Source organism: Pseudoalteromonas sp. NZS127 (assembly GCF_015864805.1).
GTDB lineage: Bacteria > Pseudomonadota > Gammaproteobacteria > Enterobacterales > Alteromonadaceae > Pseudoalteromonas > Pseudoalteromonas nigrifaciens.
The window spans coordinates 57,672-173,014 of the sequence record NZ_JADYWN010000005.1; the positions used below are offsets into that span (position 1 = coordinate 57,672).

General features: G+C 40.2%; 108 protein-coding genes, 1 tRNA gene and 1 pseudogene (2 of these 110 cut by a window edge). 46 read left to right on the forward strand and 64 right to left on the reverse strand.

Features of this window, described 5'->3' with window-relative positions; translation table 11 throughout:
• A protein-coding gene (locus tag I6E78_RS06765) for a magnesium transporter (RefSeq protein ID WP_011327408.1) crosses the window boundary here: on the reverse strand, positions 1-621 show its beginning. Its footprint begins 732 nt before the window's first position; the window shows 621 of its 1,353 coding nt (coding positions 1-621); it begins with the start codon at positions 619-621; its stop codon lies beyond the left edge, outside the window.
• Positions 622-1,165: 544 nt separating this feature from the next.
• Positions 1,166-2,833 carry a methyl-accepting chemotaxis protein gene (locus I6E78_RS06770; protein WP_011327407.1) on the reverse strand — a complete coding sequence of 556 codons (1,668 nt, stop codon included), beginning with the start codon at positions 2,831-2,833 and terminating at the stop codon, positions 1,166-1,168.
• Positions 2,834-3,334: 501 nt separating this feature from the next.
• Here I6E78_RS06770 and I6E78_RS06775 point away from each other — a divergent pair.
• The 5 genes from I6E78_RS06775 to purU all read left to right on the forward strand — a co-directional run bounded on the left by I6E78_RS06775 (position 3,335) and on the right by purU (position 8,929).
• Positions 3,335-3,763 (forward strand): endo alpha-1,4 polygalactosaminidase, encoded by a 429-nt coding sequence (locus I6E78_RS06775; RefSeq protein WP_225741070.1) that lies wholly within the window; start codon positions 3,335-3,337, stop codon positions 3,761-3,763.
• Positions 3,764-3,851: 88 nt separating this feature from the next.
• Positions 3,852-5,177 carry an IS4 family transposase gene (locus I6E78_RS06780; RefSeq protein ID WP_197182189.1) on the forward strand — a complete coding sequence of 442 codons (1,326 nt, stop codon included), beginning with the start codon at positions 3,852-3,854 and terminating at the stop codon, positions 5,175-5,177.
• Between the two features lie 19 nt (positions 5,178-5,196).
• The gene (pelG, locus tag I6E78_RS06785) at positions 5,197-5,871 is read left to right on the forward strand and encodes an exopolysaccharide Pel transporter PelG (protein ID WP_269435618.1); all 675 of its coding nucleotides are present in this window, start codon (positions 5,197-5,199) and stop codon (positions 5,869-5,871) included.
• Positions 5,872-6,004: 133 nt separating this feature from the next.
• Entirely contained in the window at positions 6,005-7,894 is a 1,890-nt protein-coding gene (locus I6E78_RS06790; protein ID WP_197182190.1) for a hypothetical protein, read from the forward strand.
• A gap of 204 nt (positions 7,895-8,098) precedes the next feature.
• Positions 8,099-8,929, forward strand: a complete 831-nt coding sequence (purU, locus tag I6E78_RS06795) for a formyltetrahydrofolate deformylase (RefSeq protein WP_011327398.1) — start codon at positions 8,099-8,101, stop codon at positions 8,927-8,929.
• A gap of 73 nt (positions 8,930-9,002) precedes the next feature.
• Here purU and I6E78_RS06800 read toward each other — a convergent pair whose 3' ends face one another.
• The 3 genes from I6E78_RS06800 to acs all read right to left on the reverse strand — a co-directional run bounded on the left by I6E78_RS06800 (position 9,003) and on the right by acs (position 13,442).
• On the reverse strand, positions 9,003-10,604 hold the full coding sequence (locus I6E78_RS06800; RefSeq protein ID WP_179808083.1) for an AbgT family transporter: 1,602 nt from the start codon (positions 10,602-10,604) through the stop codon (positions 9,003-9,005).
• A 149-nt stretch (positions 10,605-10,753) separates the two neighbouring features.
• On the reverse strand, positions 10,754-11,404 hold the full coding sequence (locus I6E78_RS06805; RefSeq protein ID WP_011327396.1) for a LuxR C-terminal-related transcriptional regulator: 651 nt from the start codon (positions 11,402-11,404) through the stop codon (positions 10,754-10,756).
• Between the two features lie 97 nt (positions 11,405-11,501).
• Positions 11,502-13,442 carry an acetate--CoA ligase gene (gene acs, locus I6E78_RS06810; protein ID WP_011327395.1) on the reverse strand — a complete coding sequence of 647 codons (1,941 nt, stop codon included), beginning with the start codon at positions 13,440-13,442 and terminating at the stop codon, positions 11,502-11,504.
• Positions 13,443-13,855: 413 nt separating this feature from the next.
• Between acs and I6E78_RS06815 the strand changes: the two genes are divergently transcribed.
• Positions 13,856-15,025: a DcaP family trimeric outer membrane transporter gene (locus I6E78_RS06815; RefSeq protein ID WP_086997396.1), complete on the forward strand. Its 1,170-nt coding sequence runs from the start codon at positions 13,856-13,858 to the stop codon at positions 15,023-15,025.
• 200 nt (positions 15,026-15,225) lie between these two features.
• On the forward strand, positions 15,226-17,346 hold the full coding sequence (locus tag I6E78_RS06820) for a TonB-dependent siderophore receptor (RefSeq protein ID WP_197182191.1): 2,121 nt from the start codon (positions 15,226-15,228) through the stop codon (positions 17,344-17,346).
• 86 nt (positions 17,347-17,432) lie between these two features.
• On the opposite strand, the gene recA is transcribed toward I6E78_RS06820, so the two are convergent.
• Positions 17,433-18,476: a recombinase RecA gene (gene recA, locus I6E78_RS06825; RefSeq protein ID WP_011327391.1), complete on the reverse strand. Its 1,044-nt coding sequence runs from the start codon at positions 18,474-18,476 to the stop codon at positions 17,433-17,435.
• Between the two features lie 67 nt (positions 18,477-18,543).
• Complete coding sequence (locus I6E78_RS06830) at positions 18,544-19,032, reverse strand: CinA family protein (RefSeq protein ID WP_041454352.1); 489 nt, start codon at positions 19,030-19,032, stop codon at positions 18,544-18,546.
• Between the two features lie 21 nt (positions 19,033-19,053).
• Between I6E78_RS06830 and mutS the strand changes: the two genes are divergently transcribed.
• Complete coding sequence (mutS, locus tag I6E78_RS06835) at positions 19,054-21,639, forward strand: DNA mismatch repair protein MutS (protein WP_197182192.1); 2,586 nt, start codon at positions 19,054-19,056, stop codon at positions 21,637-21,639.
• A gap of 72 nt (positions 21,640-21,711) precedes the next feature.
• On the opposite strand, the gene rpoS is transcribed toward mutS, so the two are convergent.
• The 11 genes from rpoS to I6E78_RS06890 form a co-directional block, all read right to left on the reverse strand.
• Positions 21,712-22,686, reverse strand: coding sequence for an RNA polymerase sigma factor RpoS (gene rpoS, locus I6E78_RS06840; protein ID WP_011327388.1), 975 nt, complete (start codon positions 22,684-22,686; stop codon positions 21,712-21,714).
• A gap of 38 nt (positions 22,687-22,724) precedes the next feature.
• Positions 22,725-23,549 (reverse strand): peptidoglycan DD-metalloendopeptidase family protein, encoded by an 825-nt coding sequence (locus I6E78_RS06845; RefSeq protein WP_192531714.1) that lies wholly within the window; start codon positions 23,547-23,549, stop codon positions 22,725-22,727.
• A 41-nt stretch (positions 23,550-23,590) separates the two neighbouring features.
• Positions 23,591-24,169, reverse strand: a complete 579-nt coding sequence (locus tag I6E78_RS06850) for a YqaA family protein (RefSeq protein WP_041454351.1) — start codon at positions 24,167-24,169, stop codon at positions 23,591-23,593.
• Between the two features lie 9 nt (positions 24,170-24,178).
• Positions 24,179-24,817 carry a protein-L-isoaspartate(D-aspartate) O-methyltransferase gene (locus I6E78_RS06855; protein WP_011327385.1) on the reverse strand — a complete coding sequence of 213 codons (639 nt, stop codon included), beginning with the start codon at positions 24,815-24,817 and terminating at the stop codon, positions 24,179-24,181.
• A complete protein-coding gene (gene surE / locus I6E78_RS06860; protein ID WP_011327384.1) occupies positions 24,807-25,571 on the reverse strand; it encodes a 5'/3'-nucleotidase SurE in 765 nt (254 codons plus the stop codon). Before surE ends, I6E78_RS06855 begins: the two co-directional genes overlap by 11 nt.
• A complete protein-coding gene (gene truD / locus I6E78_RS06865; protein ID WP_011327383.1) occupies positions 25,552-26,601 on the reverse strand; it encodes a tRNA pseudouridine(13) synthase TruD in 1,050 nt (349 codons plus the stop codon). Before truD ends, surE begins: the two co-directional genes overlap by 20 nt.
• The gene (ispF, locus tag I6E78_RS06870; RefSeq protein ID WP_011327382.1) at positions 26,598-27,095 is read right to left on the reverse strand and encodes a 2-C-methyl-D-erythritol 2,4-cyclodiphosphate synthase; all 498 of its coding nucleotides are present in this window, start codon (positions 27,093-27,095) and stop codon (positions 26,598-26,600) included. The genes truD and ispF overlap by 4 nt, the downstream gene beginning before the upstream one ends.
• Positions 27,092-27,793, reverse strand: coding sequence for a 2-C-methyl-D-erythritol 4-phosphate cytidylyltransferase (gene ispD, locus I6E78_RS06875; RefSeq protein ID WP_197182193.1), 702 nt, complete (start codon positions 27,791-27,793; stop codon positions 27,092-27,094). Before ispD ends, ispF begins: the two co-directional genes overlap by 4 nt.
• A 1-nt stretch (position 27,794) precedes the next feature.
• Positions 27,795-28,073 (reverse strand): cell division protein FtsB, encoded by a 279-nt coding sequence (ftsB, locus tag I6E78_RS06880; RefSeq protein ID WP_011327380.1) that lies wholly within the window; start codon positions 28,071-28,073, stop codon positions 27,795-27,797.
• Between the two features lie 48 nt (positions 28,074-28,121).
• Positions 28,122-28,754: a hypothetical protein gene (locus I6E78_RS06885; protein WP_041454349.1), complete on the reverse strand. Its 633-nt coding sequence runs from the start codon at positions 28,752-28,754 to the stop codon at positions 28,122-28,124.
• Positions 28,755-28,829: 75 nt separating this feature from the next.
• On the reverse strand, positions 28,830-29,309 hold the full coding sequence (locus I6E78_RS06890; RefSeq protein ID WP_058372700.1) for a DUF2947 domain-containing protein: 480 nt from the start codon (positions 29,307-29,309) through the stop codon (positions 28,830-28,832).
• A 60-nt stretch (positions 29,310-29,369) separates the two neighbouring features.
• Here I6E78_RS06890 and I6E78_RS06895 point away from each other — a divergent pair, with 60 nt between their 5' ends.
• The 4 genes from I6E78_RS06895 (at position 29,370) to I6E78_RS06910 (ending at position 32,874) form a co-directional block, all read left to right on the forward strand.
• Positions 29,370-29,609, forward strand: coding sequence for a DUF1653 domain-containing protein (locus I6E78_RS06895; RefSeq protein WP_011327377.1), 240 nt, complete (start codon positions 29,370-29,372; stop codon positions 29,607-29,609).
• A gap of 59 nt (positions 29,610-29,668) precedes the next feature.
• A complete protein-coding gene (locus tag I6E78_RS06900; protein ID WP_058372698.1) occupies positions 29,669-30,517 on the forward strand; it encodes an AAA family ATPase in 849 nt (282 codons plus the stop codon).
• A 1-nt stretch (position 30,518) separates the two neighbouring features.
• Entirely contained in the window at positions 30,519-31,706 is a 1,188-nt protein-coding gene (locus I6E78_RS06905; RefSeq protein WP_089367830.1) for a vWA domain-containing protein, read from the forward strand.
• A gap of 139 nt (positions 31,707-31,845) precedes the next feature.
• Positions 31,846-32,874 carry a hypothetical protein gene (locus I6E78_RS06910; RefSeq protein WP_197182194.1) on the forward strand — a complete coding sequence of 343 codons (1,029 nt, stop codon included), beginning with the start codon at positions 31,846-31,848 and terminating at the stop codon, positions 32,872-32,874.
• A gap of 172 nt (positions 32,875-33,046) precedes the next feature.
• On the opposite strand, the gene I6E78_RS06915 is transcribed toward I6E78_RS06910, so the two are convergent.
• The 6 genes from I6E78_RS06915 to tkt form a co-directional block, all read right to left on the reverse strand.
• Complete coding sequence (locus I6E78_RS06915) at positions 33,047-33,361, reverse strand: helix-turn-helix domain-containing protein (protein WP_089367828.1); 315 nt, start codon at positions 33,359-33,361, stop codon at positions 33,047-33,049.
• Positions 33,348-33,680: a type II toxin-antitoxin system RelE/ParE family toxin gene (locus tag I6E78_RS06920; protein WP_089367827.1), complete on the reverse strand. Its 333-nt coding sequence runs from the start codon at positions 33,678-33,680 to the stop codon at positions 33,348-33,350. The genes I6E78_RS06915 and I6E78_RS06920 overlap by 14 nt, the downstream gene beginning before the upstream one ends.
• Positions 33,681-33,751: 71 nt before the next feature.
• Positions 33,752-34,924, reverse strand: coding sequence for an NRAMP family divalent metal transporter (locus I6E78_RS06925; protein WP_011327371.1), 1,173 nt, complete (start codon positions 34,922-34,924; stop codon positions 33,752-33,754).
• A gap of 212 nt (positions 34,925-35,136) precedes the next feature.
• Complete coding sequence (gene hpf / locus I6E78_RS06930; RefSeq protein WP_011327370.1) at positions 35,137-35,493, reverse strand: ribosome hibernation-promoting factor, HPF/YfiA family; 357 nt, start codon at positions 35,491-35,493, stop codon at positions 35,137-35,139.
• Positions 35,494-35,694: 201 nt separating this feature from the next.
• Positions 35,695-36,009: a pyrimidine/purine nucleoside phosphorylase gene (ppnP, locus tag I6E78_RS06935; protein WP_011327369.1), complete on the reverse strand. Its 315-nt coding sequence runs from the start codon at positions 36,007-36,009 to the stop codon at positions 35,695-35,697.
• 185 nt (positions 36,010-36,194) lie between these two features.
• Positions 36,195-38,186 carry a transketolase gene (gene tkt / locus I6E78_RS06940; RefSeq protein ID WP_197182195.1) on the reverse strand — a complete coding sequence of 664 codons (1,992 nt, stop codon included), beginning with the start codon at positions 38,184-38,186 and terminating at the stop codon, positions 36,195-36,197.
• Between the two features lie 303 nt (positions 38,187-38,489).
• Between tkt and metK the strand changes: the two genes are divergently transcribed.
• The 5 genes from metK to serA all read left to right on the forward strand — a co-directional run bounded on the left by metK (position 38,490) and on the right by serA (position 42,907).
• Complete coding sequence (gene metK, locus I6E78_RS06945) at positions 38,490-39,641, forward strand: methionine adenosyltransferase (protein WP_011327367.1); 1,152 nt, start codon at positions 38,490-38,492, stop codon at positions 39,639-39,641.
• Between the two features lie 152 nt (positions 39,642-39,793).
• The gene (locus I6E78_RS06950; RefSeq protein WP_011327366.1) at positions 39,794-40,345 is read left to right on the forward strand and encodes a hypothetical protein; all 552 of its coding nucleotides are present in this window, start codon (positions 39,794-39,796) and stop codon (positions 40,343-40,345) included.
• A 20-nt stretch (positions 40,346-40,365) separates the two neighbouring features.
• Positions 40,366-40,962: a 5-formyltetrahydrofolate cyclo-ligase gene (locus I6E78_RS06955; protein WP_089367824.1), complete on the forward strand. Its 597-nt coding sequence runs from the start codon at positions 40,366-40,368 to the stop codon at positions 40,960-40,962.
• Positions 40,963-41,014: 52 nt separating this feature from the next.
• The gene (rpiA, locus tag I6E78_RS06960; RefSeq protein WP_089368934.1) at positions 41,015-41,668 is read left to right on the forward strand and encodes a ribose-5-phosphate isomerase RpiA; all 654 of its coding nucleotides are present in this window, start codon (positions 41,015-41,017) and stop codon (positions 41,666-41,668) included.
• A gap of 9 nt (positions 41,669-41,677) precedes the next feature.
• A complete protein-coding gene (serA, locus tag I6E78_RS06965; RefSeq protein WP_011327363.1) occupies positions 41,678-42,907 on the forward strand; it encodes a phosphoglycerate dehydrogenase in 1,230 nt (409 codons plus the stop codon).
• A gap of 103 nt (positions 42,908-43,010) precedes the next feature.
• On the opposite strand, the gene I6E78_RS06970 is transcribed toward serA, so the two are convergent.
• The 3 genes from I6E78_RS06970 to radA all read right to left on the reverse strand — a co-directional run bounded on the left by I6E78_RS06970 (position 43,011) and on the right by radA (position 46,238).
• Positions 43,011-43,589, reverse strand: a complete 579-nt coding sequence (locus I6E78_RS06970; protein WP_011327362.1) for a TMEM175 family protein — start codon at positions 43,587-43,589, stop codon at positions 43,011-43,013.
• A 249-nt stretch (positions 43,590-43,838) separates the two neighbouring features.
• Positions 43,839-44,771 carry a hypothetical protein gene (locus I6E78_RS06975; protein ID WP_089367823.1) on the reverse strand — a complete coding sequence of 311 codons (933 nt, stop codon included), beginning with the start codon at positions 44,769-44,771 and terminating at the stop codon, positions 43,839-43,841.
• 81 nt (positions 44,772-44,852) lie between these two features.
• Positions 44,853-46,238: a DNA repair protein RadA gene (gene radA / locus I6E78_RS06980; RefSeq protein ID WP_011327360.1), complete on the reverse strand. Its 1,386-nt coding sequence runs from the start codon at positions 46,236-46,238 to the stop codon at positions 44,853-44,855.
• Between the two features lie 365 nt (positions 46,239-46,603).
• Between radA and I6E78_RS06985 the strand changes: the two genes are divergently transcribed.
• Positions 46,604-49,081, forward strand: a complete 2,478-nt coding sequence (locus tag I6E78_RS06985; RefSeq protein ID WP_197182196.1) for a PilZ domain-containing protein — start codon at positions 46,604-46,606, stop codon at positions 49,079-49,081.
• Here I6E78_RS06985 and serB read toward each other — a convergent pair.
• On the reverse strand, positions 49,078-50,106 hold the full coding sequence (serB, locus tag I6E78_RS06990) for a phosphoserine phosphatase SerB (RefSeq protein WP_011327358.1): 1,029 nt from the start codon (positions 50,104-50,106) through the stop codon (positions 49,078-49,080). The two genes, I6E78_RS06985 and serB, sit on opposite strands and share 4 nt — an antisense overlap.
• A gap of 173 nt (positions 50,107-50,279) precedes the next feature.
• Here serB and I6E78_RS06995 point away from each other — a divergent pair, with 173 nt between their 5' ends.
• The gene (locus I6E78_RS06995; RefSeq protein WP_011327357.1) at positions 50,280-50,900 is read left to right on the forward strand and encodes an AhpA/YtjB family protein; all 621 of its coding nucleotides are present in this window, start codon (positions 50,280-50,282) and stop codon (positions 50,898-50,900) included.
• On the opposite strand, the gene I6E78_RS07000 is transcribed toward I6E78_RS06995, so the two are convergent.
• The 4 genes from I6E78_RS07000 to prfC form a co-directional block, all read right to left on the reverse strand.
• Positions 50,867-51,634: a TatD family hydrolase gene (locus I6E78_RS07000; RefSeq protein WP_197182197.1), complete on the reverse strand. Its 768-nt coding sequence runs from the start codon at positions 51,632-51,634 to the stop codon at positions 50,867-50,869. The two genes, I6E78_RS06995 and I6E78_RS07000, sit on opposite strands and share 34 nt — an antisense overlap.
• A gap of 21 nt (positions 51,635-51,655) precedes the next feature.
• Complete coding sequence (gene pdxH / locus I6E78_RS07005; RefSeq protein WP_011327355.1) at positions 51,656-52,294, reverse strand: pyridoxamine 5'-phosphate oxidase; 639 nt, start codon at positions 52,292-52,294, stop codon at positions 51,656-51,658.
• 402 nt (positions 52,295-52,696) lie between these two features.
• Positions 52,697-54,439 carry an arginine--tRNA ligase gene (argS, locus tag I6E78_RS07010; RefSeq protein WP_197182198.1) on the reverse strand — a complete coding sequence of 581 codons (1,743 nt, stop codon included), beginning with the start codon at positions 54,437-54,439 and terminating at the stop codon, positions 52,697-52,699.
• 57 nt (positions 54,440-54,496) lie between these two features.
• On the reverse strand, positions 54,497-56,086 hold the full coding sequence (gene prfC, locus I6E78_RS07015) for a peptide chain release factor 3 (RefSeq protein ID WP_197182199.1): 1,590 nt from the start codon (positions 56,084-56,086) through the stop codon (positions 54,497-54,499).
• 366 nt (positions 56,087-56,452) lie between these two features.
• Between prfC and I6E78_RS07020 the strand changes: the two genes are divergently transcribed.
• The gene (locus I6E78_RS07020) at positions 56,453-59,119 is read left to right on the forward strand and encodes an ATP-binding protein (RefSeq protein WP_197182200.1); all 2,667 of its coding nucleotides are present in this window, start codon (positions 56,453-56,455) and stop codon (positions 59,117-59,119) included.
• A 65-nt stretch (positions 59,120-59,184) separates the two neighbouring features.
• Here the strand turns inward: I6E78_RS07020 and rimI are convergent, their stop codons facing one another.
• The 3 genes from rimI to I6E78_RS07035 all read right to left on the reverse strand — a co-directional run bounded on the left by rimI (position 59,185) and on the right by I6E78_RS07035 (position 60,101).
• Complete coding sequence (rimI, locus tag I6E78_RS07025) at positions 59,185-59,652, reverse strand: ribosomal protein S18-alanine N-acetyltransferase (RefSeq protein WP_179808051.1); 468 nt, start codon at positions 59,650-59,652, stop codon at positions 59,185-59,187.
• Entirely contained in the window at positions 59,639-59,959 is a 321-nt protein-coding gene (locus I6E78_RS07030) for a hypothetical protein (RefSeq protein WP_197182201.1), read from the reverse strand. The genes rimI and I6E78_RS07030 overlap by 14 nt, the downstream gene beginning before the upstream one ends.
• Positions 59,960-60,024: 65 nt before the next feature.
• Positions 60,025-60,101 (reverse strand) — tRNA-Trp (locus I6E78_RS07035).
• 680 nt (positions 60,102-60,781) lie between these two features.
• Between I6E78_RS07035 and I6E78_RS07040 the strand changes: the two genes are divergently transcribed.
• Positions 60,782-61,354: a TetR/AcrR family transcriptional regulator gene (locus I6E78_RS07040; RefSeq protein ID WP_011327349.1), complete on the forward strand. Its 573-nt coding sequence runs from the start codon at positions 60,782-60,784 to the stop codon at positions 61,352-61,354.
• Between the two features lie 66 nt (positions 61,355-61,420).
• Entirely contained in the window at positions 61,421-62,851 is a 1,431-nt protein-coding gene (locus I6E78_RS07045) for an MDR family MFS transporter (protein WP_011327348.1), read from the forward strand.
• Positions 62,852-62,936: 85 nt separating this feature from the next.
• Here I6E78_RS07045 and guaA read toward each other — a convergent pair whose 3' ends face one another.
• Both guaA and guaB read right to left on the reverse strand, forming a co-directional pair.
• Positions 62,937-64,514 (reverse strand): glutamine-hydrolyzing GMP synthase, encoded by a 1,578-nt coding sequence (gene guaA, locus I6E78_RS07050; protein ID WP_011327347.1) that lies wholly within the window; start codon positions 64,512-64,514, stop codon positions 62,937-62,939.
• A gap of 106 nt (positions 64,515-64,620) precedes the next feature.
• Positions 64,621-66,090: an IMP dehydrogenase gene (guaB, locus tag I6E78_RS07055; RefSeq protein ID WP_011327346.1), complete on the reverse strand. Its 1,470-nt coding sequence runs from the start codon at positions 66,088-66,090 to the stop codon at positions 64,621-64,623.
• Positions 66,091-66,226: 136 nt separating this feature from the next.
• On the opposite strand from guaB, the gene xseA reads away from it, so the two are divergent.
• Positions 66,227-67,561 carry an exodeoxyribonuclease VII large subunit gene (xseA, locus tag I6E78_RS07060; RefSeq protein ID WP_197182202.1) on the forward strand — a complete coding sequence of 445 codons (1,335 nt, stop codon included), beginning with the start codon at positions 66,227-66,229 and terminating at the stop codon, positions 67,559-67,561.
• Between the two features lie 7 nt (positions 67,562-67,568).
• On the opposite strand, the gene I6E78_RS07065 is transcribed toward xseA, so the two are convergent.
• The 3 genes from I6E78_RS07065 to I6E78_RS07075 all read right to left on the reverse strand — a co-directional run bounded on the left by I6E78_RS07065 (position 67,569) and on the right by I6E78_RS07075 (position 72,105).
• Complete coding sequence (locus I6E78_RS07065; RefSeq protein ID WP_086997834.1) at positions 67,569-68,216, reverse strand: hypothetical protein; 648 nt, start codon at positions 68,214-68,216, stop codon at positions 67,569-67,571.
• Between the two features lie 18 nt (positions 68,217-68,234).
• Positions 68,235-69,053 (reverse strand): serine O-acetyltransferase, encoded by an 819-nt coding sequence (cysE, locus tag I6E78_RS07070; RefSeq protein WP_011327343.1) that lies wholly within the window; start codon positions 69,051-69,053, stop codon positions 68,235-68,237.
• Between the two features lie 172 nt (positions 69,054-69,225).
• The gene (locus tag I6E78_RS07075; RefSeq protein ID WP_086997831.1) at positions 69,226-72,105 is read right to left on the reverse strand and encodes a M16 family metallopeptidase; all 2,880 of its coding nucleotides are present in this window, start codon (positions 72,103-72,105) and stop codon (positions 69,226-69,228) included.
• Between the two features lie 271 nt (positions 72,106-72,376).
• Here I6E78_RS07075 and I6E78_RS07080 point away from each other — a divergent pair, with 271 nt between their 5' ends.
• Positions 72,377-73,333: a methylenetetrahydrofolate reductase gene (locus I6E78_RS07080; protein WP_011327340.1), complete on the forward strand. Its 957-nt coding sequence runs from the start codon at positions 72,377-72,379 to the stop codon at positions 73,331-73,333.
• Positions 73,334-73,506: 173 nt separating this feature from the next.
• Here the strand turns inward: I6E78_RS07080 and I6E78_RS07085 are convergent, their stop codons facing one another.
• The 3 genes from I6E78_RS07085 to I6E78_RS07095 form a co-directional block, all read right to left on the reverse strand.
• Positions 73,507-73,719, reverse strand: coding sequence for a hypothetical protein (locus I6E78_RS07085; RefSeq protein ID WP_193038666.1), 213 nt, complete (start codon positions 73,717-73,719; stop codon positions 73,507-73,509).
• Positions 73,720-73,824: 105 nt separating this feature from the next.
• Entirely contained in the window at positions 73,825-75,072 is a 1,248-nt protein-coding gene (locus I6E78_RS07090) for a DEAD/DEAH box helicase (protein ID WP_197182203.1), read from the reverse strand.
• Between the two features lie 157 nt (positions 75,073-75,229).
• On the reverse strand, positions 75,230-75,931 hold the full coding sequence (locus tag I6E78_RS07095; RefSeq protein ID WP_011327338.1) for a DUF3581 domain-containing protein: 702 nt from the start codon (positions 75,929-75,931) through the stop codon (positions 75,230-75,232).
• 203 nt (positions 75,932-76,134) lie between these two features.
• On the opposite strand from I6E78_RS07095, the gene I6E78_RS07100 reads away from it, so the two are divergent.
• Positions 76,135-76,920, forward strand: coding sequence for a CPBP family intramembrane glutamic endopeptidase (locus tag I6E78_RS07100; RefSeq protein ID WP_231617957.1), 786 nt, complete (start codon positions 76,135-76,137; stop codon positions 76,918-76,920).
• 104 nt (positions 76,921-77,024) lie between these two features.
• Positions 77,025-77,417, forward strand: a complete 393-nt coding sequence (locus I6E78_RS07105) for a hypothetical protein (RefSeq protein WP_197182205.1) — start codon at positions 77,025-77,027, stop codon at positions 77,415-77,417.
• Positions 77,418-77,421: 4 nt separating this feature from the next.
• Here the strand turns inward: I6E78_RS07105 and I6E78_RS07110 are convergent, their stop codons facing one another.
• The 4 genes from I6E78_RS07110 to proB form a co-directional block, all read right to left on the reverse strand.
• A complete protein-coding gene (locus I6E78_RS07110; RefSeq protein ID WP_011327334.1) occupies positions 77,422-77,721 on the reverse strand; it encodes a hypothetical protein in 300 nt (99 codons plus the stop codon).
• 162 nt (positions 77,722-77,883) lie between these two features.
• On the reverse strand, positions 77,884-79,368 hold the full coding sequence (gene gltX, locus I6E78_RS07115) for a glutamate--tRNA ligase (RefSeq protein ID WP_197182206.1): 1,485 nt from the start codon (positions 79,366-79,368) through the stop codon (positions 77,884-77,886).
• 38 nt (positions 79,369-79,406) lie between these two features.
• The gene (locus I6E78_RS07120) at positions 79,407-79,766 is read right to left on the reverse strand and encodes a glutaredoxin family protein (protein WP_197182207.1); all 360 of its coding nucleotides are present in this window, start codon (positions 79,764-79,766) and stop codon (positions 79,407-79,409) included.
• Between the two features lie 176 nt (positions 79,767-79,942).
• Positions 79,943-81,046: a glutamate 5-kinase gene (proB, locus tag I6E78_RS07125; protein ID WP_011327331.1), complete on the reverse strand. Its 1,104-nt coding sequence runs from the start codon at positions 81,044-81,046 to the stop codon at positions 79,943-79,945.
• A gap of 118 nt (positions 81,047-81,164) precedes the next feature.
• On the opposite strand from proB, the gene I6E78_RS07130 reads away from it, so the two are divergent.
• A complete protein-coding gene (locus I6E78_RS07130; protein ID WP_041454657.1) occupies positions 81,165-82,154 on the forward strand; it encodes a DMT family transporter in 990 nt (329 codons plus the stop codon).
• Here the strand turns inward: I6E78_RS07130 and I6E78_RS18645 are convergent.
• From I6E78_RS18645 to pdsO, 3 genes and pseudogenes are all read right to left on the reverse strand, one after another.
• Positions 82,154-82,642, reverse strand: a pseudogene (locus tag I6E78_RS18645) (class GN sortase); the annotation flags it as partial. The gene I6E78_RS07130 and the pseudogene I6E78_RS18645 sit on opposite strands and share 1 nt — an antisense overlap.
• The gene (locus I6E78_RS07135) at positions 82,639-84,633 is read right to left on the reverse strand and encodes a marine proteobacterial sortase target protein (protein ID WP_197182208.1); all 1,995 of its coding nucleotides are present in this window, start codon (positions 84,631-84,633) and stop codon (positions 82,639-82,641) included. The pseudogene I6E78_RS18645 and the gene I6E78_RS07135, both read right to left, overlap by 4 nt.
• 26 nt (positions 84,634-84,659) lie before the next feature.
• Positions 84,660-85,394 carry a sortase-associated OmpA-like protein PdsO gene (pdsO, locus tag I6E78_RS07140; protein WP_197182209.1) on the reverse strand — a complete coding sequence of 245 codons (735 nt, stop codon included), beginning with the start codon at positions 85,392-85,394 and terminating at the stop codon, positions 84,660-84,662.
• Between the two features lie 202 nt (positions 85,395-85,596).
• Between pdsO and pdsR the strand changes: the two genes are divergently transcribed.
• From pdsR to I6E78_RS07155, 3 genes are all read left to right on the forward strand, one after another.
• A complete protein-coding gene (gene pdsR, locus I6E78_RS07145; RefSeq protein WP_011327326.1) occupies positions 85,597-86,286 on the forward strand; it encodes a proteobacterial dedicated sortase system response regulator in 690 nt (229 codons plus the stop codon).
• On the forward strand, positions 86,286-88,421 hold the full coding sequence (gene pdsS / locus I6E78_RS07150; RefSeq protein WP_197182210.1) for a proteobacterial dedicated sortase system histidine kinase: 2,136 nt from the start codon (positions 86,286-86,288) through the stop codon (positions 88,419-88,421). The genes pdsR and pdsS overlap by 1 nt, the downstream gene beginning before the upstream one ends.
• Positions 88,422-88,571: 150 nt before the next feature.
• Positions 88,572-88,736: a hypothetical protein gene (locus I6E78_RS07155; RefSeq protein ID WP_011327324.1), complete on the forward strand. Its 165-nt coding sequence runs from the start codon at positions 88,572-88,574 to the stop codon at positions 88,734-88,736.
• 18 nt (positions 88,737-88,754) lie between these two features.
• Here the strand turns inward: I6E78_RS07155 and I6E78_RS07160 are convergent, their stop codons facing one another.
• Positions 88,755-90,005 (reverse strand): multifunctional CCA addition/repair protein, encoded by a 1,251-nt coding sequence (locus I6E78_RS07160; RefSeq protein WP_011327323.1) that lies wholly within the window; start codon positions 90,003-90,005, stop codon positions 88,755-88,757.
• 142 nt (positions 90,006-90,147) lie between these two features.
• Here I6E78_RS07160 and I6E78_RS07165 point away from each other — a divergent pair, with 142 nt between their 5' ends.
• Positions 90,148-90,375, forward strand: coding sequence for a hypothetical protein (locus I6E78_RS07165; protein ID WP_089367803.1), 228 nt, complete (start codon positions 90,148-90,150; stop codon positions 90,373-90,375).
• A 15-nt stretch (positions 90,376-90,390) separates the two neighbouring features.
• Here the strand turns inward: I6E78_RS07165 and I6E78_RS07170 are convergent, their stop codons facing one another.
• The 4 genes from I6E78_RS07170 to I6E78_RS07185 are packed head-to-tail and all read right to left on the reverse strand — an operon-like array spanning position 90,391 to position 94,269.
• Positions 90,391-90,891, reverse strand: coding sequence for a DUF1543 domain-containing protein (locus tag I6E78_RS07170; protein ID WP_011327321.1), 501 nt, complete (start codon positions 90,889-90,891; stop codon positions 90,391-90,393).
• Between the two features lie 24 nt (positions 90,892-90,915).
• On the reverse strand, positions 90,916-92,265 hold the full coding sequence (locus I6E78_RS07175) for a sigma 54-interacting transcriptional regulator (protein WP_058372656.1): 1,350 nt from the start codon (positions 92,263-92,265) through the stop codon (positions 90,916-90,918).
• Positions 92,266-92,267: 2 nt separating this feature from the next.
• Entirely contained in the window at positions 92,268-92,810 is a 543-nt protein-coding gene (locus I6E78_RS07180; RefSeq protein ID WP_011327319.1) for a hypothetical protein, read from the reverse strand.
• Between the two features lies 1 nt (position 92,811).
• Positions 92,812-94,269 carry a HAMP domain-containing sensor histidine kinase gene (locus tag I6E78_RS07185; protein WP_197182211.1) on the reverse strand — a complete coding sequence of 486 codons (1,458 nt, stop codon included), beginning with the start codon at positions 94,267-94,269 and terminating at the stop codon, positions 92,812-92,814.
• Between the two features lie 310 nt (positions 94,270-94,579).
• Here I6E78_RS07185 and I6E78_RS07190 point away from each other — a divergent pair, with 310 nt between their 5' ends.
• The 6 genes from I6E78_RS07190 to I6E78_RS07215 all read left to right on the forward strand — a co-directional run bounded on the left by I6E78_RS07190 (position 94,580) and on the right by I6E78_RS07215 (position 98,283).
• The gene (locus I6E78_RS07190) at positions 94,580-94,813 is read left to right on the forward strand and encodes an EF-hand domain-containing protein (protein ID WP_011327316.1); all 234 of its coding nucleotides are present in this window, start codon (positions 94,580-94,582) and stop codon (positions 94,811-94,813) included.
• 27 nt (positions 94,814-94,840) lie between these two features.
• The gene (locus I6E78_RS07195) at positions 94,841-95,068 is read left to right on the forward strand and encodes a hypothetical protein (RefSeq protein WP_058372653.1); all 228 of its coding nucleotides are present in this window, start codon (positions 94,841-94,843) and stop codon (positions 95,066-95,068) included.
• A 155-nt stretch (positions 95,069-95,223) separates the two neighbouring features.
• The gene (locus I6E78_RS07200; protein WP_011327314.1) at positions 95,224-95,460 is read left to right on the forward strand and encodes a hypothetical protein; all 237 of its coding nucleotides are present in this window, start codon (positions 95,224-95,226) and stop codon (positions 95,458-95,460) included.
• Between the two features lie 7 nt (positions 95,461-95,467).
• A complete protein-coding gene (locus tag I6E78_RS07205; protein ID WP_182679001.1) occupies positions 95,468-95,704 on the forward strand; it encodes an EF-hand domain-containing protein in 237 nt (78 codons plus the stop codon).
• A 123-nt stretch (positions 95,705-95,827) separates the two neighbouring features.
• Positions 95,828-97,501, forward strand: coding sequence for an amidohydrolase (locus I6E78_RS07210; protein WP_197182212.1), 1,674 nt, complete (start codon positions 95,828-95,830; stop codon positions 97,499-97,501).
• A gap of 113 nt (positions 97,502-97,614) precedes the next feature.
• The gene (locus I6E78_RS07215; RefSeq protein WP_011327311.1) at positions 97,615-98,283 is read left to right on the forward strand and encodes a FlgO family outer membrane protein; all 669 of its coding nucleotides are present in this window, start codon (positions 97,615-97,617) and stop codon (positions 98,281-98,283) included.
• Between the two features lie 23 nt (positions 98,284-98,306).
• Here I6E78_RS07215 and I6E78_RS07220 read toward each other — a convergent pair whose 3' ends face one another.
• Complete coding sequence (locus tag I6E78_RS07220) at positions 98,307-98,543, reverse strand: YgjV family protein (protein WP_011327310.1); 237 nt, start codon at positions 98,541-98,543, stop codon at positions 98,307-98,309.
• Between the two features lie 277 nt (positions 98,544-98,820).
• Here I6E78_RS07220 and I6E78_RS07225 point away from each other — a divergent pair, with 277 nt between their 5' ends.
• A complete protein-coding gene (locus I6E78_RS07225; protein WP_011327309.1) occupies positions 98,821-99,477 on the forward strand; it encodes a Crp/Fnr family transcriptional regulator in 657 nt (218 codons plus the stop codon).
• 89 nt (positions 99,478-99,566) lie between these two features.
• Here I6E78_RS07225 and I6E78_RS07230 read toward each other — a convergent pair whose 3' ends face one another.
• Positions 99,567-100,133, reverse strand: coding sequence for a phosphoribosyltransferase (locus I6E78_RS07230; RefSeq protein ID WP_011327308.1), 567 nt, complete (start codon positions 100,131-100,133; stop codon positions 99,567-99,569).
• 186 nt (positions 100,134-100,319) lie between these two features.
• Positions 100,320-101,615, reverse strand: a complete 1,296-nt coding sequence (gene pepB / locus I6E78_RS07235) for an aminopeptidase PepB (RefSeq protein WP_011327307.1) — start codon at positions 101,613-101,615, stop codon at positions 100,320-100,322.
• 104 nt (positions 101,616-101,719) lie between these two features.
• Between pepB and sfsA the strand changes: the two genes are divergently transcribed.
• The 8 genes from sfsA to I6E78_RS07275 all read left to right on the forward strand — a co-directional run bounded on the left by sfsA (position 101,720) and on the right by I6E78_RS07275 (position 108,158).
• Positions 101,720-102,436: a DNA/RNA nuclease SfsA gene (sfsA, locus tag I6E78_RS07240; RefSeq protein WP_197182213.1), complete on the forward strand. Its 717-nt coding sequence runs from the start codon at positions 101,720-101,722 to the stop codon at positions 102,434-102,436.
• Positions 102,437-102,751: 315 nt separating this feature from the next.
• Entirely contained in the window at positions 102,752-103,195 is a 444-nt protein-coding gene (gene dksA, locus I6E78_RS07245) for an RNA polymerase-binding protein DksA (protein WP_011327305.1), read from the forward strand.
• 20 nt (positions 103,196-103,215) lie between these two features.
• A complete protein-coding gene (gluQRS, locus tag I6E78_RS07250) occupies positions 103,216-104,112 on the forward strand; it encodes a tRNA glutamyl-Q(34) synthetase GluQRS (RefSeq protein ID WP_089367799.1) in 897 nt (298 codons plus the stop codon).
• Between the two features lie 193 nt (positions 104,113-104,305).
• Complete coding sequence (pcnB, locus tag I6E78_RS07255; protein ID WP_080516806.1) at positions 104,306-105,727, forward strand: polynucleotide adenylyltransferase PcnB; 1,422 nt, start codon at positions 104,306-104,308, stop codon at positions 105,725-105,727.
• 5 nt (positions 105,728-105,732) lie between these two features.
• The gene (gene folK / locus I6E78_RS07260; protein WP_011327302.1) at positions 105,733-106,218 is read left to right on the forward strand and encodes a 2-amino-4-hydroxy-6-hydroxymethyldihydropteridine diphosphokinase; all 486 of its coding nucleotides are present in this window, start codon (positions 105,733-105,735) and stop codon (positions 106,216-106,218) included.
• Positions 106,219-106,248: 30 nt separating this feature from the next.
• Positions 106,249-107,043, forward strand: a complete 795-nt coding sequence (panB, locus tag I6E78_RS07265; protein WP_197182214.1) for a 3-methyl-2-oxobutanoate hydroxymethyltransferase — start codon at positions 106,249-106,251, stop codon at positions 107,041-107,043.
• On the forward strand, positions 107,043-107,891 hold the full coding sequence (gene panC, locus I6E78_RS07270; protein WP_197182215.1) for a pantoate--beta-alanine ligase: 849 nt from the start codon (positions 107,043-107,045) through the stop codon (positions 107,889-107,891). The genes panB and panC overlap by 1 nt, the downstream gene beginning before the upstream one ends.
• Before the next feature lie 30 nt (positions 107,892-107,921).
• Positions 107,922-108,158: a hypothetical protein gene (locus tag I6E78_RS07275; protein WP_011327299.1), complete on the forward strand. Its 237-nt coding sequence runs from the start codon at positions 107,922-107,924 to the stop codon at positions 108,156-108,158.
• Positions 108,159-108,236: 78 nt separating this feature from the next.
• Here the strand turns inward: I6E78_RS07275 and I6E78_RS07280 are convergent, their stop codons facing one another.
• The 6 genes from I6E78_RS07280 to epd form a co-directional block, all read right to left on the reverse strand.
• Positions 108,237-109,205 (reverse strand): PstS family phosphate ABC transporter substrate-binding protein, encoded by a 969-nt coding sequence (locus tag I6E78_RS07280; RefSeq protein WP_011327298.1) that lies wholly within the window; start codon positions 109,203-109,205, stop codon positions 108,237-108,239.
• 90 nt (positions 109,206-109,295) lie between these two features.
• The gene (phoR, locus tag I6E78_RS07285) at positions 109,296-110,627 is read right to left on the reverse strand and encodes a phosphate regulon sensor histidine kinase PhoR (RefSeq protein ID WP_197182216.1); all 1,332 of its coding nucleotides are present in this window, start codon (positions 110,625-110,627) and stop codon (positions 109,296-109,298) included.
• Positions 110,628-110,880: 253 nt separating this feature from the next.
• Positions 110,881-111,570 (reverse strand): phosphate regulon transcriptional regulator PhoB, encoded by a 690-nt coding sequence (phoB, locus tag I6E78_RS07290; protein WP_011327296.1) that lies wholly within the window; start codon positions 111,568-111,570, stop codon positions 110,881-110,883.
• A gap of 559 nt (positions 111,571-112,129) precedes the next feature.
• Positions 112,130-113,194: a class II fructose-bisphosphate aldolase gene (fba, locus tag I6E78_RS07295; protein WP_011327295.1), complete on the reverse strand. Its 1,065-nt coding sequence runs from the start codon at positions 113,192-113,194 to the stop codon at positions 112,130-112,132.
• Positions 113,195-113,402: 208 nt separating this feature from the next.
• Positions 113,403-114,578, reverse strand: coding sequence for a phosphoglycerate kinase (locus tag I6E78_RS07300; RefSeq protein WP_011327294.1), 1,176 nt, complete (start codon positions 114,576-114,578; stop codon positions 113,403-113,405).
• Between the two features lie 43 nt (positions 114,579-114,621).
• Positions 114,622-115,343, reverse strand: partial view of an erythrose-4-phosphate dehydrogenase gene (gene epd, locus I6E78_RS07305; protein ID WP_089367797.1) — the 3' portion only. It continues 310 nt past the right edge of the window; 722 of the gene's 1,032 nt are visible here — the last part of the coding sequence; its start codon lies off the right edge, out of view — the gene reads right to left on this strand; its stop codon occupies positions 114,622-114,624.

Below are 115,343 nucleotides of genomic sequence, written 5' to 3' on the forward strand. Positions count from 1 at the left end.
ATGGTTTGCTAAAGTAATTAAACTGTCGTTGTCATTGGCTTTTATTAAATCATTAATTGCCACTTCACCAATTAAACTGCCCTTACGGCTCACTAAATAAATAACCTCTGTGAACTGCGGCAACCCTTTATGGAGTAACTTTTTAGCGCCTCCCGCGGTTAACTTTTCAGACACTTTTAAAAAGTCAAAACCTAACCAGTGACCTATTTGCTCAGAAGGGTATTGTTGCGCTAATTCATATTGCTTTGTTTGTGCTTCATCGAGTTGTTTTTTTGCATACTCAACAAATCGCTCAGGAATTACTTCTTCAAGCTCAAGCAGTTCTTCTACATTAACTTCGTCTAATAGTTTAAAACCGTCGCTATCATCTAAAGTTTGCAGTAACCATAAGGTGCTGTCATCGCTTAAATTAACAAATATTTCGTGTTGCGTGTCTTCATCTAACAACTGCCAAATTTCAAGGCGCTGCTCTTTAGGTATTGCTTCAAAAAGCAATGATAAATGCTCAGTTGATAATGTTAATTGTGCGTCTATTAATAACTTATTTTTGCGCTCTGTGGTGTCGCACTGTAATAAGTCATTTATGAGTTGGGGTAGTTTATCAACCGGATACTCAATCATCTTAAGCCTTAAATTTTAGTAGGTTATATTAGTAAATAGTCACTTATTAATATGTATTGCTATTAGTGTAACGTAGCGGGCATAAAATATTGAAAAAATATGCAAACTCATCCGCTTTTTTCGCATTGTATGCGTAAAAATAACCAGCGGTTAATGTTTTTTTATTATTTTTTAAATTTAATTATACAAGCACAATCACGACTTACTTTTGATATGATTTCAGATGCTTAAGTGTAGGCAATTTCATACATCTTCATTAACTAACCTGAACTCTGGTTAAGAGATTTACTAACATATTGAATCATCGTTATATTTAATTTTATTTTCTCTAGCCAGAGGTTTTCAGTGAAAACAAGGCGAATTTACGCGTCAATAGCTGGCCTATTGCAAGTAAATTCAACGCAGTTAGCGCTGAAAATAGCTGCTTGAGATAAGTTTATTATCCGGAGCTCAGGTTAACTAGGAAGGATTTTTTGCAGCAGGCAAAATAAAAGCCGTAACTAAAAATTACGGCTTTATAAATGATTAAATTTAAAAATATGTCTTAAATTTTAAACTGCCCTACCAATTCGCCTAAGCTTTCACCACGACCAGCTAAATGTAAACTTACCGATGACGTTGTTTTACTTGACTCTGTTAGCTCATTTACAATTTCTTGAATAGCAAAAACATTACGGTTTATCTCTTCAGTTACACTACTTTGCTCTGTTGCAGCTGTTGCTATTTGGGTACTCATATCGTTTATTGTGGTAACCGATGTAGTAACCGCGCCTAAGCTTTCTGAAATAGCACGTGATGACTCAACTGAGCGATTACAGCTTTGCTGACTTGCTTGCATAGCGTTAACCGCCGCAGTAACTAAGTTATGCAGCTCACTAAGCATTTCGCTAATTTCTAACGTACTTACTTGTGTACGACTTGCTAAGCTTCTTACTTCATCAGCAACGACTGCAAAACCTCTGCCCTGCTCACCCGCACGAGCCGCTTCAATTGCTGCGTTAAGTGCCAGTAAATTTGTTTGCTCTGCAATACCACCAATAACGCTTAATACACTATTAATCTTTTTAGATTGCTCACTTAATGAATCAACCTGTTCTGCAGCTGTATTTATTTCGGCCATTAAGTTTGATACTTCACTTAAAGATATATCAACACATTCTTGCGCTCTTGCTACTTCTTGCGTTGCTGCCTGAGTTGACACCGCAACTTGGGTCGTATTTTGCGCCACTTCGTGAGAGGTTGCAGACATTTCAGTAATCGCGGTCGCGACTAAATCAGTTTCATGATTATGTTTTAATAACTTATCTTCAATCACCAAAGTTTGCGTATTTATATCTACTGATGCTGTTTTAACATCGTTAGTTACATCAACCACACTGGCTATAATACCGTGCAATTTACTCACGAATATATTAAACGACTCACCTAATTGGCCAATTTCGTCGTGGCTGTCAATTTCTAAACGTCTAGTTAAGTCGCCTTCACCTTTAGCTATGTCATCAAGGCTTTGCACCATTCTTTGTATTGGTTTAAGCATATGGTTGGCAGCAAATAAAGCCCCCGCAATAGTTAATAACAAACAAAAGAACGCAATGATCAATAAGGTGGTTACTTTTTCGTTCATGCTTTTTTGCATAGATAGCTCAAAGCCTTCAAGCTCTGCTTCTATGTCGTCCATATAAGCGCCAGTGCCTAGCATCCAGTTGGTTCCAGGGATCATCGCTGCATAACCAATTTTTTCAACTAAGCCGTTGGTATTTGGTTTTTGAAAATGATAGGTAAATGCTCCGCCACCCTGGCGTGCTTGTGCAAGTAAGCCCACAATGATTTTTTTACCATTGGGATCAGTCATGGCTATTTTGTTTTGCCCTTCTATCGCATCACCTAACATGGCATGAAAAACACTCACGCCATTAGTGTCATAAATAAAGAAATAGCCGTCTTCGCCAAAGGTTAGTTTTCTTAATGCATTTTTAGCATCTTGCTCAGTGCCATTTGCAAGCTGGTGCTGTACTACTTGACTACCAATTTCAATTTCAGTTTTTAATAGCGTTTGTTTATCTTTTAATAACTTACTTTTAAAAGTGTCAAAGCTGTGCTGCTGACTTTGCATTTCTAAATAGTACGAACTTGATAAAAAGCTGACCAATAATAATATTAGCGGCAAAATAGCTAGTAGTAACAATTTGCTTTTCAAGCTTAAATTACTCATTTCTTCTCCAAATAAACACATTGCAAGCTGTAAAAGCCCTACTCTTATTTTGTAACTTAGTCGCTGCAAAATTTATAATTTACTCTAGCCCCCCTTCATCACATAAACGGCTAAGTCTATTTAATTTAGGTAGGTACTTACTTAAAAGTATAACTAATGGCTAGTGATTATAGTCGTAGTTACTTTGGTTTAATACTAAAAGACGCCATTGTCATTAATAAACCTAAGCTAAATAGTAATAAAGTTGCAACTTACTCTAGTATAATTAATAGCCTTTAAAGTAAGTAAAACACCTAATACAGGTAAAATATTTAATTAATTGCCGCAATGATGAGCAAGCACAACATAAAATACTACTTACAATATAAACAATTTAAATTTGTTTAGTTTTTTTGCTTTTTGTAACATATAATTAAAATATTAATACTAAACTCCTATAACAAATCAGGTACAATTATTTTAATTGCACCTTGGCTATTTATTAATTAAAACGAAGGGTTAATGAAGTATTTATTTTTTATACTGCTATTTATCACCGCAAATGTAACTGCTAAACCTGAGACTAATAATAGTATCGCTTTTTATTACTCTGCACCTATGCCCTTAGCTGAAATGACTTTTTATTCGCGTGTAGTAGTGCAACCCGAGCTAATAACCAAGCACGAGCTGAACTGGCTCAAACAGCGTAACATTGCTGTTTATGCTTATTTAAGTGTTGGCGAGTCGTTTTCAAAAAGTGAGTCTTCACTTAGTGTTAATCCTAATTGGAATAGCCATATTAGCGACTTAACTGCAGCGCAGTGGCAACAGCATATACAAAATAGTGCGCTATCACTAAAGGCACGTGGCTTTAATGGCTTATTTTTAGATACCCTTGATAGCTACCAGCTATTAGACAAAAAACATAATAAAAGCGCCCAGCAAGCGTAATGCCGATCAGTTAAGGTTAATTGATCGGTTGACCGATCTAAATGATCGTGAATAATCCGTAATTAGTTTCGCTAATTACGGTTTTTTTATGGATATTCAAACAGCTCTTTCAACCACTTTCTCATCTGCTGATGAATTTACAACGCTTGATAACTTATCTGGCATATTAGATCCCGAATTACTTAACCAAGCTTTTAAAAAGTCAGGTGTCGCCACCGTTCGTAAACGTCGCTTACCACTCGATGCTGTCGTTTGGTCTGTGATTGGTATGAGCTTATTTCGTCATGAATCTGTTTGGGATATAGCCTCTAAAATGGACATCGCATTACCAGGTAAAGGGAAACTAGTTGCCCCTAGTGCCATGGTTCAAGCGAGACAACGCTTAGGTGAAAGTGCTGTCGAGCAGGTCTTCAAGATGATGGCGTCACGGCATTATAATCATGCCCACTTTGATACATTTTGTGGCTTAAATCTATTAGCTGTTGATGGCGTTGTTTTTCGTACACATGATACGCCAGAGAATAAAGACGTATTTGGGTGTGGCTCAACCCAGTATGGTGAAAATACCTATCCGCAAATTCGAATGGTATGCCACATGGAGCTAACGAGCCATCAACTCATTAATTGTACTTTTAACGGGCAACATCAAGGGGAAATGACACTCGCTGAAGAGCTCATTGAAGGTACACCGGATAACTCATTAACCTTATTTGATCGCGGTCATTATTCATTAGGGCTTTTGCATCGTTGGCATCAAGCAGGGACTGAAAGGCACTGGATGATACCTGTCAGAAAAGGCTTAACGGTTGATACCATAAAGAAAATGAGTAAAAATGACCAGTTAGTGCGTCTTAAAACATCGCCACAAGCGCGAAAAAAGTTTACTGACTTGCCAGAGTTTATAGAAGCTCGTCTGCTTACTTACACGCATAATAATAAGCAGTATCAGATTCTTACATCAATGCTTGATGTAATGCGTTACCCATCAAAAGAAATCGCTGATTTGTACATGCATCGCTGGGAAATAGAAATAGGATATCGAGAAATAAAACAAACAATGTTGCACTCAAACTATATCCTACGCTCAAAAAGGCCGGATATGATAAGGCAAGAATTGTGGGGGTTACTAATTGCCTACAATATTATAAGAATAGCCATGCGTGAGGCAGCAGAGTTACTAGAAGTATGGCCAAATCAACTGAGTTTTTCTCATTGTTCAAGACATATCAATGTATTTCTGTTAACTATCCCACTGACAAGTCCGGGAAATTTACCAAAACACTATGAGCATTTATTAGAAACGCTGACGCTATTTCAGTTACCAACAAGGCGTCATGAGCGCAGCTTTCCACGATGTGTGAAAAAGAAACCATCTAAATATCCCTATAAAAAAAAGCCAGTCAGTGTTAACTGACTGGCATTAGTATTATAGCCTGTTCTTTTGTGGCTTGTTTTACAATATAGGTGTTTGGGCTGATAAAATTATTTTTTGGTACTCTCCTAGTACTTCAATTGAAATTATTGGTACTCTCAGGGCAAGCCCTATTTACGACTTACCCATATTTTTAGCCTACTTGTCTATTATTCCTGGTATGGCCGTGTTTTTGGTAAGAATGGAAACCGACTTTGTAGAGGAGTACGACCGTTTTTACACTGCAATACGCGAAGGTGCCTCTTTAAATGAAATTTATTTATTAAAAGATAATATGATACAAACTGCCCAAGGTGGTTTATACGATATATTTAAAATTCAGGGTATTACCGTAGCTTGCTTATTACTTTGGGGTGAGCAAATACTCACTTTTATAGGCATAGATCCTAACTACAAAACCTTATTATTTATCGATGTAGTGGGTGTGGGTGTACAGGTTATATTTTTATCAATACTCAATATTTTATTTTATTTAGATAAACGTTTTACTGTGCTGGTACTCGCAGCAATATTTTTAGTCGTAAATGTTGTTTTTACCTATTTATCGGTTGCACTTGGACCACAGTTTTATGGCTATGGCTTTGCATTTGCAACTATTATTAGCTCGGTTGTGGGTTTGTTTTGGTTATCTAAACAGTTTGAAGATTTAGAATACGAAACCTTTATGCTGCAATAATAAACGCTTAACATTTCAGGCTATTTGCTTAAACCAAGCTTATAATGCCAAAACTAATAAATAAGTGTAATAAACATAAATTGCTTATTACACTTATTTCTCCCAATAAAATTCTTTTATAAAGGAATATTCAATGGCTTTTGATTATGGATCGATTGATCTTGGACTTAAAAACCCCTTCAAGCTTGAAGGTAAAGTAACCGCACTAAGAGGTGCTATAGAGTCAATTACCGGCATTACGCTGCTTGTTGTTGCTGCAGGGTTAGTTAAAGAAGATGCAACTGCTGGGTGGATCTTGATGCTTTTTGGGATGATTATTTTAGGGTTTGGCATTGCTTCACTCTCAACAGGTATTTATGCCACACTAAAATACTTTGTTGGCCGTAATCACCCTACGTCACTGGCTTATAACTACAGTAAATCGCAAAGCTCTACCGCAAAAGAAGAAAAAAAAGAAGTTGCCTATAACGACCAAGAACTAGAAGAAATGCTTATGGGTCGTAAAAACATTACTTTTAAAGAGCCTAAAGGCTTTTTATCTCGCTTGTTGCATAGCCTTATTCCTAAACTAATGTTTTTACCCTACCCAATGCGTAATATTGCCCAGCAATTATTTGGCTCATGGGTAAGTACCTTTGTGGCACTTATTGCGTATGGACTGGTAGCTTTTGTATCTTTGTCGGGCTTTACCGGTGAAGCAGGCGAATTAGCATTTCCCATATACAGTAGCATTTTAATGTTTTATGTATTGTTCTCATGGCGCTCGGCAGGTAAACCAACCACTCGCAATGCTGCAAGAGAAATTGAACCACTTGGTGGTGGTGCACTGGCTAAAATTATTTCGCTATCGTTTATTTTACCCATTATTATTGGCCTTTCTATGTCGTGGTTAATGCAAGAACAACACATTAGTAAAGCGCAAATAGATGTTTGGTTTGAACAATTACCCAACCTACACGCGGGTATGTATTTAGTCGCTATTATTATTTTAGCCACCTTGAGCTGCGCACTGGTTTTTACTATGTTAAAAGCACGATTAAATACCATAACACCAAGCACTGAGGTATCTGAGCTGCGCGAAAACTGGCAAGAATCTGTACACCCTACTGAAATTTTTATTAATTTAGATAACCTAGTAATGGCTAACCGTCGTTATAAAGAAGTGCCTAATCGCGTATACCGCGAGCTCAACCCACAACTGCAAGAGCAAGTAGAAGGTAAAGGCGGCTTTAAAGGAGAAATAATTCAAGAAATACAACCTAAACTACATGAGCTAGATTTAGGTAAAGGTTTTAGTATGGCTAGATTATTGGCGCTACTTAGTGGTAATTTTCTGTATTTAATCGCGCTTATTTTCACGGTATTATTAGCCTACTCTTTCATCGATATTTATCGTTATATTGATAGCGCAAATATCAATTCAATAGAGCAAGCACTTAATAATCTTCATATTTCACCTATCAGCGAGCTAGTAATGGCAAGCGTACACTTATTACTGATAGGTGTATTAATTAAAGCCTTTGCTCAGCTATTAAGTAGCAATGCACATTTGTTTTTTGCTGAAATGCAATTTGAATCACTTCTGGTCTATTTTAAATGTGAAGGTACATTTACTGAGTCTAAAATATCAACCGGTACAGGTATTCACGACAGCACTCGCTCTGAAAACACCTTAGTACGTAGCAGCATTACCCCTTGGGTTATTGTTTCGCGAATAGTAACCACCACTTTTGCAGCAACAGGTATGAAAAATCTTGAGCATCCACGCCATATTATGGAAATGCACAAAGACGAAGGTCAGTTACAAGCAATTAAAAACGATGTGATTGCGTTCTTAAAAGATCGTGAGTCAATAGCCTCAATTACCAGTGAGCGTGATTTAGGTAACGCGTCGCAAATTCATCAGCTTAATCAGCAAACACGCGCTATGCCAACACAGCAAAGCGCAATTACAAAAAATGATGAAGAAGCCGCCGGCTTTATCAGACAACAAGATGATTTAGCCTCAGAAACCAAGTCATAACACGGTAACTTAATTATATATCAATGCCACTGGCAATCAGTGGCATTTTTAACAGCAACTATACCTTTTTAAACCCCAGTTAACTTTGCTCACTTTAATGTCATGCTTGTTCTAAATTAAACCTTGTAACAACACACAAAGCCCTTGCTTTATGCGCTAAAACGCAAATAATAAAGCAATCTATAATTGGGTAAGAATGAGAGAATGAGCTACATACTAACCACACAATGCGCCGATGATGTAGGGCTAATAGCCAAAATCACCGGGCTTTGCCACCAGCATAATTTAAATATTACACGTAATAATGAATTTGTAGACAAAGACGCTAAACGCTTTTTTATGCGTACAGAGCTCACTGGTGAGCCACAAAGTAACTTTTTACCACTACTACGCGAAATACTACCTGCAGACGCTAAAGTGGCTTTACACAATGGTACAAAAACCAAAGTTGTGTTACTTGCTACTAAAGAAGCACATTGCTTAGGTGGCGTATTATTAAAGCAATTCGAACAAGCGCTAAATATTGAAGTGCAAGCCGTTATAGCAAACTACCCTATTTTAGAGCCGCTTGCTAAAGGGCTTAATGTCCCTTTTCATGTTATCTCTCATGAGGGATTAACGCGCAGCGAGCACGATCAACAAGTAGGCGATTTAATTGCCAGCTATAACCCTGACATTATTGGTTTAGCTAAATATATGCGTATTTTAAGCCCTGAGTTTGTACAACGCTTTGAGGGCAAAATTATTAATATTCATCACTCGTTCTTACCCGCTTTTATTGGTGCAAAACCTTATCACCAAGCATTTGAACGTGGCGTAAAAATCATTGGAGCCACAGCTCACTTTGTCAATAACGAGTTAGACGAAGGGCCTATTATTTTGCAAGATGTTACGCCTGTAACCCACGCAGAAACTGCAAAAATGATGGCCAATATGGGTAAAGATGTAGAAAAAACAGTATTTTGTAAAGCGCTACAACTTGCCTCTGAGCATAAGCTATTTATTAACGGTAATAAAACCGTGGTGTTTTCGTAAAACAAAAATGCCAGCAAATTATGCTGGCATTTTTAAACTATTAAATAATACTTATTGTATTACCCAGATACTATTAAGGCGTGTAATAAGTGGGTGATCCTGGCCCTACTGGCATACCCAATACAAATACCCATAAATAAAACAAAATAACCCAACCAACAAAAAATATCATACTGTATGGCAGCATAGTGGCTACTAGTGTGCCTATACCCATATCTTTTTTGTACTTAGCAGCGACAGCGAGGATCAAGCCAAAATAGCTCATCATTGGCGTTATTAAGTTAGTAACCGAGTCACCTATACGATAAGCCGCCTGAATGGTCTCTGGCGCGTAACCAACTAACATTAGCATAGGTACAAAAATAGGCGCGGTAACAGCCCATTGCGCCGAAGACGACCCTAAGCTTAAGTTAACCAACGCACACATTAATATAAATAATACAAAAACTTCGGGACCAGTTAAGTTTAAAGCTTGCAGTAATGCAGCACCGTTAATTGCTAAAATAGTGCCTAAATTGGTCCATTTAAAAAACGCGACAAATTGTGCAGCAAAAAACACTAGTACAATATACATGCCCATTGAGCTCATACTTTTGCTCATCGCATTAATTACGTCTTTGTCGTTTTTCATGGTGCCAACAACGCGCCCATATACAAAGCCCGGAATACCAAAGGTTACAAAAATAAACACCACTATGCCTTTCAAAAAGGGCGAGTGGGCTACTAATCCGGTTTCGGGGTTACGTAAAATGCCATCGGCTGGCACTATGGTCCAGGCAAGTAGTAGCGATACAACTAATAGCGATACCCCTGCCCACTTTAAACCCGACTTTTCTTTGGCCGTTAACGCGGCAATATTATTTTGTGCAAGATCAGCACTGGCCTCTTCAGGATTATATTTACCTAAACGTGGTTCAACAATTTTTTCAGTAACTAGGGTGCCTAAAATTGCAATTAAAAACACCGACACCATCATAAAATACCAGTTAGCTTCTGCGCCTACTTGGTAAGTTGGGTCGATCATTTGTGCCGCAGGTGTGGTAATGCCTGCCAGTAAGGGATCTATTGTGCCTAATAATAAGTTAGCACTATAACCACCCGACACCCCAGCAAACGCCGCTGCTAAGCCCGCTAATGGATGACGCCCTAAACTATGGAATATCATTGCAGCTAATGGAATAAGTACCACATAGCCCAGCTCAGAGGCGGTATTAGATAAAATAGCGGCAAACACCACCATAAAGGTCACTAACCGCTTTGATGCGCCCATTACCATGCCGCGCATTGCTGCCGACAGCAGTCCAGAGTGCTCAGCAACACTCACACCAAGTAAAGCTACCAGTACCGTGCCCAGTGGTGCAAAACTGGTAAAGTTAGTTACCAAGCCAGTTACAATACGCTGTAATCCCTCGGCACTAAGCAAGCTCACTACTTCAATAACACCATCGGGTTCGCGCCCAGGCGAGCCCTCAGGTCGAGGATCGATTGCACTTAGGCCAAACCAATCCGCCACTCCACTAAATACAACAATTACGATACAAAATATTGCAAATAAGGTGATGGGATGCGGTAGCATATTGCCTAAAAATTCTACGCCAGCTAAAAAGCGGTTAAACCAGCCTTTATTTGCGCTTTCATTACTACTTTGGGCCTTGGAGTCTAAAGAGTCTGACATACCATGTTCTCTTAATTATAAAATGCCCGTAAGCTAGCATTATTTTTATAGGAGATCATGTAATAAAGGTGAATGGCTTGTGATAATTGCGTATATAAGCGTAAATAAGACTAAAAAAGAGGCTTTGTGCCTCTATTCTATGCATGGTTTTATATTTGCTCTATAGGTGCTAATTGTAGTTTTGCAGCAATTAATACCGCTTGTGTGCGGTTATATACGCCAAGCTTTCTAAATATAGCGGTAATATGCGCTTTTACAGTGGCTTCTGAAATATGTAACTCATACGCTATTTGCTTATTTAGCAAACCTTCGTGCAGGTATTGTAAAACACGGTATTGTTGTGGGGTAAGTGAGGCAACTTGCGCTGCAATTTCTCGGTCTTCGCCTTGAATTTCGGCGACTTTATTTTTTAATTCTGTTGGTAACCAAGTATCGCCTTCGAGTATTTGATTAATTGCATTGGCAATATCATCTGATGATGATGACTTAGGAATAAACCCCATTGCGCCGTAACCCATTACTTTAGATACAATATTAGCGTCTTCACTTCCCGAAACTACCGCAATAGGTAAACTAGGATAGTCTTCTCTAATACGAATAAGGCCGTATAAATCACCATTACCTGGCATGTGTAAATCCAGCAGTAATATATCAAGATCTTCTTGCTCGCTTAACACCTGCAATGTACTGTCAAAATCAGATGATTCAAATACTTCTAAATCGTCAAATTTTACAGTTAGTGCACCCTTTAGTGCTTCACGAAATAACGGATGGTCGTCCGCTATTAAAAACTGACTCATGGTTCACTCCTAATAAATTCGGCTGTGCCCTATCTAGTAGAGCACAGCCGATATACTACGTTTAGAATCAACTTGTAATCAAGCTTTTAACGCGCATTTAACGATTTAATCGATTTTCAATTAACTCATCAACCACAGATGGATCGGCAAGTGTTGATGTATCACCTAGTTGTTCGTGCTCGTTGGCCGCAATTTTACGTAAAATTCGACGCATTATTTTACCAGAACGCGTTTTTGGTAACCCTGGTGACCACTGAATCATATCGGGTGACGCAATTGGGCTTAACTCTTTACGAACCCAGTTACGAATTTCTTTGGTTAACTCATCGCTTACCGTTATACCTTCGTTAGGGGTAATGTAAACATAAATACCTTGGCCTTTAATATCATGCGGATAACCTACTACAGCGGCTTCAGCTACTGCTGGGTGTGCAACCAGTGCGCTTTCTATTTCAGCAGTGCCTAAACGATGCCCCGAAATATTAAGTACATCATCTACGCGACCAGTGATCCAATAATAACCATCTTCGTCACGACGACAGCCATCGCCACAAAAATACACACCTGGGTAGGTAGAAAAGTAAGTTTGTTCAAAACGTTCATGATCGCCATAAATAGTACGTGCTTGCGATGGCCAGCTATCTAAAATAACTAAGTTACCATCAGCTTCACCTTCAAGCGTATTACCCTCAGCGTCAAATATTGCCGGCGCAATACCAAAAAATGGACGCGTTGCAGAGCCTGGTTTTAAATCGGTAGCACCTGGTAATGGGGTGATCATAATGCCACCCGTTTCTGTTTGCCACCAGGTATCAACGATAGGGCAATTTGACTTACCTATTTGTTCGTAATACCAATTCCATGCTTCAGGGTTAATTGGCTCACCAACCGATCCTAAAATTCGTAAACTATTACGATGAGATGACGCTACAGGCTCATCGCCTTTTGCCATTAAGGCACGAATAGCGGTAGGCGCGGTATATAAAATAGTAACACCGTGTTTATCAACAACTTCGCCCATACGCCCTGCGGTTGGGTAAGTAGGTACACCTTCAAATACAACTTGGGTACAACCATTTACCAGCGGACCATAAGCAATATAACTGTGCCCGGTGATCCAACCTACATCGGCGCTACACCAAAAAACATCGTCCTCTTTTACATCAAATATATATTCGTGCGTCATCGATGCATAAACTAAATAACCACCCGTGGTATGCACCACTCCTTTTGGCTGACCTGTTGACCCTGAGGTGTATAAAATAAATAACGGGTCTTCAGCGTTCATTACCTCAGGCTCGCACACAGGCTCTTCGTCTGCTACTAAATCGTGCCACCATATATCATGGTCGTGCCAATCAACATCGCCACCGGTAAGTTGGTGCACAATAACATGCTCTATACTTGTTACTGACTCTTGCAACACAGCTTCGTCAACGTTTGCTTTAAGTGGCACGCAGTTACCAGCACGGCGTCCTTCGTCTGAAGTAATAACCACTTTTGCGCCCGAATCCTTAATACGATCGGCAATCGCAGAGGGTGAAAAACCACCAAATATAACTGAGTGAATAGCACCAATACGTGCACACCCTTGCATTGCGTAAATAGCTTGTGGGCTCATTGGCATATAAATAGCGACGCGATCACCTTTTTGTACGCCCAGCTTTTTTAAACCATTAGCAAACTTTGCTACTTCATCATGTAATTTTTGATAAGTAATATGCTCGCTTTGCGATGGGTTATCGCCCTCCCATATAAGCGCTACTTTATTGGCTTTTGTTTTTAAGTGGCGGTCAATACAGTTATACGATGCATTAAGGTAGCCATCTTCATACCACTTAATATTTATGTGGCCTTTATCAAAGGTGGTGTTTTTTACTTTAGAATAAGGAGTAAACCAATCAAGGCGCTTACCGTGTTCAGCCCAAAAACTTTGTGGATCATCAATCGAGTGTTTATACATTTTATTATATTTATCGTTATCGACGAGAGCTGTGTTTTTAATATGCGTAGGAACTGGATAGATATTTTTTGACATCTTGGTCTCCATTTAAATTACTTGCCTTAGGCTTTTCTCAAGGATTACTCAGCAATGCGCTATTAAGTATTAGACCTTAGTTGTAAAGCTATTCTAATTACTAATTTGTTGTTTATAATCGCTGCGCTATTTATTACTTTTACATAAATAATACATGATGTTAAATGTAAGTAAATAATCACATTGTAATCATTACACCTTAGTCTTATAGACTAATAGATGATTGAGTAAATAGTGTACATATTTAAAAGTGTTTCACCTAAGTATTATAATATTTGCATTAATTAGCTTTAATTTTTATTTAACGAATAAAAAATCTTTAAATTAACTTTTATTCGTAAGTAATACTCACGCTATTAATACACTCTAAATAAAAAGCAATAATCAACACGTAGCCTATAAAGGACGCAACAATGAAATTTACCCCATTAAAAACACTTGCAGCAAGTGCTGTACTATGTGCACTTTCAAGCACAGCTTATGCAGCCACTGCAGCAAAAGTTGGAGATACTGAATTTACTTACGGCGGATATATTAAATTAGATGCTATGTGGAGTGACTATTCTGCAGGCGCACCAGCGGGCACTAACGTGGGTCGTGACTTTTATGTACCGAGCACAGTGACTGTAGGCCCAGACAATAGCTCTGACGCTGTATTTGATATGCATGCCCGTGAATCTCGTTTTAACTTTGGTACAGCCACATTACTTGATAATGGCAAAACCATTAACACCAAAATTGAAATCGACTTTTTAGCTTCTGCCCCTGGTGGTAACGAGCGTGTATCTAACTCTTACGCTCCACGTGTACGTCATGCATTTATTAGCTACGATGGTTGGTTATTTGGCCAAACATGGTCTAATTTTCAAAACGTTGGCGCACTACCTGAAGCACTTGATTTTATAGGCCCAGCAGAGGGCACAGTGTTTGTACGCCAAACTCAAGTTAAATACACTACTGGCGCTTGGTCTTTCTCATTAGAAAACCCAGAAAGCACCATTACTACTGCTGGCGGCGGTATGGCTGTAACCGACGATGCTTCACTTCCTGACTTTACTGCACGTTATACCCATAAAGCTGACTGGGGTAATTTAGTAGTTGCTGCACTTGCCCGTCAACTTACTTATAAAGTAGGTGCTATTGATGCCGATGAAACTTCATTTGGTGTTAGTGCATCGGGTATGGTTAAACTAGGCGAAGACAACTTTAAGTTTATGCTTACACAAGGTAAAGGCTTAGGCCGTTATGTTGGTGTTAATGTAGCCCATGGTGCAGTACTCAATGGCGATGATTTAGATGCTATTGATTCAACCTCTGGCTTTGTAGCGTATCAGCATAAGTGGAACAGCCAATGGCGTTCAACTTTCTTATATTCATTTTTCAGTGCTGATAACAATACAGATTTACTCGCTCTTACAGGCGATCCAACTAAATCAAGCCAAAGCTACAGTGCTAACATTTTATACTCACCAGTTAAACGCTTAACTTTTGGTGCTGAGTTTAAGCATGCCGAGCGCGAGCTTGAAAGCGGTAACGATGGCGATATGGACCGTTTACAATTCTCGGTTAAGTATGCATTTTAAGCGTACATAGTTTACTTCCTTGAGCGGCTTTGGCCGCTTTTTTTGTTAATTAATTTATAAGTCTCATCTGTTTTATCAACTTCATCACTCTTTATTAATCCCGATAGTACAAATTGTTATAAAAACCAATAACGCAATTGCAAATCAATATCATTTAGATTAAGTTAAGCGCTTTATTTTTGAACCTTTTGGAAAACACCATGTCGTCCTCTAAAGTTTTGCGTTTATCTAAACTAAGCCTTATTACCTCTTTAATTTTATCTGCGCATGCATTTGCAAAAAACGATAAAAGCGAGCAGCAAATTGAAAAGATTGCTGTGTATGGTCAACATCATAAAAACTATATTACCGAAGAAGCACAATCGGCAACCAAACTAGGTTTAACCATAAAAGAAACTCCGCAGTCTATTTCAGTTGTTTCTCGCGCTTTAATGGATGATTTTTCACTCGATGATATAAACGCAGTGCTAGAAAGCACGCCGGGTGTAACGGTAGAGCAAATAGAAACCGATCGTACTTATTTTAAAGCCCGTGGCTTTGATATTACAAATTTTCAAGTTAATGGTTTAGGTATTCCACAAAGCTCGGGATCAATTCAAGGCAGCCTTGATACCTCAATTTACGACCGTGTAGAAATAGTTCGTGGCGCGAACGGTTTAATGACAGGTACAGGTAACCCTTCTGCTACTGTAAATATGGTGCTAAAAAAACCAACTTACACAACCCAAGCTAATGCATCTGTTTCGTACGGTTCATGGAATAAAAAACGCTTAGATTTAGATGTATCAACGCCTATTAATGAAGAGCATGCTGTTAGAGCTGTATTTACCAAACAAAAAGCCGACTCATATCTAGATCGCTACGAAACAGATAAAACCGTTATTTATTTAGCCTACGAGGGAAAGTTAACCGATAACACCCTGCTAAGTGTTAACTACGTTAATCAACAAAAAGATGCCGATAGCCCACTTTGGGGTGCACTACCACTTTATTATACCGATGGCACACCAACAGACTATGACGAATCAACTAGCACTGCGGCTGACTGGTCTTACTGGGATAACAGTGCCGAGCAAGTATATGTAACGCTTGAACAAAATTTATCAGCAACATGGGTGGCTAAAGCGCGTTACGCTCATGTTGAAAACGAGCAAGACTCTGAATTATTTTATGTATACGGTACCCCTGATAAAGACACCGAACTTGGCTTAACCGGTTACGCAAGCCGTTATGATTATAGCGATAAGCACGACTTATTTGATCTATATGCGAGTGGTAAATTTGATTTATTTGGCCAAGAGCACGACTTGTCATTGGGTGTTAGCCAAGCAAAAATGGATTACACCGAGCAATCTCTTTACGATTACACCACAGGGAATGGTTTTCCGGCAATGCCGTCACTTAAAACGTGGGATGGCGTAATACCACAAGCAACACTTACAGATAGTGTAAATGGTAGCAATATAACTAATGAGCAAAAATCTGCTTATATTTCTACTCGTATCAAATTAAGCGAACCTTTAAGTCTACTAGCTGGTGTGCGTTACACTGATTGGAAAACAACAGGCACAGCTTATGGCGTTGCTCAAACACAAAGTGACTCACAGCTAATACCCTACATTGGCACTGTGTATGACTTTAACGAGTCTTTATCGGCTTATGCAAGCTACACAGAAACATTTGTGCCGCAAAAGGAGCTTGATATAAATGCCAACCAACTTGCACCTATTACTGGTAAAAGTAGCGAACTAGGTGTTAAAGCCCAGTTTTTAGACGAGCAAATTTTTGTAACACTTGCTTACTTTGATACAAAACAAGATGGCCTTGCTATAGCTATACCTAACTCATTACCCGACGATACTCGTTACTACGCAGCGGATGGTATTAACAGTAATGGTTTTGAAGTAGAGCTAAGCGGTAAGTTTACAGATGACTTGAGTGCAAGCATTAGCTTTAGTAATTTAAGCATTGATGGCGATGACACAGTAAAAGATTACACCCCTGAGAATCAACTCAAGGTTGCTGCAATCTATCAAGTTCCTTTCATTGATGGTTTATCGTTTGGTGCAAATTATCGCTGGCAAGATTCAACAAGCCGAGTCCAAGTCAAAGATGCTAACAAAATCGCAAGCGTGATTACAAAGCAAAATGCCTACGGATTACTTGATTTAATGGCAACTTATAAATTGAGTGAAAATATAGGCGTTACTTTTAATATTAATAACACCACAGGTGAAAAATACTTACACAGCTTATATTGGGCTCAAGGTTACTATGGTGCACCGCGTAACTACGCTCTATCTGTAAATTGGCAGTTGTAAATTTAAACCAAAAAAAAGCGCTAACCATTACTGGTTAGCGCTGCTTTAAAGCTCGGGTCAAATCAAGCTTAAATATTTAATACTGCTTAAAGGTCAGCTTCATCGCCTAACTTATCTTCACCATCGTCTGGTTCAATAGTTGCTTTAAGTAAAAGCATTTCGCGTAACTTGCCTTCAATTTCGTCTGCGATTTCTGGGTTTTCTTTTAAAAACTTAATTGAATTAGACTTACCTTGGCCAACTTTATTACCACAGTAACTGTACCAAGCACCTGCTTTTTCAACAATTTTGTGCTTCACACCTAAGTCAATTAGCTCGCCTTGTTTAGAAATACCTTCACCATACATAATGATAAATTCGGCTTGCTTAAATGGCGGTGCTACTTTGTTTTTAACAATTTTAACCCGGGTTTCGTTACCAACAACCTCGTCGCCTTCTTTTACCGAACCAATACGACGAATATCAATACGTACCGATGCGTAAAACTTAAGTGCGTTACCACCCGTTGTTGTTTCTGGGTTACCAAACATTACACCAATTTTCATACGGATTTGGTTAATGAAAATACATAAGGTGTTCGAGCGTTTAATATTACCTGTTAGCTTACGTAATGCTTGCGACATTAAACGTGCTTGTAAGCCCATGTGCGAATCGCCCATGTCGCCTTCAATTTCAGCTTTTGGTGTAAGTGCTGCAACAGAGTCAATAATAACTACGTCAACCGCGCTTGAGCGTACTAACATGTCACAAATTTCGAGTGCTTGTTCGCCAGTATCTGGTTGCGATACAAAAAGCTCATCTATGTTTACACCAAGCTTTTGTGCATAAACTGGATCAAGAGCATGCTCAGCATCAATAAAGGCACATGTTTTGCCTTCTTTTTGTGCTTCAGCGATAACTTGCAAAGTAAGCGTTGTTTTACCAGACGACTCAGGACCATATACTTCTACAATACGCCCCATAGGTAAGCCACCTATACCTAAGGCAATATCGATACCTAATGAGCCTGTAGATACAGATTCAATGTTTAACGCTTTGTTATCACCCAATTTCATAATTGAGCCTTTACCAAATTGACGTTCAATTTGTGATAAAGCCGCGTCCAACGCTTTTTGTTTGTTATCGTTCATTTTACTCTCCAAATCCAGCTAATGCGACAAGTATACTGTATGAAATCACAGTATCAAGTTAATTTTATTATTTTATCTGCTCTATTATAGTTTTTAAAGAAAATACAATAGCTTGCAGTCTAACCTGTGCTCTATCGCCGGTAAATACTTGTTTAAATACCAGCTGTTTGTCGTTAATGTGTAGCCCAAACCATACTAAGCCTACCGGCTTATCTGGGGTTGCTCCTCCTGGGCCTGCAATACCCGATACAGTAATTGCAATATCGGCATTAGTTGCTGCAATTGCGCCTAAAGCCATCTCACGCACCGTTTGCTCGCTTACCGCCCCATATTGCGTTAATGTGGCGGCACTTACATTTAGTAAATCTTGCTTTGCTTGGTTACTGTAAGTTACAAATGCACGGTCAATATAGGCAGAGCTTCCAGGAGTGTCGGTAAGTGCATAACTTACCCCGCCACCAGTACATGACTCAGCAGTAGTGATCCATAAGCATTTATCCGTTAAAATAGCGCCTAATTGCGCAGCAAGTGTTTTAATCTCTTGATGTAATTCCATATTCAGCCTTTGGGTAAATACATGTCGTTTGATCTTTATGCTCCACACACTATAAAACAACAAACCCCTATGATGCAGCAGTATCTAAAAATAAAATCAGAGCATCGCGATATTTTATTGTTTTATCGGATGGGGGATTTTTATGAACTCTTTTTTGATGACGCAAAACGCGCCGCTCAATTACTCGATATTTCGCAAACTCAGCGCGGTAAAGCCGGTGGCGATCCTATTCCTATGGCCGGTGTACCTTATCATGCCGTAGAAAACTATTTAGCCCGTTTAGTGCAAATGGGCGAATCTGTTGCTATTTGCGAACAAGTAGGCGATCCGGCTACCAGTAAAGGGCCTGTTGATCGCAAAGTGGTGCGTATTGTCACCCCAGGTACTATTTCTGATGAAGCCCTACTGCAAGAGCGCCAAGACAACTTACTTACCAGCGTATGGCAGAGTAAAAATGGTACTTATGGCATTGCTTATCTTGATATTAACTCGGGTCGTTTTAACGTTGTAGAAGTTAATACCGACGAGGCATTAACTTCAACTATACAACGCCTCGCCCCTGCAGAATTACTGTATAGCGAAAGCTTCGAAAATGTTCATTTAATTGAGCACATTAAAGGCGCGCGTCGCCGCCCTGAGTGGGAGTTTGATTTAGACACCGCCCAGCATTTATTGTGTGAGCAATTTGGTACAAAAGATTTAGTCGGTTTTGGCGTTGATAAAGCCCACTGCGCCTTAGTTGCCGCAGGTTGTTTAATGCAATACGTTAAAGACACTCAACGTATTGCATTACCCCATATTCGTGCCATTACTCTTGAACACAACGAGCATGCCGTTATTTTAGATGCTGCTACTCGTAAAAATTTAGAGCTGACCGTTAATTTATCAGGTGGATTTGAAAACACGCTAGCGCAAGTACTTGATAAAACAGCAACCCCTATGGGATCTCGTTTACTTAAGCGCCGTATTCATACCCCGGTGCGTAATAAAGACGAGCTAAACTCGCGGTTAAACGCTATTAGCGCAATTTTAGATGTACAGCTTTGTGGTGAGCTACACGAATCATTAAGAGAAATTGGCGACGTAGAACGTGTTATTGCCCGCCTTGCTTTGTGCACTGCTCGTCCTCGCGATTTAACTCGTTTGCGCAGCGCCTTACAAGCACTTGCACCGCTGCATACTTTATTAAACGATGCCAGCGATCCGCGCATTGCCAGCATTATTAAGCAATCGCCTGAGCTACCTGATTTACAAGCGCTATTAGAGCGTGCAGTAATCGAAAACCCGCCGGTACTTATTCGCGACGGTGGTGTAATTGCCCCTGGTTATAACAGCGAGCTTGATGAATGGCGTAACTTAAGCAAAGGCGCAACCGATGTGCTTGATCAGTTAGAGTTACGAGAGCGTGCACGTACAGGGATCAGTACCCTTAAAATTGGTTATAACCGAGTACACGGCTTTTTTATTGAAGTTAGTCGCGCCAATGCGCATTTAGTGCCTGCCGATTATATTCGTCGCCAAACACTTAAAAATAATGAACGCTATATTATTCCTGAGCTAAAAGAGCACGAAGACAAAGTACTTGGCAGCCAGTCAAAAGCATTAGCGCTCGAAAAACAGCTTTACGAAGAGCTATTTAGATTTATTGCGCCGCATATTGAGCAATTACAAATAATGGCAGCCGCCCTTGCCGACTTAGATGTGCTAAATAACTTAGCAGAGCGTGCACTTACACTTAACTACGCTAAGCCGATACTTTGCGATAACGACAACATAAGCATTAAACAAGGTCGTCATCCTGTGGTTGAGCAAGTAATGAAAGAACCCTTTATTGCCAACCCAGTAGAGCTAAATGCACAACGTAAAATGTTAATAATTACCGGTCCAAACATGGGTGGTAAATCAACCTATATGCGCCAAACTGCACTTATAGTGCTAATGGCTCATATTGGCAGTTACGTACCCGCAGACAGCGCTAAAATAGGCAATATTGACCGTATATTTACTCGTATTGGCGCAAGTGACGATCTCGCCTCAGGGCGCTCTACCTTTATGGTAGAAATGACCGAAACCGCCACGATTTTAAATAATGCCACAGCGCAATCTTTGGTATTAATGGATGAAATTGGCCGCGGAACCAGCACTTACGATGGGCTTTCGCTTGCGTATGCTACTGCCGATCATTTAGCGTCAAAAATATCAGCAAAAACCTTGTTTGCCACCCACTACTTTGAGTTAACCGAGCTTGCAGAGCAAACGCCTGGGCTGGTAAATGTGCACCTTGATGCCATAGAGCATAACGACACTATTGCCTTTATGCACACGGTACTTGATGGCGCAGCAAGTAAAAGCTTTGGCTTACAAGTTGCTGCACTTGCTGGCGTACCTAAGTCTGTAATAAATCAGGCAAAACAAAAGCTTAAACTACTCGAAAATCACCAAAGTGTCACCGCGCCTAATATTGAGCAGCAAGCATTTACCTTTAACAATCAAGCCCAACAAATTAGCCCTTCTGAAGTAGAATTGCAGTTAACGGCTATCGATCCTGATAATCTATCACCGCGACAAGCTCACGATTTACTCTATAAATTAAAAGCACTTCTTTAATTTACAAACAAAAAAAAGCTGAAGAATAAAACCTTCAGCTTTTTTACACATAACATGGTACTTTATTAAAACTTACGCAAAGTGCTCAAATAAACTCTCTGTGCTTAAGCCTTCTTGTTGCAAAATATCTTTTAAACGACGTAATGCTTCTACCTGAATTTGTCTAACGCGTTCACGGGTTAATCCTATTTCACGGCCAACATCTTCAAGCGTTGATGGCTCATAGCCTAATAAACCAAAGCGACGGGCTAACACCTCACGCTGCTTTGGGTTTAGCTCTCCTAACCAGTCAACAATGTGTTTATTCATATCGTTATTTTGTACTTCGCCCTCAGGACCAACATTGTTGTCATCGGCAATAATATCGAGCAAAGCGGTATCGTTTTCGCCGCCGATCGGCATATCAACCGAGGCTATTTTTTCATTCAAGCGCAGCATTTTGGTGACATCTTCAACCGGCTTATCTAAACAAGCTGCTATTTCTTCGGCGGTTGGTTCATGATCTAATTTTTGAGTTAGCTCGCGCGCGGTACGTAAATATACGTTAAGTTCTTTTACTACATGTATTGGCAAGCGAATAGTGCGCGTTTGATTCATAATGGCGCGTTCTATCGTTTGGCGTATCCACCATGTTGCATAAGTAGAAAATCGAAAGCCACGCTCAGGATCAAACTTCTCTACGGCGCGAATTAAGCCTAAGTTACCCTCTTCAATTAAATCAAGTAACGCTAAACCTCGGTTGTTATAACGACGAGCAATTTTTACTACAAGGCGCAAGTTACTTTCAATCATGCGCTTGCGAGACGCTTCGCACCCTTTTAAAGATTTACGAGAAAAAAACACCTCTTCCTCAGCGCTTAACAACGGAGAAAAACCAATTTCACCTAAATAAAGCTGAGTAGCATCTAAATTTTTAGTGACTTCTTCTTTGACAAAAACGTCATCATCCACAGCTTCAAGCAGCGGTGTTGAATCATCATCAACAGCAGTTTCATCTAATTTATTATCTACGAGGGTGTTTTTATCAACTTTTGCTGCATCAGCCATAAGACTTCTCCTGAGCAAGTTATCAATATCTTTAAAAATTAGGGAAGGTACTTAGCAGGATTTACAGCTTGCCCTCGGTAGCGAATTTCAAAACGAAGTGCCGTTACCGCAGATTCTGTATTTCCTATCTCTGCTATTTTTTGTCCAGCCTTAACTTCCTGTTTTTCTTTAACAAGTAGTTTCGAGTTGTGTGCATAAGCACTCAAGTAGTCGTCATTATGTTTTAAAATAATTAAACTACCATAACCTCGAAGCGCATTACCCGCATAAACCACTGTTCCTTGTGCGGCGGCTAAAACGGCAGCCCCTTTTTTATTAGCAATCTGTAAGCCTTTGTAGCCATTTTCCTTGTTCGAAAAGCGTTGTGTTATTTTGCCTTTTGCTGGCCAAAACCACTGCACTTTACTACTCGACAAATGCTTAGAGTTACTAATTTTTTTATTGGCTTGTTTCTGAACATACCCTCGTTGTTTAGGCTTATCAAGCTCTTTCTTTGATTTATTGTTATTTTTTTGTGAAGTTTTTGCGACTTTTTTAATAGGAGGAGTATATTTTTTTGTCTTTTTGTATTTTTTTGCTATGGCAGAAAAAGAAATACTCTGCCCGGGGAATATTGTGTAAGGTGCTGGTATTGAATTATTTTTTGCTAAGGTTCTAACATCTTGGCCTGCACTAAATGCTATAGAATAAAGTGTATCGCCTTTTTGAACAGTATATTTATCGCCATTAATGTTAATTTTTCTGCCGTAATTATTAACATCATTATTTAAACTACTGACAGGCGCCGGAACATGGTTAGACGAGCAAGCAAAGAGCAAAATACTAATAAATAAAGCAACATAACATTTTATTTGTTTATTCACTGTATTTAGCTCCTTATGTTAATAACATTATTTTATAGTGCTTAACGTAATAAAATGTATGCAACTGCAATTAAAAGCACAACTGCCCATCCAAGCACTTCAATGTATTGACGTAATTTTTGCTCCATTTTAACACCGCCCCACTTCATCAGTGCAGCAACTAAAAAGAACCGAGCGCCTCGCCCTACTGCAGACGCAATTAAAAACGGCAAAAATGCCATTTGTAATACCCCTGCGCCTATAGTAAATACTTTATAAGGAATAGGCGAAAAACCGGCTATAAATACCACCCACACGCCATAGTTTTTAAACCAATCAAGTGCAATATCAAATTTATCTTGCCAGTGCATTTGTACTATAAGTGGCTCAACAACCGGTTCAAATAACCAAAAGCCAAGTAAATAACCTACTATGCCACCAACAACAGACGCTATAGTGGCAAAACTTGCAAACCGCCATGCTTTTTTAGGCTGAGCAAGCGACATTGGTGCCAGCATTACATCAGGAGGGACAGGAAAAAACACAGACTCTGCAAAGCTCATTGCAGCTAAATAACGCTCAGCATGACGGTGCTTAGCCCACACTAGAGCCATATCGTATAACTTAGTAAACAACTTCAAAATGAATTCCTATTCAATATCACCAGCGACTAGCGGTACAAATCTAACCGGCGCAATTACGTGTTCTGTGTAGTTATTGCCATTGCGAATAACCATAGTTAATTTTTGCTCTTGCTCGCCTATTGGGGCAAGTAACACACCACCATCAGCTAATTGAGCTAATAGATCTTGCGGGATTTTAGCCGCGGCTGCAGTGACTATAATGCCGTTAAATGGCGCTTGCGACTCCCAACCTTGCCAGCCATCGCCATGTTTCATTGCCACATTATATAAATCGAGCTGATGTAAACGGCGCTTAGCTTGCCATTGTAATGCTTTAATACGCTCTACTGAGTAAACCTTGGTAAATATTTTAGCCAGTATTGCCGTTTGATAGCCCGATCCCGTGCCTATTTCTAGCACCTTGTCGCGCACACCAGCTAATTGCAGCAGTTCGGTCATACGCGCCACAATATAAGGCTGCGAAATAGTTTGCCCTTGGCCTATTGGTAACGCAGTATTTTGATACGCTTTATGTTGCAGCACGTCACCCACAAATATATGTCGTGGTATTTGTGCAATCGCATCTAGTACTTGCGTATCCTCAACACCTTCACGCTGTAATAGCGCTGATAGCGCCTTGGCGCTGCGGGTATAATTAGCCAGCACGGTTTATCTCCAAATCAGCTAACCACTCCCCTACCGCTTTAATGCTCTCGTTAGCGGTCATATCAACACTCAGTGGGGTAACCGAGGCATAGCCATTATTAATTGCATGAAAATCGGTACCTTCTCCAGCATCACTTTCTGTCCCTAAAGATCCGTACCAGTAAATATCTCGACCCCAAGGATCGGTTTGCTTGGTCATGGTTTCGGCTTTATGGCGCGCACCCAAACGCGTTACCTGCACGCCTTTTAATTCGCTTAGAGGAATGTCGGGTACATTAATATTTATAATTTGATCTTTTGGTAGCGGATGCGACGCTAAACCTTTAATAATACTTATAGTTACCGCTGCCGCCGTTTCAAAATGCTCGCCGTGGTGCGAACACAAAGACACCGCAATAGCAGGCAAACCTAAATGGCGTCCTTCGGTTGCTGCAGCTACCGTGCCTGAGTACAAAGTGTCGTCACCTAAATTAGCGCCGTGGTTTATACCTGCGACCACTAAATCGGGCATTTCATCAACAAGCTGGTTAACGCCTAAATGCACACAGTCAGTAGGTGTACCATTAACCGATATAAAGCCATTTTCAAGCTTTGTAGCACGCAGTGGGTTAAGCAAAGTTAACGAGTTACTTGCACCACTGCAGTTTCGGTCGGGGGCAACTAAAGTGACCTCGGCAATTTGCATTAATGCTTGATATAACACCGCAATACCTTTAGCGCCTACACCATCGTCGTTACTTAATAGGATCTTCATCTTTGCTGTCCTTTTCTTTTCGCTCGCGTGGGCTTGCGTCTGTGTAATCCACCAGCTCACGTAATAATGCCGTAGCAAAACAGCCTTTTGGTAAACCAAAACTTAACTTTAAAGTGCTTTCATCTATGGTTTCTACGCTAAAATCTTGCGGGATTAAACGCAGCATTCTGCGCTCATTTTTTAGCCCTAACTCGCCTAAACCATCGCACCAAGACTGATAAGGCCCAAGCCATACTTTTTCTTGTTCGGTGAGCCCTTTTTCGCTTTTACCTACCATAGGTGCCGACATCATAATATCGCCAGAGGCTAGGCGGGCAATATTTTCATCGCTAATAGCGTCTTCAAAAAAGGCGTTACTGCCGCTGAGCATAAATACTTCACGGTGCATGGTTTTAGCTAAACCATGCTCCTTTACTCGTAAACTTACGAGTTGATTAAATACATGCGAGCGCGCTGCAGAAATAATAATACCGCGTAATTTTTTATCGCGAATACGCTCACCTGCAAACATTTTTTCAGCCATTACCAGGTTATGGCCATCACGGCCAAAGCGTTGCTCGCCAAAATAGTTAGGCACGCCACTGCGTACCGCATTAATACGGCACAAAATATCCAGAGGATCGGTAACATTGCGCAGCGTAATAGTAAACTTATTACCTTTATGACAGCCCGTTCTCAGCTTACGTTCGTGGCGTTGCTGCGATACAACAAACACGCTTTCGCTGTTTAAATCACTAAAATCAATCGGTTTTTTAATGGGTACTTTTACACTAAACCACTGCGAACACACTCCGTGGCGATCTTTCATCCCGGCATAACTTACATCGCGTGGTGATACCCCAGCTCGCTGCGCAATTAACTTTGCTACGTACTGGGTGTTTTCGCCTTTTTTTACTACTTGCAAACATACATGCTCGCCGCTACCGGTAAACTCAATGCCTAAGTCTTCATCTACCATAAAGTCTTCGGCTGTGGTTTTAAAGTCAGCTTTTGATAACGGTGCGCCGTATAAATAATTTAAATCGCTCATGCGTTTGTTTTACTCATTGACTCTTTGTTCATAATTACCACTGCATGGCTCGAAATGCCTTCTTTTCGCCCTTCAAAACCGAGCTTTTCGGTGGTTGTAGCTTTAACATTTATTTGCGATAGTTCGCAGTTTAAATCACTTGCAAGGTTGCTACGCATAGCTTGAATATGAGGCAACATTTTTGGCGCTTGTGCCACTATAGTTACATCTCCATTGCCCAATACATAACCTTGCTCTTTAGCTAAGCTCACCACATGACGCAGTAATATTCGGCTGTCGATATTTTCATATTCACTGGCCGTATCTGGAAAGTGTTTACCAATGTCGCCCATTGCAAGCGCGCCTAAAATAGCATCGCACAGAGCATGAATAGCAACATCGCCGTCGGAGTGCGCTAAAAAACCTTGCGGATAATCAATCTTTTCGCCGCCGATAGTTAATGGGCCAACACCGCCAAATTTATGCACGTCAAAACCATGACCAATTCGTATCATAATGCATTCTCGTTTTGTTGTTTTTGAAGTAAAAAACCAGCCAAGTCTAAATCCTCAGGAGTGGTTATTTTAATATTATCGCTACGCCCTGATATTAATTTTACTGGCTTGTTAGCCCATTCAATGGCGCTTGCTTCGTCGGTAATAACTGCGCCGCTTGCCAGTGCATTTTGCAACGCATTTTTAAGATCTTCGTATTTAAAAAACTGCGGAGTAAGGGCTTGCCATAAATCATCTCGGGGTACGGTTTGCTCAGCATAAATATGGCCACGTTTTATAGTGTCTTTTACTTTACTGGCTAAAATTCCGCCTTCATCGGCGCTTATACACTCATTTATAAGTGTATTTATGTCGTCAATAGTAACTAGCGGGCGGGCAGCATCGTGCACAAGTACCCAGTCAGGCGGGTTGGCGGCTAAAAAAAGCAAACTATTTAAAACGGAATCTGCACGCTCTTTACCGCCACAAGTACGCACAATGCGCGCATCAATCACTGGCAATTGTTCAAAGTAAGGATCGTTTTCATTTAGGGCTACAACAATTGTATTAAGCTGCGCTAAAGCAGATAATTTTGTGAGCGTATGCTCTAAAATAGTTTTACCTGCTAATTTAATATACTGTTTAGGTGCATTATGCTGCATTCTGCTACCAACCCCGGCAGCAGGTATAATGGCAGCTATAGTTGGTTTATTTGTCATATTATTGTTGAGCTGGTAAAACACGTATAAATGTTTCGCCCGCTTTAATCATTCCTAATTCGTTACGTGCGCGCTCTTCTATGCCTTCATGGCCAAGCTTTAAATCTTCTATATCGGCGGTTAATACTTTATTGCGTTTAATCAATTTTTCGTTAGTTTGTAAATGAGATGCAACCGCACTTTTTAAACGTGTGTAGTCTTGTACGCCATTATGGCCAAACCACAATCTATACTGCACAAACAGTGCTAAACATAACAAGCCAACCTGAAAAAACCGCATTTAACACTCCTTATTTTAAATTCAAATAAACTTATTTAATTAACCAAGTTACGTTTGTAATCGTTTTACATTGCGCCAATTTATACTTCCTGCCAGTAGCATTTCGCGCAGCGATAAAACCCGTGGCAAACAACGCTTTGAAAACTGCCATTGGTGCCCGCAACACGCCGCGGTTAATGACACTTTACTCGGCGTTAATAATTGCGCGTTTGGCAGCTCAAGTCCCTGCCCCGAAAACGCAAACCAACCTAGCTCATTACAATGCACTTTATTGTCGCTTACTTGGTCTAGGCTGTCTATTCTAACGCGAATTTGCTCATCACTACGCACTAAAATAGGGATTATTAACCCGACTTTGGCATTATGTTGATAAAAAAGTTCATTTGCTTGAATGTTAATCTCTGGTGGGGTCGGTTTTTGCTTTGCAAGCCAAGAGCCATTTTGCGAATCTAGTTTAAAAGGCGAGCTTGTATTAGCAACTAATGTGGCAGCACGTTCAATGTAATAAGGTAGACTTTTTAATTGGCGACGCAGCCTATCGCTATTAGGCTCAGCGACTAAACGCTGAACCTCACGTTGATAAAATGCATTACACAATTGTGCATATAACACTTTTTTTGCATCGGCTTGCCACATTTCAACTTGTTGTGGCGCGCCAACAGGCTCATTTTTTGCTGCCAATTGCCGTACTCAAAAACACTTAGGTAAATGTTTTATAACACAGTACTGCATAATTTTTAAGCGCCGAGTGCTAAATTAAGCGCTTGGCTTTTCACCTAATTTAGCTATGCCCGACTCTAAAAACTGCACTACAGTATTGCGTTTTTTACCTATGAGTAAACTGCCGTCGGCTAAAAACATAAAGTTTTGCCAGTTGCGTTTAAACACATCAAAGGTGGTTTCAATAATATTGTCGCGTGCCATGCAAAAATAAACAGTGGTATTAGCTTGCCAATCTAAGTGCGCTAAAATAGCTTCGGGAAGTTGTTCATCGCCGTTTTCCCATGCGCTTTCCCAGTTTACTTCTTGGCTATAACTTTCATCTTGACCACACCAATCTGTTTTATCAAAAAAATCAGGGTGATCAAACTCACGGCTCACCATAGTTGTCCACAGTACAGCTGCGCGCTCAAGGCTCATAGGTTTAATGTTTGCAGCATCGTCGGCTGAAACAGGCATGTCTTTATGGCGAAAAACCCATGCTTTTTTGTAATCATCTAGCGTAATATAGTTCATAGTATTGGCAAATTAGTTAGCATTAAAAGTGCAGAAACAAATTATACAAGAGATCAAAACATGACTACAGCAATAAAACCAATTTCCCTCAAATCAGGCATATACCAACACTACAAAGGGGCACAGTACAAAGTGCTTTATGTAGCCACTCACAGCGAAACCAGTGAGCAACTGGTAATTTACCAAGCGCTATACGGTGAGTTTGGTATATGGGCACGCCCTTTAGAAATGTTTAGCGAAACAGTTGAAAAAGATGGCAAAACTATTCCTCGGTTTAGCTACCTTGGTGAAGCCGGTTAACTATGGCATGATAGGATTATAAAAACTCATCTGACCTGTGACGAAAAGAAGGTAATAAAGTGCAATTTAATTCAACCGACAATTACATCGCCAGCTCTGCGCTTAAGCAAGCTGTAAACGCGGCTATTATGCTCGAAAAACCACTTTTAATTAAAGGTGAGCCGGGTACAGGTAAAACCATGCTAGCTGAAGAGCTGGCAAAAAGCTTAGATACCGAACTTATTCAGTGGCACATTAAATCGACCACCAAAGCGCAGCAAGGTTTGTATGAATACGATGCGGTTTCGCGCCTGCGCGACAGCCAGCTGGGCGACGAGCGCGTACACAATATTAGTAACTACATAGTCAAAGGCAAACTGTGGCAAGCATTTACTTACGCCGACCAACACGGTAAACGCCCTGTATTATTAATAGATGAAATAGACAAAGCCGATATTGAGTTTCCAAACGATCTACTGTTAGAGCTCGATAAAATGGAATTTCATGTTTACGAAACCAGCGAGCGAGTAGTAGCAAAAGAGCGCCCTATTGTGATCATCACCTCTAATAACGAAAAAGAGCTGCCCGACGCATTTTTACGCCGCTGCTTTTTTCATTACATTGATTTTCCATCTGCCGATGAAATGCAGCAAATTATTGACGTGCACTACCCTAATGTTAAGCAAGATTTAGTACGCCAAGCACTCGAAGTGTTTTTTAACCTACGCGAAGCAAACGGCCTTAAAAAGAAGCCATCTACCAGCGAATTACTCGACTGGTTAAAGCTACTTATGGCAGAAGATATAGACGCAAAAACACTCCACGACAAAGCTAAAAAAGGCGGTTTAATGCCAATGTTTGGCGCATTACTTAAAAATGAGCAAGACATAAGCCTAATCGAAAAACTCGCGTTTATGAGCCGTCGTTAACATGTTAGTACAGTTTTTTTTCACGCTGCGTAAATACCGTTTACCGGTAAGCCTGCGCGAGTTGCTTGATTTAATTAACGCCTTAAAAAAGGGTGTTATATTTGCCGACGTAGACGCCTTTTACCATTTAGCACGCACCATAATGGTAAAAGACGAAACCCACTTTGACCGCTTCGACAAAGCCTTTAGCGACTACTTTAGTGGTATTGCTGATTTAGACTTACTCGAGAGCTTAAAGCAACAGCACAACTTACCAGAAGATTGGCTGCGTAAAGAGTTTGAAAAAAACCTTAGCGATGAAGAAAAAGCGCAACTAAAAGCCATGGGCGGCCTCGACGAGCTAATGAAAACCCTAAAAGAGCGTTTAGAAGAGCAACAAAAACGCCACGCAGGCGGTAATAAATGGGTTGGCACCGGCGGCACCTCACCTTTTGGTGCTTATGGCTATAACCCCGAAGGTGTGCGCATAGGCCAAGACGGCAACCGTAACCGCCAAGCAGTAAAAGTGTGGGATAAACGCGAATATCGCAATTTAGACTCCGACCGTGAAATTGGCTCGCGTACTATTAAACTTGCCCTTAAAAAACTGCGTAAATTTGCCCGCACTGGCGCCAGCGACACGCTAGATTTAAACGAGACCATTCGCGCTACCGCAAAACAAGGCGGCATGCTTGACGTAAAAATGGCACCAGAGCGCCACAATGCAGTAAAAGTACTCATGCTGTTTGATATTGGCGGCTCAATGGATGACTACATTCATACCTGCGAAGAATTATTTAGCGCCGCCCATGGCGAATTTAAACACTTAGAGTTTTACTACTTTCATAACTGCCTATACGAAAATGTTTGGCAAGACAACGAACGCCGTCACTCAAACGTAATAGACACCATGACGCTAATTAATAAGTTTACCAGCGACTACAAAGTAATATTTGTAGGCGATGCCACTATGGGCCCGTACGAAATAGCCTACCCCGGCGGCTCGGTAGAGCACTACAACGAAGAGCCCGGCAGTGTATGGTTACAACGTGTCACAAATCACTTTGATAAAGTGGCTTGGCTCAACCCACAACCCGTTGAACACTGGCCGTACTATCAATCAATAGGTTTTATTAAAGAGCTGATGAACAACCGCATGTATGCGCTGAGTTTAGATGGAATAAGTAGAGCGATAAAAGAGCTGAGTTGATATTGCTATTAATGTCAGCTCAGTACAAGTAAATGTCACTCAAAAAGTAGTAAAGGCAGACGCGACTCCATTCTCTATTACTTTTGTGAGTGTTTAATGACATGTAACTGACTACAAGTAGATTATGGACCTAAGAAGTATGGATAAATCAGATAATGAAAACATAGCACACACGGTCAAACTTTATTTGTTTGAAGCGAAAGATCATCCAATAAATGATGAGTGTAGAAAGTATAAAATTCAGTTACTAGCATACTCATCGCTGGCATACTTTTTGTTACTATTCCTCAAAGGTCGAGAAATTACTTCTTTTTTAGGAATAAAGATTGATCCAGGAGTATCTTCTCTTACATTAGCTGGGGCACTATGTTTTATAATTGCTTACTATATGTTTGTTTACTGGTTAACATTACAAGAATCAATCAACAGTTGGTGCATCAAAAGTGGTAAGTCATCAAGTCCTATTAAAAAACAAAATATTAGTGATACCTTTGATTTTATCCCTTCATCTTCTTTAGCAGTAAATAATTCGAAGGCTATTGCTGCACGTGAAGAGAGTAATGATGCTTTTTACAAAATAGATCGCTTAATACCAGAAGATTGGCGTGAAGAAAGTCTCAAAGCAGAGTTGGCAACACTTGAAAAGTTTACAAAGAACAATAACTTTAAAAATACCATTCCATCTAGCTATGAAAATCTAAGTGATACATATGAGCACTACTTCAATTCGCTAACTACAATTGCAATAAACTTTCAAGAGATGCATAAGCGCTTAAAGCTAGGAGGGAAAATAAATCAAAGTAATTTAGACGACGTTGAATATAAATTACAACAATTAAAAGAATTTTACGGAGATAACCAGCCTGAATTAGTTGTTGTACTCCCTATGGCAAGGCAAGTTCATCAAAAAATGAAATCGTTAGCTGATTATTACAGCGGAATCACGACAACATTCCAACAAGTTGAAAATGAAAGGTGTCAGATAATAAACAATATTTTGAAATCCAATGACTACTTGTCAGAGCAAATTTATACAAAATTAGATAGCTTATCTTTAAAAAGAAACTTTTTTAACGAAACATTGCCATATAAACTAATCCCTTTTGGTTACTCGAATTTGGTAATACTTTTAACAGTATATTTTTTTGTTTGCCCAGCAGCTAAGTGAAGGAAACCCTCACTCGTATTTTTAGCTTGTTTAAGTGTAGCGAGAAAATAGGTATCAAACACTACATTGAGATCAAAAAATCACATTAAGGTCAGGTCTTTTTTTTGACTTTTAAGATAAATAAGCGGGTTTACCTAAATGCCTCATTCATTTTGATAAGGCTTATAAAACTCTACAACTCAGCTATATGATTCAATGTCTCAGGATGACGCTGCACAAGCTTTAATAAAGTAATTGCTTGCCCATTAGGCGCGCTACGTCCTTGCTCCCAGTTTTCGAGTGTTCTCGCTGATGTATGTAAAATGTTTGCAAATACACCACGCGACATATTAAATTTTTCTCGAATATTTACTATTTCATCAGGTGAAATAGCAAGATCGTTAAACTCATTTACTGTATGGGTACGCAATGTAAGTTTGCCTTGTGAGTGTGCTTTAGCATCAACAAGGGCTGTAGTTAATTCTGAAAATAAATCACGTTTGCTCATTTTTCCATACCTCTAAAAACGCTTTTAATTGCTTTTTATGATCTGCTGTTAAATCTGTCACTTCGTTTTTACTGTAGATAGTTAGTAAGTAAAAACGTGTTTTATCGTCCAAATAATAATATATAACTCTTGAGCCGCCGCGTTTACCTTTCCCCTTGCTCGCAACTCGTATTTTACGTAAGCCACCTGTACCTTGAATCACATCGCCCTGTTTTGGGTTAACCATTAGATCTGCTTGAAATAAACGATATTCGTCATCATTCAAGTACTGTGCTCGGTACTTTTCAAATACAATTGATTCAACAAATAAGCTTTTCATACGCCAAAGTATACGCAATTAGCGTACAAATGCAATGTACGCTAATTTATTGCTTTATTGAATTTTTTTACTTACATCATCATCCACACAACAAATGCCACAGAAAAACCGACTAAGTACAGTAGCCCTACCCAGCTTAAACTTTTAAGTAGTACGCCGTGTTTAATGCTGGGCTCAGAGCGCACTAGGCTAAAGTTTAGCCAAGCAAATATAGGAGTGGTTACAAATGACAGTGTCATGGCAAAGGTAAGCATAGGACCTAAGGCTGATTCAAAAAATAAAATAACCGCCATACCAGCAAGTGCTTGCAGTATTAGCCATGTGTTTAAGCTGTGTTTTGATTGCTTAAAACCAAGTAATTTATGCGATTCGTTTAAAGTACGCGCATAACCATCTAGTACCGTTAATGTGGTGCCAAACATACATAAAAAAGCGATGGCTGATACTAGCGGCCTTGCCCACTCGCCAATGGTAAGTGCGTACATATCAATAAGCTGTTTGGCAAAAGCGACCCCACCGAGTTCTATATTACTGCTTTGCCCGTATTGCACTAATACACCTAAGCTAAAAAACACCAGCGCTAAGCCTGCGGTTAACCAGTAACCCACGTTAAAGTCGAATAAGCCTTCGCGTTTAGATATTGTTTGTTGTGTTTGTTTTTCTTTTAACCACAGTGAGCTAAGTGCGGATATTTCAATGGGGGCGGGCATCCAACCCATTAGTGCCACCATAAAGCTAAGCATGGCTAACTCATACGGCGAAGGGCCTACATAGTCAGCAGGTGCCATTGGGCCATTACTAAAGGCAATAGCAAGTGCTATTAATGTTGCTAATGTAAGTAGCCCCATAATGCCTTTTGCCACGTTATCTAGCGCTTTAAAGTGCCCTAGCAAAAGTATGGTTAAGCACACGCCAAGTAAAATCCAACACAGCAGTGTTATTTCTATTGTGATAGGTAGTGCGTAATGCAACAAGCTTGCGGTGAGTAATAATACGCCTGCGGTATTAACGATAGCGGCAACAACATTTAGGACAATGAAGCTGTAAAAATAAAATGGCCCTTTGCTTTTATAACCCTCTACTAGGCTATTTTTGGTAGCGAGTGTGTACTCCATGCCAAAGCGAAAAAATGGGTACTTTAAAACGTTTACTACTAAAATAAGCCAAAATAATTGCCAGCCAAATATGGCTCCCGCTTGGGTTGATGCCACTAAATGTGAACCACCAATTGCAGCGGTTGCCATTAGAATTCCCGGCCCCAATGCATTTAAGCGAGTTTGCCAATTTGATACTACAGAGCGCATGTGTGTACTTACTGTTTATTTATAATAATGAATAAATTACAGAGTTTTAACGCAAAATGAAAGCTGAAAAGTATTAATAAATGAGGGGGTAAAACGAAGCTAATAAATAATGGTTTTAGGCCCTAAAAGTTAGGGCCTAAACTCTAAAAACGTTAACGAAGATCCATCTCTTGGATGATTTCGTGTGCAATTTCTGGGGTTGTTATTTCTGGTTTTTCATGCAAATTAGCTTTAATTTGCCCTTTGCGATGTTTTAGTGACGTATCTAGTTTTTTTGCGGCACTACTAATTGCTGGATACAGCACTTCGTTTTCGCCCTTAACCGATATACGTGCACCTTCGTAAATAGTGCTAATTTCCGCTTGAAGCTTGTTGTGAACTTTAGAAAGAATAATGTCGAGCGCGATCAAAGATGGAAAGTGATTCGCTATTTTTGAAAACTTTTCGTTTACGTGTTCTCTAATTGAATCAGTAACGTCAACATGGTGACCTGTAAGATTAATTTTCATTTTATATCCTTTTATGTGTTACTTCATAGTTAGTATTGGGGGCAATATGAATTAACACAAGGATAAATGTAACTATTTAAGCAAATATTTGTTAGTAAAGCTGATTTAGATCACTCACTGAGCATTAAACATGCAAAAGCCCGCATTATACGGGCTCTTTAAGCGGTTAAATAACATACTAACCGCGTTGTATTTGTGCTATTAATCTGTGTATGAACAGCAATAATCAGCAAAATCGCTTACTTTTACCTTAAAGCTTACGTTTGCATCAACATTAAATGATTCGCCCGCATTAAATGTTTTCCACTCGCTTTCACCTGGCAATAAAATATCCCACTGTCCTGCTAATAATTCCATACATTCTTTTTGGTTAGTGTCGAACACAAACTCACCTGGTTGCATAAAGCCTAATGTTTTTGCTTCACCACTGCCTAATAAAACGGTTCGGCTTGACACTTTGCCATCAAAATACACATTGGCTTTTTTAATTACACTAACATTTTCGAACTTTGACATATTTAGCTCCTGCTAATAATTTAAGATTTTTATTTATAAATTTTATCGCACTACCTTGCCTGATAGCTTACTTTCTTGCAAGGAAAGCAGTATTGCTTTAAGTGAAGTTGTTTCATATTCGGGCATAAAAAAACCCGCAACATATGCGGGTTTTTCAATTGCTTACTTTATTTAATCAAAGGCGATTAAAAAAGTTCGTTTGCTTTGTTTACTATGTTCTCAACAGTAAAGCCAAAGTGCTCAAACAGCTCACCAGCAGGTGCTGACTCACCAAAGGTAGTCATACCTACTACTGCGCCATTTAGGCCAACGTACTTGTACCAGTAATCAGCAATACCTGCTTCTACTGCTACGCGGCGTGAAACAGATGCTGGCAATACACTTTCTTTGTATGCTGCGCTTTGCGTTTCAAAAGCATCAGTACACGGCATAGATACAACACGTACCTTTTTACCTTGCTTGCGTAGTTCGCTTGCAGAATCTTGTGCTAGTTGCACTTCAGAACCCGTTGCAATGAAAATAAGCTCTGGATTGCCGTCGCAGCTAAGGATGTAACCACCCTTTTTAACGTCGCTCAGTTGCTGTGCGTTACGTGCTTGTTGCTCTAAACCTTGGCGAGTAAAGATTAGTGATGTAGGACCGTCTTTACGCTCAATAGCTTGTTGCCATGCAATTGCCGACTCCACTTGGTCACATGGACGCCAGTTGTATAAGTTAGGCGTTAAACGCATGCTTGCAATTTGCTCTACTGGTTGGTGAGTTGGACCATCTTCACCTAAACCAATTGAATCGTGCGTGTATACAAAAATGCTTGGTTGCTTCATTAATGCAGCCATACGTACGGCATTTTTTGCATATTCAACAAACATTAAGAACGTAGCACCGTAAGGAATAAAGCCTTTATGCAGCGCAATACCATTCATAATTGCCGACATACCAAACTCACGTACACCGTAATAAATGTAGTTACCGCTTGCATCGTCGCGTGTTAAGCCTTTAGAGCCATCCCAAATTGTTAGGTTTGAGCCTGCTAAATCGGCTGAGCCACCCATAAATTCTGGTAATAACGGACCAAATGCATTTAATGCATTTTGCGACGCTTTACGAGACGCTGGGTTTGCTGGATTTGCTTGCAGCTCTTCAATGTATGCTTGAGATTTTTCAGCCCAATCGCCTGGCAGTTCGTTGTTAATACGACGCTTGTATTCTGACGCTAGCTCTGGGTATGCTTTTGCGTATGCTGCAAATTTTTCGTCCCAGCTTGATTCAAGCTGTTGGCCTTTTTCTTTGCCATCCCACTGTGCGTAAATATCATCAGGAATCTCGAAAGCATCGCCAGTCCAACCTAAAAATTCACGAGACGCTTTAATTTCGTCCTCACCTAGTGGTGCACCATGGCAGTCGTGGCTACCCGACTTATTAGGTGAGCCGTAACCAATAATTGTTTTACAACAAATTAGTGATGGCTTATCGGTAACACTTTTAGCTTCTGCGATTGCAGCACTTATAGCATCGCTGTCGTGGCCATCAACACCGCTAATTACATGCCAACCGTACGCTTTAAAGCGAGCTGGCGTATCATCGGTAAACCAACCTTCTACTTCGCCATCGATTGAAATGCCGTTGTCATCCCAAAATGCAACAAGTTTACCTAGGCCTAATGTGCCTGCAAGTGAACCAGCTTCATGAGAAATACCTTCCATTAAGCAGCCGTCGCCCATAAATGCATAGGTAAAGTGATCAACAATATCGTGACCTTCACGGTTAAACTGTGCAGCTAGCGCTTTTTCGGCAATTGCCATACCTACTGCGTTAGTGATCCCTTGACCTAACGGGCCCGTAGTAGTTTCGATTCCTGGTGCATAACCGTACTCTGGGTGACCAGGTGTTTTTGAATGCATTTGACGGAAGTTTTTAATTTCGTCTAACGGTAAATCATAACCCGTTAAATGTAATAAAGAATAAATAAGCATTGAACCGTGGCCGTTCGATAATATAAAGCGATCTCGGTCAGCCCACTCTGGGTTTGTTGGGTTATGTTTTAGATAATCGCGCCATAATACTTCTGCGATATCTGCCATGCCCATAGGGGCTCCAGGATGACCAGATTTGGCCTTTTGTACTGCGTCCATTGACAAGACACGAATAGCATTTGCAAGTTCTTTGCGAGATGGCATGAATTCTCCTACCTTAATATATTTTTGCGCGGGTATTTATGTATTCGATTATGCCGCCGTATAACTTGGCGACTAGTGTATAGTCCATTCTTACTTATTGTAGGGGCGGTGTGCAATTAAAAACCCATAATAATAGGTCATTATGAATATTTTTTGAGACCGAAAAGTTATTAAATATTTTATTTAGACGTCTAGGCGTAAAAACACTATGCAAGGTGTTTTGTTTTCGATAAAATACGCCCCTTAATTTTTAAGCGCTAATACCGACGTTTGTGAAGCGCAATATTTGTGAGCAGAAATACAATGGCAAAACATTTATTTACTTCTGAATCTGTTTCTGAAGGTCATCCGGATAAAATCGCCGATCAAATCTCTGATGCGGTACTTGATGCTATCCTTGAGCAAGATTCTCATGCCCGAGTTGCGTGTGAAACTTACGTAAAAACCGGTATGGTTATGGTTGGTGGTGAAATCACTACTAGCGCATGGGTTGATATCGAAGAAATTACACGTAAAACAATTCGCGACATTGGCTACACTAATTCAGATATGGGTTTTGATGCAGATTCATGTGCAATTTTAAACACTATTGGTAAACAGTCTCCTGACATTAACCAAGGTGTTGACCGTACTAGCCCAGAAGAGCAAGGCGCTGGCGATCAAGGCTTAATGTTTGGTTACGCATGTAACGAAACTGAAGTACTAATGCCTGCTCCTATTACCTACTCACACCGTTTAGTGCAGCGCCAAGCACAGGTTCGTAAAAGCGGCGAGCTTAACTGGTTACGCCCAGATGCAAAATCACAAGTTACGTTTGCATACGAAAACGGCAAGCCAGTAGGTATTGATGCTGTTGTACTTTCTACGCAGCACAGCGAAGATATTTCACAAAAAGATTTAATCGAAGCGGTGATGGAAACTATCATCAAGCCAGTACTTCCTGCTGAGCTAATTACTAGCGCGACTAAGTTTTTTATTAACCCAACAGGTCGCTTTGTAATTGGCGGACCAATGGGCGATTGTGGCTTAACCGGTCGTAAAATCATTGTAGATACCTACGGCGGCATGGCTCGTCACGGTGGCGGTGCTTTCTCTGGTAAAGATCCATCAAAAGTTGACCGTAGTGCTGCCTATGCTGCACGTTATGTTGCTAAAAACATTGTTGCTGCTGGCCTTGCTGATAAGTGTGAGCTACAAGTATCGTACGCTATTGGTATTGCAGAGCCTACGTCTATAAGCGTAGAAACCTTTGGTACCAGCAAGCTAGAAGAAAGCCGTTTAATTGAGCTTATTCGTGAGCACTTTGACTTGCGCCCTTACGGTTTAATTAAAATGCTTGATTTAGAGCGCCCTATCTACCTTCCAACGGCGGCTTACGGCCACTTTGGTCGTGAAGAGTTCCCTTGGGAGCGTACCGATAAAGCAGAAGCACTTCGCGCTGCTGCTGGCCTTTAAGCCAACATACTATTAAAAATATAAACGGCCCTTTTAAGGGTCGTTTTTATATCTAAAGCTTATTATTCAAGCCGTGAAACATAAATCACTCTCGAATTGTTTTGCACTTTCGGTATATACTCGTTTTACTATAAAAGCTTAGGGAATTAAAAATGGCCGACAACTTTCGTGTTACCTTTGTAGGACTCGCTGAGGGCGTTGACAGCAAAGCTGTTACTGCCATGCTTGCTACTAAATTAAAAACATCAAATGAAAAAGTGTCGCTTTTTTTTAATGGTAAACCGCTATTTGTGCCAAGCAATAAAGACAAAGCCCTAAAGCAAGCCAAACTACTTGCCAGCTTAGGTATTAAAAGTAAGCTGCAGGCTGTTACCAACCCTAATCAAAATACTCAACTGGCAAGTGCAACGAGTAGCCAGCGCGATGACAGAATTTTTGATGCGCTTGATTACATTACCAGTAGCTTAATTCGCCTTGAAGAAAAACTAGACGAGCTTGAACAGCGCCTACCCGAGGTTGAAGCCACAGCAATTACCGATGAACACATAGAGTGGCAAGACGATGATCTTATGCTTGATGATGAGTTGCTCACGCCACTGCAAAAACGCAGTAATGTGTTGTTATATTCACTCATAGCAACTGTGGTTACTTTGCTTATTTTATTAGCAATATATTTAACCGTCCCTAACTTATTCTCTTTTTAATTACGGGGTGAAATCCTAAAGTGAGCAATAAACGTGCAACAATAAGAGCGTCTGTCCGCGAACTGCGTAATAATTTATCAAGTAACCAACAATTAATTGCCGCCCAATCGCTAAAAGTGAATTTTATTCAATACTTAAATGGCAAAAAAAACACTAAAAAAGAGCATATTGCCATTTATTTTAGTAACGACGGCGAGTTAGATACCTCATTGTTAATTAATGAATTATGGGATAAAGGGCACACCCTTTACCTACCTGTAATCCACCCCTTTAACGGGGCTAATTTACTATTTCAGCGTTATGAAAAAAACTCACCCATGAAGGCAAACCGCTATGGTATCTTGGAACCTAAGCTCAATTGTACTCAAATATGCCCGTTACCAGAGCTTGATTACCTACTTATGCCATTAGTGGCATTTGATAACCAAGGTAATCGCTTAGGAATGGGGGGTGGGTTTTACGATCGGACATTGGCGCGGCTACACCAGCAACACTGGCAAAAGCCGCAACTTATTGGTTTAGCACATGAATGCCAAAAAGTAACAGCTTTACCCATAGAATCATGGGATGTGCCACTTAAAACAATTATCACCCCAAATAAAACCTACTGTTGGTAAAGCGTTACTTTGTATACCAGCAGAAATTTTTGACATAAATGAGCATAAAACAATGACACAAGACGAATTAAAAAAAGCAGCTGCTTGGGCAGCGTTAGAGTTTGTAAAAGAGAACACTATTGTAGGCGTAGGTACAGGCTCAACGGTTAATCACTTTATTGATGCACTAGGCTCAATAAAAGACACCATTAAAGGTGCGGTTTCTAGTTCAGAAGCCTCAACAGCTCGTTTAAAAGCGCTAGGCATTGAAGTATTTGAACTTAATGACGTTGATGTTTTAGATGTATACGTTGACGGCGCTGATGAAATTAACGCCCATAACGAAATGATTAAAGGCGGCGGTGCAGCCCTTACTCGTGAAAAAATAGTAGCAGCGGTAGCTAAACAATTTGTGTGCATTGTAGATGACACCAAATTAGTAGCAACCTTGGGTGGTTTTCCACTGCCGGTTGAAGTTATACCCATGGCACGCAGTTACGTAGCACGCGAATTATTAAAACTTGGTGGTGATCCTGTGTATCGCCAAGGTGTAGTTACCGATAACGGTAACGTTATTTTAGATGTACATAATTTAAAAATTACCCAAGCTAAACAACTTGAAACACAAATTAATCAAATTGTTGGCGTAGTTACCAACGGCCTATTCGCAGAGCGTGGCGCTGATAAAGTGATTATCGGCACTAAAAATGGGCCACAAATTAAATAGGATGAGGTTATGAGTAAGGTATCGTTGGCAAAAGACAAAATTAAAATTCTTTTGCTTGAAGGTGTTCACCAAAGCGCTGTTGAAACGCTAAAACGTAACGGTTATAGCAACATCGACTATGTTAAAACATCCTTACCTGAGGACGAGCTAAAAGAACGTATTAAAGACGTACACTTTGTGGGGCTTCGTTCTCGTACTCATATTAACCAAGCTGTGTTAGAAGCAGCTGAAAAGCTCGTTGCGGTTGGCTGTTTTTGTATTGGCACCAACCAGGTTGACTTAAATGCGGCGCGCGAACGTGGTATTGCTGTATTTAACGCACCATTTTCTAACACCCGCTCGGTTGCAGAGCTTGTACTTGGTGAAATACTGTTGCTATTACGCGGTATTCCTCAGCGTAATGCTGCTGCACATCGTGGCGGCTGGTTAAAAACCGCAAACGGCTCGTTTGAAGCTCGTGGTAAAACATTGGGTATTATTGGCTATGGCCACATTGGTACCCAGTTAGGTATTATGGCCGAAAATATTGGTATGCATGTTGAGTTTTACGATATTGAAGATAAGTTATCACTTGGCAACGCTAAGCAAGTACATAATTTAACTCAGCTATTACAACGCTCTGATATTATTACTTTGCATGTACCTGAAACCCCACAAACTAAGAACCTTATTGGTACTGCCGAACTTGCGGTTATGAAACAGGGCGCTATTTTAATTAATGCGTCTCGCGGTACTGTAGTTGATATTGATGCATTGGCAGAAGCGCTTACCGACAAAAAACTCAGCGGCGCAGCAATCGATGTATTCCCGGTTGAGCCTAAATCTAACGATGAAGAGTTTGTATCGCCACTGCGTAATTTCGACAATGTTATTTTAACGCCGCACATTGGTGGTTCAACTCAAGAAGCACAAGAAAACATTGGTATTGAAGTAGCTGGAAAACTAGCTAAATACTCAGATAACGGCTCAACTATTACTGCTGTTAACTTCCCTGAGGTTTCACTACCAGAGCTTGCTAATCGTAGTCGCTTACTGCATGTACATCACAACCGTCCTGGCGTATTAACACAAATAAACCAAGCGTTTGCGCAGCACGGTATTAACATTGCCGCGCAGTACCTACAAACGGATGAGTCAATTGGTTATGTAGTTATTGATGTAGATACCGACCACTCAGAAGTTGCCCTTAAAGAGCTAAGCGCTGTTGAAGGCACGATAAGAGCACGTATTCTGCACTAACTAATTTAAGTTTTAGAAAATTTTAAGCCGCGTTTGCTTTATAACAAACGCGGCTTTTTTATTGTCCTACTTAGCGGTAAAACTAATTAAAAGAGTAATAAATTTAATTTTGATTAACGGCCTGCTCTATTCTTTTATCTGGTACTAACCATAACAGCGCCACTGCCACATATATTACTTGTGCTAACCATGGTGCTACAAATGCTACGCCTACTGCCGATAAGTAAAGCGCCATAGACACTTTGCCTTTCCAGTCTGCACCGATTGCTTTGCGCAATACAGAGCTGCAGCCATCTGTCGCCATTATGCTGCGTTGTAAAATATTATACGCAATCGCCGCCATAAACAGCACGGCACCATAAGTCGCGGTAGGTAGTGGCTCAAAGTGATTACCTCCCATCCAACTGGTCGAAAACGGGAATAATGATAACCAAAAAAGTAAATTTAAATTTGACCACAATACCCCACCCGAAACACTGCCAGCAGCGTGTAATAAATGATGATGGTTATTCCAGTAAATCCCTACGTATACAAAACTTAAAACATAGCTAAAAAAGTTAGGGAGCATAGGCACAAGTGCTTCAATTCCCGCGCCTTCAGGTATTTTTAGCTCCAATACCATAATGGTAATAATAATTGCCAACACACCATCACTAAAAGCTTCTAATCGACCTTTTCCCATCTGTAACCCCATTCAACTTTAAGTAATTAGTTTGAGCCTTAATGGCTATTTAATATGATAAATAACAGTTTTTGTAGTAATGAATACTAACGATTAAATGAGTGCTGGTAAACTAATTGTTAATTTTGAGAGTTAACACCTAGTCTAAACGCAAAATTTACGCATAAAAAAGCGCGAGTTAAACTCACGCTTTAATTATGTGTATCGTGCTATCATTTTTAACTGATATCGCGATTGCTATAGCTACTTTTAGTCGCCTTTAACTTCTAGATTAATGTACTCTACAAGCTTTTCAGGCTGGCCTATTAGCATCATTATTTGTTGGTTAACTTCCATCATAGTTTTGCCTTCAGGTAGTTTTGCCGACACGCTAAATGAATTTAAGCCTTTAACAAAGCCGCTAATCGCTTCTGCAATTTCTTCAGTTACTGGCGCTTGCTGTAGCTGCTGCTCAACCATCATTTGCATTTGCTCAACACTCATACCTTGCTTAATAAGCTCGCTTTCTAGCAATGCTTTAAGCTCGCCTTGGTTATTAAGTTCAAAGTTAACACTGCGCGGCTCTAACTTACTCATAGCTTGCATTATTAGCGTTTGCTGCTGTAATTCTTGCTCATAAGTTAAAGGTTCGCTGCCCGCTGCTTGCTGCGCTTTACTGATCGCAAGCGATGCATCCATAAGTGCTTGTGTGTTTGCCAGACCCATATTCATATTAAAGCTAACAATGTCTTTTGCATCTAACTTAACTACCACATCGCTGTCGCCCGATTTTTCATCGTAATCAAGTGATGAATGTAAATCGTAACTGGCCGACGCTAACATAGTATTTGTATCGGCTGGTAATTTAGCCACAAAGTCTTTATTAAATTGAAAGCTTTTTACATCAAATGTAGTGTGTGGTGAAATTTTATCGGTTTCGTAGCCTGTCACTTCAATGCTTTGAATACTGGCAACATTATCGCCTTCAGAACTAATGACTTCCATATTGCTAATTTCTACACTATTGGAAATAACACTAGCCGATAAGTCTGCATACTTAAATGTAGCGCCGGTTTGCTCGCTCACTAGTGCTAGTTGCTTATCTATTTCTGCACGTACTTCTTTAGTGGCTACGTGATTTGCATAACTTACGCCACCAACACCGGCAGCTACAATTGCTGCAGCTATAACTAACTTTTTCATGTTATTTCCTTATTTAAGTCTTTATATAAATTGTTTCAGCTCAAGAGTAACATTGCAGAACATCACCGATAAGCGTTTTTGCTAATTAATTAAACTAAGTAACTCATGTACTGTTTTTATCGGGGTGATCTTAGCGCCCAGCCCTTCCATTGATTTATGGTAATTACGAAATGGAATAAATATTTCCGTAAAGCCATGTTGCGCAGCTTCTTTAACGCGCGGTACGCCACTGTCTATTGGGCGTACGTCGCCATTTAAGCTCAGCTCTCCCATAATACAAGTGGTACGTGGCACCACAAAATCATTTAAGCTGCTAAGTAGCGCAGCAACCAACGCTAAATCTATACAGGTTTCTGATTCATCAATTTTTAAGCCACCCACTATATTAAAAAACGTATCGTGAAATATTTTAGTTTTTGTGTGCTTACGCAGTATGCCGGTGAGCATTTTTATTCGGTTCATGTTTAAACCAACGCAAACACGCTGCGGAAATTCCGCCTCAATCTCAGTGGTTAAACATTGAATTTCGAGTAATAAATTACGATTACCTTTACGAATACACGTAATTGCAGAGCCAGGTGAATCTGTAGTTGAGCCTGATAAAAATATTTCGCTGGGGTTATCAACGCTGAGCATACCGCGTTCGCACATTCTAAAAATACCGACTGTATCTATATCACCAAAGCGGTTTTTATTTGCTCGTAAGGTACGAATTTGCCCATCGTTAGTATCTATATGCAATAGTGCGTCAACTATATGCACCAGCGTTTGCGGACCAGCTATTTCGTTGTTTTTATTTACATGGGCAATAATGAACATAGTGACATCATTTTGCTTACAGTATTGCGTAAGTGCTTGCGCGGCACTTTTTACTTGCGAAGGCGAGCCTGGGCTACCGTTAGCTGTGTCGGTGACCACTGCTTGAATGGAGTCTATTACTGCAAACTTAATTTTATTTTTATCGAGTTCTTCAATGATGGTTTCAACACTGGTTTCGGAAAGTAAATAAAGCGCATCAGGGTTATAATTTAACTTTAAACGATTCACTCTGTTTTTAAACTGCGATAAAGATTCTTCTGCGGTACAGTAAAGTGAGGGCATGCGTTGTGACATTCGTGCCACTAAATCAGATAACAAGGTTGTTTTACCAGCCCCTGGATCGCCAGAGATTATATTAACTGACCCCGTTGTTACACCGCCACTTAAAACACGATCGAGCTCGCCAATTTCAGTTAACTGTTTTTCAGTTTCTGCGGTAGCAATATCATTAATTTTTTTAGAACCGCCACCAATCCCCCCAGCATAACCACCTACACTTACGCGTGCCGATGCTTTTTTACTTTGCCCTGCTGACGGTTTAAATTCTGCTAATGTGTTCCATGCACCACAGCGGCATTGACCTTGCCAACGTTGGTAGTTCATGCCACATTCGGTACAAACAAACTCTACTTTTGCCGCTTTAGCCATTTATAACTTTACCTACTATTCTTTAATTTTAAAAATACTTAATGTTAAGTGCTTATTTTACCATTTTAAACTTTCGCCTAACAATGAGTCATACCAACAAGATAATTTAGCACTACTATTATTATCTATAAATGCTGTTTTCTTTTTTACTATACTTTAGGGCATACTTATTGCTTGAATAATAGTTTAAAGTAACTTGCCAATAAATTGGTATTTAACACATAATAACAAGCGCTAAACTGTAGTTACTCGAATAATCGTACCTATATTAACAACAATAACACGATACGACATTTATTGAGTTTTCTAATAAATGGATTTAATAGTATACCTACTTTTTTAATTAGACGGTGATGGTTTTATAAATGGCTGAAGACATACTGCTCAAGCACGAAGATCTTATATCTGAATTAAAACATTATTTAGGCAACCCTAAATTTGATTTAATTTTTAAGTCTAAAATAGCTGGGCTTACAAAGCCTGAACAATTTTTAATGAAAATGGAAATGACACGCTTATCTCAGCCGATAGCGCGCTTTATTGACTTACGTGGTTTAGTGACTGGGCAGGTAAAGCCTTATGATCACAATGGCAAACAACATTTCATGGATGAAACAGCGATTGAAGTATTTGAAGCTGCGCTAAAACAACACGGTGGTTATACTCTCGCCGTTTATGAGGCAGTGATGAACACCGAAAATAATCATCGGGTGTTACAACGCAAAGCCACAGAAAAAATTGCAGAGCAAGCCATTGATGACTCCCTTAATACAAATATTATAAAGTTTGCCTCTTATGAAAACCGCCGTGAAGAGCGAATGAACTATTCAATTAAAGTAACGGTTGAGTACAACGACAAAAAAAGCATTGCTGCTAGCACTTCCGATATATCCCTCAGTGGTTGTAAAATAAAGCTAGCCACTCGTTATGTGCTAAAAAAAGGGCATTTAATCGCCATGCGTTTGGTAGGCCTAGAGCAAGACTTTGAGCTAGGTTTAAAAAATGGCATTCAGTATGAGGTTGTCGCCGTAGAAAATATTTCTAAAGAGTTTAATCATATTCGTTTAAAACGCACCTTTATTGAAAATAATGAAGCATTTGATAATTTTTTAGAAAGCTTTATCCACGGTAATAAACGTCGCTATAAAGTAAACCTTGATAATACGCTCGATGCTGTGGTTTCTAAGGGTTACGAGCAATACTATATTCCACGCGTCACCTCTTTATATGTATTTTTAAGTAAAAAAGACAATGTACTTTATCCTAGCTTAAGTCTAACCACCGAAAACAACATTTTTATTCAACGTTACTTTACCGATGAACGCCAAAACCCTTGTTTATACAGTGTGCTTAATGAGCAACGTATTAATGCATTACTTTTAAAACAGACTCCAGTTAAAGAAGATTATTTATATACTTTTACTCATATTTCAGCGGGCAAAATTTATTATTATTCTGCAACACGTAATGAGCTTGAACAAAACCCTCAGCTAAAAAACTTATTTTTAGCTTTTGGCAGTCAAAAAGACACCTGGCAGTGCTTTAAAATACAAATTATGCCAAGCCATCCAGATGACTCATTTATTCCTTTATCGTTACCAAACACTGTAAGTAAAAATATTGAAAAGCTCAATAAGCCGCCTTCTCCTCGGGTAGAAGGGTTAGTGAAAAATGTAAAATATATGGTGGTACTAACTGCTATTGGTAATAAAACTGAACAGCAACACTATCAGCAATTAAATTACGATAAAGCTTTGATTAATCAATTGAAGCATTTTGGCCATAGCAAAAGTAAGTCTGCGCCTTATTTAGATATTGTACCTTTAGAGTATGTAAATCTTCGCTCTGATAAGCGCTACTTATATAAAACGAATGTGTCGATTAGCGTAAACGATGAGGTAGTACATGGCCTTACTCGCGACTTTTCGGTTATGGGCTTGCAGCTTGAATGCAAACAACCAGTAAGCTTAAAAAAAGGCGACATTGTTTTACTCTCGTTTCCTGACTTACAAAAAATAACCAAAACATATCAGCTTAGTGAGCTAAAGTACGAAGTGATGGCTGTAAATAAGTCGTTCACTATTATTAATTTAAAAGCCAGCCGAGTTGCCGACTTACCCCATGCTGGAGTGCTGTTTTTTACGCAGTTAATTAACAGTAATAAAGATAAACTAAAAGTGTCAGAAGAAGCGCCTAAAGTGCCTGGGCTCTCTACAGCACTTAGAAATATGGTAACTAAAAGCGTTTGCCAGTTCCCACTTTATTTACATAAAGAAGGAGCGCACTTTAAAGCAGGTGCAATTGGCTTTGGCTTATACCCTAGCCCACTACATGTGCTTTTACAAAACTTTGGTTTGTTGGGTAATAAAACCGATTTATCGAGCATTATTACTGATGAGCAAATCGTTAATGTGATCACCCCACAGATAAAAGATCTTAGCCGCCAAGATCCGCCAAGCGCCTTTACACTTGTGATTAATTTTGATCCCCGTAAGGGCAGTATTTCAGAGTCTATTACCAGTTATTGCATAGCAGGTGAGGATTATAATGATTTTCAGGAACAAATAAGCAAAGGCTTAAAGTCGAATCTTATTTTTGTTATGCGCTTGTATATATCACGTACTGGACGCCCAGATACCGATTATTTATCTAACGAACTAAAATATGTGAGTCAATATGCGCTGCATAAAGCAAGGGAATTAGAAGAGGCATTGTGGTCTGTAGCGGGTGTCGGTGATATTGTCGATATCACCGAAGAAGCCTTAAGCCATTTAAAACTTGAACAGCAACAAGTTGACCAAATGGGTCGCCGCAAACTGCTTTGGCTAAACCGCCTGCGTTAAACAGTAGCCTCACTATTTAATGGTATAGCTAGCATATACAGTAATTGTAATAACGAGCCTTGGCAAATAGCTGCTTGGGCTTGCTCAACCACTTTTGCTTTACCATGTACTGCTACACCTAGCCCTGCTGTTGCCATCATTTTTAAATCGTTAGCCCCATCGCCAATCGCCACTGTTTGCGACTTTATTAACCCTAACTGTTGCTGTAATGACTCTAAAATAACGGCTTTTTGCTGTGCATCTACAATTGTGCCTAATACTTTACCTGTGAGCTTATTATCTTTAAATTCAAGCACATTAGCGTGTACTTCATCTAAATTGATTAACGCTTGTACTTGCTCTGCAAAGGGTACGAAACCACCTGACGCAATGGCTAAGTGCCACTGATGCTGTTTAAGTATTTGGCAAAGCATTTTAATACCCGGCATTAAAGGTAAATTATTTTTTAACTCATCTATTAAGCTTTTTTCAATTCCGGTAAGTTTAGCGACGCGCTGATTTAGGCTTTCACTAAAATCAAGCTTACCAGCCATTGCCAGTGCTGTTACCGAAGCAACCTCATCGTATACGTTAGCTAAGCGTGCAATTTCATCTATGCACTCAATAGTAATAGCGGTTGAATCCATATCCATTACCAATAAACCTGGCTCATACAAGTTGGGTGGGCAAGCTATTTGCACTAGCTGAAAATCAAGTGTGCTGGAAAATTGTTGTAATACTAGCGGGTTAATCGGCAGCTCTGCTTGCTTAATATAAAAACACAGTGCCGCTGGTAAACTTAAGTCGGGCTGATACTGGCAAAGCCCTGTAACGGTTTGATTATGCTTCGCAAAAAAATCTATTATGGCTTTAATATGGGTAATACTAAAATTGCCAGCAAAGGCAATACTAAATAAACCTTGGTGTTTATTAGGTAGGTTTTTTAACGGTAAAAACACCTCATCCTGATAGCTAAACCATTTATTTAATACTAACTGCGTTAATGGTTGCTCAGCACCAGGCTGTGCCATGTTCGTTTGCGACATGGATTCTCCGTGAATTTTTTTGTTATCCTGATAGCTACTTACAAAATGTTAAATATATTACTTGCGCTAAATTCGCCATCAGGTGGGGTTTAAGGTTATAGTATACCCAAACAACTTGGGTATAGCATTTGTAACATCAAATCAAAATGCTGTCAGTAGTATATACGGTGACTATGAAAAATAACCATCTTAAAAACCCTATCACTGCCTCACAAAAAAAACGCTTAGTGCGTTTATTGCTTGCTACTGCCTGCTTAATATTACTGAGCTGGGTGGGCATTAATAGTAGTTTTCAAAGCCATCAATTACTTTATGACAGTGCCGATAGTACGGCAAAATCGCTCACCAAATTTATGGCATTAAATGCTAAAACTCCGTTAATTGAAAAAAACAAACCGCAACTTAATGCATTATGTAACAACATAAGCAAAGATGAATTTGTACTTTCAGCTACAATTTACGACCAGCAAGGCATGCTTATAGCCAGTAGCGATAATTGGCAATCGCTGCATGTTAGCGGCCAGCTATCTGAATCAACTCCTGGTGTTAGTAAACTTAAAACACCGTTTATAGAGCCCGTGGTAAGTGACGACGACAGACCTGTTGGTTTTGTATCTATTACTTATTTAACCCGTGCGGCAGTTACATCTAGCCACAATCATTTTCATGACTTAGGTCGCCAAGTATTATTAATGTTGGTAATTGCATGTATTTTTACTTGGCAATTTGGCCGTGGCTTAAAAATATGGCAGGTTAATCGTTATATACAAAAAACATCACAGCATGAGTCGTAAAGCTCTGTAGCTAGTTGCTCTTTGTGTTGTTTGGGCTTTAATTCACACAATACATCAAATACCCGCACTATTTGCAGCGGCGTATTGATCTCCCCTTGATAACCACATAGCGGCATTGATGGCGAGTCGGTTTCAAGCACTAGGTGCGATGTATTTATATTGGCAATTACATCGCGCGTTTTAACCGCTCGCGGGTAGCTAATAACACCGCCTACACCGAGCTTAAAACCTTGCTTAATATAATATTGAGCTTGTTGAAGTGATCCCGAAAACGCATGAATTACCCCTCCATACTTAGGCTTACAACGCTTAAACGACTGCGCTATTAAATCATGGCTTTGCCTATGATGCACTATTAACGGTAACCCTAGCTGATTAGCCAGTGCTATTTGTTGTTCAAATAAAAAGGTTTGCTTGGAGAGGTTTTCAATACTTCGATCTAGACCGCATTCGCCAATTGCCACCAGCTGGTTTTTATTGGCCGTAGCAAATGTAAATAGCTGCTCTATATGGGACTCTTGATGCTGATTTAAAAAGTAAGGATGCAGTCCTGCAGCTATTTTTACGCCTGCAAAGTTAATTTTAAATTCAAGTAATGCACGCGATTGGGCCAAACTAATACCGGGCACCACAAACTGCTCAACTCCCTTTGCTACACACTCGCTAATGAGTGACTCGCGGTTTGAGTCAAACTCTGTAAAGTCGAGGTGGCAATGAGAGTCAATAAATTGCATTGTTACTTACTCATCGATTTATTAAGGGTTTAAGCGTGTAATTTGCCAGCTGTTGTCTGCTTGGCGCTGATACATAAAGCGGTCGTGCAGGCGGTGTGCCCCACCTTGCCAAAACTCAATTTTTTGCGGTACAACACAATAGCCACCCCAAAAGTCAGGTAAAGGAATTTCACCTTTAGCAAACTTGTTTTTCATATTGGCAAAGGTTTCCATCAACACTTTACGCGATGAAACTGGGCGACTTTGTGCTGATGCCCACGCTGCTAGCTGGCTTTCTTTAGGGCGAGATAAAAAGTACTTAGCCACCGCAGAAGTAGGTAAAGGTTTAGCCTCGCCATACACAATTACTTGGCGTTCCATAGGGTGCCAAGGAAAGTGCAGCGATATTTTATTATTACCTTTAAGCTCCTGCGCTTTGCGCGAACCTGTATTAGTAAAAAACACAAAACCATCATTATCTAAATGCTTAAGCAATACAATGCGCTGCGAAGGCTGCCCGGTATCATCAACTGTCGCCACTACCATAGCGGTTGGATCAGGTAAATTACTTGCTACAGCGTGCTCAAGCCAGGTTTCAAACTGTTTAAACGGATCATCAAGCAAGTTATCTTCGCTTAACGCGTTTTGCAGGTATTCACGACGGATATCTTCGAGTTTCATAATAAATCCTTTAAATAAAGCGTTAGAAAAGAGCTTAGAGTAACGAGCTTAAATAGTGATGCTAGTAACAACAAACATCAAGCTTTAGGTATATTCGATACCGGTAAACACAAAATTTTTAGTGTATGCGATAGCAATAAACATCGAGCTTTAGGTATATTCGATAGCAATAAACACAGAGTCTCAAGTTTATGCGATAACAATAAATACAGAGTATCAGGTGTATCGTTGGGTTTCGTTTCATTCAACCCAACCTACGGTGTAAAGCGTTACATCTGCAAGTGTAGGAGTGCTAGCAAGGCGGTAAAACTATTTATGCCAAGGAGCATACGGTTTGTATGTGACTTAGGCTAAATAGTTTTATCAACGCAGCTAAAGCGAACTACACGCAGCAGAAGGTGATTACATTTGCTCCATGACTTCAATGCCTAGTAAGTCTAATCCCGTCTCTAACGTTTTAGAAACCAAATTACATAACACTAAACGGCTATCACGTACGTTTGGCTCTACGCCTTCTTTAAGTACTGGGCAGGCTTCGTAGAACGTCATATATAAGCTTGCTAGCTCATATAAGTAACCACATAGTACGTGTGGTGTGGCTTCTGCAATCATTAAATCAAGTACTTCTTCAAGCTGCAGTAACTTAAGCGCTAGCGCTTTTTCTTGCGGCTCTACGATAGTAACGTTTGAATTTAGTGTAGCTGCATCAACGCCTGATTTACGAAAAATACTGCGTATACGCGTATAGGCATATTGTAAGTAAGGTGCTGTTGCGCCTTCAAAGCTTAGCATGCTGTCCCAGTTAAAAATATAATCACTGGTGCGGTGCTTAGAAAGGTCGGCATATTTAACTGCGCCAATACCTACTTTGCGGGCAATTTCGCTGCGCTCTTGCTCTGATAAATCAGATTCACGCTCGGCTAATTTTATTGCTGCGCGATTAATCGACTCTTCGAGTAAATCGGCAAGTTTAACTGTGCCACCGGTACGGGTTTTAAATGGTTTGTTGTCGGCGCCCATCATGGTGCCAAACGGGCAAAACTCATAGCTAGTTTCATCGCGTAAAAAACCAGCTTTACGTGCTGTAAGCTCTACTTGGTTAAAGTGCAGGCTTTGGCGCGCATCAACAAAAATTAAGATACGATCGGCACCCAACTTATTTGAGCGGTAATCACATGCGGCTAAATCTGTAGTTGCATATAAAAAGCCGCCACCCGATTTTTGTACAATAAATGCCGATGGTTCGCCATCTTTGTTTGCTAGTTCATCTAAAAATACAACCTGTGCGCCTTGCGACTCCACGGCAATATTTTTATCTTTTAATAAACTAATAATGTCATTTAGCTCAGCGTTGTATGCGCTTTCAGCCATAATATCAGCTTGTGTAAGCGTTACATTTAAGCGCTTATATACTTCTTCAGAGTGCTTAACTGAAGTGGCAATAAAAAGCTTCCACAGTTTTTCACAATGCGCGTCGCCGCCTTGTAATTTAACTACATAATTACGTGCTTTGTCGGCAAAGCCTTCTTCATCGTCAAAACGTTTTTTAGCGTCGCGGTAAAAGGTTTCTAAATCGGCAAGTGCTACTGTATCTAAATCTACGCCTTGGCTAATTTTATCTTCTAAATGCGCAATCAACATACCAAATTGTGTGCCCCAATCACCCATGTGATTTTGACGCACAACGCTGTCGCCTCTAAATTCAAGCGCACGCACAATCGCATCACCAATAATGGTTGAGCGTAAATGGCCTACGTGCATTTCTTTAGCAAGGTTTGGCGATGAGTAATCAACAACCACTTTTTGTGGGTTGGCATGCTCGTTTACGGCAAGCTTGGCATCGCTATTAGCGGCTTTAACGCTTTGCGCTAAAAATTCTGGCTTTAAATGAATATTAATAAACCCTGGACCCGCTATTTCAGTTTTTTCGGCAATGTCGCTTACATCTAGGTTATCAATAATTTTTTGCGCAAGCTCTCGTGGGTTGCTTTTCATTTTTTTAGCCGCGCCCATAGCTGCATTAATTTGGTAGTCACCAAATTGTGGACGAGTACTTTGTGTAACTGCTGGGTTAGTATCTGCTGGTAAGCCTACAGCTGTCATAGCGGCAATGGCTTTTTCTACTAAAATAGTACGAATGTTCATATTTTTTACCTTAATAAGCCCGCCAAAGCAGGCTTTTAAAATTTTACTAAGCTGGCTTTAGTTTTCGCGTGTATGGCTAAAGGTGACTTCTGGGTAGCGCTCTACTGATAAATTAAGGTTTACACGGCTTGGCGCTATGTAAGTTAAATTATCGCCGCCATCTAAGGCTAGGTTGCTTTCACATTTACGCTTAAAGTCTTCAAACTTTTTAACGTCGTCGCTACTTACCCAGCGGGCTGTATTTACGTTAACCCCTTCGTAAATTGCATCTACGTTATATTCTGCTTTTAAGCGCGCTACAACCACATCAAACTGAAGTACACCTACTGCGCCTACAATTAAATCGTTGTTTATTAGCGGTCTAAATACCTGTACAGCACCCTCTTCTGAAAGTTGTACTAAGCCTTTTAATAACTGCTTTTGCTTAAGCGGATCACGTAAACGAATACGGCGGAATAATTCCGGTGCAAAGTTAGGAATACCACTAAACTTAAGCTTTTCACCTTGGGTAAAAGTATCACCTATTTGAATCGTACCGTGGTTATGTAAACCAATAATGTCGCCAGCGAATGCATCACCTGCGCGCTCACGATCGCCAGCCATAAACGTAACCGCATCAGAAATACTTACTTGTTTGCCAATTCGCACATGATTCATTTTCATGCCTTGGCTGTATTTACCCGACACTATGCGCATAAAGGCAATTCGGTCGCGGTGTTTCGGGTCCATATTGGCCTGAATTTTAAATACAAAGCCAGTAAAGTTCTCTTCAGTGGCAACTACTTGGCGGTCTTCTGCTTCACGTGGTAATGGCGTTGGCGCCCATTTAGTTAAGCCGTCAAGTACATGGTCAACACCAAAGTTACCTAGTGCTGTACCAAAATAAACTGGCGATAGTTCGGCGACTAAAAACAGCTCTAAATCAAATTCATTTGATGCGCCAATAACCAGCTCTAGCTCATCGCGTAATTGCGCGGCAAGATCGTCACCAATAGCATCAACCAGTTCTGGGTTATCTATCCCTTTAATGGTGCGCACGTCTTGAATTTTATGACCTTGGCCAGTTTTATATAAAACCGCTTCATCGTTATGAATATGATAAACACCTTTAAAGCCTTTACCACTCCCAATCGGCCAAGTAATAGGCGCACACGCTATTTTAAGCTCGGTTTCAACTTCGTCAAGCAGCTCCATTGGGTCGCGTATATCACGGTCACATTTATTCATAAAAGTAACAATTGGCGTAGTACGCAGGCGTGTTACTTCCATTAATTTACGCGTACGGTCTTCTACACCTTTGGCCGCATCAATAACCATTAAGCACGAATCGACTGCTGTTAGGGTACGGTACGTATCTTCTGAGAAGTCTTCGTGTCCAGGTGTGTCGAGCAGGTTAACCAAGGCGTTTTTATACGGAAACTGCATTACTGAGGTAGTAACAGAAATACCACGCTCTTTTTCCATGTCCATCCAGTCAGATTTAGCATGCTGGTTAGAGCCACGGCCTTTTACTGTACCGGCTTTTTGGATAGCTTGTCCGAATAAGAGTACTTTTTCGGTGATAGTGGTTTTACCCGCATCTGGATGCGAAATAATCGCGAAGGTACGTCGTTTATTAATTTCACTGAGGAGATTTTGCTCTGCCATTAAAAAAGTTCTTTTAGTTTGAATACGGACATTTATGTATGCTGACGTTTCAGAGCTAATATTGCTCAACCCCGAAAGCTCAACACACCCTAGGAAGAACCCAATTTGGCTCCTCACACGCGATCCGTTATGTTAATCGTAATTGAAGACTATTTTCGCTGATCTTCACTCTATAAACAATCAATGCTTAGTTATTAACTGATTCTTTTTTTATTAACTCTCCCAGAGCGCGTATTTACTCAATTATTGTCCTAAATTGTGCTTAGTTATAAATATTACCAGCACAATAAACAAACGCTAAGCTTGAGTAATATAGCTGTAAAACATATTATTACTAACATTACATGGAGGATGTGTTGTTTGGTAATGAAAACCAGTAAGTTAAGCATTAGGTTATTATGGTATATAACGCCGTTAGTTATACTTCCGCTGTTATTTTTAGGTGGTTTTACGCTAACTAATGTAACCAACTCAACACAAAAACAAGCTGATTTAATTATGAGCCGGTTTGTTGAACAACAACAACAAAAAGTATTTAACTATATTGACTCATTTCAATCCACTGCCAAGCTATTATCCACCTCACCCGTATTGAACGATTTTTTAGCTAACGATTTACATGCCGATGGTGGCTACACCTATCGCCTAGGTGCATTAATGGATGTGTTTGCCAGTTATAGCGAGGCCTATCCCGATATTATTAGCATTAACTTAATGTCGGTAAATGGCAAAAGCGATGCCTACTACTCAAGTAATTTAAGCATAGCGCCAAAATCGTATCCTTTTTTTGACAAAGTACAGCAAAGTAATTTAAGCCAACAGCAGTTTATGATGCAAAAAGCAGATGGCACCACCAGCTTGTATTTTATTCAGCGTATTTATAGCATTGACTACTATCTTAAGCGCCCACAACAGCTTGGTTTTATAGTACTGCATATTGATCCTTCTATTCTTAACACCAGTATTTTAGAAGCCCCCTACAACAACACCCTCAACTTACTCGTTAGTAATGAGGGGAAAATTTTATTTAGTTCCGATTATAATATTCGTGGCCAATATATTAGCGAATTTGAGCTCAACCAAGTACATAACTTAGCCGACATTGGCTCTTTATCAACCATAGAGCTTTCGAGTATAGATAAAATAGAGCGGATGATTTTTGCGGTGCAAATGAGCGGTGGTTATTATGTATCGACTATTCCTAAAGCCGTTTTGTATCAATCGGGTAAGGCTATTAGCTTAATTACCGGCTTAATTGTTATTATTTCGGTTATTACGCTGCCAATACTTATTTTTATTGTAGTGCGTAATTTATTACTTAATCCTATTGAGCTATTAGGTGCAGCTAGCCACCGTGTAGGTGATGGCGATTTAGGTGTTTCACTACCCGCGCACACCGATGATGAAGTAGGCATATTGTTTAACGACTTTAATCACATGGTTAATCAAATTAGGCATTATCAAGAGCAATTAGAAGAATATAAACATCACCTCGAAGACAAAGTAGAAAGCCGTACCAAAGCGCTAGAAACCATGAACAGCCAGTTAGAGCTTGCGATTGGCCAAGCAGAGCAAGCAAATCAACTTAAAAGCCGCTTTTTGGCTAATATGAGCCACGAAATTCGTACCCCACTCACGGCAATAATGGGCTTTACCGAACAGCTTTTACATAACGATAAAATCACCAACAACAAACAGCATTTAGGCACTATTTTACGCAACTCTAAGCATTTACTAGAGTTAATAAATAACATTTTAGATTTGTCTAAAATTGAAGCCGAAAAAATTGCTGTAGAGCAAGCCCCACTAAATGTAGTGCGCTTAATGCACGACATTGAGTCAATTATTGAACCGCTGGCACAACAAAAAAAGCTAAAGCTTAGTATTAATTATCAACTCCCGTTACCACACACTATAAACAGCGACGAAACCCGCTTAAAACAAATACTGATCAACATTGCCAGCAATGCAGTTAAGTTTACCGAGCAAGGCCATGTATCTATAACGGTTCATTACCTAGCAAGCCAAGAGCTGATGTTTGTAATACAAGATAGCGGAATTGGTATGGTTGAAAGTCAAATTAAGCGCTTATTTACTCCTTTTGAGCAAGCAGACGCTACCACAACCCGTCGCTTTGGCGGCACCGGGCTTGGGCTATGTATTTCAAAAAATTTAGCACAACGTCTTGGCGGTGATATAACCGTTAAAAGTGAATTAGATGTAGGTAGCTGCTTTACTATAACCATAGCCTGTAATTTACAAACGCCATTAGCCGATAACCTGTTTTTAGAGCAATCCAATCAACTCATTCCAGAAAAAGATCCGCTGCTTTCCTTCGCTAGTAATAATTTTGATGCACATATTTTAGTGGCCGAAGATAACCCCGATAATCAATTATTAATAAAGCTGCTGCTGCAAACTTGGGGATTAGAGCCCGACATAGCAAACAATGGCGCTGAAGCGGTAGAAATGGCGCTAGTAAACGACTATCAGTTAATTATTATGGATATGCAAATGCCAGTAATGGGTGGCCTAGAAGCGACTAAAATATTACGCCATGCTGCATACGACGGCCCTATAATCGCACTCACTGCGAATGTAATGAACCATGACGTAGACACATATATTGCTGCAGGATGCGACAAGGCTCTGGCGAAACCTATAGATAAAGATGCCCTAGAAAGCGTATTAGTAAGTTACCTACACCTTGAAAAAGACAATCAAAATAAATGGGACGACATACTCAAAAGTGAAAAATTCCAACAAATAAATGCAAATTACGTCGCTAACCTGCCAACTTATTTAGATGAAATAAAAAGCTTACAATTTTCGGGTAACTTAGTCGCATTACGCGCATTAGCACATAATATAAAAGGCAGTGCTGGGTGTTTTAACTTTGATGATATTTATCACTGTGCTGCGCGTTTAGAAGATCATTTAAAAAGCGATAGCAAAGCCGCGTTAAACGAATTAACAGCTAACTTAATTAACGCTATTGAGCAGGTTATTAGTGAGCAAAGTAAGCCGGTATAAGTTATCGGCTTACTGCAACAATATTCTTTATACAGTTATCACTGCAAACTCTTCACTACAAAATATTATTGAAAGTTTAAGCCCAGTGCCATGCCCATTAAAATAGCGTCTTCAAATCCGTTTTTAGCAGGATTGTCGCTTGGGTAATAGTTTTTACGCACTGACATTTCTATAAAGCCTGCATTTTCGTAGAGCTTTATTGCGGGGGTATTTGATTCGCGTACTTCTAAAAATAAATTTTCAGCATTTTGCTGCTCACCATATTCAATAAACTGGTTCAGTAGCTGTTTTGCAATGCCTTTTCCTTGCTCGCTTGGGGCAACGCAAATATCCATCAAGGTAAAGTCGGGCCCGGCCTTTTCGCCAATATAAAAACCTACCATGGTATCACCGTTAAACGCTGCTAAATTAAAATAGCGCCCACCAATACATGAGCTCATGGTATTTAACGTCCACGGGTGGCTGTGGCATGCGGTTTCTATAGCCATTAATTGCGGTATAGCGGTTGCGTCTACTGATTTAAAGTTTATCAAGATGGTCACTCATTAAAGCCCATAAAGCACGTTTATCGGCAGTACTGAGCTGTGAATTTGTTAAAACTAACTGATCGCCATGTAATTGCAGTGCCGTGCCTTGCATTACACTATTGATGGTAATGGGGGCTATGGCACGCTTTATATCTGCAAATAACTGGCTTGTGAGCGAAATAGGCTCAGGCGCGACGCTGTCTGCTTTAGTGTCAGTTGCTTTATTATTTATTGACTGGTTATTAACCGTTTGATAATGCTGATTTAATTCGAGGTTTTCTATACCAAAAACAGCTGCGTAACGTGAATGCATAACGACTCGATGAAATTAGTAAGTAAGGTAATATAAGAAGTAATAAATTCGATGTAAAGAAGAAATGGCAGGGGCGGAGAGATTCGAACTCCCAACCGTCGGTTTTGGAGACCGCTGTTCTACCAATTGGAACTACGCCCCTGCAATACCGACGAATTATAGAGACCTTTGGCCAAAGGTAAAGAAAAAAATCATCTTTTTGGTTTGATTGCCTTTTAAATAAACAAAACGACGAATTAGCAGGCTAATTCTTCATTTTTTAATTACTTAGACTCAGGCAAATATTAATAGCCGAGCACTAAATTAATTATTTTTACGTTTTGTGAATAAAAATATAATAGCAATAAAGTGCTGTAGCTTACTTTATCTCACTGTGCTGATACTACTATTTGTTGTGGTTCAATAAAACTAGGCACTAATTTAGATAGTTTGCTAATAACTTACTGATAGCTTGCTGATAATTTGCTGATAATTATTAGATGGTTTCTAGGCAGCTTTTAGATACTTTTTAAATAGTTTTTACAATTTGAATAACTCAAGCTCCCTGCCTTACTAATTTTAGCATGCTCTTAAATCTTCGCTATTCCCTTTAAACTTGCTCTTGTAGCTAAATTATCACCTTCAAACCATATTGATAAGAACAAAGCGTACTATTCCGCCCCCCTTTGGCTATCGCCTTTTGGCGCATTTTTAGAGCCATGCTGGTGATAATATTACCGGTTACACAAAATAAAATGTAAAGCCGATAGCATTGACACAGAGTCGATTCCTCCTTACCATTGAAATAATAGACCAGTCGTTATAATTTGAGGTGTTTTAGTTATGAGTGAAAAAGTAAAGCCGAAAGACGTTCTAATTGAGACGGCATCACGCTTATTTAGAGTGCGCGGATATTGCGGAGTGGGCCTAAATGACATAATTGAAGAAAGTGGCGTACCTAAGGGCTCCTTGTATTACTACTTTCCTAAAGGCAAAGAGCAGTTGGCGACTGCTGCAATTAACAATACTAAAAGACTTGTTATGGAAGATATTCAAAAAAACTTTGCGGGTGTATCCAATCCAATAGATGCTTTTCAAGCTTATGTTTATGAATTATCCAGAGTGTTTGGACAAGGCGGAACCCCTCTTGGCTCTCCAATTGGCACTATTGCTGGAGAAAAACATTCCACTAGTGAACCTATTCGCTTGGCGTGTGAAGCTACCTTTAAAAGTTGGCAATCTATTTATACTGAAAAGTTTCTTGAAGCAGGCTACACAGAGCAACAGTCCACTAGTTTAGCTACTGTTTTTCATGCGCTAACTGAGGGCGGTATTCTCTTAGCTTTAACAATGAAAACGGGCAAGCCGCTTGAAACAATAGCAGAGCAAATCCCCTCATTACTTATTAAAAAGTAAATTTAAAAAGTAAATAAAGTATCAACCAACACAGGTCAATTTAGTTAATCAGCGAAGAGAGTTTTAATGTCTACAATTGCATATGAACAAGATAAAACAGTTATAAGACCAGTCCCTATTCTAATATCCTTTTTAATTGCCGGATTCATTGGCTTATTTAGCGAAACGGCTTTAAATATGGCACTTGGCAATTTAATGAGTGAATTAGATGTTGTTTCCTCTACCGTGCAGTGGATAACAACAGGTTACTTACTGACTATGGGGATCCTCATTCCCGTTTCTGCACTATTAATACAATGGTTTAGTACACGGCAATTATTCGTTGCTTCGTTACTTTTTTCGATTATTGGAGCGATAGTTTCCGGTATAGCCCCCTCTTTTAGTGTTTTACTATTAGGTCGTATTATTCAGGCAATCGGAACCGGCTTATTAATTCCCTTAATGTTCCATACAGCCCTCATCATTTTCCCTGTTCATAAAAGAGGCACTATTATGGGATTGATTGGCCTTGTTATGATGACAGCACCGGCTGTTGGACCAGCTACTTCGGGGCTGATTATTGAGCTGTTGAGCTGGAATTGGATTCTTTGGTTACTCATTCCGTTTCTTGTTTTTTCATTAGTATACGGGCTGGCTTATGTGCAGAACGTTTCTGTTTTGAGTAAGCCTAAAATAGATGTGCTGTCAATTTTGTTATCGACTGTCGGGTTTGGTGGCATTGTATATGGCTTTAGTATTGCAGGTGAAAAAGGATGGGGGAACTTACTAGTAATTAGTACCATTATAATTGCGCTAATCTCTCTTATTATATTTTCGTTAAGACAGTTTAAACTCGATAAACCAATGTTAGATTTACGTACTTTAAAATATCCAAAGTATACTTTAGGTTTATTGAGTGTATCTGCCACATTCATGATTATTTTATCAACCATGATTCTTTTGCCTTTATATTTACAAATTGGCCTTGGATTAACTGCGCTTACTGCTGGCCTTGTGCTTATGCCAGGTGGAATAATAAATGGCGCTTTGTCTCCGATCGCGGGGCGTATATTTGATAAGTTTGGCTCTAAGTGGCTACTTACACCTGGCTTTATTATTATGATTATTACGCTATGGAATCTGTCGAATGTAACCACAGAAACCTCTATTGCAATGGTTATCTTTTTGCATTCATCTCTCATGATTGGCGTAACATTAATTATGATGCCTGCGCAAACAAACGGTTTAAATGAGCTCCCCAGAGAACTATATGCTGACGGGACCGCTTTAATAAACACTTTACTGCAAGTATCTGGCTCAATTGGCACCGCTTTGGCAATTACAATCATGTCGGCTTCTCAAAATAGTTTTTTGGAAAACGTTGCCGATCCATCAGCGCCCTCTGCAGTAAGTAGCTCATTAACAGCGGGTGTACAAACGGCGTTTATTTTGGGAATTGTACTTGCGATTAGCGGGTTAATTATGTCGTTCTTTATAAAGTCATCTAAAAATACTTAAAGTAATATTAGCAACAAAAAAGCCCATGAAATCATGGGCTTTTATTTTTATATACTGCTAATACTAGCTAGTAGCTAACGCGCGATTATTCCCACTCAATAGTTGCAGGTGGTTTACCCGAAATATCGTAAACAACACGCGAAATACCATCAATTTCATTAATGATACGGTTTGAAACCACACCTAAAAATTCATATGGTAAATGTGACCAGCGCGCGGTCATAAAGTCGATAGTTTCCACGCAGCGCAGTGATACAACCCAATCGTATTTACGCGCATCACCCATAACCCCTACCGATTTAACCGGTAAAAACACAGTGAACGCTTGGCTTACTTTATGGTAAAGCTCTGCTTTGTGAAGCTCTTCGATGAAAATAGCATCGGCGCGACGCAGTAAATCACAGTATTCTTTTTTAATTTCGCCAAGTACACGCACACCTAAACCTGGTCCAGGGAAAGGATGACGGTAAAGCATGTCGTACGGTAAACCTAGCTCTAGGCCAATTTTACGTACTTCATCTTTAAATAACTCACGTAGCGGCTCAACTAGGCCCATTTTCATGTCTGCTGGTAATCCGCCCACATTGTGGTGCGATTTAATTACGTGTGCTTTACCGGTGGCAGATGCCGCAGATTCAATTACGTCTGGATAAATTGTACCTTGCGCTAACCATTTTGCATTTTTAAGCTTTTTAGCTTGCTCATCAAATACATTAATAAACGTGTGGCCAATGGCTTTACGCTTATCTTCTGGGTCTGACTTACCAGCAAGGTCATTTAAAAATTGCTCTTCGGCTTCAACTTTAACAATGTTTAGGCCAAACTTATTACCAAACATGTCCATAACTTGCTGGCCTTCGTTTAAACGAAGTAAGCCGTTATCAACAAATACACAAGTTAGCTTTTCGCCAATTGCACGGTGAATAAGCATAGCCACAACCGATGAATCAACACCGCCCGAAAGACCTAAAATAACTTCGTCATCGCCAACTGTTTCTTTAATGCGCTCAATGGCATTATCGATAATTTTTGCTGCAGTCCATAATTTTTCACAACCACAAATATCAATAGCAAAGCGCTCTAATAAACGCTGCCCTTGATGTGTGTGCGTTACTTCTGGATGAAACTGTACGCCGTAAAAGCGTTTTTCTTCGTTCGACATTGCCGCATGCGGACACGTAGATGTTTTAGCTGTGGTTTTAAAGCTTTGTGGAATATCCATTACTTTATCGCCATGGCTCATCCATACATCTAGTACGCCATTGCCGCCGTCGGTAATATGATCTTCTATCGCATCAAACAACGCACAATTACCCACTTTTTCTACTTGGGCGTAACCAAACTCTTTTTTATCAGAGCTGTGTACACTGCCGCCAAGCTGAGCTGCCATAGTTTGCATGCCGTAGCAAATACCTAGTACTGGCACACCAGCATTAAATACATATTCAGGAGCGCGTGGGCTGTTTTCAAGTGTTGTCGACTCTGGGCCACCAGAGAGAATAATACCTTGTGGGTTGAACTCGCGAATTTGCTCTTCGGTCACATCCCATGCCCACAGTTCACAGTAAACACCAATTTCGCGCACACGACGGGCAATTAATTGAGTGTATTGTGAACCAAAGTCTAAAATGAGAATTCGTGAATCGTGAATGTCTTTGCTCATGGAGTATCTCGTAAAGTCAGATGCTAAATAATGCTACTGATATAGTGAGTAGCTATTTAAAAAGGGCTAGTAAAACTAGCCCATAAATTGATGTAATTACGGCTGATTAGCCTAAACGGTAGTTAGGTGCTTCTTTAGTGATTTGCACGTCATGTACATGCGACTCACCCATACCAGCTGAAGTAACACGTACAAACTGTGGTTTGGTGTTTAGCTCTTCAATAGTGGCACAACCGGTTAAGCCCATTGCGCTGCGCAGGCCGCCCACTTGCTGATGGATAATAGTTGCAATAGGACCTTTGTACGCTACGCGACCTTCAATACCTTCTGGTACTAACTTGTCGGCTTCGTTTGACTTTTGGAAGTAACGATCTGATGAACCTTCTTTTTGATCCATCGCGCCTAACGAGCCCATACCACGGTATGATTTGTAGTAACGGCCTTGGTAAAGCTCTACTTCGCCAGGTGCTTCTTCAGTACCAGCAAGCAAAGAGCCCACCATTACACACGATGCACCAGCAACAAGTGCTTTTACAATATCGCCAGAAAAACGAATACCGCCATCGGCAATTACCGGAATATCGCGGCCTTTTAAGCCATCAACAGCATCTGAAATAGCCGTAATTTGTGGCACACCACAACCCGTAACAATACGCGTAGTACAAATAGAACCTGGGCCTATTCCTACTTTAACCGCATCGGCTCCAGCGTCTGCAAGCGCAACAGCGCCTTCTGCTGTTGCTACGTTACCAGCAATAATTTGTAAGTCTGGGTATTCTTTGCGGGTTTTCGCAACGCGGTCAATAACACCTTGAGAATGGCCGTGCGAAGTATCGATAAGTAATACGTCAATACCTGCTTCTACTAATGCAGCAATACGCTCATCAGTACCTGCGCCAACACTCACAGCAGCACCTACACGCAAACGACCTTGGTCGTCTTTACAGGCATCTGGTTTTTCTTGTGCTTTTTGGTAATCTTTTACGGTGATCATGCCCTTTAGTTTAAACGCATCATCAACCACAAGAATTTTTTCAATGCGGTGTTCGTGCATTAAGCCTAAAATCTCTTCGCGCGCAGCACCTTCGTTTACAGTAACTAGCTTGTCTTTTTTAGTCATAACAGTAGAAACAGGCTGTTCAAGCTTAGTTTCAAAGCGCATATCACGCCCTGTTACAATACCAACAAGATTGTTATCGCTATCAGTTACTGGAAAGCCCGAAAAACCTTTTTCTTGCGACAGCTCAAGTGCATCTGCAATGGTTAAATCGGCAGTTACTGTAATAGGATAAGTAACAATACCCGCTTCATAGGTTTTAACTTTACGAACGTTTTTCGCTTGTTCTGCAATAGTCATGTTTTTATGAATAAAACCAAGACCACCTTCTTGCGCAAGGGCAATAGCTAAACGAGCTTCGGTAACAGTATCCATAGATGCTGAAACAAGCGGCAAGTTAAGTTTGATTCCACGCGTTAAGCGAGTTGAAATATTTGCCGTATGTGGCAAAACAGTAGAATGACCAGGTACTAAAAGTACGTCATCAAAGGTAAGAGCTTCTTTAGCGATTCTAAGCATTTTGGCAACTTCTCACATGGTGGATCTAAGATAAGGAATTGCGGCCAAATTTTAACAGCGTTGCTGGCACTAGTAAATCATATTTTGTAAATATTTATGATAAACTAGGGTTATAAATAGTTTTTGGTAGTTTTTTATGTTTTCGAAGCCTTTGCAAACGATTTACACCGTGTCACGCCTTAATAGAGAAATACGCACCCTACTCGAGCAAGGCTTTGCCTCGCTGGTACTAACTGGCGAAATTTCGAACTTTATTACTCCGGCATCTGGGCATTGGTATTTTTCGTTAAAAGACGATAAAGCACAAATAAAAGCAGCCATGTGGCGCGGCAATAATCGTAACCAAAGTTACCGACCCATTAACGGTGCGCAGGTAACGGTAAAAGCGCGCGTTTCACTTTATGAACCACGCGGCGACTATCAACTTATTGTTGAACATATGGAACCTGCTGGCGAAGGACAACTTAAGCAAGAGTTTGACGCCCTAAAAATGCGTTTAGCCGCTGAGGGGCTATTTAGCTCGGTTTATAAAAAACCTCTACCGCAAAACATTAACCGTATCGGGGTAATAACCTCTGCAACTGGCGCGGCCATAAAAGATATTTTAACCGTACTAAAACGCCGCGCACCGCAGTTAGAAGTTATTATTTACCCAGCTATGGTGCAAGGTAAAGACGCACATCTGCAGTTAATTAAACAAATAGAGTTGGCTAATATTCGCAGCGAAGTAGACGTGCTTATTTTAGGGCGTGGTGGCGGCTCTTTAGAAGATTTATGGTGTTTTAACCATGAGCAACTTGCACGCGCTATATTTAATAGCCAACTGCCTATTGTGAGCGCGGTAGGCCACGAAATCGACACCACTATTAGCGACTATGTAGCCGACGTACGTGCAGCTACGCCTTCTGCGGCGGCAGAGCTGGTAAGCCCTAATACGCAAGAGTTACATAATAAAGTAACTCAGCTAGTTAACCGTCTTGCTAATGCGTTTAAACACGATATGAGCGAAAAGCGCGCTCAAGCATTACAACTACAGCACAGGTTAAATTTATGCCATCCGCGTAATCAGTTAAATCAAAAAGCGCAGCGCTTGGATGAACTAAGCATTGCACTACAACAAGCTATGCGTAATAGTTTATATCAACAAGAGCGCACCCTTAATAATTTAACGCCTAGATTAATGCGCCAATCACCCGACAAAAAGCTCACTCAAGCAAGTCACCAACTCGCACAATTACAAACTCGGCTTAACCAAGCAATACAGCAGCAATTACAGCAAGCTAATAACAGCTTAGCACTGCAGGCAAGTCGCCTAGATTCGGTAAGTCCACTTAATGTATTAGCGCGAGGCTATAGTATTACAAAAACAGATAAGCAAAAGGTGGTTAAATCGGTAGCGGATGTAAAAGTCGGAGATACTTTAATTACTGAACTGGTTGACGGCACGTTACACTCGCAAGTACTAAGTTAGCAGCGTCTTACTCTTTAGTACTCACTATAAAATCTATCTGTTCATCGGTTGAATTTGACGAAGTGAGCTTAAATTGCTGCCACCATGGCATTAGCGCTAATTTATCGTTCAGCTCGCGCCACTGCACATGCCCTTGCTGATTAGTTTTATCGGCAACTAGGCTAAACTTACAAAGTGTTTGTTTGCACTCTAAACTAGTTAGTTGCGCGGTATTACTTAAATCGCTGGTAATTAAAAAATCAGTTAGCGCGGTTTCTACTTCGTAGCTCCACTGGCTATTTTCATCCTCAGCTATAAACTTCTCTTCTAACTGCTTAGCAAAATCAAGCTGATCTAGTTGCGCTAATTTTAACGCTTGTTCAACGCGTTTAAGTTGTTTGGTTTTAAGCTCAAGCTCATTGGTAAGCGTGGCAATTTTATGCGTATATGGCGCAATACTCTCAGCCTGGGAGTTACCATCGGCAGGGTTAACATGCTCGTCAGTACTATTGAGTGACTCATCGTTAGCTTGCTTTATAACAATACTTTTATAAGGAAACGGCTGGCTTTGTTGCGCTTGAATAGGCATAGAATGTAAAAACAAAAAGTAACCACTGGTTAATCCTACGCCTAAAATAAAACAGCACAGGCCAAGTAAGTTACTTTTGTTTAGCATTTTAAATTGCTCATTACTTTATAGCATAGAGCTAGTATGCGATTCATTTTCAGGCTCAGGTTTAGCTAAAAAGTTTTGGTTCATACTTTTTGCAGGGCATTCGCAATCTGGGCGACCAATAATTTTTGCCGGTACACCTACCGCTGTAGTGTGTGGCGGTACATTACTTAGCACAACAGAGCCTGCGCCAATACGCGCGCCCGCACCCACTTCAATATTGCCTAATATTTTAGCCCCAGCACCAATAAGTACCCCGGCTCTAATTTTAGGGTGGCGATCGCCTTGCTCATTGCCCGTGCCACCTAAAGTAACCGACTGCAGTATTGATACGTTATCTTCAATTACCGCCGTTTCACCAATAACAATACCGGTTGCATGGTCAAACATTATTCCTTTACCCACTTTACAAGCAGGATGAATATCAACGCCAAATACTTCTGAGCTACGGCTTTGAATAAAGCGCGCCAACTCTTTACGGTTTTGCGTCCACAAACAATTAGCTAAACGATGCGCCTGAATAGCATGGAAGCCTTTTAAATTTAATATTACCGTAAGGTAAGTTTCGGCTGCAGGGTCACGATCTTTTACCGCTTTAATATCGTGAGCAACGTGCGTTAGCATACGCTCACACCTTACAAACGACTGATCAAATAGCTCACGAATAGTAAATGCCGACACCACCGCATCTGCCAATTTATTAGCAACAATAAAACTCAGCGCCGCCCCTAAACATTCATGGTTCAAAATACACGAATAAACATGGCTCGCTAAAAGAGGTTCGCGTTTTACTACTTCATTTGCTTCGCTGCGAAGCTGTTGCCAAATTTCATGTCGCATATTACTGCCTTTGTTGATCAAAAAGAGCCTTTTGCTAAGTTTAACGGATTTAGTCACTAAGGTGTTAATCCCTTAGTTATTTGTTGTGGTTATTAGATATAACTATTTTTATAAAACAAAAATGCCCCAACTATTTAAAACAGTTGGAGCATTTAGTTTTTTAAGTTTAAACTTACTTAAATACTTTATCTACTGCTATTACTGCAATATTTTTTGCCGGAATAGCTAATTTGTAATCGGCAATCACTTTATCTTCTGCAACAAGCTCTGCTGGTTTATCGGTATTATAAACCATTGGCGATGTTTGCTCAGGCGCTAAACGCTTTTGCATATCAGCGCCGTCACCGGTAATAAATACATAATGGATATTATCGGTTTGTAGATTATCTTTAATAACGCGGTTTACATCCTTTACTGTTAGCGTTTTAAGTTTGTTAGTTACGTAACTTACAAAGCTGTCGGTATTGTAAAACTCGCTATCAAGTGCATAACCTAGTTGGCGATTTTGGCTTGCCACCATTTGCGGCACAAAGTTAATTAAAAAGTTACGCGTGGCTTCAAAGTCGTCTTCACTCATGCCATTTTTAATTAGCTTATCAAGCTCAAACAAGGCGGTACGAGTCGCAAAATGCGCATCGTTATTAGAGCGAAGTGGGCGTAACCACACTTGAAATATTTGCTCAGAGCGCCCTAGGTTTGCATCAGGCTTAGTTTGAAACATACCACGCGGAAAGTATTCAATGTACGCGTAATCGCCATAGTTCATGCCACGGGTTTCACGAATACGCTCATATAAAAAGCTGTTAGAACTACGGTGCTCACCAAAGTAAGAACGCACTAACCACAGTGCAGTCCAGTCCTCACTACTTCTTATTGTATCAATTGGAAAACCAAACGATACCGCTGTCGACTGCGCACTCTTTTCAACAATAGTAGCATGATGGCCTTTAAGCTCAGGCGCATCAGGAATACTTAAACGGCTTTGCTCGCCTTTAGGCAGGCCTGCTAAATCAGCTAGCATAGTGGCTTTTAGTTTTTCCGGTACTGCACCAATTAAGCCAAGTGTTAGCTTAGATTGCGTAAGCTCTGTGTTATAAAACGTTTTAACATCATCAAGCGTAAGTGCTTCTAAATCTGAAATATCACCATAGTTGTAGCTTTCATAAGGATGGCCTTTGTAAAGCGCGCTGTAGAGTACTTCTTTACCTAGTTCTTCATCGTTAGATGCTTTTAAGCCCGATTTAATACCGTCAATTAGCTCTTTTTTAAGGCGCTTAAAGTCATCTTCTCTAAAACCGGGATTAAGTAACTGATCGCTCACTAATGCATACCACTTAGCAGCGTTATCTTTATGAATACGCCCTTGAAACGACAGCATTTCTTTATCTATTTGATAACCAAAGCTACCTGCCAGCGGATAAAGTGCTTGTTTAATATCTTTATAGCTTGTTGATTGTGAGCCACCTTGCGCCAGCATAGCTGCAGTTAATGCGCCAAGGCCTTTTTTACCTTGCGGGTCAGCAGCAGCCCCGGTATTGAATAAAAAGTTAACGTCGATTAATGGCGAGCTGTTAGTTTTATCTAGCACTTTAAATGCAGCAGCCTGAGGTGCTTGCTCCAGTTTTGCAACCAGTGCGTTTAAATCAACCTCTTGCTCAAAATTTGGCGCTTTATCAAGTGCCGACATAGTCACGGTAGTGCGTGCATTATCAACAAAATACTTGTTAGCAATTGCTTTAATATCTTCAGCTGTTATTTCATCTGAGGTTTTATATAGCTGGTTTATTACCCTAGGGTCACGCTCAAAATGCATATAGCTTGCAAGGGTTGCAGCAATTGCTTGCGACGAATCTAAACCATTTATAAAGCTGTATTTAAGGTTAGATTTTAAGTCGCTGAGTTTTTGGCTATCTACTAACTCAGTACGCGCTTGGGCGTAGGTACGATTGATTGCATCGCGTACTTTGGCTAAATCGTCTGCTTTTTCTACTTTTACAAATACATGCAGTAAACCCGGATCTTTGGTTTCTGGGTTATAGCTAAACATTTGGCTGGCAATTTGTTTATCTACCACTAGCTCTTGGTATAAATCTGAGTTGTTTGAAAAATAAAGCTGCGAGAGTAAATCAAGCGCAGCTCTGTCTTTTTTAGCCGGCTCCCACGCAGTGCCTTTATACGATACTAATAACCAATGCCCTGGTAAGCCTGGGTTTTGTTGATGACTATATTTTGGCGCTTGCTGTGTTGGCTCTGCTTTAATGTCGGCAACATAGTCACCCTTTTTCCACGCACCCCAGTGTTTTTTAACCATAGCCATAGTGGCTTTTGGGTCTACATCACCCACAATTACGAGTGATACATATTCGGGCTTATAAAATTTGGCAAAAAATTCTTTACCATAAGCCATTTGATCAGGCATGGCTTCTATGTCTTTAAAAAAGCCCATAGTGGTGTGTTTATAAGTGTGTTGCTCAAAGGCCTCTTCGCGTACTGCGCTAAGTAATTTACGCACTGGGCTGGCATTATTTTTTAAGTACTCGCCTTTTACCGTTTGCGCTTCGGTTCTAAATTGCTCTTCGGTATAGGTTAAATTTTGAAAAATATCAGCTTCAAGTTCAAGTACTTTATCAAGATGCTGCTTTGAAAAGTTTAAATGATAGTTAGTGTAATCGTTGGTGGTGTAAGCGCGGTTATCAACGCCAGAATTTTTTAAAATACTTGAATACACAGCCTCAGGAAATTTTTCAGAGCCTTTAAACATCATGTGTTCAAAAAAATGCGCAAAGCCCGTTTTGCCCGCTTGCGTTTCATTACGTGATCCTACCGATACAGGAATTTGCAACGAGACTACATCAGGGTAATCGGTTTTAACCACCATAACGCGCAAGCCATTTTCAAGCTCTTCTAGTAAGTAGTCTTGTGAAAAAACGCCCTCGCCCGTAGTGTTTGTTTGTTGTTGTGTTACTGCTTGGCTCGTTTGATTTTGTTCAATAGCGCAACCCGACAGTGCCAGCGATACCGCTAAACTGGTTGCTAAAAATTTAAATTTCATTGTTTTTCCTTTTATAGCAATCAATTTTAATCGCTAAACGTTGAGCTAGTTTAATAAAAAGTACCATCTGATTATGCCGCAAAGCCGCCAATAATAAGAGCCTAAAGCGTTGTTATTATGTAAACAACTGTATCAAATTTACTAATTGGTAACGAGCTTGTATGAATAAACCTCACTACGATTGAAAAATTTTCATTAAATAAAGCTATCTAGCCATCTAAATGGCTGCTATATTAATTCCATCGTAACAAACTAAGCTGGAATGAGGATTATGGCTTTATCACTTCAAGAGAAAATAGAAGATAGCAATCAAGGCGTATACCTTATTGGTACTACGCCGCCAAAAATTGGTACCGATAAAGCGCAACTAAAAACCATTGCAGAAAAGCTATTGGGTCGCCTACACGAAATTGAATACGACGGCGTAATAATTTACGACATTCAAGACGAAAGCAGCCGTACTAATCAAGCGCGTCCGTTTCCATTTAGGCAAACTGTCGATCCACGTGAATACAGCAACCTATTACGTGGCTTATCGCACCTTGATGTAATTACCTATAAAAGTGTGGCGCAACGCAGTGCGAACGAGTTTAAAGATTGGCTAAGTGAAACTAAAAACGACTACGATTTAAAAAATATTGTTTTAGTAGGTAGCCCATCATCGATAGGCGATATAAAACTAAGCCTACCAGATGCGTATAAAACGCTGGCAGAGCAATCTGATGACTTCTTTTTAGGCGGCGTTACTATTGCAGAGCGTCATTCTAATAAACGTAATGAACACGAGCGCCTAATAGAAAAAACCGCTCAAGGCTGTAAGTTCTTTATTTCGCAAGCGGTTTACGACGCACAAGCAACAATAGAGTTAATAACTAGCTATGCACGTAGTTGTAAAGCACAAGGGCTTGAGCCTAAGCGCCTTATTTTAACTTTTACTCCGTGCGGCGGCGAAAAAACCTTAGAGTTTATGCAATGGTTGGGGATCTCAGTGCCAGAGGCCACTAAATGGCGCATGCTTGATGCGAACAATACGCTGAGTGAATCGGTACGTATTTGCCGCGAAAATCTCGATTTAATACTTAAAAGCTGTGCGCATTTAAACGTGCCGCTGGGCTTAAATATAGAAAGCTTAACTAACCGTAAAGAAGAAATTGACGCATCAATTAACTTATACCGCTTATTAAAAGCCACCATGGAATTAAATCTAGCTGAAAAGTTAATAGCTTAAGGGCTAAGCATTTAATACAAAACCAGATTAATTAGTTACACTCTTTGGCAAGCCTTATAGCTTGCCTTTTTTTATTTTAAATTTGAGAAGTAACGTATTTAGTTAAAGGTAAGGGGGAATTAGCAGTTATGTGCTAAATGCATTTTGCGCTTTATTATCAATGTTAACTATGTTTACTTTTGTTGCTGGCCGCTTTTGTTACTAACCTTTTGCCCTGAATAGCTTTTTAACGCTGCTCCCATAGCAGCGCACATAACACCAAAAATAACTCCTTCGTTAGATATAAACCTAAAGCTGGTAAAAATATCTAATAAACTTATTATTACCAGCGATAAAACTAAACCTATGCCTGAATACAGCAACCATATTTTAGTAACTTTGTTCATAAATTAATTCCTTTTAAATGCTAAATTTAGCCTAATACAGCCCCGAGGCTATTTTTCGGGGTCGTATTATTTCACTGACAATTGAAAGCCAAAACTAAAAAACTGTTATTTACGTCTTCTACTTGGCTCTCTTTGTCCTGTAATGCGTTTTTTATCGCGGTCTTTTCGTGATTTATTGGTGTTTTTGCGGTTATCTTTTGGCTTTTTGTTTGGATCTGGCTCGTAGCCTGCTAGCCACTGTGGCGTTAAGCGGGTATCTAACAGTACTTCTATTTCTTCAAGTAACCATTGCTCGTCAATACTTACTAGCGACATTGCAAGCCCTTGCTCACCAGCGCGACCTGTACGGCCAATGCGATGTACGTAGTCTTCGGCTATGTATGGCAGTTCAAAGTTAATTACAAACCTAAGTGTCGGAATATCCAAACCACGTGCGGCTACATCGGTAGCAACTAATACACGGGTAATGCCTTCTTTAAAGTTTTGTAGTGCACGGTCGCGTGCGCCTTGTGATTTATCACCATGGATTGACTCGGTTTTTAAACCGTCTTTACACATTTCTTTAGCCAGTTGGTCGGCCATTTGTTTGGTGCGAGTAAAAATAAGCACTTGGCGCCAATTTTTCATGCCGATCATGTGCGATACCAGCTCGCGCTTGCGATCCTCGTCTACTGAGTAAATTACTTGCTCAACCTCAACTGCTGCTGAGTTGCGTTTATCAACTTCAACTAATTCTGGGTTTTTAAGTAGTTTTTTACTAAGCGCAAATACGCTGTCATCAAAAGTCGCCGAAAATAACAAAGTTTGGCGATCGCCTGGAATATGGCGCAATATACGTTTAATTTCGTCAATAAATCCCATATCAAGCATACGATCGGCTTCATCAAACACCAGTGAGTCAACACTTGAAAGCACCACACTGCCTTTAACAATATGATCGAGTAAGCGCCCCGGGGTGGCTACTATTACTTGCGCATCTTTTAGGGCTTTTATTTGTGGGCCTATGCTTGCGCCGCCATACGCTAATGCCCCTTTAATATTGGTGCCTTGGGCATATTTTTCAAAGCTGGCAAATACTTGCTGAGCAAGTTCGCGAGTTGGCGTTAAAATTACCACGCGAGCAACACCTGGCTCATCTTTTTTAAGGGTGTTTAAAAGTTTGTGTAGCAGTGGTAGTACAAACGCTGCGGTTTTACCTGTGCCAGTTTGTGCACTGCCCATTACATCACTGCCCGCTAAAATAGGCGGGATGGTTTTAATCTGAATTGCGGTAGGTTGAGTGTAATTATTTTGCTCAATCGCAGTTAATAACAACGGGTCGAGATTAAGTGATGAGAACGTAGTGGCAGACATAGGCTTAGCTTTAAAATGACAAAGAGCGCTATTGTACTCATATTCACTCATGCCGTAAATTAGAGTGCTTGAGAAAACTATTTAATCGTATTTATCTGCTTTTATTTGTGCCAATAAAAAAGGCGCTAAATAGCACCTTTTAAAATTCATCTCGTTTTTAAGCTGGTTTTAAATTTGCTTTGCGCTCGTTGTAAAAAGCAATCAAATCATCAACCGTAGCTTGGCAGTACTCGCGAATACCCGATACCACCATGTGCTTTTCACCAAAACCCACTTTTTTACCGTTTTCTAGCAAATTAAAGCGCAAAGTAATTTTGCCGCGTTTACCTGCGTATTCAAAACTAGGCTCTGCAAATTCAAGTGTCGGTGCACTAATTTCAACAGTATCAAGATTTATAATCATCGATTCGTAAATAATCATCGGGCGTGCAGGGTTAATCATTACCTCTTGCTTACCCATGAGCGGAATAATCACGTGCGGAAACGCTGCGCCTGAAAACTCAACATAATTTTTAATCAAGCTATTAGTAAGTGCTGGGCATTTGCTGGTTTTACCTTCGCGTTTTACCTTTAAAATTACTTTATCACCGTTTGTTACATCAAACTCATCGGCCTCAGCTGGGAAGCTAAGTTTGGTATTTTCGTCAACCATACCCGCAAAAGTAAACTCCATGCGTTCACTAATACCGTAACGATCTAATACTAATGAAAAAAGTAAGTCTCCTGGAGCACAAAATTTCTTCGCATCTTTATCGTGAAGTGGGTTGTAATCATCAGCAATACACTTGGCGAAACGACAGCCTTGCTCACGAGAGATCGAAACATAATCAGCATGTTGCTGATAAAAAGGACTTAACATAGGGTGTTCACTACTTAAACGGCTTATAACCTGGCTATACTAACAGAAAAAATAAAATGAGAGGTCGAATCTGTTAGATTAGTTACTAAATAAAACAGAGTAATAAAAAAATAATGACTTTTTATTTATTAGCATTATCGATTATATGTGTTTTTCCGTACTGTAAAGTATCAATAATACGGCAACCACTTTGGCACTACTTAATGGCTTTAAGTGTTATATGTGCGTATTTTGAGGGTTATATAAATTTATATGGACTACTCAGTACTGGGCTTTACGTTGCTTTATATCACTTTGTGCTATATACAAAGCAAACAATAATACGCGCTATTTTAAGCACTGTTTTTATAGTTTCCTCATTGGCATTAGCGCTTCATTGGGTGCCTGGTTTTAACAACCTTCCTATTGCTATAAACGAGCATATTACCAGCGATGCAATTGCTTTTACCCTTTATGCTAATTTTGATAAAGCTATGGCTGGCCTCTTTCTTTGTGCTTACTTTTATTCAAATATAAAGCCTTTAAAAGCAGAGTCTAAAAAGACGACTTCATTAATTAACCCCCCTATTTTAATAATTATTACTACCATTTTAGCCGCACTTACTGCAGCTTTAATGCTTGGGCTGGTAAGCTTTAACCCTAAGGTACCTGACTTCTGGTTAGCATTTATTGCTATAAACCTTTTATTTACCTGTGTTGCTGAGGAAGCTTTATTTAGAGGCTTATTACAAACCAAGCTTAGCCAAATTATTACGCCTACCCGCTCGGCAATATTTGCGCCTGTAATTACTGCAGGTATTTTTGCTTTGGCACATTTTGCTGGGGGAGTTAGCTATGTATTAGTTTCATTTATTGCAGGTTTGGGATATGGCTATGTTTTTTATAAAACGCAGCGTTTAGAGTGGGCTATTTTATGCCATTGGTTAGTAAATATTTGTCATTTCTTTTTGTTTACTTATCCTATGCTAAGTAAAACCGAGTGCATATAAAGTCATTTACAAATACTAACAATTTACTCAGTAGTAAACATTGCCCACATTCGATTTTGTTAGTAATTTACTACTTCAAACAATAAATTAAAGGACTAATTAATATGCTACGTTTTATGGCAATAATAACTGCACTGGCTACTTTAAGTGGTTGCTCAAACATGACTTTTCATACTGATATAGACAACGACGTTTTATCTCAAGAAATTGGTACCTACGTTAATAAAAGAGATTTGCAGCAGTTTTACAGCGACCAAGAAGCACACGAAAGTGGCGCTACACTTTTAGGCCGAATAGCAGGTGAAAGCTGTGATGGCGATGGTATGGGTAACAATAATGTAAGCTATAACCGTTCTAAATCAAATGCTATTGATTTACTTAAAGCTGATGCCATGCGCAGAGGCGCAAATGCTTTTACTATTAACTCTTGTAGCGAAACCTCTATATCGTATTGCGACCTATCTGTTTTATGTACCGGACAGGCCTACGACTATTAATAAATCATATATTAAGTGCAAAGCTCAGTAGCACACGCTTTCCAGACTCGATTTTAGATACGCTGTGTTCGTACTTATCGGGCCTAAATAAATACACCCTATTAAACCAGTTAATAATACATTTAGCGCATTTAAACACCCCACCGCTTTTAGGTTTTACTAATACAAAGTTGAGTTTGTAATAGCGCCCTTGCTGCACCGGATCAATGTGGTTCATTACGCTGTGATTAGTTGGGTAAGTAACAAGGTTTATCGAAAATGTATTACTGCTAAAAATGGCTTTGTTTTTAACGGTTGCAATCATACTGCCTCCTATGAGTTTATATGCCGCATGGTAGCATTTAGTAAATTATGAATGCTTAGACTAAACAATATCAAAATACGATGTCATATAACTAAACAACCTGAAACAAAAAAGCCGAACTTATTTACTAAGCTCGGCTTTTAAAAATGCATTATTTAGCAATTATGCACTTGGGTATTCGCGGTAGGCACGTTCGATATTTTTAGCCTGCTTTTTAGAAATACCTAAATGCGCCAATGCTACACGTAAACGAGCACGCGATAGGTCAGAGCCTAATATTTCCATAGCATCAAGCACAGAGGTAGATGACGTTTTACCCGTAATTGCCACAAAAACCGGCTCTAAAAAGTCTTTAATTTTAAGCTCGTGGAACGTTGCTACTTCTTTTGCAATGGCAAAAATAGCTGGTTTATCAAAGCTACGTAGGCCTTCTAGCTGCCATACAAAAAATTGTAGTGCTTGGCGAATTACGTCTTCATCGGCTTTGCCCGCTGTTAATAGCGCAGGATCATAAGTAGGTATACCGCCTACAAAGTGCCCTGCTAAGTCAACTAAGTCCGACAATGTGTTAATACGTGCTTTGGCTTCTGGTAATACTTTAGCTAGCATTTCGCCATTAAACTTCCAATCAACAAAGCGCTGAATTAACTGCTCGTCAGTTAGGTTTTCGCGGATCCACATGCCGTTTAACCAACTAAGTTTATCTACGTCGAATACTGGGCCACCTAGTGACACGCGCTTCATATCGAAGTTTTCAATCATTTCGTTAAGAGTGAATTTTTCACGCTCATCTGGCATTGACCAACCCATGCGGCCTAAATAGTTAAGCACGGCTTCTGGCAGGTAACCCATTTCTTTATAGTAGTTAATAGAGGTTGGGTTTTTACGCTTAGACAGTTTTGACTTATCTGGGTTACGCAGTAGCGGTAAATGCCCAAGTACTGGCGCTTCCCAACCAAAATCTTCGTAAAGTTTTAATAGTTTAGGCGCTGAGTTAATCCACTCTTCGCCACGGAAAATATGGCTAATTTGCATATGGTGGTCGTCAACTACGTTCGCTAAAAAGTAAGTTGGGAAGCCATCAGCTTTTAATAGCACTTGCATATCGACGTTTTCCCACGGGATCTCAATTTCGTCGCGTAGGTAGTCGTTAAATTTAAAAGTGCCTTCGCTAGGGATTTTCATACGTATAACGTAAGGTTTACCCGCTGCTAGGTTTGCTTTAATTTCGTCGTCTGTGTGGTTTAAGCCACGGCCGTCGTATTTAGGGCGTAGACCTTCTGCCATTTGCTCTTCGCGCATTTTATCCAGCTCTTCGCTTGTTGCAAAACAGTAAAATGCTTTGCCGTCGTCAACGAGTTGGTGTGCGTATTTTTTGTATAAATCGCTACGCTCAGACTGGCGGTACGGGCCAAACTCACCGCCCACATCTGGGCCATGATCCCACTCGAGTCCTAACCAACGCAAACTATCCATAATTGCTTGCTCTGACTCGGCAGTGCTACGTACTTGGTCGGTATCTTCAATGCGAAGTACAAATTCACCACCTTGCTGTTTAGCAAAACAGTAATTAAATAAGGCGATATAAGCGGTGCCAAGATGCGGGTCGCCAGTTGGCGACGGGGCAACACGGGTGCGAATTGTCATGGTAATGTCTCTTTTAATAAGTGAGATGGTAAAGTTATTTATGCTGCTACTTTATTTATATAAGCAATAATATCGTTTGATTCGTATAGCCAAGTTACTTGGCCATTTTGCTCGATGCGCAGACAAGGCACTTTAACTTTTCCGCCTTGTTCTAGCAGTTCTTGACGATATTGCTCATTACTTTTTGCATCACGCGCTTCTATTTTAAGGCCTTCGCGCTTAATAGCACGGCGCACTTTTACACAAAACGGGCATGCTTTAAATTGATAAAGCTTAAATTGTGCGGTTTGCTGATCAAGCTGCTGTTGCACTTCTGGAGCACGTTTTTTACTACGTGGCGTAAATACAAAATTAAAGAATAAAATTATACTTCCTAATAACCAACGAACTAATTTCATTAACTGCACTCTATTTACAACAAATTTAAGGTGCCAGATTTTAACACAAAAATAGCAGCAAAAAAGCTCAAATATACTCAGCCAGTATATTTGAGCTTTGTAAGCTCAACCTCGGGTCAGGTTAATTATTTAGCTACTAAAATGGGGGCTTATTTATTCAGCTATACTGCTTTTTATTACAGTAAAATTAAGTCATCGCGATGCAGTACTTCTGCCCCGCCATCGTAATCAAGTAACTCACCTATTTGCTTAGAGTGCGCGCCTTTAATTTTATTAACTTCGCTGCTGCTAAAGCGGGTTAACCCACGAGCAATAAGTTGTTTGTCGCTATTTATTACACTTATTAGATCGCCGCGCTCAAATGCCCCCAACGCATTGGTCACGCCTTTAGCAAGTAAGCTTGCACCTTTAGTTTGCAGCGCGGTTATTGCACCGGCATCAATAACAATTTGCCCGCTACTTTTAGGTCCAGCGAGTAACCACTTTTTACGCCCTTCTTTTGGCGCAGTGAGCTTTAAAAAACGTGTGCCGGGCAGTTGCTCGCTCATACATTTTAAAATGACATTTTTACCCGCACCTTTGGCAATTATAACCTCAACCCCAGCACGCCTTGCAATGTCGGCTGCTTGCAGTTTGGTTGCCATACCGCCGGTGCCCAAGTTTGTGCCACTACCACCAGCAAGCTGGCGCAATTCGTCGTTAATATCACTCACTTCACCAATTAATGTGGCATCGGCATTAGTGCGCGGATCGCTGGTAAATAATCCTTCTTGATCGGTAAGCAATAACAGCTTATTGGCATTAGCTAAAATAGCCACCAACGCTGATAAATTATCGTTATCGCCTACTTTTATTTCACTAGTAGCAACCGCATCATTTTCGTTAATGATGGGCACTACGTCGTAGTTTAATAATGCATTTAGTGTATCGCGGGCATTTAAATAGCGCTCTCTGTCGTTAACATCGGCGCGGGTTAACAGCATTTGCCCTACGTTTACACCATACAAAGCAAACAAGCTTTGCCAAATATGAATGAGCTGGCCTTGACCAACTGCTGCTAGCATTTGCTTATCTATTACGCTGCGGCCACAGGGCTTTAGTAATTGCTCTCGTCCGGCCGCCACGGCTCCGCTCGAAACTAAAATAACGTGATGCCCTTGCTTTTTAAGCTCACAACATTGGCGCACTAGTTCAACCATATGCGCTTTATCTAGCTTATCGGTGCCGCCAGTCAGTACGCTTGTACCTAGCTTTACAACGATTACCTGATCCCTTTGCATTTATTTTTACTACTGAATAATTAAAGATGAATTTATTTATACCAGCTGGGTATTTTTCAACAAGTAAAATATATTCATGCTAGGATCTGATTTTATTCAATTGTGTAAATTACCTGCTATGCCTGCCAGTTTATGTTTAATTATTGCCACCTTTTTATGGGGTAGTTCCTTTATTGCACTTAAGTATGCCATTGCTATTTACGACCCCGCTTTGGTGATATTTTTACGCATGCTAACCACATTATTTTTATCGCTGTGCTTATGGCGCTATGTAATACGCTTTGAATACAGAGTTGGTGACTGGAAGTATTTAATTGCTATGTCGCTGGCTGAGCCTTGCTTGTACTTTTTATTTGAAGGCCATGCAATGGAATATACCTCGGCATCGCAGGCGGGGGTAATTGTGTCGTGCTTGCCTATTATTATTGCTGTACTGGCTTTTTTTATGCTTAAAGAATACATCAGTAAATCTATTATTATTGGCTTTACTTTTTGTATTGGTGGCAGCATTTTGCTCACTGTGCTTTCACCAAACTCCGATCAAGCGCCTAACCCATTATTAGGTAATTTTTTAGAACTTATGGCCATGGTATGTGCGGCGTTTTATACCGTTTGCATTAAACACTTAGCGAGTCGTTATTCACCGTTAACGCTTATAGCGCTGCAAGGCATTAGTGGCAGTTTATTTTTTGCACCGTTTTTGCTTTTTATCGACCTACCAAGCGAAAATCAACACAATATAACCGCTTTATTAAGTATTTTATATTTAGGCTCGTTTGTTACTTTAGGCGGTTATGGTATGTATAACTACGCTATTAGTAAGGTATCGGTATTAACCGCAGCGGCTTATTCAAATTTAATTCCTATATTTACGCTGATTCTTTCGGCCATCATTTTAAATGAAGTGCTTAACTTGTGGCAGTGGCTGAGTATATTTGTGGTATTTGTTGGCGTAATGATCAGCCAACGTCATCAAGAATTAGTGGTTGATATCCCCAGCGCCGAGTCGGGCGAGGATATTTCCACCGATCTTACTACCTCCGATATCATATCGGCCGAAACCAATAGCCTAAATTCGGTTCCCGATGCTAACGCGTCAAAAGGGTAGCACGTTAGTAAATACAATTGTGCAGTGTATAAAAATGTGTTTTCTGACTCATGAATTACCTCGCTGCCGGTTACTTTATAATGCTGCAAGGTGCCATTTTGTAATTGCAGGGTAAACTGCTCTCCCACTTTAACGTGCTGTAAAAAAGCAAAGTGAGTGTCGTTATGCCCTGCAATGAGTGCCCCAGCTTGTTTACTACCAAGCTCTGCTGCGGGTAAAAAGTGGCTGGGCGCAAAGGCTAAATTACGCCCGCTAGCACCTGCTAATACGGTGAGTTTTTCATTATGCGCCGGCCAATTTAATTGTGCGGTTACATAACTATCGGCGTAAAACCATGGCTTAACTTTTGCTTCAGGCGTTTTAAGAGCCTGCTGCCAGGCCTGTTCAATTAGTAATTGCGCCAGCCATGCTTTGCCTTGCATGTAAGCGCCATGACCAAATAACCCCAAACCAAGTATTAATAGCCCCGCGCTTAGCCACTTTTTCATTTAAAACGCCTTACTAGCACAAACCCACTTAACAATAAAATTCCTAATATTATATGTACTTTGCTTTGCCCATCGGTTTGTGGCAAACGCATTGCCATACCCTGAGGAACTGCGTTAGTAGCATTAGCTGTTTGTTCTGCTATTGGATTGATTTGTGTTTGCTCTATTGCTATAAAAGCCGTAAATGGGCTGAGTAATTGATGAGTAAGCGCCAATTGTTGCACTTCGTCTTTAACTGCATTTTGTGAGTTATAGAGCAGCAACGACTTAATTTTTTGACGAGCCCACAGCTTAGCAATTCCTTTAGCATTTGAGCCTGCTTGTATGTTCAGGTTAATACTAATAGGCCCTTGTGCAGTTTGCCCGTTTAATATTACATTACTAGCATTATTGAGCTTTATAGCCACCATTATTGGCTCATTAAAATAGAGATCTGGCAGTGGCGAAGGCCAAAAGTCTAGGCTATTACCGTTTTCATCGCTTAGCGCTAAATTAGTAATTGCAGGATGTGCGAGCTTATCAAATAACTGCTGCATTTTAGGTTGCACCTCGCTAGTGCTGCCTATAAAAGTAAACGAGCCCTTGCCTACATCTGCCGCACGGCGCATAAAAAAGCTATTGGGGGCGCTGCCAATACCAACTGTAAATAAGCGGCTATCGCCTAATTTAGCTTGAATACTTTTAAACAGTGCATCTTCGTTGCTTACGCTACCATCGGTTAAAAATATTACTTGGCGTACAAAACCATCAAACTGCGAACCATCTAAAACGGCATCAAGTGCGCCTTGTATTTCTGTACCGCCGTCGGCTTGTAACCCATATATAAAGCGCTCTGCGCGGCGTAAATTAAAGCCACTTGCAACTAAAGGTTTATCGCTCATTAGGGTTACTACATTATCAAACCCTATAATGTTAAAACTGTCGTTACTGTCTAGCAGCGAGAGCGCATAAAACAATGCGTTTTTAGCTTGCTCCATAGACTGCCCATGCATAGAGCCCGAAGTATCGACTACAAATACTGTTTCGCGGGCTAATCGCTGCGTTGCTATAAAGTTATCTGCAGGCGGCATTAGCATAGCGAGCCCGTAGCGCTCGCCATTTTCAAACTGCTCGGTAAAAAATGCAGCTTGGGCTTGCTCTTTTTGCAGTGGTTTAAACTCCAGCACAAAGTCGCGGTTTAGCGCATTTTGCTCATTTAACTCTATTGAGTATTGTCCAAATGCAGTGTTTTGAATATTTACATTATGAAATTTAGAATTTATATCTACCAGCTCTAAACCTACGTCTATATCTAAGTTTAAATTAAACTGACTACTTGGCTTATCGTCATTTTTTTGCGTGCTATAAACTGGGCTTAGCCAACCATGTGGTAGCGAGTTAGTTGGTTTTTGGCTTTCTTTATTTATGTCAATTTCACCTTGGGTTACATGATAACGCGGTGTGATTGTGCCCGGAAAGCGCACTGTAAAGGTGCCGCTGCTGTAATCAATTATTTCTTGATATTCCAGCTCAATAATAACCTGCTCCCCAGGGGCTATATTAGCTACGTTTGTAATAAACATATTAGCGCGTTGATGGCGTACTAGTGCTGCTTGCTTGCCGGCCTGTTTGGCTTCTGCGTATTTTTTTTCGGCCGCCACTTTTTTATCAATTTGGCCCTTAATTACTCGCTCGCCAATACGCATGGTCATAGCATGTACTGCGCTTTCATCGGGCAGCGGAAACACATAACGCGCATTAACAGCAAACGGGTTTTGGTTTTGATAAGTTTGTTTAACTACAACATGATTTATAAGTCCGGTTAATGTCATATTTGCATCACTTTTTAATATTATTGCAGGGCCTGCTTGTGCGCCGCTGCTATCAAAAAGTTCTAACTTGGGAGAGTGTGCGTGGCTTTTAAAGCTCGTTAACATCACCAGTATACCCAGTGTAAAAAGGCTTACCCATTTAAGGGTAAGCACTTTGCTTGGTTTACTCAAAAAAAACATAAAATCACTCCATCGAAGGCTTTAATTTAATTACTTGCTGTTTGGCTATTTACAGGATTTATTAAACGAGTAGTAAGGGTTACCCGCCGATCAAACGTGTTGTCTTCTACTGTGTTAGTTTTAGCAAGTGTTTGCTGCTCACCAAATGCTTGCGTGCTTAAGCGCGTGTGGCTTACGCCCTGTTTTATTAAATAGCTTTGCACCGCATTTACACGTGCTTTTGAAAGTAAAAGGTTGGCTTGTTCATCACCGCGTTGATCGGCAAACCCACTTAAATCGAGCGCTAACTGTGGCTGGTTTTTTAAAAGCGTAACGAGTTGGTCTAACTGCAATGCAAAATGTGGCGCAATAACACGTGAGCCGGTTTTAAACTGTACTGTCATGGCAAGTAAATTATTAATTTGCGATTGTGTTAACTGCTCATTTTGATTAGCAAGCACTTCGATTTGTTGCTCTAACTGGCTGTTATGGTTAAGCAGGTGTTGGTAGTCGTTGGTTTTTTCTGTCATTACAATTATTGCACGCTGTTGCTGGGCAATTTTGTTATCAGCAACTTTTGCATCGCCTATTAAACCACCAGCAAATGCTCCCACAAAAGCACCAATAGGGCCGCCTACTACACCACCTATAATAGCGCCCGCTCCTAAGCCTATTGCGGTTTCGGTGTGCGCTTCTTTTGTAGCCGTATTATTAGAGGTTGATGCTAATGCGGGACCGCAAAAAACGGCCGCTAGGGTTAGCGCTATTAATGTCTTCTTCATGATTGATCCTTAAACTTACTTTTTAATTTATGATGTTTTGTTTTGATGGGTGTATTAAAACAAGCTCAAGTGGCAACAAAGGGGAGCAAAAATGGCAAACCACTGAGCAATTGTGGCAAAAAAAAGGCAATTGCCTTTTTAAGCGTACTTAGCTTAAAAACTTCGTTATAGTGCGTTGGTAATAAAGAGGATAAACCCAGAAATGAAAAAAATAGCCATCATTGAAGATGAACCCGCCATTCGCGAAAACTACACTGAAATGCTCAGCGCACAAGGTTATCAGGTAACTGGGTATGCAAATCGTAGTAGCGCAGAAGCGGCGTTTAAAAATGCCCTGCCCGATTTAGCCATTGTTGATATTGGCTTAGGTAATGAAATAGATGGTGGTTTTTTGCTGTGCCAAACATTGCGCTCACTGTCTAAAACGCTGCCTATTATTTTTTTAACCGCTCGCGATAGCGAAATAGACACTGTATGCGGCCTACGTATGGGCGCCGACGATTACCTCACAAAAGATATTAGTTTGGCTCATTTAGCGGCGCGTATTGGTGCGCTATTTCGTCGTATGGAAGCACTTAAACAACCTGCCGACGAAAATGCACTTATAACTCGTGGGCCGCTAACGCTCGACACACAGCGCATGCAGGTGTTTTGGCAACAACTATTAGTTGATTTAACAGTAACCGAATTTTGGATGTTGCACTCCCTCGCACAGCGCCCCGGACATGTTAAAAGCCGTAATGAATTAATGAGTGATGCTAAAATTTATGTAGACGACAGCACCATAACTTCACACGTAAAACGTATTCGTAAAAAATTTATAGCACTCGATAGTAACTTTGACTGCATAGATACAGTGTATGGCATGGGCTACAGGTGGGAGCAAATTTAATGTTGCGATTTGGCCTACGTAGTAAGTTTATTTTACTTTCTTGCTTTTTATTTTTATTGCCCTGGTTGGGCTACGAATATGTGTGGGAAATGGAAAAGTTTTTACGCCAAGGCCAAGAAAAAACCTTAGTAGGCACTACCCGTGCCCTCGCCACTGCCCTGCATGAACGCCCTGCATTATTTGATCAGCAAACTAGTTTTTTAGATCAAGTTGTAAAGGGCCGCGATCTATACGCGTACAACCTTAAAAATCCTATTCAACTCGATGGTAAGCTCACTGATTGGGAGAGCTATCAGGCATTATTTTGGCAATACGACAAACGCTACTTACAAAAAACCGACAACAAGCATCAAGCCAGCGATCTGTCGTTTGAGCACATGGTAGGAAAGTTTGATAATTACCTTTATGCACTGTTTAAAGTAACTGATAACCAACTCGTTTATCGACCAAAAAACAGTTTAAGTATTACTAATAACGACCATTTAAAAATTGGCTTAAAAACACCTGATGGGCAGTTTAACCGCTATATTATTGCGCCACGGCAAGATGGCTGGGTAAACGCTTTTAATGCAGATAGCAAAGTACCCTTTACAAAAATTCAGGGCTATTTTAGCAGTACGGCGGCTGGCTACAATATTGAGCTACGCTTTCCTATTAGTATGCTTGGCAATAAGCTTGGCTTTGCCATTGTTGATGTAGATAACAAAGAGCCCTTGTTAGAACCTAAAATAATGTCGACCTCAAACTTAAATAACCCCAGCGATTTAGGTTCAGTACTTGTGCCCTCTCCCGAAATTAATCGTATTTTAAAAGGCATGGGCCACAGTGGCAGCCGTATTTGGGTGGTCGATAAGCATCATAGAGTATTAGCACAATCGGGCTCGATTCATCATGCCGATGGCGTATGGGCTGACGGCCTTGCCAATCAAGCTCCTGAAACTTGGTGGCAACAGTTTGAGCAAAACTACTTGCATCCCCTTTATTATAAAATTTTAACACGCCCCGAAAACGAATTTTTAGATACTCTGCACGACGTAGCAGCTATGCAAGGCAGTCATTTAGCCAAAGCACTAAAAGGCCAGCCTGCATCATCGTGGCGATTAACCCCCGACAGTAAAGCCGTTATTTTATCGGCTGCTTACCCTATTTGGATCCAAGATAAAGTAATTGGCGCGGTAATAGCCGAGGAAACTACCAATGGCGTACGTACACTGCGTAATAAATCGCTCGAAAAATTATTTAACGTTATTTTAGCCGTGATGCTTATTGGCACAGTAACGTTATTCTTTTTTGCCTCTCGAATATCGAGCCGTATTAGGCGTTTGCGCGATACTGCAGAGCAAGCTATAGATGCACAAGGGCGAGTTACTGGCAGTATTAATTACAGCGATGCTAATGACGAAATTGGCGATCTATCACGCAGTTTTGCTAATATAGTCAGCCGCCTTGGTGGCTATACTAACTATTTAGAAAATATGTCGTCGCGGTTATCGCACGAGCTGCGTACACCTGTTGCGGTAGTACGCTCATCGCTCGAAAATCTGCAAATGCAACCACAAAGCGAGCTGAGTCAAAAGTACTTAGATCGCGCCAGTGAAGGCGTTGAACGCTTAGGTAAAATTATTACCACCATGAGCGAAGCCACTCGCTTAGAGCAAAGTATTCAAAGCAATGAGCCTGAGCCATTCGACTTACAAAAAGTAATAAGTGGCTGCATGCAGGGCTACCAGCTTACTTACCCTAAGCAGCTGTTTACACTTGATATATGCCAAACTGCGCTTCCTATGCAAGGCGCACCAGAGTTTATAGCGCAACTGCTCGATAAGTTAATTAATAATGCAATTGAATTTAGCCACGCAGAAAAGCCAATTAGTGTTAGCTTAAAGCAAAACGACAGTGCAGCAATTTTAACCGTAGGGAATTATGGTCCATTATTACCTGCAGGTTTAACTGAGCATATTTTTGATTCTATGGTGTCGGTGCGTAGCCAGCAAATGCAGCAACAGCCACATTTAGGATTAGGACTCTATATTGTAAGGTTGGTGTGCGACTACCATAATGCCAGTGTAACCGCTAAAAACAATCAACAGGGCGATGGCGTAGTGTTTACTGTAAGCCTGCCATTAGTTAAGTAAAAGTGGGTTGTAATTTACTTAACTAATACTCGCCACTGGGTTGGCTTTTTTTGGGTTACAATTTAGTAAGAGTTAAAATGTAACTGTTCACTTTTAATTCAGTGGCAAAACCCTAACCTAGCGCTAATCACCCTAAGCTAAGGTTTAATCATGCACCCATTATTAGAGCAAGAAGAGTTAGATTTTATATTTGAATTATATAGGCCAACAACAAGCACTAAACCTGTAAGCGAGCAGAGCCAAAACCGCAACTATAAAAAAGTAACGCAGCGCCAGTGCAATAAAGATAACAGCACATCAAGTTACTTAATTTAATTACTTTTAATGCCCTACTCACTGTGCCTGTTTTTCTCGTGTTAAAAACGCTTTTACACAGTTTATTTCCGCTTGTTTAACTTCCTCGCCTATTTCTGGGCCTTTTTTGCCGCTGTTAAGTGCAGCTTGTACCACTTGTTTTTTATCTAGCTTTAATAGTTCTGCATGAATAGCACGCAGCTTAGCTGCTTGCGGGTAAGGTTTATCTACGAGTGTTTCGCCGCGCCCTTGTGCATCGCATTGGCATGCTTGAGTAAAAGCAATAAAACGTTGTGGATGAACCAAGGCGTTTAAATTAGTCACAATTAACTTATGAACCGTTTCGGGCCTTAATTGCTCTAATGTATGACAAAGAGTGTGATTATCGCTAGTAAGTACGCCAATATCGCGAAAGCAATTAGGTATTTTTAAGCGTTCACAAAACTGTTCAACTACAGCAACCCCATCTCGTTCATGGCCACGTAAATTACCGCGTTTTTTAAAACTGATCGCTTTACCAAAGTCGTGAGTTAATGCAGCAAAACGCGTTGCTAAATCAAAATTCAAATCGGCTGCACGCCTAAGTACTAACATGGTATGCACAAACACATCACCCTCGGGGTGATGTTGTTTAGGTTGCGGCACATTAACCATTTTCTCAAGCTCGGGAAAAATCCCTAAGCCTTGCAACGCTTGAAAATAAAGTTCGGGATGCTTTTCACCCAGGGCTTTTTCGGTCTCTAACCATACTCGCTCTGGCACTAAATGATTAAGCTCGCCTTGCTGCTTAAGCTGTTGCATTAGTGCATAAGTGCTCGGATGTATACGCCACTCGCTGCCAAAACGGGCTAAAAAGCGAGCTATACGCAACACCCGCACTGGGTCTTCTACAAATGCATCTGTTGTATGGCGCAGTATTTTATCTTTAAGGTCTTGTTGGCCGTTAAATGGGTCAATTATATTGTCGTTAGCATCGAGCGCCATAGAGTTTATAGTTAAATCACGTCTGGCTAAGTCTTCCTCTAGAGTCACATCTGGGCTGGCATCAACCACAAAACCGGTATAGCCTTTACCACTTTTTCGCTCAGTGCGCCCAAGTGCATATTCTTCTTTGGTTTTTGGGTGTAAGTAAACCGGAAAGTCGCTACCTATTGGCACAAAGCCTAACGCTTCCATTGTCTGTGGCGTTTCGCCAATAACAACATAATCGTTGTCATTTGATGCTCTTTTTAGCAGTAAATCACGCACTGCACCACCAACTAGGTAAACCTGCTCCAATGCTTTATCCACGTAACCTCCAAAAACAAATACCAAAACTGCAATTAATGGTACTAATTATACCCAAAACCATATTAAAAGTCTGAGTAGTTTGACCTACCGCTAACTTGCTCATTACAATAGCGCTTTATTTTTAGCTAAAGTCATAACAACAATGAAAAAGCACTCTGCAAAAAAAGAACTCATGCTACTGCCTATATTACTGGTGGTTATTTTAATGTGTGTGGTGGGGCACTTTTTTATGCAAGCAGATTATCAAGACAGTAACATGATTGAATACATGTTAGCAGCGCTACCATTTGCAATGTTTGGCTTAGTGGTTGTAGCCTTTAAAATGGCGGCTAAAAGCGAAAAAAAAGAACAAAACGAGCAGGATTCTTAATCCTGCGTTATGTGTTTAAAGTACATGATAACCAAACCAATCAGGTTTAATTTTTTGTGCTTGCCCACTTGGGGTCAGTTTTATACTAAGCTGGCTGTCGAGTAAATCTATTGCAAAGCAATCGTCTACGTCGTGTAAATCATCTTTATGAATATGGCTAAAGCCAGCGAGTAAATCGTTTTTAGCGCGCTGTTTGGCCTCTTGACTACTGCTTGCTACATACAGTGCAAAGTCGTGTTGCTCAGCCATTAAATCGCTTCTGTAGGCGCCTAAGTTTACAAAGTAAAGCTGTTTAGTTTGCTCAACTGGCGTGTCGCTTACTGTAACTTTATAACCATCTATGTGGTTAATTGCCATGTAGCTATCCATATGCACGCTGTTTTTGTCGCCCACCCATTGGCTTTTTAATTTAGTATAGGTTTGCTCAATGTTTTGCCCAACTACAAAACGAATGTCGTGCATTTCTATATGGCAGCCCTGAATTCGCCCACCTAAATACACCATGAATAACTGCATGTTTAGTTCCTATAAATTGGTTATTTAAGCTAAATTATCAACATCTATATTGTGCTTTTTAATCAGTTTATAAAAATCTGAACGGTTACGTTTAGCTAGTTTTGCGCCTTCGGCGACATTTCCACCAGCCATTTTAAGGGTGTTTATTACGTAGTCGCGTTCAAATTCTTTTTTAGCGTCGTTTAGCGACAATGGCTCTACATTTTTTTCGTTGCTATTTAATGCACTTAGCACTAAATGCTCTGAAATAACTTCGCTTGGGGTAAGTGCTACAACTTGCTCTACCACGTTTTGAAGTTGGCGAATATTACCTGGCCAGTCGTAACGCACGAGTGCGTGCATGGCGTCGTTGGCAAAGTGTTTTTCGCTTTGCTTCATTCGCTTTGCAATACTGGCGCTAAAGTATTGTGCAAGTAGACTTATATCTTCGCGACGCTCGCACAAAGGAGGGAGTTTTAAATTAACCACGTTTAAGCGGTAGTATAAATCCTCCCTAAACTGCTGATTTATAATCGCTTCGGGGAGGTTTTTATGAGTTGCCGATACAATGCGAACATCTATGGCTATTTCTTCTTGAAAGCCGACTGGACGTATGGTTTTTTCTTGCAATACGCGCAGTAACTTAACTTGTAAATTTAGCGGCATATCACCTATTTCATCTAAAAATAAGGTGCCTCCCTCAGCTTGTTGAAACAGTCCTTGGTGATCTTTTATGGCGCCGGTAAACGAGCCTTTTTTATGACCAAATAATTCTGACTCTAGCAGTTCACCCGGTACTGCGCCGCAGTTTATCGCTACAAATGGGCCTTTACTTACATGGCTATGCTGATGAATAGCTTGAGCTAATAACTCTTTACCCGTACCACTGGCTCCCGATATTAATACGTTAACTTGCGTTGGCCCTAGCAGTTTAACTTGCTCTAGCAAATGTAGCATAGCGCCGCTACGGGTAACTATATTGCTAGTGGGTATTATTTCATCGGCATTTACGCCGTGTATTTCTATCGCTTTTGCTAAGCTGTCGAATAACTCGTCTTTATCTATTGGTTTGGTAATAAATGCAAAAATGCCTTGTTTGGTAGCCTCTACCGCATCAGGAATAGAGCCATGCGCTGTCATCATAATAACGGGCAATGCCGGATAGCGGCTTTGCAATTGGCGGTGCAGTGCCATGCCATCCATTTCGTCCATGCGCAGGTCGGTTACTACGGCATCGAACACTTGGCTTTTTAATATTTGTAACGCAGTTAGGCCGCTCTCGCAGGTGGTAACCTCGTAGCCTTTTGATTCGATACGAATAGCGAGCAATTTTAATAAGCTGGCATCGTCATCCACTAATAATACTTTTGCACCTTGCGGTTTTATTGCTGGCATAACTACTGCTCCTTAGTTTCTTCGCGTAATAACAGTTGCTGCTCTATGGTTGCTAATGACGAGAGCGTTTGTTGCATTTTATTATTAAGTGCTTGCTGCTCTTTTTTAGCATTTATTTGTAGTGTTACTTGTTGTTTTTGTAGCCATAAATACTGTTTTATATCGTCTGGCCAATAGTAAGCTTGGTCAAGTTTAAGTAACTTACTCATTACCGTATTAGGATCGCTACTAGTGTTTAAACACATAAATTGAAAAAAGTTTTTTAGTTCTTTTTCGCCAACAAAATCTTTGTTATCTGGGGTTAACTTAAAACCACCACATTTATTAGCATGCCAGGCTATTACTTGCTCCGCAGGGGGATACATAGGATCGCTTTTAGGCCGAGGCTTTGGGCTTGGCTGGCTGTTTTTATCGCTCGTTACTTTAGTTTGAGTTTGCGCCACTGGGCTATCAACCACTTGCTGTTGGGGGTTATTAGTTTTGCACCCCGATAAAATGATGGCACTGCCACACACACATAAAATAGCCATTAAACGCGAGGTCATACTAGTTAACTCCTTGATTTGTTATTATGGGAAGCGTAATTAAAAATCGACAACCTTGGGGTTCATTTTGCTCTATTAATAATTGTCCGTTTAATTGCTCTACTGACTCTTTAACAATAGTTAAGCCTAAGCCACTGCCTTGTAGCGTAACATTTTTGCTATGCTTACCTTGATAAAATGCGCTAAAAACATGTGCTTTTTCGTGCTCTTTAATTCCGCATCCCTCGTCGCTTATCGCCATTTTTAGCTTACTGTGCTCAAAGGTTAACGCTATAGATACTGCCTGCCCGTGTTGTGAAAACTTTAAGCCATTAGAAATTAATTGCACTAAAATCATTTCAATTAACTCCCCAGGTAACGCAAGCGCCTTATTAGGTAAGTTGTTATGCCAAATAAGGATTTGCTCTCGGGCTGTTAGGCGGTGCTCAAAATGACTATTAATTTTATTAATTAAATGATTAAACTCAACCTCACTTACGCTGTCTTTACTAGTACGAATCGCGTTATAACTAAGTAGGCTGTCAATCATAGTACGAAGGCGCACCATAGACTGGCTAATAAGCTCAAGTACAGCGCGTTGCTCTTTAGTTATAGGGCCAACTATTTCATCGCTGAGCAAGTCGGTGCCCTCGACCATTGAGGCTAGAGGTGTTTTAAGTTCGTGGGTAACGTGGCGTAAAAAGGTGTCTTTTTGCTGCTCAAGTATATGTAACTGAGCTTGCACCCATTGTAATTTATTACCTAATTCAACTAGCTCTGCTGAGCCTTGCACGGCTATTTTTTGTTGCCAGTCACCTTGCCCTAATTTACCAATAATTTTAGTCAGGCTTTTTAAACGGCCACTTATACGCCACAAAAAACCGCCTCCTACTAAGAGTGTTAGCGGAATTAGCGCCACCAGCCAGTTAATAAATGAAGTTTGCAACTGCGCTATTTCTTTTTGATTATTAGTAATTTGGGTTTCGCTTTTATCGCGTAACCATAAGGTAAGTTCGGCGAGTAAATCGCTAATAGGTAAAAACAAGGCTACCTGCTGTTGTTTTTGTTCAACAAGTTGAGTGTGTGCTAGTTGCAGAGTATTCGTTAAACGCTGCCATTGTGCGGTGTGACTTTTACTGGGCGCTATACGTGTAAGATCTTCAATACTTTGTAGCGATGCTTGCCACTTATCAACTATGAGCGTATCGAGTGACTCACTTTTTAGTACCCAATTTTGCCGAGTAGCGCGCTCTAAACTATTGAGTTCTTGTTTTAAAATATTAAACGATTTAGTTACTTGGTAGTTATTACTAACAATTTGCTGAGTTACAGCTAACTGCTTATTAAGCGCATTTAAAAATACAATAACCACTAACGATAAGGGTAATAACGACAGCAGCATACTCATTACAAACTGGCTAATTAAATTAGGGCGCCAATTAAGTATTGCTTTGTATTTTTCAGCCATCACTGCTGGCATTGCATCCATCCTTTAGTAACTTTAAACAGCCTATTATTAAGCGTTTAAGTTATACACTAGCTGAATCAATTTACATATCTGTTATTCGTACTGTAAAGCCGCCTGTTGCCAAACAGCAACAACTCAACTCTTTGATTTATATTGCTTCTTTATTTATAAGCCAAATTTCGTTGCAAAAAACACACAGATACCTGTAAAACTTGCTTAACCTATAACACCAAAAACCATAAGCAACTGAATTTAAAAGATAAAAATAATTGGCATCGTTTTTGTAATAGTTAATCTAAGTTTATCTTATAAGGAAATGACCATGAGTAATCGCTTTTTAATTATTATGCCAATCGTTGCGCTAGGCTTTTTGAGCGCTAACGCGCTGGCAATGGATGTACAAGCTACTTTTAATGAACTTGATAAAGACAGTAACGGTACTCTCAGCGAAGCTGAAGCAGGTGAGGACGCCGTACTTCATGAAAACTTTTCACAAATAGATACTGATCAAAATGGTCAGCTGTCGCTAGATGAGTTTAAACAGTTTATTAAGTAACTAACCTAGTAACCAAAGGAGTTTTTTATGAAACAGCTTATAGCCGCATTTTCGTTACTGTTTTTAGTTATTAGTGCTACTGCCCTGGCTTCATCGTTTAATGCTCGTTTTGCTTTTTTAGATAAAAATATGGATGGAAAAATATCTATTACCGAAGCCAAAAAAGATAAAGAAGTAATGAAACAGTTTTCTGATTTAGATGTAAATAACGATGAAATGATCTCTAAAAAAGAGTTTGAGGCGTTTAAGCCTTAAGTTTAAATTCAAGTTTGGTCTTGTAAAATTAACTAAAAGTATTTGCTATAACCCCTGAGGGAGTGTGTAAATGGATTTAATGTTGGGCGTTAAATTATGGCAAGTACTTTATTTTATTACGAATGACATTAAAATGAGCTTTGCGAAGGAGCACCATGAAGATACGCGCTTGTTTAGTTAGTTGCTTATTATTACTAAGCTTTAATTCATTAGCACTTGATGTAAAGCAACGTTTTGATCACCTTGATACAGATCAAAGCGGCTATTTAATTCACCATGAGCTTGAGGCTCAACCGCACTTACTAAACAACTTTAGCAAATGGGATAAAAACCAAGATAATAAAATTTCATTGGTTGAATTTAAAAATTATCTTACGAATAACCTCTACTGAGTAATTTATGAAAAATATAAGCTATATAGCGCTCGTTGCGCTTAGTGTTTGTAGCACACCAAGCTTTGCCAGCAGCAATAACATTGCCAAGCAATTTGAAAAATTTGATCGTAACCAAAACGGCTTATTAAGCCGAGCAGAAACAGCCAGTGACCCTGCCCTATGGTCTCGTTTTGCAAGTTACGATAAAGACAAAGACGGCCACCTCTCTTTAAGCGAATTTACACTTTATGCAAGTCAGTAATTAATTTACCAATAAATTAACTGGCTTACTCTGCACAAATAACAATCCAACCACCTCAAGTGGTTGGTATTATAAAAGTGAGTTTGTTATGTTAAAGCCATTAACAATAAAAATAAGCTCACTATGCCACTCAAAAAAATAATCAAACCTTTGCTACTCGCTTGCCTTTGCGCAGGCTCAAGCCTTGCGGTTGCGCAAACTAAAGTTATTTACAACGCCAACGGCTACACACCTTTGTACAAAGGTGAAGTGCAGCAGTTTTCTACTTTAGTTATAAAAAACGGTAAAGTAGTTAAACTTGGCGGCGATACGCTAAAAAATAGCTTTCCTGATGCCAAGCTTATTGACGCTCATGGCAATACGCTATTACCGGGTTTAATTGACGCACACGGTCACATTATTGGTTTAGGTAATAACCTGTCACAATTAGATTTACGCGGTGCGCTTTCTATTGATGAAGTTACTAATAAACTCAAGGTATTTGCAAATAACAAACAAGGTTGGATTATTGGCCGTGGCTGGAATCAAGAGCTGTGGCAAAAAAAGCAGTTTCCTACCGCTGCCGATTTAGACAAAGTAGTGAGCGATCGCCCTATTGTACTATCGAGAATTGATGGCCACGCTATTTGGGTAAATAGCAAAGCCCTAGAGCTTGCGGGCATTACTGCAAACACCCAATCGCCAGAAGGCGGCGAAATTATTAAAGACGAATTTGGCAATCCTACTGGTATATTTGTAGATAAAGCAGAATCGTTAATTAAACAATTTATGCCAAAACCATCAAAACAAACTCTTAGTGACTCTTTAGATGCTGCCGGTAATCATTTATTAAGTTTAGGGATTACCTCAACCCATGATGCGGGTATAGATAAAACCACTTGGGAATTATACAAAGAACGCGGTGAACTAGGCAATTTACCACTGCGTATTGTGGCAATGCTCAGTGGCGCGAGTCACGATTTAAAAACCATGTTAAAAGCAGGTCGATACCAAGATGCCAACGACTTTATGTCTATTCGCAGCGTTAAGGTTTATGCTGATGGCGCATTAGGTTCGCGTGGCGCGGCGCTAATTGAGGATTATGCCGATAGAAAAAACCACCATGGCTTAATGCTCGAAACCCAGCAAAAACTAGAAGAGTTATTTACGCTTAGTTTTAAAAGCGGTTTTAGTGCCAACACCCATGCAATTGGCGACAAAGCTAACCACGTTGTATTAGATGCTTATAAAAATGTATTTAAAGCAACCGGCGGAATTTTACTACGTAACCGTATGGAGCATGCACAAATAGTAACGCTTGATGATATTAAGCGCTTTAAAACATTAAAAATTATTCCTTCAATGCAACCAGTGCATGCCACCTCTGATATGCACATGGCAGAGCAACGCTTAAGCGAAAAGCAATTAGCGGGTGCTTATGCATGGCAAACCTTTTTAAAACAAGGGTCAGTGATTGCAGCAGGATCTGACTACCCAATAGAATTGGCAAATCCTTTTGATGGCTTGTATGCAACAATTACTCGTATGGATCACAACCAACAACCAACCCAGGGCTGGCGTGCTAGCGAAGTATTAAGCCGTGAAGACGCACTGCGTGCTTTTACCCTAGGCGGCGCTTATGCAGCGCATCAAGAGTTTAAAGTGGGTAGTTTAGAGCAAGGAAAGTGGGCCGACTTTATTTTAATAGATAAAGATTATTTTAAAGCCCCGGTTGATGAACTATATAAAATAAACGTATTACAAACATGGATTGCAGGCAAACTTCGTTACGAAAAAGAGGCTGTGACTGCGCAATAAACTGAATACAAACTGAAAATAACAAATTAATGATAAAATTTAATTAAAGTAATCAAAAAGTGTGTCGATAAAGTGGGGTATTTAAAAATCCCCTTATGTTTCAGGAAGAAAACATGTTATCTAAAAAAATATCTCTTACTTTATCGGCACTTTTTACCCTTTCACTTTCAGCTTGTTCTAGTCACCCTGTTTACAATGGTCACGCTCCTCATAATGACTATTCTCATAACAAAAGGCACGTTCAAAATGACTCGCCTCGCGTGAGTAACTGGCAGTTTCCAGAAAAAAATTACCGCCCAATAAATAGCAGTAAATTACTTAGTAATTACACCGAACAATTAGCCATGAAGCTAATTGAAAATATGAATTACATAAATAGTAATACCCCTATTGCCATTACTTCTTTTGTAAATTTAGATGATAACCTACAAACAACTAATATTTTTGGAAACCATTTAGCTGAGAGCTTTATTACTGAACTACAAGAGTTTGGATTATCTGTTGTAGATTACAAACACACAGGTACTGTACATGTAACCCCAAATGGCGACTTTTCATTTAGTCGTAATGGTCGAGAAATTAAAGGCTACCCGCATATTGAATACACTTTAACTGGCACACTTACTTACACCAATCGCGGTGTTATTGTAAACGCACGTATTATTGGCGCTAAGTCAAAGGTAGTGGTGTCTTCGGCTAAAGGATTTGTGCCTAGTTTTGTGGTTGAGTCGTTATATCCCACTCGCCGCGTTGACGGCATAGCGCTTGACGCAATCTTATAAAAACCAAAAAGGATTAGCTTAGGCTAATCCTTTTTAGGCTCTGGCTGTTTATTACGGTATAATTTAATAATATGATACGCGTTTACAAACGCGAGTAAGCCGTTAGTAAAGGCAACGGGTACTGCACCAATAGCTAAGCCATAAATAGTAAAGGCGATACACCCAAATAAATTATACCAACGCAGCTTTACCACGTCGGTCATTGTTAACGATGCAACCAGTAAAGCAGATGCTATATAACCTAAATATTCCCAACTCAATTGTTCTCTCCTAGGCTTTAGGTTAGCATTGCATATTAAACTTTAGTACATTGAATCTGTACAGCAACGTAACAGCTAAATAAAAGTTAACCTATAAATGGCTTAAAACTCTGTTGGTTATCAGCAGCTATACTGCTCAAATAATTAGTCCAACAGTGCCAGCCCATTATATTAGCAGCACCTGATATGTTAATTAATTTAACATAATTTCTTAGAGCTTTGATGCTATCGCCATTAAGGTGCAATAAATAGGACAATTGTCCGAAGAGTATGATTGATGTTTCAATACCATTTTTCCAGTTATCTTGTTGAACAACTACTTACCTTTGCCGGTAGTAGTTATCAGCAATCAAAAAAAGAAATATTAATACAACAAGACCAGCCTTTAACTAAGTTGGTACTTGTGCGCAGCGGAACTGTGTCGTTTAGTTACGATGTAGGTAACGGACGACGCCTGCTGCTTGGTCAACTCGATTGCAATAACACCCTCATTGGTGAAATAGAAGCGCTCAATAATAACCCCTGCATTTATACAGTAACCTGTTTTAGCGATGTAACTTATAATTTAATTGAGTTAAAGCATTGGCGTGCGTTATTACTTGAAAAACCTGAGCTGAGTTTATACACAGCACAAACTATAGCGGCTAAATTTCAAGAAAATCAAAAAATAAACCTAGATAAATTATTACTGCCACTGAGCTATAACATAGCTAAAGACTGCCTACTAAGAGCCGAAAACAACAACCCTACATTGCTGCGTGCGTATCCTACGGTAAATGCCGAAGCAGAACGTTTTGCAACCACTGAGCGCGCTTACAGGCGCGTTGTAACAGAACTCGTAGAAAAAAGCTTAGTACAAAGAAGTACCCAAGGTTTATTAGCAGTAGATATACCGCGCCTAAGCCAATATGTAGATAGCTTTGCGCAATTGTAATTTATTACATCAGGTTACATAGGTTGAAACGTTAAGTTTTATCCATAAAAAAAGGCCTTAATGGCCTTTTTTTTATTTATGCAGGTTGATTATTTTTCTAGCAAAATGTCATGTATTTTTGCTAGGTCTGATTTGCCAGCAATAATTTCATCCGGTGTTAAACCCGATAACTCATGCGGAAACACTAGCCATTCTTCAGACTCATGAATATAGTAATCTGGCTTCATGTCTACTTTAGAGTTTTTAGGCTTGTAGTAAGGGCATGCAATACGAATATCGCGCGGTAAGTTTAAACGCATTAGCTCTGAAAGCTTTTCTTTTAATGCAAAAATACTGCGGCCAGAGTCAAACACATCATCAACAATGAGTAATGAGTCACCTGCATTAGCATTTTCTACAATGTAGTGTAAACCGTGTACTTTTATCTCTTTAGATTGCTTTCCAATGCCATAATAAGACGATGTACGTACCGCAATGTGATCGGTTTCAATGCCTTTGTAATCGTAAAATTCTTGCACTGCAATACCTATGGGTGCACCACCTCGCCAAATACCAATAATGAAATCTGGACGAAAGCCATCATTATACACTTGCGCTGCTACGCGAAATGAATCTTCAAGTAATTGTTGAGCCGTGATATAGCACTTATCTGACATAGTTAGGATCCCAGTGGTGAGTACAACATTTGAGCGCAGCTTAGATTAAAGCTGTAAATGAAACGTTCAAACATCTAAGGCGAGGGATTTTACCGTAATTTAAATCAAAATGCTTGTTTGCAGCACAAAAAAATAGGCACCAAACGGTGCCTATTATAATTTTTTAATAAACTAACTCTGCAAATATTACGCTTTTTCTAACAAGGTGCGAGCAACAGTACGCATGCCTTGTGTGGTAGCGCCTGCAGCCCATTGGTTAGTGCTGCTCATATTAAATGCAGCTGCCAGATCAATATGCACCCAGCCTTTGCCATCATTTGCTACAAAGCGCGATAAGAAACCAGCCGCATTTGATGCACCACCATAACCACCGCCTTTTTGCGCACGGCTGTTAGCTGTATCGGCATAAGCCGATGGGCAGTTTTGCTGATGCCACTTTTCAAGTGGTAATGGCCACGCTGCTTCCATTTCTTGAGAAGCAAAGTCTTCAACTTCACGTACTAGCTCTTTATCAAGTGCAAACAAAGCATTGTACTCTTGGCCAACAGCAACTAGCGCAGCGCCGGTTAGTGTTGCAGCATCAATAATTAATGGCGCACCACTCTCACCTGCGGCCATTAAGCCGTCAGCTAATACTAAACGCCCTTCAGCATCAGTATTTACAATTTCAACTGTAGTGCCATTTTTATACGTTAAAATGTCACCTAATTTATAAGCATGGCCAGAAATTAAGTTTTCTGCACAGCATAAAAACAGCTTAATACGTTTTTCAATACCGCGATTAATAGCCAGCGCCAAACCAGCCGTTACTGTAGCAGCACCGCCCATATCGCACTTCATGCCTAGCATACCTTCGCTTGACTTAATTGAGTAACCGCCTGAGTCAAACGTAATCCCTTTACCTACAAGCGCAGCGCTTACTGGCGCATTTGCGTCGCCTGTTGGGTTGTAATCAAGCTCAAGTAAAACTGGCGGGCGAACACTACCACGGCCAACAGCATGAATACCGATCCACTGTTGCTCTAATAATGCATCGCCTTTAATAATTTGGTAGCTCACATGCTCAGGCGCTAACGATTGAATAAATTCAGCGGCTTTTTCAGCAAGGCTTTCTGGGTAAATGTCATCGGCAGTACCGTTAACCATTTCGCGAGCCCAAATAGCTGAGGTTTTTAAGTTACCTAGCTCTTTAATATCTGACTGTGCGTTGTCAACAAAGGTAACGCCATTTAACGATTTAGGCGTTACAAACCCTTGATAAAACGCCCACTGGCTTTCGGTACACCAAGTATCGCCAGTTAGTTCAACAGCTTTTACGCCTTGAGTAGCAATAGTACGCGCTGCTTTTTGAACATTTTTTAATGTTTCTTGCTCAGATAAATGAACGGTTGCCCCGTGTTCATTAAAAGATAACGACGCGTTTTCGCCCCAATGGCTTGGTGCTGACTGCTCGCTTAGTTGAACAACAAATTTTTCACTCATGTTAGAATATCCTTGCACTTAAATGTGCCACCGAGTTTACTATAGAGCGCTTGAGTTCCCAACAGCTTGAGATAAATAACATAAATTACGCTACGGAAGTTATTATGAAGTACCAACCTGCCCTGCAATCAGCCACCTTATTAAAACGCTATAAACGTTTTTTAGCTGATTTACAGCTCAGTGATGGCTCAGAGTTTACCGCCCATTGTGCCAATACAGGTAAAATGACTGGCTGCGCTGAACCCGGTTTTAATGCTTTTTACTCCACCAGTACTAATAGCAAACGCAAATACCCGCAATCGTTAGAGCTCACCCAAAATAGCTTATCGCAACTTATTTGCGTTAATACCGCAGTAGCAAATAAAGTGGTTGCTGAAGCTATAAATGCCAATATTATTAGTGAGCTTAACAATTATGAGCAATTACAAAGCGAAGTTAAATATGGCAACGAAAACAGCCGTATCGACTTTTTACTAACCAGCGATGAGCGTCCTAATTGCTACGTTGAAGTTAAATCGGTAACGCTATTAAGCCAAGATAACCCCCGCAGTGGCCAAGGCTACTTTCCTGATGCACCAACTCTGCGCGGGCAAAAACATATTCGCGAATTAATAGAGATGGTAGAGCAAGGTCATCGTGCAGTATTACTTTTTGCTGTACTGCACCAGGGAATAAATCAGGTAAGCGCTGCTGCTCATATAGACAATAAATATGCACAGTTACTAAATGAGGCAATTAACCAAGGCGTTGAGGTATTAGCATATAAAGCAGATATTTCTACCAATGAAATCATCTTAAAAGAGAAGCTCCCTTTTATATAATCATCATTTAATACAAAGTGTTGTAATTAGGTTTTGGTAAATACAAATATAAAGCAGCGGTAATGGGCTAAATATATAAAGTAAACTTTAAGTAACACCTTGTTTTTTAAATTTTAGCCCACATATATAGGCAAGTTTAGAAACCGATAGTGCGATTAAAAAAAGTACAAATATTACTTATCATACTTTTAAATCAATAAACGTGGTTACAGCTAATTCGATTAATTAAAAATAAATTTGCCTAGGGTATAAGATTCTGTTATTTATACCGCCGGCTAATGCTGAGGCATTAAATTAAGGATTTAGGAGAGAGTTATGCCAAACCAAAATAGATTAGGATTATTGGCTCAAGCCGGTTTAGAACCATACCAAGAAAAACCAGGTGAAGAGTATATGAATGAAGCACAACGTGTTCATTTTAAAACAATTTTAGAAACTTGGCGTAACGATTTACGCAACGAAGTTGATCGTACTAAATCGTATATGCAAGATGAAGCTGCTAACTTTCCTGATCCAGTTGACCGTGCTGCGCAAGAAGAAGAGTTCTCTTTAGAACTGCGTACTCGTGACCGCGAACGTAAACTGATCAAAAAAATTGAAAAAACAATCAACTTAATTAAAGAAGATGATTTTGGTTTTTGTGAGTCTTGTGGTATCGAAATTGGTATTCGCCGCTTAGAAGCGCGCCCGACTGCTGATTTATGCGTAGACTGTAAAACACTTGCAGAAATTAAAGAAAAGCAATCTGGACGTGGCTAATTAACTTATATTAATTAGTTATGTTTACTACAGCCGTTATTACGCCAACGCGTAAATACTGCGGTCGCTTTGCACCGTCTCCTTCTGGGCCATTACATTTTGGCTCATTAGTAGCGGCTGTAGGTAGCTATCTTGATGCTAAAGCTAACCAAGGAAAATGGTTAGTTCGCATCGAAGATATAGACACCACTCGCGTTGTAAAAGGCGCCGACACCGACATTCTAAATACCTTACAAGCCTATTCTCTGCACTGGGATGAAAACGTCGTTTATCAAACACAACGTTTAGATTTATACCAAGATGTTGTTAACTCTTTACACAATAAAAACCTTATTTATGCCTGTAGTTGCTCGCGCAAACAGATTAAAGCTATTGGCGGAATTTACCAAGGTCATTGTAAAAACCTGCACCAAGATATAACCCACAGTGCCCTGCGCCTTAGCCAAAGCTTTGCCACCAACCAATTTAACGATTTAATTCAAGGCGACATAAACGTTAATAACGCCTTTGCTGCTGAAGATTACATAATAAAGCGCAGCGATGGTTTATTTGCCTACCAGCTTGTCGTGGTAATTGACGATATAGACCAAGGGATCACGCGCATTGTTAGAGGGGCTGACCTAATTGAGCCTACCGTTCGTCAGATCAGTTTGTTTAAACAACTTAATAGCCCAGTCCCCCAATTTGCTCATTTACCCTTAGCGGTTGCAAAGCCAGGCTTTAAGCTCTCAAAGCAAAATTATGCGCCAGCAATTTGTAAGCAAAACCCTAAACCGGTACTTATCGATGTGTTCGCGTTTTTAGGCCTAGCGGTACATAACCAGCTTATGGACTTAAATATTGAGCAACTACTTGCATGGGGGGTAAATAACTTTAGCTTAAATCAAGTGCCAAACCTTGCTGAAATTCAAATTTAGCAGCCCACAACTCCCCGCGCGCAATAATTTAGACCTTTAAGTAAATAAAAATCGCTAAAAATGGCTTAATTTCAGTGCAGCAACTTAATTTTTAAACCTTGCTGGTATATGATAGCCGCCTAAATATATGCTATTTACATTAATCAGCCAGTAATAGGTTATAACACCTACATTTGCTGTAATTTTGATTGCAATGGCAAGTCAATCAACACCTTCTAGGAGACAGACTATTATTTCCAAGCTTTTTCAATTTTGTCGACAAATAATCGGCCCTAATGCCAGTGCCGAAAACACGGCAATAAGCAGCGAACCGCTAGTGATCTCACGAGGTGAACATGGTATTTCTCGTAAACAATTTAGCCCAAATGCAATCAAAGTTTTATACCGTTTAAAAGACGGTGGTTTTGACGCCTACCTAGTTGGTGGTTGTATTCGCGATGTATTGTTAGGTCAACAGCCAAAAGATTTTGACGTGGTAACAAATGCCACGCCAGAACAAGTTAAAAAGTTATTTAGAAACTGTCGTTTAATTGGCCGCCGCTTTCGTTTAGCTCACATTGTATTTGGTCGTGAAATAATAGAAGTAGCTACCATGCGCGGGCACCACGAAGCGCCAGAGGACAAAAACCAAATAAGCCAATCGAGTGAGCAAGGACAATTGCTACGCGATAACGTATTTGGCAGTATTGAGGAAGACGCAGAACGCCGTGACTTTTCAATCAATGCACTTTATTACTCAATTAACGATTTTTGTATTTACGATTACGCCAATGGTTTAGCCGCAATAAAAGCTAAACAAATTGAGCTAATTGGCGATCCAGAAACGCGTTACCGTGAAGATCCGGTGCGCATGCTACGTGCGGTACGCTTTGCCACTAAGCTAGATATGAAAATTGCACCAAACAGCGAAAAGCCGATGACTGCTTTAGCAAGTTTGCTAGATAACATACCACCAGCGCGTTTGTTTGAAGAAATACTCAAACTGTTTTTAAACGGCAAAGCACAAGCTAACTACTTAATGCTGCGCAAATACGGCCTATTTAACTCACTGTTTCCAGAGCTAAACCGTATTTTAGATAATAATCCGGGCGGGCTTGAAGCCACTTTTATTGAAAACATGTTTAAAAATACAGACGATCGTATTAACGCAGATAAAAAAGTAACCCCTGCGTATGTATTTGCTGCGCTACTTTGGTTTCCGCTATTAGAGCGCACTAAAACAGTACAAAATGAAGAGCAGCTCTCTGAATACGATGCATTTTCGCAAGCAATTAATAGTGTACTTAGCGATAACGCCCAGCACATAGCTGTTCCTAAACGCTTTACTTTAGGCGCACGCGACATTTGGCATATACAGCATCGTTTAGATAAACGTGCCGGCCAACGTGCATACAGATTAACGCAGCAACCTCGCTTTAAAGCCGCATACGACTTTTTATTAATGCGTGTAGAGGCAGGAGAAACACAACATAGCGAGCTTGCTCAGTGGTGGACACAATATTTGAGCCTAGATATTAATGGCCAAAAAGAAATGGTAAGAACCTTGGGTCAGCCTGCGGGGCCAAAACCACGCAGACGCGCTCGCCGTCGTACACCTAAAAAGCCAACAGAGTAACTTCTATGCACTGTGTTTATTTAGGTTTGGGTGCCAATTTAAACTCACCAAAAAAGCAGCTTGATAACGCTATTGCCGCGCTTAAAAAGCTGCCAGATTGTGAATTTATAAGTGTTTCGCATTACTATGCGAGTAAGCCCATGGGCCCACAAGACCAACCTGACTATATTAACGCCGTTGCCTGCATAAACACTACGCTTAGCCCTGAAAAGCTGCTTGATTTAACCCAAGCAATTGAGCTTGAGCATGGCCGTGTTAGAAAAGCCGAGCGTTGGGGGCCACGTACTTTAGATATAGATATGTTATTGTTTGACGCACAAACAATTAATACCGAGCGCCTTATAGTGCCTCATTATGGTTTAACTGAACGTGAGTTTGTTGTGTATCCACTGCTAGAACTTGCGCCAAAACTTATTTTACCCAGCGGCATTGCACTACACACTATTGCAAATACATTACCGCTTAACAATTTACAACAATTACCACAGTAATTAACTAAGGCTTATGCCGGTGAGAAAATTATGTCTAAAATAACAGTTTCAACTTTAAATAAAATGAAAGCAGAAAAAAATAAAATTACTGCTTTAACAGCTTATGATGCCAGTTTTGCTAAGTTATTTCATGATAACGGCGTTGAAGTTATTTTAGTTGGCGACTCTTTGGGTATGGTATTACAAGGCGGCGACGATACACTTGGCGTAACTAATCAAGATATTGCCTATCACACTCGTTGCGTACGTGCGGGCAGCCGTGAGTTGTTTGTAATTGCTGATATGCCGTTTATGACTTATTCGAGCCCCAATGACACCTGTAAAAATGCCGCTGAGCTAATGCGTGCTGGTGCTAACATGGTTAAGTTAGAAGGGGGTGAATGGCTTTTTGAGAGCATTGAAGCCCTAACTCAACAAGGTATTCCTGTGTGTGGTCATTTAGGCCTAACGCCGCAGTCGGTACATGTATTTGGTGGCTTTAAAGTACAAGGGCGTGCAGAAGAGCAAGCACTAAAAATAATTGCTGATGCAAAAGCCCTTGAAGCGGCTGGCGCACAATTATTAGTACTGGAATGTATTCCAAGCGCACTTGCAAAACGCGTTACCGACGCATTAACTATTCCTACTATTGGCATTGGCGCTGGTAATGCTACCGATGGTCAAATATTAGTAATGCACGACTTAGTAGGTATTTCTGCTGGGTTTATTCCTAAATTTTCGAAAAACTTTTTACTCGAAACAGGCAATATGCCTGAAGCCGTTAAAAAGTATTGTACCGATGTAAAAAGCGGTGCCTTTCCAAGTGCCGAACACGAGTTTAAATAATGCAGTCAATTACTGAAATTAAATCATTACGTAGCCAAATTAAAGCATGGCGCCAAGCCGGATTAAGCATTGCCCTAGTACCCACTATGGGCAACTTGCACTTAGGCCACTTTTCGTTAGTCGAAAAAGCAAAAATGATGGCCGATAAAGTCGTAGTAAGCATTTTTGTTAACCCTATGCAATTTGGCGCTAATGAAGACTTAGACAATTACCCTCGTACCCTTGATGAGGACAAGCATGGCTTAGCCGACCTTGAAACTGATATTGTATTTACGCCAAGTGTAGAGACTATTTATCCTAATGGTTTAGCTGCACAAAGCTTTGTAGATGTACCTGATATTTCATTAGGTTATTGTGGTGGTTCGCGCCCAGGGCACTTTAGAGGTGTGGCAACAGTTGTTACTAAACTCTTTAATTTAGTGCAGCCAGATTACGCTTGTTTTGGCGAAAAAGACTTTCAGCAGCTACAAGTAATTAAAACTATGGCTCGCGACTTATCGATTCCGGTTGAAGTTATTGGTGTATCAACTATGCGTGAAGTCTCTGGGCTTGCTATGAGTTCGCGTAATGGTTACTTATCGAATGAGCAAAAAGACAGTGCCACCGTACTTTTTAAAGTGCTTAATAACTGCGCTGAGCAACTTAAAAGTGGTAATACAGACTTTGCTACGCTGGAAGAAACAGCCAAACAAAGTTTACAGCAAGCTGGATTAAAACCAGACTATTTTTCGATAGCTCAACGAGATACGTTAAAAGCTGCTACACTCGATGATAACAAATTTGTTATTTTAGCCGCGGCCTATTTAGGCAGTGTTAGATTAATCGATAACCTTCAGGTTGAAGTTTAATATAACCGCGACTTTCATTTAAGGATAAGCATGCATACTTTAATAAAAATGAGCGCAGTAGCCCTTACATTTATGCTATTAGCAGGTTGTCAGAATAACGCTGGAAATCCAGAGTTAAATCAATGTGCACAACAAAACTATCAATGCGAAAGTAGTTGTGAGCAACAATCAACTGGCGAAGGTTTAAAGCAGCAAGTATGCTCAGCTAAGTGTGTTGAGAGCTATAATCAGTGTAAAGCACAAGCCGAAAACTTAGGTAACATATAAGTATTAAGCTTTTACCTGAACAGTAAATATAAAAAAACCGCTCAATGAGCGGTTTTTTATTGCGTATAATTTAGTGACTTAATTTAAGCCTAACTTTTTAAGCTCAACTTCAGCCAATTTGGCTGAAAGCGGTACATAACCGTCTTTTTCTACAATTTTCTGCCCATCTTTCGACAATACCATTTTTAAAAATTCAGCTTCAATTGGTGCTAATGGTTTATTCGGGTGCTTATTCACGTAAAGGTATAAAAAGCGCGACAGCGGATACTTACCTTGTGCTACATTTTCAAGCGTTGCATCAACAAAGTGGCTGCCTTTTTTGGCCAGTGGAACTGTGCGTACACCAGAGGTTTTATAGCCAATTCCTGAGTAGCCAATCGCGTTCAATGAAGATGAAATAGACTGCACTACAGATGCTGAACCCGGTTGCTCATTTACGTTATTACGAAAGTCGCCTTTACACAGTGCTTTCTTTTTAAAGTAACCATAAGTGCCTGATACCGAGTTACGCCCATACAATTGAATATCTTTAGCAGCCCATTCTCCAGTTAAACCTACGTCACTCCAGCGGTTAACTTGCTGCGTTGCACCGCACTTACGAGTAGATGAAAAAATAGCATCTATTTCATCAATACGTAGCCCTTCTATAGGGTTGTCTTTGTGTACAAATACCGCAAGTGCATCGATGGCAACCCGTACTTCTGTGGGTTTATAACCATGGCGTTTTTCGAATGCTTCAACTTCTTTTGATTTCATTTTACGGCTCATTGGCCCTAAATTTGCTGTGCCTTCGGTTAATGCCGGTGGCGCAGTTGATGAGCCAGCTGCTTGTATTTGAATATTTATATTTGGATAAATACGTTTATATTCTTCAGCCCAAAATGTCATCATGTTCGCTAATGTGTCTGAACCTACCGATGAAAAATTCCCTGAAACACCACTAATTTTTTGATACTCAGGTAGTGCGTTATCCAAAGCGACTGCTTGTGCAGATACAAACGTTGTAACAGCCACACCCATTGCGGCAACTAAGTTTTTAAATTTCATGTGGGGTTCTCCAATTTGTTCGTCCCATTTTTTAACTGTGTTCACTGTAAATTGTGTAGATGACAGTGATATTACCCTTAAATGACACTTTTATGACTTGCCACTTGTTTGTACTGTGCTGCTCATAGGTACTATTTTATTACTTGAAAAATCAAAAGAAAAACACGAACCTTGACCCAAAACACTACTAATATTTAACTGGCTATTGTGGCGAGTTAATACGTGCTTGGTAATTGCGAGCCCAAGGCCTGAACCACCTGTAGTGCGACTGCGCGCTTTATCTACCCGGTAAAAGCGCTCCGTTAAACGATTTATATGCTCAGGCGCAATACCATCACCATTATCGGTTACGCTAAAGCAAGCTCGATCGTTTTGACGCTGCCAACATATTGTTATTTTCCCGCCTGGTTTAGTGTAATGAATGGCGTTAAAAACTAAATTAGAGAATGCACTGCGCAGTTCATCTGCTGATCCGCTAATATCTAAGGAAGTATCAATATTAAAAATAAGCTGATGCTTTTTTTGCTGATTAATTGAGTTCGCTTCTGTTTGAATATAGTTAAGTAGTAAGGGTACATTAACCGCTTTATCGTTATTTTGCTTACGCGCACCTTCTATACGTGATAGTGATAGCAGCTGAGTAACTAAACTGTCCATGCGTTTGCATTGCTCAAGCATAGTATTTTGGGCTTTATTCCACATTGCGGGCGGTGGCATCATGTCGCTATCCATCATCTCAAGATAGCCTGTAACCACCGTGAGCGGGGTTCGCAGTTCATGCGACACATTGGCAACAAAGTCTTTGCGCATTTGTTCTAGTTGCTTTAAGCGGGTTACATCGCGTACTACTACCATTAACTGTGTGCTGGCATAGGGCATAACTCTAAACTCAAGTATTTGCTCTATGTTATGACCACTTTCAAGCTCCAGTGGCTCGGTAAATTGGCCGCGGTGCATATACTTAGCAAATTTAGGTTCACGAATTAAGTTATCCAGACGCTGCCCTTGATCTGTAGGCCACTGCAAGCCTAATACTTTTAATGCCAGTTGATTACACCAATAAATGCTTAAATCATTTTGCAGCACTATCACCGCATCAGGAATGGCTTCAGCACCATCACGAAAGCGATGAATTAATGCCGATAGTTCATTACGCTTTTTACGATTACGATGCTGCAGCTGATAAATACCTTCGAATACCTGCTCCCATGCGCCCTCTCCTTCGGGCGGGTTAAAGCTTTGTTGATTAAGCAACCAATCACTTAAACGATAAAGTTGGTAGTAGTGCCAAATAAGTAGCGAAAATGAGCCTAAAAATAACAACAAAAATGGGGCACCTACTAACAGCCCTATTAGCAGTAAAGGTATAAAATAGATAAACAGCCGTTTAACTAAGGTGCGTTTATTAATAACTCTATACATACACTGTTACCTTAAAGTCGCTATCCATTGGTACTTAACCTGAGCTCCGGATAATAAACTTATCTCAAGCAGCTATTTTCAGCGCTAACTGCGTTGAATTTACTTGCAATAGGCCAGCTATTGACGCGTAAATTCGCCTTGTTTTCACTGAAAACCTCTGGCTAGAGAAAATAAAATTAAATATAAATACGATTCAATACGTTAGTAAATCTCTTAACCAGAGTTCAGGTTACTTAGTTAAGCTGCAAGTACATTATAATTTACTTGAAAAGCGATAACCTGCTCCGCGTACCGTTTGCACTAAGCGGTCATGTCCTAAGGGTGAAATAGCTTTACGTAAGCGGCGAATATGTACATCAACCGTACGGTCTTCAACATATACGTTAGTACCCCAAACTTGATCAAGTAATTGCTCACGGCTATATACGCGCTCGGTGTGGGTCATAAAAAAGTGTAGTAATCTAAATTCGGTAGGCCCCATATCAAGCTCACTGCCACCTGAGGTAACGCGGTGCGAAATAGGATCAAGGCGCAGGCCATGTACGTCAATTGCTTCTTCTAATGAGGTGGGCGACACACGACGTATAACCGCTTTAATGCGGGCCATGAGTTCTTTTGGCGAAAATGGCTTAGTAACATAGTCATCGGCACCTACTTCTAGGCCGCGTACTTTGTCTTCTTCTTCGCCACGAGCGGTGAGCATAATAATGGGAATAGCGCGCGTGTATTCATTTTGTTTAAACTTTTTAGCAATTTGGATTCCGCTACCCCCAGGTAACATCCAATCGAGTAGCACCATATCTGGGTATGGCTCTACCATTGCCGCAATAGCAGAGTCGTAATCTTCTGCTTCAATTGCCTGAAATCCATTTTGTTCTAAAACAAAAACCAACATTTCTCTGATCGGTGCTTCATCATCAACGACTAATACTTTACGTGACATTCCATTTATCTCTTAGCTATCGAATTTGTTTTCATTATTATGACTAAGTATGACACTTTTATGAAAACCTAGCGCGTAAGTTAATATAACAGTAAAAAAACACAAAATAGTGACAAAATAAATATTTACACGCAATTATAGCGATAAAGCAAAGCGTATAGCAGGATCATTATTTTACTAACATTGTGTGTTAAAGCAGCCAACTTTGCTCACTTAAATAGCATACGCTAACCTAGTAATACAATTATGATCTGCATTGTGATGATCTTAAATTAAAAGATCAGAGTTTTATTAAGCAGATCCGTTTTGGGATCACTATTATACCCAGTGAAATAGCTAAGCTGATGATTGTTTGTACTATTCTTTTATTTAATAATGAATTTAAGCGCCAACTAGGGCTAAAATACCCGTTTACTTAGTAAAGCAATGATCTCAAACTGATCACGTTAGTAATTTAGTGATCCTAATTACCTGCTGTTAGTAAGATATTGATCCCTAAACGGCATAAAAAAAGCCAGTGACAATGCAACTGGCTTAGTAAAAAGTCTAAAATGATCAATTATTTAATGCGTGGGTCTAACTCGCCGCTTAAATACTTAAGATGCATTTCATCTAATGAAATTGGTTTAATTTTGCTAGCTTGGCCTGCTGTACCAAACGACTCATAACGCGAAATACAAATATCGGTCATGGCTTGAGTTGCTGCCGCTAAAAATTTACGCGGATCGAAGTTTGCCGGGTTAAGCGCTAAGTGGCGACGCACCGCACCGGTAGATGCTAAACGTAAATCTGTATCAATATTAACTTTACGTACGCCAAACTTAATCCCTTCAATAATTTGCTCTACTGGCACACCGTAAGTTTCTGGAATTTCGCCACCGTACTGATTAATTATTTCTAACCATTCTTGTGGAACCGATGATGAGCCATGCATTACTAAGTGAGTATTTGGAATACGTGCATGAATTGCTTTAATACGATCAATCGCTAAAATATCATCCGTTGGTGGACGAGTAAATTTATACGCACCGTGCGATGTACCACAAGCAATTGCCAGCGCATCAACATGGGTTTTATTTACAAAGTCAGCCGCTTCTTCTGGATTAGTTAGCATTTGCTCAGTGGTTAATTTACCCTCTGCGCCAATCCCATCTTCTTCGCCTGCTTCACCTGTTTCAAGCGAACCTAAAACACCCAGTTCGCCTTCAACAGAAACACCACACGCATGTGCCATTTCTACAGTTTTACGGGTTACTTCTACGTTGTATTCGTAGCTTGAAGGTGTTTTACCATCGCTCAATAATGAGCCGTCCATCATTACTGATGAAAACCCAAGTTGAATTGAACGCTGACATACACCCGGTGATGTACCGTGATCTTGATGCATAACCACTGGAATATGTGGCCACTCTTCAACCGCTGCTAAAATCATATGACGAATAAATGGGGCACCAGCATAAGCACGTGCGCCTGCAGAACCTTGCACAATTACAGGGCTATTGGTTTTGTCAGCCGCTTCCATTATTGCGCGCATTTGCTCTTGGTTGTTAACGTTAAAAGCAGGTACGCCATAACCATGCTCAGCGGCATGATCCAGAAGTTGTCGCATACTGATTAAAGCCATTGGGTTTTCTCCAATTTTTTGATAGCAGTTCTCTGCCATCTAGTTTGAACGGATGTGTTAGTTTGGCGCAATCACTGCGCCACGAATTAGTACTGATAAACAGTAACTAACGCGTAAAAATCAATTATTAAATTAGGGTGAGAGGTATTTAATAATTAATTATTGCGGATGAAGTAACCTCCATCCGCTTACGCCTAAATAAAATAAATTACTTAGCGCGCGATTCTAGCATTTCAACTGCTGGTAGCTTTTTGCCTTCTAAAAACTCTAAAAACGCACCACCACCAGTAGAAATATACGATATTTTATCGCTAATGCCGTACTTATCAATTGCCGCTAAGGTGTCGCCACCGCCTGCAATCGAAAACGCATTTGAATTAGCAATAGCTTGGGCAATAGCACGAGTACCGTTACCAAATTGGTCAAACTCAAACACGCCAACAGGGCCATTCCATACTACAGTACCTGCATTAGCAATTATTTTTGCCAGCTTGTTTGCTGTATCTGGGCCAATATCAAAAATCATATCGTCGCTGGTAACTTCACTTACATCTTTAAGTGTTGCTACTGCTGAGTCTGAAAACTCATTACCTACAACAACATCAGTCGGTACTGGAATTTCACCATTGTTAGCAACAGCCGCTGCGCATAAGCGATTCGCTTCATCCATTAAATCAGCTTCGTAAAGCGATTTACCAACAGGATAACCCGCCGCCGCAATAAAGGTATTAGCAATACCGCCACCGGTTACTAGCTGATCAACAATTTTTGATAGTGAATCAAGCACTGTTAATTTAGTAGACACTTTTGAACCACCCACAATCGCCACTAATGGGCGAGCTGGGTTATCAAGTGCTTTGCCAAGAGCTTCAAGCTCTGCCGATAATAATGGCCCTGCACACGCAACATCTGCAAATAAACCTACGCCATGGGTAGAGGCTTGTGCGCGATGCGCCGTACCAAATGCATCCATTACGTAAACATCACATAATGCTGCAAGTTGTTTAGATAGCGCTTCGTCGTTATTTTTTTCGCCTTTGTTAAAGCGTACGTTCTCAAATACCACCACTTCGTTATCAGCAAGTTCAACACCGTTTAGGTAGTCTTTTTCTAAACGTACTGTTTGCTCTAGGGCATCGTTTAAGTAATTAACGACAGGAGCAAGAGAAAACTCTTCGTCATATTCCCCTTCCGTAGGGCGGCCAAGGTGTGACATAACCATTACTTTTGCGCCTTTTTCAAGGGCTAACTTAATTGTTGGTAGCGCCGCACGAATACGCGCATCTGACGTCACTTTACCTGCTTTAACGGGTACATTTAAATCTTCACGAATTAATACACGCTTGCCGTTTAAATCTAAATCTGCCATTTTTATGACCGACATGAACATCTCCTTAGTTAACGATACTAAACCCAATAAAAGGCGGTTATTTTATATTAGTTATTTTTTCTAACGCGACCATTGCACGCGCAGTGTCGAGCATTCGATTAGCAAAACCCCACTCGTTATCGCACCAAACTAGTAACTTTATCAGTCGTTTATGACTAACTCGTGTTTGGGTACCATCTATAATACAAGAATGTGGATCATGATTAAAATCAATCGATACTAGTGGCTCTGCGGTGTAACTTAAAATGCCTTCAAGGCGATCTTTAGCTTGTGCTTTAAGCGCGTTATTTACTGCATTTAAATCTACATCGGTATTAACCGTTACACTTAAATCCATAGCCGTTACGTTAATAGTAGGCACGCGTACAGCAATGGCTTCAAAGCGGCCTTTAAATTTAGGTAAAATACGGTCTATACCGCGGGCTAGTTTTGTATCAACTGGAATAATAGATTGGCTGGCTGCGCGTGTACGGCGTAAATCGTGGTGGTAGGCATCAATTACCGGCTGATCGTTCATCGAGGCATGTATTGTGGTAATAGCACCCGATTCAATACCAAATGCATCATCTAACACTTTAATAACCGGCACTACACAGTTAGTAGTACACGAACCATTAGAGACGATAGTGTGCTCTGGTTTTAGCTCATCGTCATTAATACCATAAACAATAGTGGCATCAACATCGTTATCAGCTGGATGCGAAAACAACACTTTTTTAGCGCCTGCGGTTAAATGTAGCTGTGCATGTTCGCGCGAGT

Coding starts and splice junctions, on each gene's coding strand:
- I6E78_RS06805 (WP_011327396.1), bottom strand. CDS start 11,404: ATGAGTCAGTTTTTAATAGCGGACGACCATCCGTTATTTCGTGAAGCA.
- ispF (WP_011327382.1), bottom strand. CDS start 27,095: ATGATACGAATTGGTCATGGTTTTGACGTGCATAAATTTGGCGGTGTT.
- I6E78_RS07090 (WP_197182203.1), bottom strand. CDS start 75,072: ATGTCTGCCACTACGTTCTCATCACTTAATCTCGACCCGTTGTTATTA.
- I6E78_RS06775 (WP_225741070.1), top strand. CDS start 3,335: ATGAAGTATTTATTTTTTATACTGCTATTTATCACCGCAAATGTAACT.
- I6E78_RS07275 (WP_011327299.1), top strand. CDS start 107,922: ATGCATACTTTAATAAAAATGAGCGCAGTAGCCCTTACATTTATGCTA.
- I6E78_RS07085 (WP_193038666.1), bottom strand. CDS start 73,719: ATGAACAAAGTTACTAAAATATGGTTGCTGTATTCAGGCATAGGTTTA.
- metK (WP_011327367.1), top strand. CDS start 38,490: ATGGCAAAACATTTATTTACTTCTGAATCTGTTTCTGAAGGTCATCCG.
- I6E78_RS07190 (WP_011327316.1), top strand. CDS start 94,580: ATGAGTAATCGCTTTTTAATTATTATGCCAATCGTTGCGCTAGGCTTT.
- tkt (WP_197182195.1), bottom strand. CDS start 38,186: ATGCCATCTCGCAAAGAACTTGCAAATGCTATTCGTGTCTTGTCAATG.
- I6E78_RS07080 (WP_011327340.1), top strand. CDS start 72,377: ATGGCTTTATCACTTCAAGAGAAAATAGAAGATAGCAATCAAGGCGTA.
- I6E78_RS07205 (WP_182679001.1), top strand. CDS start 95,468: ATGAAAAATATAAGCTATATAGCGCTCGTTGCGCTTAGTGTTTGTAGC.
- I6E78_RS06800 (WP_179808083.1), bottom strand. CDS start 10,604: ATGTCAGACTCTTTAGACTCCAAGGCCCAAAGTAGTAATGAAAGCGCA.
- pdsR (WP_011327326.1), top strand. CDS start 85,597: ATGAAAAAAATAGCCATCATTGAAGATGAACCCGCCATTCGCGAAAAC.
- surE (WP_011327384.1), bottom strand. CDS start 25,571: ATGAAGATCCTATTAAGTAACGACGATGGTGTAGGCGCTAAAGGTATT.
- I6E78_RS07175 (WP_058372656.1), bottom strand. CDS start 92,265: ATGCCAGCAATAAAACCGCAAGGTGCAAAAGTATTATTAGTGGATGAC.
- gltX (WP_197182206.1), bottom strand. CDS start 79,368: ATGACAATTCGCACCCGTGTTGCCCCGTCGCCAACTGGCGACCCGCAT.
- I6E78_RS07095 (WP_011327338.1), bottom strand. CDS start 75,931: ATGTTAAGTCCTTTTTATCAGCAACATGCTGATTATGTTTCGATCTCT.
- I6E78_RS07180 (WP_011327319.1), bottom strand. CDS start 92,810: ATGACCTCGCGTTTAATGGCTATTTTATGTGTGTGTGGCAGTGCCATC.
- I6E78_RS07225 (WP_011327309.1), top strand. CDS start 98,821: ATGTTTCAATACCATTTTTCCAGTTATCTTGTTGAACAACTACTTACC.
- I6E78_RS07300 (WP_011327294.1), bottom strand. CDS start 114,578: ATGTCGGTCATAAAAATGGCAGATTTAGATTTAAACGGCAAGCGTGTA.
- phoB (WP_011327296.1), bottom strand. CDS start 111,570: ATGTCACGTAAAGTATTAGTCGTTGATGATGAAGCACCGATCAGAGAA.
- I6E78_RS06820 (WP_197182191.1), top strand. CDS start 15,226: ATGTCGTCCTCTAAAGTTTTGCGTTTATCTAAACTAAGCCTTATTACC.
- ftsB (WP_011327380.1), bottom strand. CDS start 28,073: ATGCGGTTTTTTCAGGTTGGCTTGTTATGTTTAGCACTGTTTGTGCAG.
- I6E78_RS06815 (WP_086997396.1), top strand. CDS start 13,856: ATGAAATTTACCCCATTAAAAACACTTGCAGCAAGTGCTGTACTATGT.
- gluQRS (WP_089367799.1), top strand. CDS start 103,216: ATGTTTACTACAGCCGTTATTACGCCAACGCGTAAATACTGCGGTCGC.
- hpf (WP_011327370.1), bottom strand. CDS start 35,493: ATGAAAATTAATCTTACAGGTCACCATGTTGACGTTACTGATTCAATT.
- argS (WP_197182198.1), bottom strand. CDS start 54,439: ATGAACATTCGTACTATTTTAGTAGAAAAAGCCATTGCCGCTATGACA.
- I6E78_RS07110 (WP_011327334.1), bottom strand. CDS start 77,721: ATGATTGCAACCGTTAAAAACAAAGCCATTTTTAGCAGTAATACATTT.
- proB (WP_011327331.1), bottom strand. CDS start 81,046: ATGCAAAGGGATCAGGTAATCGTTGTAAAGCTAGGTACAAGCGTACTG.
- I6E78_RS06925 (WP_011327371.1), bottom strand. CDS start 34,924: ATGGCAACCGCTGCAATTGGTGGTTCACATTTAGTGGCATCAACCCAA.
- I6E78_RS06780 (WP_197182189.1), top strand. CDS start 3,852: ATGGATATTCAAACAGCTCTTTCAACCACTTTCTCATCTGCTGATGAA.
- pdsS (WP_197182210.1), top strand. CDS start 86,286: ATGTTGCGATTTGGCCTACGTAGTAAGTTTATTTTACTTTCTTGCTTT.
- mutS (WP_197182192.1), top strand. CDS start 19,054: ATGTCGTTTGATCTTTATGCTCCACACACTATAAAACAACAAACCCCT.
- I6E78_RS06915 (WP_089367828.1), bottom strand. CDS start 33,361: ATGAGCAAACGTGATTTATTTTCAGAATTAACTACAGCCCTTGTTGAT.
- I6E78_RS07165 (WP_089367803.1), top strand. CDS start 90,148: ATGAAAAAGCACTCTGCAAAAAAAGAACTCATGCTACTGCCTATATTA.
- serB (WP_011327358.1), bottom strand. CDS start 50,106: ATGTCGCAAACGAACATGGCACAGCCTGGTGCTGAGCAACCATTAACG.
- I6E78_RS07020 (WP_197182200.1), top strand. CDS start 56,453: ATGAAAACCAGTAAGTTAAGCATTAGGTTATTATGGTATATAACGCCG.
- recA (WP_011327391.1), bottom strand. CDS start 18,476: ATGAACGATAACAAACAAAAAGCGTTGGACGCGGCTTTATCACAAATT.
- pepB (WP_011327307.1), bottom strand. CDS start 101,615: ATGAGTGAAAAATTTGTTGTTCAACTAAGCGAGCAGTCAGCACCAAGC.
- I6E78_RS07130 (WP_041454657.1), top strand. CDS start 81,165: ATGCCTGCCAGTTTATGTTTAATTATTGCCACCTTTTTATGGGGTAGT.
- rpiA (WP_089368934.1), top strand. CDS start 41,015: ATGACACAAGACGAATTAAAAAAAGCAGCTGCTTGGGCAGCGTTAGAG.
- I6E78_RS07230 (WP_011327308.1), bottom strand. CDS start 100,133: ATGTCAGATAAGTGCTATATCACGGCTCAACAATTACTTGAAGATTCA.
- sfsA (WP_197182213.1), top strand. CDS start 101,720: ATGAAGTACCAACCTGCCCTGCAATCAGCCACCTTATTAAAACGCTAT.
- I6E78_RS07030 (WP_197182201.1), bottom strand. CDS start 59,959: ATGCATTCACGTTACGCAGCTGTTTTTGGTATAGAAAACCTCGAATTA.
- I6E78_RS07075 (WP_086997831.1), bottom strand. CDS start 72,105: ATGAAATTTAAATTTTTAGCAACCAGTTTAGCGGTATCGCTGGCACTG.
- I6E78_RS07040 (WP_011327349.1), top strand. CDS start 60,782: ATGAGTGAAAAAGTAAAGCCGAAAGACGTTCTAATTGAGACGGCATCA.
- I6E78_RS06905 (WP_089367830.1), top strand. CDS start 30,519: ATGTTAGTACAGTTTTTTTTCACGCTGCGTAAATACCGTTTACCGGTA.
- I6E78_RS06970 (WP_011327362.1), bottom strand. CDS start 43,589: ATGGGAAAAGGTCGATTAGAAGCTTTTAGTGATGGTGTGTTGGCAATT.
- I6E78_RS07185 (WP_197182211.1), bottom strand. CDS start 94,269: ATGCCAGCAGTGATGGCTGAAAAATACAAAGCAATACTTAATTGGCGC.
- dksA (WP_011327305.1), top strand. CDS start 102,752: ATGCCAAACCAAAATAGATTAGGATTATTGGCTCAAGCCGGTTTAGAA.
- I6E78_RS06830 (WP_041454352.1), bottom strand. CDS start 19,032: ATGGAATTACATCAAGAGATTAAAACACTTGCTGCGCAATTAGGCGCT.
- I6E78_RS07215 (WP_011327311.1), top strand. CDS start 97,615: ATGTTATCTAAAAAAATATCTCTTACTTTATCGGCACTTTTTACCCTT.
- guaB (WP_011327346.1), bottom strand. CDS start 66,090: ATGCTTAGAATCGCTAAAGAAGCTCTTACCTTTGATGACGTACTTTTA.
- serA (WP_011327363.1), top strand. CDS start 41,678: ATGAGTAAGGTATCGTTGGCAAAAGACAAAATTAAAATTCTTTTGCTT.
- I6E78_RS06895 (WP_011327377.1), top strand. CDS start 29,370: ATGACTACAGCAATAAAACCAATTTCCCTCAAATCAGGCATATACCAA.
- I6E78_RS06985 (WP_197182196.1), top strand. CDS start 46,604: ATGGCTGAAGACATACTGCTCAAGCACGAAGATCTTATATCTGAATTA.
- I6E78_RS06995 (WP_011327357.1), top strand. CDS start 50,280: ATGAAAAATAACCATCTTAAAAACCCTATCACTGCCTCACAAAAAAAA.
- cysE (WP_011327343.1), bottom strand. CDS start 69,053: ATGCGACATGAAATTTGGCAACAGCTTCGCAGCGAAGCAAATGAAGTA.
- I6E78_RS06950 (WP_011327366.1), top strand. CDS start 39,794: ATGGCCGACAACTTTCGTGTTACCTTTGTAGGACTCGCTGAGGGCGTT.
- I6E78_RS07100 (WP_231617957.1), top strand. CDS start 76,135: ATGGCTTTAAGTGTTATATGTGCGTATTTTGAGGGTTATATAAATTTA.
- panB (WP_197182214.1), top strand. CDS start 106,249: ATGTCTAAAATAACAGTTTCAACTTTAAATAAAATGAAAGCAGAAAAA.
- I6E78_RS06770 (WP_011327407.1), bottom strand. CDS start 2,833: ATGAGTAATTTAAGCTTGAAAAGCAAATTGTTACTACTAGCTATTTTG.
- I6E78_RS07045 (WP_011327348.1), top strand. CDS start 61,421: ATGTCTACAATTGCATATGAACAAGATAAAACAGTTATAAGACCAGTC.
- truD (WP_011327383.1), bottom strand. CDS start 26,601: ATGAGCGATTTAAATTATTTATACGGCGCACCGTTATCAAAAGCTGAC.
- I6E78_RS06790 (WP_197182190.1), top strand. CDS start 6,005: ATGGCTTTTGATTATGGATCGATTGATCTTGGACTTAAAAACCCCTTC.
- I6E78_RS06910 (WP_197182194.1), top strand. CDS start 31,846: ATGGATAAATCAGATAATGAAAACATAGCACACACGGTCAAACTTTAT.
- I6E78_RS07210 (WP_197182212.1), top strand. CDS start 95,828: ATGCCACTCAAAAAAATAATCAAACCTTTGCTACTCGCTTGCCTTTGC.
- radA (WP_011327360.1), bottom strand. CDS start 46,238: ATGGCTAAAGCGGCAAAAGTAGAGTTTGTTTGTACCGAATGTGGCATG.
- pcnB (WP_080516806.1), top strand. CDS start 104,306: ATGGCAAGTCAATCAACACCTTCTAGGAGACAGACTATTATTTCCAAG.
- I6E78_RS07105 (WP_197182205.1), top strand. CDS start 77,025: ATGCTACGTTTTATGGCAATAATAACTGCACTGGCTACTTTAAGTGGT.
- I6E78_RS07155 (WP_011327324.1), top strand. CDS start 88,572: ATGCACCCATTATTAGAGCAAGAAGAGTTAGATTTTATATTTGAATTA.
- rpoS (WP_011327388.1), bottom strand. CDS start 22,686: ATGGCTGATGCAGCAAAAGTTGATAAAAACACCCTCGTAGATAATAAA.
- I6E78_RS07200 (WP_011327314.1), top strand. CDS start 95,224: ATGAAGATACGCGCTTGTTTAGTTAGTTGCTTATTATTACTAAGCTTT.
- I6E78_RS07170 (WP_011327321.1), bottom strand. CDS start 90,891: ATGCAGTTATTCATGGTGTATTTAGGTGGGCGAATTCAGGGCTGCCAT.
- acs (WP_011327395.1), bottom strand. CDS start 13,442: ATGTCAAAAAATATCTATCCAGTTCCTACGCATATTAAAAACACAGCT.
- purU (WP_011327398.1), top strand. CDS start 8,099: ATGAGCTACATACTAACCACACAATGCGCCGATGATGTAGGGCTAATA.
- prfC (WP_197182199.1), bottom strand. CDS start 56,086: ATGGCAGAGCAAAATCTCCTCAGTGAAATTAATAAACGACGTACCTTC.
- phoR (WP_197182216.1), bottom strand. CDS start 110,627: ATGTATAGAGTTATTAATAAACGCACCTTAGTTAAACGGCTGTTTATC.
- panC (WP_197182215.1), top strand. CDS start 107,043: ATGCAGTCAATTACTGAAATTAAATCATTACGTAGCCAAATTAAAGCA.
- I6E78_RS06890 (WP_058372700.1), bottom strand. CDS start 29,309: ATGAACTATATTACGCTAGATGATTACAAAAAAGCATGGGTTTTTCGC.
- I6E78_RS07065 (WP_086997834.1), bottom strand. CDS start 68,216: ATGCTAAACAAAAGTAACTTACTTGGCCTGTGCTGTTTTATTTTAGGC.
- I6E78_RS06975 (WP_089367823.1), bottom strand. CDS start 44,771: ATGAAAAAGTTAGTTATAGCTGCAGCAATTGTAGCTGCCGGTGTTGGT.
- I6E78_RS06920 (WP_089367827.1), bottom strand. CDS start 33,680: ATGAAAAGCTTATTTGTTGAATCAATTGTATTTGAAAAGTACCGAGCA.
- xseA (WP_197182202.1), top strand. CDS start 66,227: ATGTTTTCGAAGCCTTTGCAAACGATTTACACCGTGTCACGCCTTAAT.
- I6E78_RS07000 (WP_197182197.1), bottom strand. CDS start 51,634: ATGCAATTTATTGACTCTCATTGCCACCTCGACTTTACAGAGTTTGAC.
- I6E78_RS07135 (WP_197182208.1), bottom strand. CDS start 84,633: ATGTTTTTTTTGAGTAAACCAAGCAAAGTGCTTACCCTTAAATGGGTA.
- ispD (WP_197182193.1), bottom strand. CDS start 27,793: ATGACAAATAAACCAACTATAGCTGCCATTATACCTGCTGCCGGGGTT.
- pdsO (WP_197182209.1), bottom strand. CDS start 85,394: ATGAAGAAGACATTAATAGCGCTAACCCTAGCGGCCGTTTTTTGCGGT.
- fba (WP_011327295.1), bottom strand. CDS start 113,194: ATGGCTTTAATCAGTATGCGACAACTTCTGGATCATGCCGCTGAGCAT.
- guaA (WP_011327347.1), bottom strand. CDS start 64,514: ATGAGCAAAGACATTCACGATTCACGAATTCTCATTTTAGACTTTGGT.
- folK (WP_011327302.1), top strand. CDS start 105,733: ATGCACTGTGTTTATTTAGGTTTGGGTGCCAATTTAAACTCACCAAAA.
- ppnP (WP_011327369.1), bottom strand. CDS start 36,009: ATGTCAAAGTTCGAAAATGTTAGTGTAATTAAAAAAGCCAATGTGTAT.
- I6E78_RS07280 (WP_011327298.1), bottom strand. CDS start 109,205: ATGAAATTTAAAAACTTAGTTGCCGCAATGGGTGTGGCTGTTACAACG.
- pdxH (WP_011327355.1), bottom strand. CDS start 52,294: ATGAAACTCGAAGATATCCGTCGTGAATACCTGCAAAACGCGTTAAGC.
- I6E78_RS07195 (WP_058372653.1), top strand. CDS start 94,841: ATGAAACAGCTTATAGCCGCATTTTCGTTACTGTTTTTAGTTATTAGT.
- I6E78_RS07120 (WP_197182207.1), bottom strand. CDS start 79,766: ATGAAATTAGTTCGTTGGTTATTAGGAAGTATAATTTTATTCTTTAAT.